Below are 114,309 nucleotides of genomic sequence, written 5' to 3' on the forward strand. Positions count from 1 at the left end.
TCAAGCAGGTCGAACTCGGAGGTCGGGTTTTCTTTCCCGCGCACCACAAGCACATCCTTGAAGCACTGGTGGTCGGCGCCGCGATAGAGCGTCTTGCCGTTGCCCATGCCGTCGAACTCGAAATCTTCGAGCGCTTCGGCCACGGCGCAGGGGTTGAACGATCCGGCACGCTGCACCGCATCCGCATAGAGCAGCGTCTGCACGTAGCAGGTATGTGCTGCCTGCGAGGGCGGGAAGCCGTATTTGGTGCCGAAGGACCGCACGAAGGCCTTGGAGCCTTCGTCCTGCAGCGACCAGTGCCAGTTGGTGGACCCGTGAATGCCTTTCACGTTGGCCCCGGCACCCTTCGCCATCAGGCGGGAGTAGAGCGGCACCACGATTTCGAAGTTCCTGCCGTTCACTTCCTTTTCGCGCAGACCGAACTGCACCGCGTTGGTCAGCGAGTTGACCATGTTGCCGCCATAGTGGTTCAGAACCAGCACGTCGGCACCGGAGTTCAGAACCGGTGCGATGTAGGAGGAGAAGTCGGTCGCCGCGAGCGGGGTTTTCACCGTGTTCACGGTTTCCCAACCCAGCGCCTCGGTGGCGGCCTTGATGGATTCCTCCTGGGTCCAGCCCCAGGTGTAGTCGGCGGTCAGGTGATAGGCCTTGCGGTCATCGCCATAGAGGTTCTTCAGCACCGGCGCCAGCGCCGCGCCGGACATGTAGGCGTTAAAGAAGTGACGGAAGCCATTGGCTTTCTTGTCTTTACCGGTGGTGTCGTTCGAGTGCGTCAGGCCCGCCATGAAGATGACGCCCGCCTCCTGGCAGAGGCCCTGCACCGCGATCGCCACGCCGGAGGACGACCCGCCGGTGATCATGATGGCGCCGTCTTTTTCGATCATCGACTTGGCAGAGGCGCGCGCCGCATCGGATTTGGTCTGGGTGTCGCCGGTGACATATTCGACCTTCTTGCCCAGGATGCCGCTGCCTTCGAGCGCCTTGGAGCTGAAGGTGTTCAGCATGCCGCCGTCGCCTTCGCCGTTCAGGTGCTCGACCGCCAGCTGGTAGGCGCGCAGCTCGTCGGCGCCCTCGTCCGCGTAGGGGCCGGTCTGCGGCACGTTGAAGCCGAGGGTGACGGTGCCGCCGGTCGGATCATTGGTAAAGGCCGAGGCGCTCTGCGCGGTGAAGATCGTCGGCAGCGCCAGCCCGGCGCTTGTCACGGCACCGGTTCTGAGCAGGCCACGACGGCTTAGGTCTGTCTTGGACATTTAGTTTCCTCCCTAGGATGAAAAAGGCGAGGCGCGACTCCTCACTTTCGCGCGTCCCCTTGCAGCATTGTGCAAAACGAGTATGGGCGTGCATTGTAAATCTGCGCAATAAAACCCTTGTTTTGCGTGGTTTTTCTGTAAAGAAATGTACAGTAAATCATGTGTTGCGGTAAATTTTCTTATTCTGCCGTGCAGAAAGCCCTTGAAAAGTCCCGCTTTTGCAAGAGGAGATCGACCGATGGTGGCAGACAGTATGACCGGGAGCCGTATCCGAGAGCGGCGGCTGATGCTGGGGATGCGCCAGGCGGATCTGGCGCGCGACGTGGGGATCTCGGCCTCCTACCTCAATCTGATCGAACACAACCGCCGCAGAATCGGCGGCAAGCTGCTTGTGGCGCTGGCGCAGGCGCTGGGGGTGGAGCCGTCGCTTCTGACCGAAGGGGTGGAGGCCGCGCTGGTCGCCGCGCTGCGCGAGGCGGCAGCGGATGCGCGCACTCCGGCGGTGGAACTGGACCGTGTCGACGAGTTCGCCGGCCGCTTTCCCGGCTGGGCGGAGGTGCTGACGGAGACCCATGGCCGGATCGGCGCTCTGGAGCGCACGGTGCGATCGCTGTCGGATCGGCTGACCCATGACCCGCATCTGGCGGCGTCGCTGCACGAGGTGCTCTCCACCGCGGCCGCGATCCGCTCGACGGCTGCGATCCTGGCGGAGCCGGGCGAGCTGGAGGCGGAATGGCGCGACCGGTTCCACAAGAACCTCGACGAGGACGCCCAGCGACTGGCGGACAGCAGCCGCGCGCTGGTGCGGTTCCTCGATGACAGCGATCAGGGCACCGAACGCCGCGGGATCCCGCAGGAGGAGGTCGAGGCTTTCTTTACCGCCCGCGGGTTCCACTTTCCCGAGTTGGAGGCGCGCACGGCGACGGCGGGCGAACTGGCCGACCGGGCAGCAGAGCTGGACAGTCGCGCGGCGCGGAAACTGGCGGCTGCGGCGCTGGCGGATTACGAGGCAGACGCGCGCGACATGCCGCTGGAGATTCTGCAAGAGGCGCTGGCGCGCTGCGGTCTGCTGCCCGGCGTGTTGGCGCGCGAATTTGGCGTCCCGGTGCATCGGGTCTTGCGTCGGCTGGCCGCCCTGCCGGAGGAGGTGCTGGGCCGGCCCACCGGGCTGGTGGTCTGCGATGCCTCCGGTTCGATCCTGTTCCGCAAACCGGTGCCGGGGTTCTCGCTGCCGCGTTTTGGGGCGTCCTGTCCGCTGTGGCCATTGTTCACGGCCCTGTCGCAACCGGGCGTGCCAATCCGGCGTCGCGTCCACCAGCAGGGCCGCGCCGCGCGGGACAGCGACTGTTTTGCGATTTCCTGGACGGCGCAGCCGGTGGCCTTTGACAGCGACCCGGTGTTGCGCGCCGTGATGTTGATCCTACCCTCGGTGGAGGCCCAGCCTTCCGATCCGGCAGCGGAGTCGCGCCCGGTGGGCGCCAGTTGCCGGATCTGCGTGCGCCGCAGCTGCGCGGCGCGGCGCGAACCCTCCATCCTGCGCCCGGCTCAGGGCGGCGAACAGGTGGTGCTGGACTAGCGGCAGCAGCGCACCCAGGGGCGGTCCTGTGTAACTGCCGGGTGACAGCGGCTTTGGTTTCATGCAAAGATCGCTCCGCACCCGGAGGAACCGGATACCGGCGTGGTGCATGGGGGAGGACAAGAGGGACCATGGCTGGACGAGTCGTTCTGATCGAAGACGAAGCCAATATTGCCGAGGCCATCCGCTTTCTGCTGTCGCGGGAAGGGTGGCAGGTGGACGTGCATGAGGATGGCAGCACCGCGCTGTCGGTGATCGAGGCCGCCGCGCCCGATCTGGTGATCCTCGACCTGATGCTGCCCGGCAAGAGCGGCATGGAAATCATTCGCGACATCAGGGAGATAGAGGCTCTGGCGCATCTGCCGGTGCTGATGCTCACGGCCCGCGGCCAGCTCAAGGATCGGGAAATGGCGGAGAAGGCCGGGGTGACCCGTTTCATGACCAAGCCGTTTTCCAATACCGAGGTTCTGGCCGCCGTGCGGGACCTGAATGCGCAGGCCCGGCAGGCCCGCGACCCGGAGGCCGGCTCCGCTCCGGTGACCTCCGTGCGCGACGTGGGCTGAGCGGATTGCGATGATCCGGTCCGACGGTGCTGGCAGCAAGGATGAGTTGCGCACGCCCTTTGTCGAGCGGCGCACCTACCGGCGACGTCGGCTGATGGATATCGCGCGGCTGGCCCCCCTGATCGGGGCGCTGCTGTTCCTGGTGCCGCTCCTGTGGCCACAGCAGGACCCCGGCGCGGGCCCGGAGGCACCGGCGGCCAGCAGCCTGTCGTCTGCGATGATCTACATCTTTGCCGTGTGGGGCGGGTTGATCCTGTTTTCGGTGGGGTTTTCGGTGGTGGTGCGCCTCTGGGCGGTCCACTGGACAGGCAGCGGCGGACCGGTGGACCCGCTCACTCCCGGCCCGGCGGGGTCTGACGTCCGGCCCGACGCCGCCACATCCGCGCCCGACACAGACCCGGAGACCGAGGCATGACCTCGCTCAACCTGCTGGCGATGGTCAGTATCGGCTATGTGTCGATCCTGTTTGCGGTGGCGTTCTGGGCGGATCGGCAGGCGTTGCGCGGACGTGGCGCGCGCTTCATGGGCTCGCCCCTGATCTACACGCTGTCGCTGTCGATCTATTGCACCGCCTGGACCTTTTACGGGGCCGTGGGCTATGCGGCGCGGTCGGGGATGGAATATGTCACCATCTACCTCGGTCCGACGCTGGTGATGATCGGCTGGTGGTGGGGCCTGCGCAAGCTGGTGCGGGTGGGGCGCAGCCAGCGCATCAGTTCGATCGCCGATCTGCTGTCGGCCCGCTATGGCAAATCCAATGTGCTGGCGATCGGGGTGACGGTGCTCGCGGTGATCGGGGTCACCCCCTATATCGCCCTGCAATTGCAGTCGATCACCCTGTCGGTGGCAATCTTTGCCGAAGCGGACCCGACCCGCAGCTACAACGAAAGCGGCATGGTGTTCTGGATCGCCACGGGGTTGGCCTGTTTTGCGATTCTGTTCGGTACCCGCAACCTCAACGCCAACGAACGCCACCACGGGGTGGTCATCGCGGTGGCGCTGGAGGCGGTGGTCAAGCTGATCGCGCTGGTCGCCGTCGGCATCTTTGTGGTCTGGGGGCTGGCAGGCGGCGTGGAGCAGGTGCTCGCCCGTGTCGACCGATCACCGATCGGGCAATGGCAGGTCGATGGGGGGCGCTGGACGGCGATCACCTTTCTGGCGGCGGCCGCCTTTGTCTGCCTGCCGCGCATGTTTCAGGTCATGGTGGTCGAGAACGAGGATGAGCGCCACCTGCGCATCGCCGCCTGGGCCTTTCCCACCTATCTGCTGCTGATCTCGATCTTTGTGGTGCCGATCGCGGCTGTGGGTCTCGAGCTGCTGCCGCAGGGCGCGAACCCGGATCTGTTTGTACTGACGCTGCCGCTGTCGCAGGGGCAGAACGGGCTGGCAATGCTGTCGTTCCTGGGCGGGTTTTCCTCGGCGACCTCGATGGTGATCGTGGCAGCGATGAGCCTGTCGACCATGGTGTCGAACCATATCGTGATGCCGATCTGGCTGCGCACCACCGATGCCTTTGGCGGCGCGTCGGTCTCGGGCGATGTGCGCTCTGTGGTGCTGTTTGCACGGCGCTTCTCGATCGCGGCGATCATGGGGCTGGGCTATGCCTACTACCAGATGTCCGGCGGCGGTGCGGCACTGGCGGCGATCGGATTGATTTCCTTTTCCGGGATCGCCCAGATCCTGCCGGCCCTGGTGGGTGGTCTGTTCTGGCGGGGTGCCACCCGCGCCGGCGCGCTGGCGGGGTTGTTCCTCGGCTTTACGGTCTGGGGCTATACCTTGCTGCTGCCCGAGGTCGCCGGGGGCGTGTTTTCCGCGGCCACCCTGAGCAACGGCCCCTTCGGCCTCGGTTGGCTGCGACCGCAGGCGTTGTTCGGGATCGAGGGGCTGGATCCGATCGTGCATTGTGTCCTCTGGTCGATGAGCCTCAATGTCGCGGCCTATGCCATTGTTTCCGTTCTGAGTTTCCCAAGCCCGATGGAGCGCTTGCAGGGCGCGCAATTCGTGCATGTCTTTGACCATTCCGCCGGGCCGGGCGGCTGGACCGGCTCCGTCGCGCAGAGCGAGGACCTGATGATCATGTCGCAGCGCATTCTCGGGCCGGATGAGGCGCAATCCTTCTTTCAGGCCGCGTTGAAACGTCAGGGTGGACCGGGCCCGCTGCCAGAACCCACACCGACCTTTCTGGAGCAGCTGGAACGCGAATTAAGCGCCTCGATCGGTGCGGCGGCGGCGCATGCGATGATCGGCCAGATCGTCAGCGGAGCCGCGGTGTCGGTCGAGGATCTGCTGGCGGTGGCCGACGAATCCGCGCAGTTGCTGGAGTATTCCAGCCGCCTGGAGGCCCAGTCGCAGGAATTGTCCCGCACCGCCCGCCAGCTGCGCGAGACCAACCAGAAACTGACGCAATTGTCCGAGCAGAAGGACGCCTTTCTGAGCCAGGTCAGCCACGAGCTGCGCACCCCGATGACCTCGGTGCGGGCGTTTTCGGAAATCCTGCGCGACGAGCCGGGACTCACGCCGCAAGAACAGCGCAAATATGCGTCCATCATCCATGACGAGGCCCTGCGGCTTACGCGATTGCTGAACGATCTTCTGGATCTCAGCGTGTTGGAGAGCGGCGCTGTCACGCTCAACCTGTCGCGCCGCAGCCTGTCGGACATCCTGGATCACGCGGTGGCCTCGGCACTGGCGGGCGCGGACGGTCCCCTGCGGGTCAACCGCGCGGGCGAGGCCGAGGCGGTTCTGGTGGAAACCGATGTGGACCGGCTGAGCCAGGTGTTCATCAACCTGATTGCAAATGCACAGAAATATTGCACCGCGGACAGCCCGACCCTGGAGATTGCCGTCACCGAGACGACCGATCAGGTGCATGTGGATCTGCGCGACAACGGCGCTGGCATCCCCGAAGATTTCCAGGCGATGATCTTTGAGAAATTCTCGAGAGTTACGCCGGAACGCGCCGGTGGCGCCGGGCTTGGTCTGGCGATCTGCAAGGAAATCATGCGACGCCTTGGCGGCGATGTCGCCTATCTTCCGGGCGACATGGGGGCCGCATTTCGCGTAACTTTGCCAAAACAAGCGAAAATAGAAGAAATCCGCTGAAATTTGTAAAGGTCTTGGTAACCAGCACTGGGCTAGAACCAGTGCCATAAGGGTGCGGAAGGCTCAGGTTCATTTTATGACTGACAAGGATCAAACGGAGGATGGCAAGCGCGCGGTCGGGGGACTGGCGCGCAAACTTGCTGCCTCGAAGGAAGGCACGGCGGGGACAGGAGGGTCCTTGACGCTGAAGGCGCTGCGCCGTTCGGTGGCCCGTGCGGCAGAAGACCTGTGCGAGTTGCCGATGGCGGTGATTGCGGCACGTCAAACCAACCGGACGCCGGATGACCTCGGCGGGTTGTTGTCAGACAGCCACCTGCTGGTCGTGCTGGATTGCCCGCAGGGGCGCATTGGGGCCGCGACGCTGGATGCGGCGGCGGTGACCGCCCTCATTCAACAACAGACCATGGGCACCGTCATGGGCATGTCCGGGACGGAGCGGCACTATACCCCCACCGACGCGGCGATGGTGGCGGAGTTTCTGGAAAAGCTGTTCGCCAAGGTCTCCTCGCTGCTGCACGATCAGACCGATCTGCGGATCTTCGAAGGCTATCGGTTTGGCGCCCAGGTCGAGGACGTGCGGACCCTGGTGCTCGGCATGGAGGCCGAGGATTATCGCGTCATCAACATGAACGTCGATCTCGCCACCGGCAAGATGCAGGGCGAAATCTGTCTGGTGCTGCCGGAACCCTCGGTGGAGCAGCTCGATGAGACGGATTCGGTGCGCGGACCGCGGCTTGGCTCCAGCGTTGGCTCGATGCGGGCGGAACTGACGGCGGTGCTGTGCAAGATGCGGGTGCCGCTGCGCCAGTTTGCAGCCCTGAAAAAAGGCGAGCTGCTGCCGCTGGATCAGGCTTATCTCTACGAGACCGACCTGCAGGCGATCAACGGCCAGCCCATCGCCAAGGGGCGTCTTGGGCAGATGAACGGATCGCGTGCAGTACGGTTGACGGAACAGCGCACCCGGCTCGTGTCCGGAGGCGAGGGCAGTTTTTCTGACGGCATTGCGCAGGGCGGCAACATGCAGGCGCTGGAGGACAACACGCTGGATCTCTCCATTGCGGCTCAGGGCCTGCAGGAACCCGGCGACAGCCTCGGAAGCGGGCTTGATGCAGGATTCGGTGGCGATCCCGCGGCCGACCTGGGGGCGCCAATGGGCGGCGACCTCGGTGCGGACCTTGGTGCGGATCTCGGCGGCGGCGGTCTGGGATCGGATATGGCCGGGGATCTGGGCGGCGGCCTGGAGGGCGGCGATCTTCCCATGGGTGATTTTGCCGGGATGGGAGAATTGCCTGATCTGCCGATGAATGATCTTGGCGATTTCAACGCCGATGACGCCGCGGCAGAAATCTCGGAACTGGCCGGATTGGGAGAAGATCTTCCGGAAACCGGGACCTAGGGGCAGGACCCATTAATTCTGCACCGCTGGTTTGACAGATTTTCTGCCTGACAAGGATCAGGGGCGCAGGAATAGTGGTTCTATTTCAATGCCCTGAGGCGACGGCAGGGTGAAAATCCGTCAAATCCAAAGGACGTCAACTCCGCTTCACCCCAGCGGCTTAGGCCGCATAAAAAGTGAACCACACTTCCCCGCGCGTCCTAAACCTCTGATATTTCGCGGAGTTGACGCCAGAGATGCAGAATTAATGGGTCCTGACCCTACGAGCGGGCACAGGTTCCCTCACAGATTCCCTCGGCCTTGTCGTCGGTCCATCCGCGATAGGGCAGGCTGGGCATCGGTGCGGGGCGGTGTTCACCGACCGCCCCCTGCCGCAAAATCCGAAACCCGCAGTGTGACGGGGGCGGCACCCGGCACAGGGGCCTCTGGTTTACGTCACAGAAGGGCGAAACGGGACGACGCGCCTAGGCTTTGTTTTGCGCCAGCGCATCGAGCGTCGGGCGTAGCCCGGACAGGTCGTAGCCGGCTTCCTGGGTCACATGCATGATGGTATCGACACTGAGATCGCCAGCCTGACCCAGAGACCAGACCACCGAACACCGCGTGCCGGAGGCGCAATAGGCCAGCACTGGTCCTGTCGCATTCTCATAGAGTTCGCGCTGGCGGGCGACATTCTCGGCAGTCATGGTCTGATGTGTCAGCGGCAGTTCTTGGAATGTGAGCCCAGCCGCCTCGACCGCTGCGCGCAGGGCCGCAGCCTGATGGCTGGGCGGCACTTCCGCGTCAGGGCGGTTGCAGATCACGGTGGTGAAACCGGCGGCTGCGATGGCGGGAACATCCTCCACGGAGATCTGCGGAGAAACCGAATAGCGGGGTGTAAGCGTGCGTGCGTCCATGCCACTCCTTTAAGCCTTTGCTCCGCTGCGGTCCAGAACCAAGCACTGCCTTGGCGCCATAAGCATAGGCCGGGGCATCGCAGCGCAAAAACGTGATGCCAGCCGCCGCAGTCCCGTGCGACGATGGCGGGGGGAGCTCTGATCTGTTGGTGTCCAGCCGATTTCGGACCAGGATGGGGTGGCTATCAATGCGCGTTCCAAGGCTGACCAAAGGCCCGGCCATAATGTCATCGTTGGTTATGATTCGCCTCGTGCCGAACAAACTGACCGCCCCGCGCTCCGAGGCTCGACACGCCGCAGGGGCGCTTGACCGTCAGCATGACATTCCAGATGTGGAATGTAAGCGTCGTCTGGGGTGTCAATCGATGCGCTAAAATGCAATCTCAGGTAGAGTTAACGTTATCAGATCCGGGTTTTGTGCTGCGCGTGCATTCTGCCCCCTCAAGACGTGCTGTGTTGCAGCATGCCTTTTTTTGAGGCGTATCAGCGGAGAATGCGTCAATTTGCGGTCTTGCAACATGCAGGCGTTGATGCAACCTGAGACTGTTGTAGACTAACCCAGTGTAGCGGGGCACAAAGATGACCTCGCTGCTGTGTAGGGGAGGAGAGTAACGAATGACCACGGAACAGTTGATCGAAAGAGCCTGCCTGCTGGAACAGAAGATCCGCGCCACACCGGAGCTCGGCCGGCTGGATCTGCAGCCCGAGTTTATCCGCGTGATGAACCGGCTCAAGGCGACTGGCGTGCAGGTTCCTGCCCATCTGAAACGCACCGAGCAGGTGCTGAACGATGAAATGATCGAAAGTCAGTTCGACAATATGCCGGTCTAGCGGCCCGTCGATCCAGCAGATCACAAGCGGCGCGGGTACCGGGACAACCGGTTTCAGGGGGCGTGCTGTGCGCGCCGGAGGGGGCGTGCTCGCTAATCGTCCCTGGTGTCGTCCCGAGTGTGGTGCATCTGTGTCGCTGCTCCGGCTGGCCCGGATCAGACATAAGGCGACATCTTGCGGCTGTGCCTGAGTGTCAGCTCAGGAACAGCCCAACCATCACCAGCATCAGACCCAGAACCGACAGCAGCAATGCGCCGAGGTTCTTGGGCAGGACGGATTGCAACACGGCGCGCAGTTCGTCATCGCTCAGCCCCTTGCGCTTGGCGCGCATGACGCTGACCACGCACCAGACCAGCCCGATCATACCGAGGATCGAGAGCGTGCCACCGGCCCAAACCAAATATTCCATCTGCCTGCTTTCCCTCTGTCAGGTCTCATGCCCGACACCGCCCCTGGCGCGTGTCACGCGGATGGTTCAGCGCCTACAAGAGTGATCCCGCCACTGCAAGCATGACCGTGGAACTCCAGCCTTGCGAGGCGCGTGACAGCGCTGTATCCCTCTGCCTCAACCGGTGCCAAACCGGAGCAGTTGAGGCAATTTGCACGAGGGCCATCCCATGGACATGACCGAAGACGAAAAGAGCGAAAACTACCGCGTCACCGCAGGCGAGCTGCGCCAGTTTGTGGAGCGGTTCGAGCGTCTGGACGAAGAGAAGAAGGCAATTGCCGAGCAGCAGAAAGAGGTCATGGCCGAAGCCAAAGGGCGCGGTTACGACGTCAAGGTTCTGCGCAAGATTATCGCCCTGCGCAAGCGCGATGAAAACGACATCGCCGAAGAAGAGGCCGTGTTGGAAATGTACAAAGAAGCGCTTGGAATGTCCTGAACCGGACCCATGCGCCGACGTTATCGAACGGGGATCTGAGGGGACTCAGGTCCCCGTTTTGCATTGAAAATGCGCTGTTCAGCTGTGTCTTTGTGCCTGCCAGAGATGTGCATCAGAATTAATCACGCATCATTTTTTCATTTAAATCATGTGATTGCGAGGCGCTTTTGCAGCGTCAAGCAGTGAGAAAACGCATTCTCTAAATTTTACCAGTTGATAAAAAATCCGCCTGTGGCACTCTGGTTTCAACAAGAAGACATCATTGACTGTCCAGTATCAGCAAGGAGACACCCAATGGCAGCAAGCCACCAGGTATCCGGAGTGCGATCGGAGCGGCTGAGCGCTCAGGAAATCGCAGAGAACTTCGCGGATCTTCACGCGCCCTTTGATGCGCATGAGGCCGCGGTTGCGGCGGATCGCTGTTATTTCTGTTTTGATGCGCCCTGTATGACGGCGTGTCCCACCAGCATCGACATCCCGCAATTTATCCGCGAGATCCAGGGCGCGCATGCGGAAAGTGCCGCCAAGACCATTCTGGAGCAGAACATCCTCGGCGGCATGTGCGCTCGGGTCTGCCCGACAGAGACGCTCTGCGAAGAGGTCTGCGTGCGGGAGGTGGCCGAGGGCAAGCCGGTCGAAATCGGTCGCTTGCAGCGCTACGCCACCGATATGCTGATGGAGCGGGACGTGCACCCCTTCACCCGCGCAGCGGCTACGGGCAAGCGGGTTGCGGTTGTCGGGGCAGGGCCTGCGGGTCTTGCGGCGGCGCACCGTCTGGCGATGCACGGTCACGAGGTCACGGTCTATGAGGCCAAGGCCAAGGCGGGCGGCCTCAATGAATTCGGGATCGCGGCCTATAAATCCACCAATGATTTTGCCGCGCGCGAGGTGGAGTGGTTGCTGCAAATCGGCGGCATCACCATCGAGTACGGGCGTGGGCTTGGCATTGGGCTGACGCTGGAGGGGCTTCAGTCTGACTTTGATGCGGTGTTTTTGTCGGTTGGGCTACAGGGCGTCAATGCGCTGCGTGCGGACGGCGAAGACAAGGACGGCGTGCGCGATGCGGTGGATTTCATCGCGGAGCTGCGTCAGGCCGAGGATCTGACCGCGCTGCCCGTGGGGCGCAATGTGGTGGTCATCGGCGGTGGTATGACCGCCGTGGATGCCGCCGTGCAGTCCAAGCTCTTGGGCGCTGAAAATGTCACCATCGCTTATCGCCGGGGGCGTGACGCCATGGGCGCAAGCCGGTTTGAACAGGATCTTGCGGCCTCCAAGGGCGTGAAGCTGATGTTCAACGTGATGCCAAAGGCAATCCACGGCAACGGCTCTGCGGTCGAGATCGAACTGGAATACACCGATGTTGTGGACGGGCGCGTCACTGGCACCGGAGAGACGGTGCGACTGGCCGCCGATCAGGTGATGAAGGCCATCGGTCAGACGCTTGAGGGCCAGCCGGAGACGCTGGAGCTGGAGGGGCGCAAGATCAAGGTCTCTGAAACCGGGCGCACCTCCGTGTCCGGGGTCTGGGCCGGGGGCGATTGTGCATCCGGTGGCGATGACCTCACCGTGACCGCCGTCGCCGAGGGCCGCGATGCGGCCGAAGATATCCACGCGAGCCTGATGGGCTGAAGCCGCTATGCGCCGCCTTGCAGTGTAGGGCAGGACAGGCCGCATAGTTAGCAAACAGGGAGAGATCAAATGGCTGATCTTACAACAGAATTCCTCGGTATCAAATCACCGAACCCGTTTTGGCTGGCCTCCGCGCCGCCAACCGACAAGGAATACAACGTCCGCCGCGCCTTTGAGGCTGGTTGGGGCGGTGTGGTCTGGAAGACGCTGGGTGCTGAAGGTCCGCCGGTGGTGAATGTGAATGGCCCGCGCTATGGCGCGATCTGGGGCGCGGACCGGCGGCTCTTGGGGCTCAACAACATCGAGCTGATCACCGACCGTCCGCTGGATGTAAACCTTGAGGAAATGACCCGCGTGAAGAAGGATTATCCGGATCGCGCGCTCATTGCCTCGATCATGGTGCCCTGTGAAGAAGCCGCGTGGAAAGCGATCCTGCCGCGTGTGGCAGAGACTGGCTGTGACGGGATCGAGCTGAACTTTGGCTGTCCGCACGGCATGGCCGAGCGCGGCATGGGCTCTGCGGTGGGGCAGGTGCCGGAATACATCCAGATGGTCACGGAGTGGTGCAAGCAATATTACGACAAGCCGGTGATCGTGAAGCTGACGCCCAATATCACCGACATTCGCCACCCGGCGCGCGCGGCCAAGGCTGGCAATGCGGATGCGGTGTCGCTGATCAACACGATCAATTCGATCACCTCGGTGAACCTTGATGCGATGTCGCCGGAGCCGATGATCGGCGGCAAGGGCACCCATGGCGGCTATTGCGGCCCGGCGGTGAAGCCGATCGCGATGAATATGGTCGCCGAGATCGCCCGCGATCCGCAGACCGCTGGCCTGCCGATTTCCGCTATTGGCGGCGTCACAACCTGGCGCGATGCGGCAGAGTTCATCGCGCTGGGGGCGGGCAATGTGCAGGTCTGCACGGCGGCCATGACCTATGGGTTCAAGGTTGTCGAGGAGATGATCTCGGGTCTGTCGGACTGGATGGATCAGAAGGGGTATTCCTCCATCGAGGACTTCCGCGGCATGGCGGTTCCCAATGTCACCGACTGGCAGTATCTGGATCTGAACTATGTGACCAAGGCGAAGATCTCTCAGGACGATTGCATCAAATGCGGGCGTTGCTTTGCGGCCTGCGAGGATACCTCGCATCAGGCGATCGCGATGTCGGCGGATCGGACCTTTACGGTGAAGGACGATGAATGCGTGGCTTGCAACCTCTGTGTCAATGTCTGCCCGGTCGAGGGCTGCATCACCATGGAAGAGGTTGCGGCCGGCGCGGTGGATGAGCGCACCGGCAAGGTGGTGAGTGGTGAATATGGCAATTGGACACAGCATCCGAACAATCCGGCCGCGACGGCGGCGGAATAAGCCAGGGCGGGGAGGCTCCCGCCCGTCGAGGATGCAGGTTTCCTGCATCCTCTCCCGTTGGGCCCGGCGCCGCGCTTCGCGCGGCGCTTTGGTGTAGAAACGAGGCCGGATCGCTATTGGGGAGAGATCGGAATTTTGCTGGGGAGGTCCATCAGGGGCACATGTGTCCTGATGGACCAGATCAAGTTTGAGGCGGGCGCTGGCGCCTCAAGGGTAAACGTCGCTTGCGCGCCGCCGCTTTGCAGCCCTTGACCCGCCATCCCCCTCGTGGGCTCCCAACTTGGGCGTTGGGTCCGGAGTGTCAGGTCGTGGGCGTGAGCATGCGGCGGTAGAGAGTGTCGAGAAACTCCGGCGCGGCGGCGAAGGGATCCTCGGGGGTCATCAGGGTCTGTACCTGAACTTCGAAATCCGCGTAATGCTGGGTGAGGGACCAGATCGAAAACAACAGATGCCTGGGATGAACGCTGGCGATCTTGCCTGCCGCCATCCAATCCTGAAAGATGACTTCTGTCGCATCCACCAATTCGCGCAGTTCCGTCGAGAGCGTGTCGATCATGCGCGGCGCGCCTTGCACGATCTCATTGGCGAACAGCCGGCTTTCGCGCGGCATGTCCTGACTCATCTGCAATTTGCGCTGAACGTAGGTGAGGATTTCCTCCATCGGGTCTCCGTCCGGGTCGATATCGCGCAGCGGGGCCAGCCAGGTTGCGAGAAGTTTCGACAGAAGCTCGGTAAAGATCGCTTCCTTGGACGGGTAATAATAGAGCAGATTGGGCTTTGACAGACCGGCCGCGCTGGCGATCTGATCGACCGTCGATCCGCGAAAACCGTTTTGGGAAAACACATCCAGAGCGGCCTCCAGGATATTGGCACGATTGCGTTTTTGGATCCTCGTCGGGCTGCGGTCTTTGGGCATGTCGTGCCGGTGCTTTCTGTTGGTGTCTGGTCCTGGCAGGCGTCGCATGATTTTTGCACAGATGCCCGGCAGCTGAAATCAATTCCGAACGGACAGGCGCGCAATTTCTTGACTGAGTCTCATCTGGTGATAGCGTGAGTTTGACCAGTTGGTCAAATGTCCGGCCTTGCCCGTCTTGGCGACCCGGCCAGAACCAACGGCACAGTGAGAGCCACTGACCCGGGCTGGACAAGCCACGCATGACCCCGTCCCGATGCATGAGGGCGAGGCAGACCACAGGGAAGGAAGCAAACAGAGATGACCGCGCTTGGACAAAATCTGAAAATCAACGGCGATCGGCTGTGGGACAGCCTGATGGAGATGGCCAAGATCGGCCCCGGCGTCGCGGGGGGCAACAACCGCCAGACGCTCACCGATGCGGATGCCGAGGGGCGGGCGCTGTTTCAGTCCTGGTGCGAGGCGGCAGGCATGACCATGGGCTGTGACACCATGGGCAATATGTTTGCGACCCGCCCCGGCGAAGACCCCGACGCGCTGCCGGTCTACATGGGCTCGCATCTGGACACCCAGCCCACGGGCGGCAAATACGATGGCGTTCTCGGCGTTCTTGGCGGGTTGGAAGCCGTGCGCACGATGAACGACCTCGGGATCAAGACCAAACACCCGATCGTGGTCACGAACTGGACCAACGAGGAAGGCACCCGGTTTGCGCCCGCGATGCTGGCCTCAGGCGTGTTTGCGGGCAAGCACACGCAGGACTGGGCCTATGGGCGCGAGGATGCCGAGGGCAAGACGTTCGGCGACGAGTTGAAGCGGATCGGCTGGGTCGGCTATGAGACGGTCGGCGCGCGCAAGATGCATGCGATGTTCGAACTGCACATCGAACAGGGCCCCATCCTGGAGGCCGAAGGCAAGGATATCGGCGTTGTGACCCATGGGCAGGGGCTGTGGTGGTTGCAATGCACGGTGAGCGGCAAGGACGCACATACTGGCTCCACGCCGATGAACATGCGGGTGAATGCCGGGCTTGGCATGGCGCGCATGACCGAAGTGGCGCATCAGATCGCCATGGCGCATCAGCCGCATGCCGTCGGCGCGGTGGGGCATTGCGACATTTTCCCGAACTCGCGCAATGTGATCCCCGGCAAGGTGGTGTTCACCGTCGATTTCCGCACGCCGGATCTGGAGAAACTCACGTCGATGCGGGCGCAGTTCGAGGCCAAGGCGAAGGAGATCGCCGAGGAGCTGGGGCTCGGGCTGGAGATCGAACCCGTCGGGCATTTTGACCCCGTGACCTTTGACGAGACCTGCGTCAGCGCGGTGCGCAATGCGGCGGAGCGTCTGGGCTACAGCCATCTCGATATCGTGTCCGGCGCGGGGCATGACGCCTGCTGGATCAACGATGTGGCCCCCACTGCGATGATCATGTGCCCCTGCGTTGATGGGCTGAGCCACAACGAAGCGGAAGAGATTTCCAAGGACTGGGCCGCAGCGGGCACCGATGTGATGCTGCATGCGGTGCTGGAGACGGCAGAGATCGTCGCCTGACATCACAATACCAAGGGGGCACTGCCCCCGTCGCGCCTGCGCGACCCCCGGGATATTCAGGGTCACAAGAAACTCACCCGGGATCTGAAGACAACGGCGCGCAAGGCGTCGGACCACAGGGAGTTTGATATGACCAAAGTCATCAAGAACGGCACCATCGTGACCGCGGATCTGACCTATAAGGCAGATGTGCTGGTGGAAAACGGGATTATCACCGAAATTGGCCCGGATCTGAAAGGCGATGAGGTGCTGGACGCCACCGGCTGCTACGTGATGCCGGGCGGGATCGACCCGCATACCCATCTGGAGATGCCCTTCATGGGCACCTATTCCACCGATGATTTCGAAAGCGGCACCCGCGCGGGACTGGCGGGCGGCACCACCATGGTGGTGGATTTTGCGTTGCCGCAGCCGGGCGAAAGCCTGCTGGATGCGCTGAAGCGCTGGGACAACAAATCCACCCGGGCGAACTGCGACTATTCTTTCCACATGGCGGTGACATGGTGGGGGGAGCAGGTCTTTGACGAGATGAAGACCGTGATCGAGACCCGCGGCATCAACACGTTCAAGCATTTCATGGCCTATAAGGGCGCCTTGATGGTGAACGACGATGAGCTCTATGCGTCCTTCCAGCGCCTGTCGGAGCTGGGCGGCATTGCCATGGTGCACGCCGAAAACGGCGATGTGGTGGCGGAGCTGAGCGCCAAGCTGCTCGCGCAGGGCAATACCGGCCCGGAGGCGCATGCCTATTCCCGGCCGCCGCAGGTCGAGGGCGAGGCCACCAACCGCGCCATCATGATCGCCGATATGGCGGGCGTGCCGCTCTATGTGGTGCATACCTCCTGCGAGGACAGCCACGAGGCGATTCGCCGTGCGCGCATGCAGGGCAAACGGGTCTGGGGCGAGCCGCTGATCCAGCATCTGACACTGGATGAGAGCGAGTATTTCAACGCCGATTGGGACCATGCCGCGCGCCGGGTGATGTCGCCGCCGTTCCGCAACAAGCAGCATCAGGACAGCCTCTGGGCGGGGCTTCAGTCTGGCTCCCTGTCGGTGGTGGCAACGGATCACTGCGCCTTCTCGACCGAGCAGAAACGCTATGGTGTGGGGGATTTCACCAAGATCCCCAATGGCACCGGCGGGCTTGAGGATCGGATGCCGATGCTCTGGACCCATGGGGTTGAGACCGGCCGTCTGACGCCCAATGAATTTGTCGCGGTCACCTCGACCAACATCGCCAAGATCCTGAACTGCTATCCGAAAAAAGGCGCGGTTCTGGTCGGGGCGGATGCGGATCTGGTGGTCTGGGACCCGGCGAAAACCAAAACGATCTCGGCGGCCTCGCAGCAATCCGCCATTGATTACAACGTGTTCGAGGGCAAAGAGGTCAAAGGCCTGCCGCGCTACACGCTGACCCGCGGTCAGGTGGCTGTGATGGACGGCGAAATCAAGACGCAGGAAGGCCACGGCAAGTTTGTGGAGCGCGCGCCCAACACCGTGGTCAACACGGCGCTCAGCACCTGGAAGGATCTGACCGCGCCGCGCCCGGTGGAGCGCAGCGGCATTCCCGCCACTGGCGTCTAACTGCATCAGGAACGGGGGCCGCGTGCCCCCGTTTGTTTGACCAAGGCTATGAAATGAATATGCAAATGACCTCACGGGTGGACAGCGCCATGGACCGAGCCCCGGATGCCGCAGTGATCGAAGCCCGGGATCTGAACCTTGTGTTCGGGACGGGCGAGACATCCGTTCACGCGCTCAAGGACATCAACCTGACGATCAACAAGGGAGATTTTGTCTCCTTCATTGGCCCTTCGGGCTGCGGCAAGACGACATTCCTGCGATGTGTGGCATCTCTGGAAACGCCGACGGGCGGCAGCTTGACCGTGAACGGGATGACCCCCGAAGACGCCCGCAAGCAGCGTGCCTATGGCTATGTGTTTCAGGCGGCGGGATTGTACCCGTGGCGCACCATCGCCAAGAACATCAAGCTTCCGCTTGAAATCATGGGATATTCCAAGGCCGAGCAGGACAAACGCGTGGCCGAGGTGCTGGAGCTGGTGGAGCTTTCTGGCTTTGGCGGTAAATTCCCGTGGCAGCTCTCTGGTGGCATGCAGCAGCGGGCCAGCATTGCCCGCGCGCTGGCCTTTGATGCGGATCTATTGTTGATGGACGAACCCTTTGGGGCGCTTGATGAAATCGTGCGCGATCACCTCAATGAGCAACTGCTGAAACTCTGGGCGCGGACGGATAAAACCATCGGCTTTGTGACCCACTCGATCCCCGAGGCGGTGTATCTGTCGACCAAGATCGTGGTGATGTCCCCTCGTCCGGGCCGCATCCACGAGGTGATCGACAGCACGCTGCCCAAAGAGCGCCCCCTCGATATTCGCGACTCGCCAGAGTTCATCGAAATCGCCCATCGCGTCCGTGAGGGTCTGCGCGCGGGGCATGCGCATGACTGAGGCTAGGAATTCGGAGGGCCGCGCATGAAGACGCTTTTGGCTGTCCTCACCGTCGTCGCGACGCTGATCGGGATCTGGTATCTTGCCTGTGTCCCGATGAACATCAAAGGCGTCTTGGATACGGCAGAACGGGCAGGGGAGCAGGTGACGCCTGCCACTGCCAGGGAGCGGCGCGATGCTTCGGCGCTTGGACTCGTGGCGCAGAACAGCTTTGCCATTCCGCGCGCGTGGTCGGTGGAGCGCCCACGTCTGCCCGCCCCGCATCAGGTCGTCGCGGAGCTGTGGGACACGACGGTGATGAAAAAGATCACCTCCAAGCGCAGCCTGATCTACCACGCGCAGGTGACGCTTTCGGCGACGCTTATGGGATTTGCCATCGGCACCGGGCTTGGCATCCTGCTTGCAGTGGGGATCGTGCATTCACGGGTGATGGATATGTCGGTGATGCCCTGGGCCATCGTCAGCCAGACCATCCCCATCATCGCGCTGGCGCCGATGATTATCGTGGTGCTCTATTCCATTGGCGTACAAGGGCTTTTGCCCAAGGCGATCATTGCCGCCTATCTCAGTTTCTTCCCTGTGGTCGTGGGCATGGTGAAAGGGCTGCGCAGCCCCGATCATATGCAGCTTGACCTGATGAAGACGTATTTTGCGTCTCAGGGGCAGGTGTTCTGGAAGCTGCGGTTGCCATCCTCGATGCCCTATCTCTTTGCCTCGCTGAAGATCGGGATTGCGGCCTCATTGGTCGGTGCCATCGTGGGTGAGCTGCCCACCGGTGCGGTGGCCGGGCTTGGCGCGCGGCTTCTGGCGGGCAGCTATTACGGACAAACGGTGCAAATCTGGTCGGCGCTCTTTGCGGCGGCAATCCTGGCGGCGGCTCTGGTTGCGCTGCTGGGGCTGCTGGAGCGGGTGCTGCTGGGGCGCATGGGGGTGAAGCCATGAGCGATATGCTGACATCGAACGCCCGATGCGGCCGGACCACAGGGGAGGTGTGCTGATGGCCTTGGTTCTTCTTGCACTGCTCGTGTGGATCGCTGGCTGGTGGATCAACGCGCGGCTGGCCAATGGACCAAAGGCCAATTCCCGTGCGGTGGGGCTCCTGGTGCCTGCGATCTTTGGCGTGACGATCCTCATCGTCTGGGAACTGCTGGTGCGTGGCCTTGAGGTGCCTCTGGTGATCCTGCCCGCGCCTTCGCTGATCGCAGAGCGGTTTGCCTCCAGCCTGCCGATCCTTTGGGCTGATTTCAGTCAGACCATTCTGAAGGGCGCGCTTGGCGGCTATGTCATTGGCTGCGGTGCGGCGTTCCTGACCGCCATCCTTGTGGATCGCAGCGATTTCCTGCGGCGGGGGCTGCTGCCGGTCGGGAACTTTGTCGCCGCACTGCCCATCGTTGGCACCGCGCCGATCCTCGTGATGTGGTTCGGTTTTGACTGGCAATCCAAGGCTGCAGTGGTCGTGGTGATGGTGTTCTTTCCGATGCTGGTGAACACGGTGGCGGGTTTGCGTGAAACCGATCAGATGCAGCGCGACCTGATGCGCACCTATGCGGCCTCCTATTGGCAGAGCCTGTTCAAGCTGCGCCTGCCAGCCGCGCTGCCTTTCGTGTTCAACGGGCTCAAGATCTCCACCACGCTTGCGCTGATCGGTGCGATCGTGGCCGAGTTCTTTGGCTCTCCGACCGTCGGGATGGGATTTCGCATCTCCACCTCGGTGGGGCAGTTGGCCCTCGATATGGTCTGGGCCGAAATTGTGGTCGCAGCACTTGCCGGATCGCTCTTTTACGGTCTGATGGCGCTTTTGGAGAAAACGCTGACCTTCTGGCACCCGTCACAACGGGGCTGACACAACCTGCGCCTCCGCATTTTGCGGGTGCGCTTCATCCTTTGGGTGCAACGCCTTGAACAGAGGGATAAATCCCCGCCTTGGCCTGTGCTCAATATATGCGCGAGGACGCCGTTTCGACCGTCAATAAGAAGCAAAACTTTTGCGTGTCGAGATGAGCCTGCGCATGATTTCATCATAATCAACAGGGAGTTCGAACTGATGAAAAACGTGCTAACAGCCGCCGCCATGGCACTGATGGCAACCTCCGCCGCACAGGCTGCGGATGAGGTCAAACTGCAATTGAAATGGGTCACACAGGCGCAGTTTGCGGGCTATTACGTGGCGCTCGACAAAGGGTTCTACGAGGAAGAAGACCTCGATGTGACCATCCTGCCCGGTGGCCCCGACATTGCGCCGACACAGGTGATTGCGGGCGGTGGCGCGGATGTCACCGTGGAGTGGATGCCCGCGGCCCTCGCGGCGCGCGAAAAGGGCCTGCCTCTGGTCAATATCGCGCAACCGTTCAAATCCTCGGGCATGATGCTGACCTGCTGGAAAGACACCGGAATTTCCGAGCCTGCGGATCTGGCGGATCGCACGCTGGGGGTTTGGTTCTTCGGCAATGAGTTCCCCTTCATGAGCTGGATGGGCAAGCTTGGGATTTCCACCGAAGGCAAAGGCCCCGAGGGGGTGGAGGTGCTGAAACAGGGGTTCAACGTCGATCCACTGTTGCAGCGGCAGGCCGATTGCATTTCCACCATGACCTACAATGAATATTGGCAGGTGATTGATGCGGGCGTGTCGGCGGATGAGCTGGTGACCTTCAAATACGAGGACCAAGGCGTCGCAACGCTTGAGGATGGGCTCTATGTGCTCGAAGAAAACCTGTCTGACGAGGCCTTTGTCGACAAGATGGAGCGTTTTGTGCGCGCCTCGATGAAGGGCTGGAAATACGCGGAATCCAACCCGGATGAGGCGGCGGAAATCGTGCTCGACAATGATGCCTCTGGTGCGCAGACCGAAACCCACCAGAAACGCATGATGGGCGAAATCGCCAAACTCACGGCGGGCAGCAATGGTGCGCTGGATGAAGCGGATTATCAGCGCACGGTTGAGACTTTGCTGTCGGGGGGATCCGATCCGGTCATCACCAAACAGCCGGAGGGCGCTTGGACCCATGCCATCACCGATGCGGCGCTGAAGTAATCGGGGCTTGCCCCCGCTTTCAGGCGTGGGGCAGTAAATCTACCAATAAGCCCATCCGCAACGCGGGTGGGCTTCGTCAATTTTAAGAAAAAGTAACCGACTGTTAAGGATGTAGGCGCTTTCGTTGAAGTGTTCGGGGGATCTGCTGCCCCTGGTGAACCGGGGGAATAGGATGTCCCATTTAACGAGTTGCCTGTATTATTGTGGAGCGGCTGACCCCGATGCGGGCCGCCGCTCCGCGCCTTTGGAACGCGCGTGTCTGGAGGCGCGATTGCGCCAGCAGATGGGGGACGGTCCCCAGGCGCTGGTGTTGTATTTTAACCTCCCGCTGACCGAACAGCCGCCATTGTACCGACGGGGCCGCTATACGGTCAGCCATCTGTCGACCTGCAATCGATGTTGCCTGAACACCGAAGACCTGCTTGGGATGCTGGCGCATGGGTTTCAGCGCGTGTTTGTCGAGCTGTCGCCCGACATCCGCGTGATCCATCACCAGATCCGCCTGGTGGAGGAGGTCGCGGCGTGTCCGGGGCTCAATGGCTCCGTGGTGCTGTTCCATTCGGACAGTGCGCTGCGGGTGCTGCTGGAGGAGGGCGACGCAAGGCCCTCGGAGCTTGGTGGCGGGGCGCTGCTGCAGCTGGGGCAGGCGTCACGGTGAAACCGGGGTGCGGCGCAGGGCTGCGTGACCATTTCGGACGGGTGCACGCTGTGCGGTCAATGCGCATGGGCCTGTCCAACCGGCGCCATCCATCTGGGCAGTGACGGGGCGTCGCTGGAAATTCGCGATTCTCAATGTTCGGGATGCGGTCTGTGCGCCTCTGCATGCCCGGAGCAGGTGCTGGCAATTCAGCCGCTGGCCCCGGTGCGGCGACGGGCCTGACCAACGCCAAGGAAAGCGAGGGGCGGGGCACCAGCGTGTGGCAGCGGGGCCTCTGTCGCGGCGGTGGGGTTGGCTAGCGCGAGAACCGGCCGTATTGCCCCTGATGGAAAACCAGACCGGCACCGAGGTCGCCTCGCTGCGTAACGCGCAGGACCTCACCGACCAAAATCGTGTGATCGCCGCCGGGATGCGCTGCATGGTGGCCGCAATCCAGCCGGACCAGTGCCTGTTCCAATGCGGGCGTGCCCTCGGCATTGGCGGACCAGGCATGGGTGTCAAACACCTCGCCATTGCGGGCAAAATGCAGCGCGGTTTCCATATCCTGTTCGGCCATGACGTGGATCGAGAAATGCGACGCCCCCACAAAGGGATCGTGCCGCTTGGACTGCACCGCGGGGCACCACAGCACCAGCGGCGGCTCCAGCGACACCGAGGTGAAGCTATTTGCCGTAATGGCAAGCGGACCGCGCGGGCTTTGGGTTGTGACCACGACGACGCCGGTGGCGAAACAGCCCAATGCGGCGCGCATCTCGGCTTGGGTTTCGGGGCCGGGAACAAAGCTCGTCTGGGTCATGCGTGGTGAAATCCGTCTGTGGTGGTTGAGGCCCTGCGGCCCCGACGTCGGCCACGCCCTTATTTCAACGACTGGCACAAGATGCAAAAGAAATCAAAACAGCCCCTGGCGCACCAGGGGCTGTTTCGGAGCATGGCCCGTGCCGGGATCAGCTGATCACCGATTGCACCACTTTGGACATATCATTGGCGACCTGTTCGATGGCCGCCATGGCATCCACCGAGGTCAGAACCCCGGCATCGGCGTAATAGGCGATCAGCGGCGCGGTTTGCGCGTGATAGGCCTCCAGCCGGCTGGCGACGGTTTCGGCGCGATCATCGGCGCGGCGGGTCAATTCGGTCCCGCCGCATTTGGCGCAGCTGCCGTCTGCCAGCGGTGGCTTGAAGGTGTCGTGATAGCCTTCGCCGCAGTTTGCACAGGTGGAGCGACCGGAAATCCGCTCGACCATGGCGCCGTCATCGACCTTCAGGCTGATCGCAGCGTTGATGCGCTGGCCGGTGGAGGCGAGCAGATCGTCAAGCGCCTTGGCCTGCACCGTGGTGCGCGGAAAACCGTCGAGGATCACGCCGTTCTGGCAATCTTCCTCTGCGAGACGGTCATTCAGGATCGCGATCACTATGTCGTCCGACACCAGGCCGCCTGCGTCCATCACGGCCTTGGCCTGTTTGCCGGCCGGGGTTCCCGCCGCAACCGCAGCGCGCAGCAGATCTCCGGTGGAGAGCTGCACAAGGCCGAACTTGTCCTGCAGCATCCGCGCCTGGGTGCCCTTGCCAGCGCCGGGCGGCCCCAGCAGGATCAATACGGCCGGGCGTGTCATCACATCTACACTCATGCTGGTCATCCCTTGCTGGCGCGGTTGGCAATCAGGTCATCGACCACGGAAGGATCGGCGAGCGTCGAGGTGTCGCCAAGGCTGCCGAAGTCGTTCTCGGCGATCTTGCGCAGAATGCGGCGCATGATCTTGCCGGAGCGGGTCTTGGGCAGGCCGGGCGCCCATTGGATGACATCCGGGCTGGCGATGGGGCCGATCTCGGTGCGCACCCACTGGCGCAGTTCCTTGACCAGTTCGTCTGAGGGCGTGCGGTCATTCATCAGGGTCACATAGCAATAGATGCCCTGGCCCTTGATTTCATGCGGGTAGCCGACCACCGCGGCCTCCGCCACGGCGGCATGGGCCACAAGCGCGCTTTCGACCTCGGCGGTGCCCATCCGGTGACCGGAGACATTGATGACATCGTCGACGCGACCGGTGATCCAGTAGTCCCCATCGGCATCACGGCGACAGCCATCGCCGGTGAAGTAATAGCCCTTGTAATCGGAGAAATAGGTTTTCTCGAAACGCTCGTGGTCGCCCCAGACCGTGCGCATCTGTCCCGGCCAGCTGTCCTTGATGCACAGCACGCCTTCGACGTCGTTGCCTTCGATCTCGGCGCCGGACTGCGGATCCAGAACCACCGGCTCGATGCCAAAGAAGGGCTTCATCGCCGCGCCGGGCTTGGTCGCATGGGCACCCGGCAGTGGGGTCATCAGGTGACCGCCGGTCTCGGTCTGCCACCAGGTGTCGACGATCGGACATTTGCCCTTGCCGACCACGTCATTGTACCAGTTCCAGGCTTCGGGGTTGATCGGTTCGCCCACGGTACCCAGCACCTTGAGATCCGAAAGGTCATATTTGTCAACAAACTCCGGCCCTTGCCCCATCAAGGCGCGAATGGCGGTGGGCGCGGTGTAGAACTGGTTGACCTTGTGCTTTTCGCAGACCGCCCAGAACCGGCCGGCGTCGGGATAGGTCGGCACCCCCTCGAACATCAGCGTGGTCGCCCCATTGGCCAGCGGACCATAGACGATGTAGCTGTGACCCGTGACCCAGCCCACATCGGCGGTGCACCAGTAGACGTCGCCGTCGTGATAGTCGAACGTCACCTCATGGGTCAGCGCCGCATAGGTCAGGTAGCCACCGGTGGTATGCACCACCCCCTTGGGCTGCCCGGTGGAGCCGGAGGTATAGAGGATGAACAGCGGATCCTCTGCGTCCATCACGGCGGGTTTGCAGTAGTCGTTCGCCTCCAGCGCCATTTCATTGTAGTCGTGGTCACGGCCCTCGACCCAGGTGGTCTGGCCCCCGGTGCGCTTCACCACCAGGCATTTCACGCTGTCCTTGCAGTGCAGCAGCGCCGCATCGGCATTGGATTTCAGCGGTGTCTTGCGACCGCCGCGCGGGGCCTCATCGGCGGTGATGACAACCTTGGCGTCGCAGCCGTTGACGCGCGCGGCCAGGGCGTCGGGGGAAAAGCCTGCAAACACGATCGAGTGGATCGCGCCAATCCGGGCACAGGCCAGCATCGCATAGGCGGCCTCCGGGATCATCGGCAGGTAGATCACCACCCGGTCGCCCTTTCTGACGCCCATGCTTTCCAGGATATTGGCCATGCGGCAGGTTTTCAGATGCAGCTCCTTGTAGGAGATATGCTTGGCATCTTCGGATGGATCGTCCGGTTCCCAGATGATCGCGGTCTGCTCTCCGCGGGTCGCCAGATGACGGTCAATACAATTGGCCGCCACATTCAACTGGCCGTCTTCAAACCAGTTGATGTCAACATTGCCAAAGTCATACGAGACGTTCTTGACCTTGGTGAAAGGCTTGATCCAGGTGATGCGTTCGGCTTGCTCCGCCCAGAATTTCTCTGGGTTCTGAATGGACTGCGCATAGAGCGCGTCATATTTCGCCGCATTCACATGGGCGTTTTCTACAATGTCCTCAGACGGCGGGTACACCGCGCTCTCGGGCGTGGTCATGGACTGTCCTCCCTCCAATAATCTCTTGCGCGTGATCTCCACATGGAAGCGCGCGCAGAGTCAAATGTTCTCCAACCTCAGCGGTGATAATAAGCAAAGTTGAAAAGATGTGAATAAACATCGGGAAAAGAACGGCTTGCTTGTAAATCAATTTCCGACATGAAGCGCGGTATTGTAAATTTATGGGTGAAATTGACGAATTTTACGCAAGAAGACAGCGGTTTTACTGTCAATTTCACATGCCGAGGCTTTGGACGCGTTGTTGGCGGCCGGCGGCGCCTGTGTCCGCCTCAGTCGGGTGCGACGATTCCGCGCGCGGGGGTCACAGACGGTTTACGGGCACTTTCAGCATCGGACGTCCGTCCTCATCGGTGGGGACCTCGCCTGCGCGCATGTTGACCTGAAGCGAGGGGAGGATCAGTTTGGGCATGGCCAGCTGCGCGTCGCGTTCGGTGCGAAAGCGGATGAACTCGGCGCGGGTTTTGCCGCCGCCCACATGGATATTATGCGCCTTTTCCTCTCCGACGGTTGTTTCCCACCGGATGTCGCGGCCGTTGGGGCCGTAGTCGTGGCACATGAACAGCCGCATGTCGTCGGGCAGGCTGAGGACCTTTTGGATCGAATCATAGAGCTGCCCCGCATTGCCGCCCGGGAAATCCGCGCGCGCAGACCCGCCGTCGGGCATGAACAGCGTGTCCCCGACAAAAGCCGCGTTGCCGATGACATGCACCATGCAGGCGGGCGTGTGGCCCGGCGTGGAGAGGGTAAAACAGCGAATGTCGCCCAGCATATAGCTGTCGCCATCTTCAAACAGCCGGTCAAACTGACTGCCGTCGCGCTGGAACCGCGTCCCCTCGTTGAAGATCTTGCCAAAGGTTTCCTGCACTTCCATGATCCGGGCGCCAATCCCGATCTTGCCGCCCAGTTGTTCCTGGATATAGGGCGCGGCGCTCAGGTGATCGGCATGCACATGTGTCTCGATGATCCATTCAAGGCGCAGATTGCGGTCCTTGATACGGGCAATGATCTCATCCGCGTGTCCGTGGGTGATCCGCCCGGCCGCATAATCGATGTCCATGACGCTGTCGATCACCGCCGCGATACCGGTGGCGGGATCACTGACAATATAGCTGATGGTATGTGTGGCCGGATCGAAGAAGCCTTCGACGTCGGGGTGCGTGTCCAGCGCGACGGAGGGGGTGGTCATGCTCTCTCTCCTTGTTGCAGGCATGAGTGCAGTCTATCCCATGTTGCAGACCTTCGGGCAACGCCGTGCGGCGTCGCAGGTCACGCTGTGCGCGGTCACGCGCATGCGCCGAGTTGCGAGCCGGACCGCAACAGCCGCCGCAGCTGTCCGGAGCGCAATTCGGGGCGGGCGAGGGGGCCATAGAGTGCGCGGCTGGCCTGTCGGGCGATGTCCGGATGCACCTGTGCCAGCGCCTGCAATTGCGGCATGACCCGCAGCAGATCCGATCTTGCCTGTGCGCACAGGCCCGGCAGCGACCAGGGGCCGGGATAAAAGCTCTCTGTCGCGATGCCGTCGGCAAAGATCACCTGATGGCGTGCCAGAAGAACGTGGACATAGGTGATGCCGCGGGGTGGGCAGTCGGCGAATGCCTGGTCGGGCGCATGGCGCAGCAGCTGATTGGCGCGCAGGAAGCAGGCCTCCGGCCCGCCGCCGAGCGGGACGCGCCCCGGGCCAGTTGACAACAGCAGCCGGTGCTGGCGCGACACAGTGATCGGAGCCGGCAACCCGAGGACACCGCCCGCCCGGAGGGTCACCGGCCACAGGCGCGGATCGTCGCGAAGCCGGGCCGGGGAGAGGACGGTCTGCCCCACCCACAGAACCGGTTGCGGCCCCGCATCCGCGGTGGGCAGCATGTCGCCCGGTTTCAGCGCCTCGACAGGACGTGGCCCCAGCGTGGTGTCGATCAATGTGCCGGCAGTGAAACAGGGGATGCCAGCGGCATAGAGATTGGCGTGCCCGGTCATCATTGCCGGTGTGATGCCGCCGCCGAGCACCAGTTCCTCTCCCCCCGGGAAGGTCAGCAGCGCATTGCCCGCGCCATCGTCGCTGACCACCACATCACGGGTTGTCACCGCACCACCGGGACCGCTGCCGCCGGTCAGATCCGATACGTCGATCTGATCGTTGAAGACCCCGTCGACATCATCGTCACTGGTGTCAAAGTCGCTGATGGTGTCGCGCCCGCCGCTGGTTGTCAGGACAAACAGATCGTCGCCGTCGTTGCCAGTCAGGCTATCGTCGCCCAACCCGCCAATCAGTGTGTCGTTGGTGGTGGAGCCCTGCAGCGTATCGTCGCCATCCCCTGCGGACAGGAGAACACTGCTGCCAGAGGCGCTTGCATCGACCGAGTCGGACTGGCTGGTCAGGGTCATCTCTTCGATGTTTTCAAAGGTCAGCGTGTCCTGCCCATCGCTCAGGCTGCCGGAGCCGCTGCCGCTGAACGTCGCGGTGATGCCGCTGGTCAGGCCTGATGCGTCAATCTGGTCGCCGCTGCCATCGCCACCATCGATACTGTCGCTGCCGAACTGATCCTCCAGCACAAAGGTGTCATCCCCGGCGCCGCCCAGGAGTGTGTCATCGTCGCTCTGGGTGGTGACCGGCGCTTCGGTGGTGAAAATCGCACTGGCCGAGATCGGCGGGCTGGAATCGTGGTAAATGCCGAAATGTTGTTGGTTCCCATTGGCATAGGTGATGGTAATGCTGGCATAGCCGTTGGAATCGCTGATCGATATCCCGGCGTAATCCTCTGGCAGAACGATCCTGTCGACGCCGACATCGAAGTCCCCGATCGTGAGCGTGCCGGTGTCATTGGTGGTCGCGACCACCACATAATCTGCCACGCCATCGCCCGCGTCCGCAACCGAGGGCGTATAGTTCATGCGGATGGTGGCGCTGCTGCCCGGCGCCGCGGTCCAGCGATAGAAATCCTGCCCGCTGGTGCCGTGTAGATCATCGCCGTTGTCGACATCTGTATAGACAGGTGCGCCGGCATTCCCGTGTGAGCCGCTCAGGATGATATCGTCGCCCGCGCCGCCGGCGATGGTGTCGTCGCCGGTGTCGCCATCGATCGTGTCGTCTCCGTCACCGCCGTCGATGTAGTCGTCGGTCGTGGTGATCTCCTGGCCTTCGGCATCGGTATAGCCCAGAGCCATGCTGTCCGCACCGGCTGTCCCGTCGACGACGATCGCATCGGGCAGACCGTTGACAACCGTCATCGAATAGGTGCCGTCGGGGTCGCCGCCGTCGAAATCGTTGGTTTCGTAGGTGGTGAGCACGGCCCCGTCGCCGGAGCCTTCCAGTTCGTAGACATGTCCATCACCGTCGGTCACCCCGGTGGTGGCATCGCCGACGTAGCCATCGCTGAACTGGATGTCTTCGTAGATGAAGTCGATGTCGAAGTTGCCACCTCCGGTATCGGTCAACACCAGCTGAAAGGAGTTGTTGCCGCTGCCGTTGTAGGGCGCAACATCGAGCCAGGTCACGGTGAACGTGCCGGCCGCAGGGTCGAGGTCCCAGTAGATATCCCCGCCGTTGCCGATATGGATGTCGGTCCAGAAGGGAACGATCGCCGGGGTGTCATATCCCGCCAACCCCTGGGGGTCATAGGCGATCTCTTCAGTTCCGAAGGTCAGCAGGCCGTTGCTGTTGATATAAAGCCCGGTGTAGTTGGTGCCGAAGAAATTTATTCCGCTGCCACCAAACACGGACGTCACGTCGACATAGACGCTGCCGTCGTCGAGGTCCCCGATGTCCGGGCCCGTGGTCTTGAAGCTGTTCTCGCCATAGCCTGAGCTGCCGCCCAAGCCGGAGTTCATCGTCGCCATAATCACATACCCACCCTGCAGAGTGCAGGGGTCCAACTCATCAACACGCCAGCAAGGAGTTGCCGACGGCTCAAGTCTAACATCATGATATTAACGCAGGTTTGAGATCCCTTCGCGTGTTGGACACATTGCTCGAGCCGTATCGCCCGGGAGGGGGCTCGCGATCATCTGGCGGGCGGAGCGTTCGGCTGTTTGCACGGCGACTGCGCCACCGGGGGGAAGCCGTCCAGCTCGTGGCATCCGTTCGACAGACCGTGCATCACCGTGTACGGCCACCGGTGACGGACCCGGCGCGTTAATGACGCCAGCGCTGGAGGCGTTGCTTCTGTACCAAAGGGGGGGCTGCGGGCTATTGGGTGGTCGCATCGTGCTGCGTCGCGGTGGCAGCCACCCAGCAATGGTTCGCGACCTCGGAGAGATGCGCAAGGCCCGGGCCGGGCGTCACTCCGTTCGTCGTGCGAGCAACGGTGACTGTGATCGCAAGGGGCGGCGCGCCAGCGGTCACGAAGGGCCATGCGCCTGGCGACAGGTGGTTTTGAAGTGCGGGACGAAGGCCGGTAAGTCGGGCCTCTCCGCAAAATATGTCCGCGAAGTCAGACCCGTAGAACCACCCGGGGGAAAGCGCGACAGGGAGGCTTCAGAGCCGCGCGGTCCCTGAACCCCATGCGCCCGCAGCGCGTCCGGGTTTGTTCACTCCAACGCGCGGTAGCGGTGCGCTGCCATACGCTGCGCTGCCGCCTTTCTGAGGGCGAGGGTGCCGTTCGTTCTGACCGGGTGTCGCCCTTTTTTGTCGCCGCTGTTTCATTTGATAGCCGCCTGGGCCTCAATCGGTGCCTGTGCGGGCCTGAGGTGCGGGTTCGGCGCGATCAGCGGTGCCGCCCGCGGATGCGTGCATATCCACCACCTGCGTCGCCCCGTTGCCGGTTTCAAAGCGTGCCATCTGGCGGGTCATTTCCTTGGCGTCATTGGCAAGAGTCTGGCTGGCGGCGGTGGTTTCTTCGACCATGGCCGCGTTGTGCTGGGTCACCTCGTCAAGCTGGCTGATGCCGGTGTTGATTTCCCCAAGCGTAACGGATTGTTCCTCTGTCCCGCGCGCAATCTCGGTCACATTCTCGGAGATTGAGTTGACGCTTGCGATGATATTCTCAAGCTCCGTACCGGTGCGCCCGACCAGAGATACGCCGTCGGCGACATGTTTGGTGCTCTGCTCGATCAGCCCCTTGATCTCACCGGCGGCATCGGCAGAGCGCAGCGCCAGTCCGCGCACCTCGGATGCGACCACCGCAAACCCGCGCCCGGCCTCGCCGGCCCGTGCGGCCTCGACCCCGGCATTGAGCGCCAGGAGGTTGGTCTGAAAGGCAATATCGTCGATGACAGAGATGATCTTGGCGATTTCCTCCGAGGAAGCTTCGATCTTGGACATGGCGTTGACGGCTTCTTCAACCACGTGACCGCTCTTCTTGGCGGTGTCGCGCGCAGTCTGAACGTTGCTCTCCACCTCCTTGGCGCCATCGGCAGCAGAGCGCACGGTTGCGGTCAGTTCCTCGATCGCGGCGGCGGTCTGTTCCAGCGTGGCGGCCTGGTTTTCCGTGCGATGCGACAGTTCGGCAGAGGATGTGTTCATCTCGTCCGCGGTTCTGTTGACCCCCTGAGCCACTTCGTTGACCGCGGAAATGGCGTCCTGCAACGCTTCGACCGCGCCGTTGTAGGAGCTGACCAAACGCTGAATATCCTCGCGGTCCGAGGGGGGCAGCCGATAGGTGAGATCGCCCTTGCGCAGTTCCTCCAGCGCGGTGCCGATCCCGAGCAGTTCCTGACGACGGCCGGTGACATCGGTGGCAATCTTCACCACCTGGATGACCTTGCCATCTGCATCCAGAATTGGCCCGTAGGTGGCCTGGATCCAGACCACATCACCGTTCTTGCGCAGGCGCGGAAACTGATCCGCATAGGCTTTGCCCGCGGCGAGGTCGGCCCACATCTGGGTGTAGCGTTCCGTCTTGGCGAAGGAGGGGTAGACAAACATGCTGTGATGCTTGCCCTGGATCTCTTCCAGCTCGTATCCCATCGTTGTGAGGAAATTCTCGTTGGCGCGGATGATCGTGCCATCTGGCTCGAATTCGATCAGCGCCTGGGTCCGGTCAATCATCTCGGACAACAGTCGGTTGCTATCCAAGGCGGAGACGGGCGTTTTCTTAGACTTTCCAAAAAGCATGACGGTTCTGACACTCGCTGAATTGGGAGGCGTCGCCTCGGAATTTTCGCACTCCTTGGTATGGAGAAGTTCCTAAACTTTCCTTGCTCCGAAGAAAAACCAGCATAAAATCGGCCGCTGCCCCGTTTGGAGGCGGCAAGCTTAATAGAGGTTATTGGATCAAGCTACTGTTAATAGAGAGAAGTTTCACAAATTCGCGCGCATCTTCTGACCAGTGAAATCTGCGCGAAACACCTCTCTTTGCGATGCGCACCTGCGAAACAGAAGAATGATCAGGCGTCACAACGCATCGCGAAGGGGGCGCACAGGTCCGGCTGCGGCGCCAGATGCGGCGCGGCTGAGAAAGAACATCAAAGGCGTTGCGCTGATGGCTTTAGGCAATGATCTGCCCGCTCGGAGGCCGCAGTCTTTTGGTTCGCCCTGTTCAAGTATGATGTGCGACCCAACGCGCCCTCGGCCGGTGTCTGAATTTCTGCGGTCCCATCAGGTCCGCCGAACCTTGTGCCCGATAGACCGTGCGGCAGGTGGGCGCTTGCAGTGGCGTGTCGCGGGGAGACTCGTTTGGAGGCCTCGGTGTCAGGCCCGATCCGGGGGCAGGCTCTTGCCCGGGGCGATCAGAGCATTGGGCGCGGGAAAGACCGCCTCGGCACTCAAGCGTGCCGCTTTCGGCATGGTGACCGGCAACAACACCAGGCCCGCCAGACAGGCGGCAGCGACAGCGACCAGGATCAGTAAGGTCATGTCGTTCAGCCCGGCGGTCCCGGTCTTTTTTGGGTCGGTGTGCAGACCACTATGGTGACGGTGTCGACGGATTCTTGTGTCTTGGGCCATGCCAAACGCCTTTCCTGTTTTGGAAGCAGCCGATGCTCAGCGCGAGCGGGGCGGCGTTTTCCATCGATCCTGGGAAAGATGTTAGGCGCCAGACCGCGTCAGGTATTGGCCGTTCCTGCCAAGGTCATGGCCGAACCTGCCACGGTCCTGCCATGGGCGGATCAGACGTTGGAGGCCTGCTGCTGCCTGAATTGTGCCGGAGCTTGTCCAACCCAGCGCTTGAACGCGCGGCTAAAGGTGCTTTGTTCGGAGAACCCCGTCAGAAAGGCAACTTCCGCGATGGAAACATCGCTTGTGCGCAGCATCTCCTGCGCCAGCGCCAACTGAGCCCGGCCGACAACATCGCGGAAGGTCAGCCCTTCCTCCGCGAGGCGACGATAGAGCGTGCGCTCACTCAGTCCCATGTCACGCGCGATGACGGCGGCCTGGGGGCGCCCGTTGCTCAGCGTCGGGGTGAGGTGGTGCATCAATGTCTCGACAAGCGACGCGCCGTCTTGCAAGGAGCCGAATTCTGCCTCGAGGTGTTCTGTCACAAAATCCGAGACAGCCGCATCACCAAGACGGTTCGGCAGATCTAGCATGGTCGCGTGCATCGTGATCGTGTCGCGGTCCGCCTCAAACCGGACCGGGCAGCCAAACAGCTCCGCGTAGCGTGCAGGATCGCTTCGGCAGGCATGACGGAACGACACAAACTCGAACGCAAGGTCGGATCCGACAAAGCGGCGCATATTTTGCGCGAACCCTGCAAGCGCGCCTTCGTTGCGAAACTCAAGCGTGGCGTTATGCGCGCTTTGTGGTTCGAATATCAAAGATGCCGAGACACCTGTCTCGCAGAGCCGGTAGACCGCCGTGTCCGTCACGAGACGATAGTACCGCTCCACACGCTGTAGTGACTCGCGCAGGTTCGGCGCTGTCTTGATTGCAAGCCCAAGGACGCCGAGATGATCGGTTTGAACCTGATCGGCATATGCGGTCAGAAGCGCGACATCGTCTCCCGCGAAGTCACGGGCAATATCAAGGATATCGAAGTAATCGACATCCTCAATCATGTCATTCTGAGCCGGACGAAAGCGCCGAACAACGCGTCCGTCAGCGAGCAGTTCCCCCTCGCTTGTCAGCGTCATTCCGGCCGATTGAGCCATCACACGCGCGAATGTAATTGTTACGCTTGGCATGGAACGGGACGATACAGCAACAGCCTGCGCGGAACCAGTCATCGTGAATGTTGAATGTGTCAGGCGGCTATTCTGGGTGAGTATGTGAGGCCGCGCAACACCGCTGCCTGAAGGAACGCGCGCTTCCTTAGCCAAACATCTGCTTTGTGGGGCGAACGATCACCTGTTGCAGAACCTCATCCGCAGCATGCGCGCCTGTGTGGTGGGCGGTCATATTTGCTGACGAAAAAAAGGGCTGGCGACACCCGTCGCCAGCCCGCCAATGCCCGTTTGGTGGCATCCAAGAGGCTGACGGTGGGGTCAGCTTGCGAAACGGGTCTCGGTGCCGGGTCTGTCGTTCGATGCGGACGCGGTGCTCACCTTGCCAACTCGAAAACTCGAGATGCTGCTGGCCAGTTTGTCCGCATCGCTTGCAAGTGTTTGCCCTGCTGCGGTTGTCTCTTCCACCATCGCTGCGTTGTGCTGGGTCACACTGTCCATCTGGGCAACACCTGTGTTGATCTCGCCCAGTGTGATCGATTGTTCGGATGCGCCGCGCGCAATGTCAGCGATGTTGTCCGCGATGGTCGCAACCACGTTGATGATCTTTTCCAGCTCCTCGCCGGCATTGCCGACCAGCTCCACACCAGCTTTGACGTGGGAAGAGCTTTCGGTGATCAGCGCCTTGATCTCACCGGCTGCCTCTGAAGACCGCTGTGCTAGGCCGCGTACTTCCGACGCCACGACAGCAAAGCCGCGGCCAGCCTCGCCGGCGCGGGCGGCTTCGACACCTGCGTTGAGCGCCAGAAGGTTGGTCTGAAAGGCAATATCGTCGATGACGGAAATGATGTTGGTGATCTGTTGAGAGGAACTCTCGATCCGCGCCATCGCCTCGACCCCTTTGGCGACCACGGCGCCGCCATTCTCGGCGGTCTTCTTCGCCTCTACCGTGGAGGCCTCGACTTCAGATGCACCTTCCGCGGACTGGCGCACCGTCGCAGTCAGTTCTTCCATTGCAGCCGCTGTTTGCTCCAGAGTCGCCGCCTGGGTTTCGGTGCGTTTGGACAGATCGGAGGACGCCTCGCAAATTTCACGTGACGTACGCTCGATCGCGCTGGAGATCTCTTGAACCATCGAAATCGACGCGCAGAGCCTTTGCGACGCTTTCTCCAGATTGTCACCAATCAACCGCAGGTCAGGAAGATTTGATTTTTGAAAGGTGAGTTCGAGGTTGCCGTTGCTGAGGTCTTCGAGCGCTTTGGCGATTTCTGCGACGCCGGTCTGGCGCTCGGTGATGTCGCTTGCGATTTTCATGACGCCAATGACGTTGCCCTCGTGGTCGTGCAATGGCGCATAGGTGGCTTGGATCCACACTATGTCGCCGTGTTTGGTTACGCGCGGAAACTGGTCAGTGAAACTCTCTCCGGCGGCAAGCTGCGTCCAGAAATTCGAATACTCTTCAGATTTTGCGTATTCTTCATCAACAAACATGGAATGATGCCGGCCCACAATTTCGTCCAGCGAATATCCGACGGTCGACAGGAAGTTCTCGTTTGCCTCTATGATGGTGCCATCACTTTGAAAACGAATGGTCGCCTGTGTCTTGTCGATCATGTTCAGCACAAACTCCTGAGCGTTGAGATTCGCATCAGGTTTGGACTTGGAGCGTAAACGAGTGAACATCCTAGCAGCACCTTCTTTGGTGTGAATCGTTACATTGCGGATCTTCTATATTTGGTATGTTGAAAATCAGTAAATTATCGTGAGAGAAATCTTACGCGCGTGAAAGACCTGTCACCTGTCCCGTGAACCAGCACGTGATCACTATTTTTGCCAACGCGGATGCGGTAGCCGCCGGCCTATCATCCAGGGTGACTGGCCGTTGCCTTGGGCGATCAACTCGCGGATCTCCTGTGACTTGTTGGAGATCCATGCCCCAATGAGCCGCTTCTTGTCGAATGGCCGGTTCTCGCGATACCGCTTACCCTTCCGTATAATGTCGATCTGTGCCAAGTAGGCCATCGATCCATCAGCGCGTTTTGTTCCATGACTGGCATGCCCCAACATCTCCCGAAATATCCCCAACAGTTGTGGGGGGAAGGTGTCAGAACGTGCAAAAATACGCAGCAGACAGCCGGTTTTCGAGCCAGGGAAACGAGACGATGACGAGTGAAAATACCTTGAAAACAGATCTTTGGCGCGCTGCTCGCTTTTCGGTTGCTCCGATGATGGATTGGACGACGCGCGAGTGCAGATATCTCCACCGGCTGCTGTCAAAAGGAACGCTGCTTTATACCGAGATGGTCACGGCGCCGGCTCTGGTGCGGGGGCGGGCGATGCACTTGCTGGACCATGATGACAGCGAACATCCGGTGGCGCTGCAATTGGGGGGCTCCGACCCGCAGGAGCTGGCCGAGGCCGCGCGGCTTGGCGCCGATGCCGGCTATGATGAGATCAATCTCAACTGCGGCTGCCCAAGTGACCGCGTGCAATCGGGGGCCTTTGGCGCGATCCTGATGCAAAGCCCTGAACTGGTTGCGGAGTGCATGGCCGCGATGGCCGAGGCCGTGGATGTCGAGGTGACGGTGAAGTGCCGCATCGGTGTCGATGACCAGACCCCCGAGGAGATCCTTCCGACGTTTTTGGAGAAGATCCGCGCTGCCGGGGTGTCCCGTGTCACCATCCACGCGCGCAAGGCTTGGTTGCAGGGATTGTCGCCCAAGGAAAACCGCGATGTGCCGCCGCTTGACTACGATCTGGTGCACCGGATGAAGGCCGCCTTTCCTGATATGCACATATCCATCAACGGCGGTATCGCCTCGCTCGAGGAGGCGGAGGCGCATTTGGCGCGCGGTCTGGACGGGGTGATGGTGGGGCGTGCCGCCTATCATCAACCGGCGGATCTGCTGTGCGCGGCGGATCCCAGGATCTATGGCTGCGGATCGGCCAGCGATCCTGTCGACGTGGTGCGGCAGATGCTGCCCTATATCGAGCGCGAGATGCAGAAAGGGGCCCGGTTGCACCAGGTTACCCGCCATATGCTGGGCCTGTTTGCCGGACGTCCCGGCGCGCGGCAATGGCGGCGTCACCTGTCTGAGGGCAGCAGCCGCAAGGGCGCCGGGCCGCAGCTGGTCGAGGAGGCGCTGGACCTCGTGCTGGCGCGGGCGGCTTGATGCAGGGCGCGCGCGTTCATTTCTTCGAAAAGGGCTGGGTTCGGTTTCCGGCGAACGGCGAGACCCTGGCCTGGGCCGAGCATGCGCGCGGGCAGGGCATAAAGGCCGTTGCGGACCCCGCGCATGCGCCCTGGATCGATTGCGAGGGCACCTGGTTCATCGGCGTGGATGCCTTGCCCAATGATCCGCAGGGACGGTTGCGGGGCGGGCCCGAACTCGCAGGGCCGGCGCTTCAGTTCATTGCCACCCACCTCGGCGGCATCGGGACGCTGCACCCGGCGCAGCTTTCGGTGATCTACCCGGGCTACCCGCGGCCGCGGCGGGGCGAAAGCGCGGCCGCGTTTGGCTATCGCCGCAATCGCGACGCGGCCCATGTGGACGGGGTAAAGATGTTTGGCGATGCCCGCCGCCGCCGGGTGGAGGAGCCGCACGCCTGGGTGCTTGGAGTGCCGCTCAACCGTGCCAGTGCAGATGCCGCGCCGCTGGTGGTCTGGGAAGGCAGTCACGAAATCATGCGCGCGGCCTTCTCTGCCGCCTTTGATGGCGTCGATCCGGCGCAATGGCATGAGGTTGATGTGACCGAGGCCTATGGCGCGGCCCGGCGCGCGGTGTTCGAGACCTGCCCGCGGATCACGGTTCACGCGCAACCGGGCGAGGCCTATCTCATGCATCGGCTCTGCCTGCATGGGGTCGCTCCCTGGGCCGAGGGGGCCTCCGCGCCGGAGGGGGAGGGGCGGATGATCGCTTACTTCCGTCCCGAGATGCAGGATTGGCAGGCCCATTGGCTCGCCGATCCCTGAGGCCGTCGGCAGCAGTGCAGCGCCTTTCCTATCGGGTGCCACCCACCTGCGGCCTGCCGGCGGGGCGATGATTCAAATGCCGATCCCCGGGCGGAATGCGTCCTGACCCTAGCGGCGCCCGCTGCGTGCGGCGCGCCCGCCCCGTCGCCCTTTGGGCGCGGCAGAGCGGGAGGGCAGCTCTGCCATTACCTCGGCGCGTTCCGGGGCGCTCATCTTGGACCAGCGGGTGATTTCGTCAATGGAACGGGCGCAGCCGGTGCAGAGCCGTGTCTCCGGGTGGATGACACAGAGCTTGATGCACGGGCTCTCGATTTCCTGCCGTTTCCAGACGTCATCAGACATGCTTCAACCGCTCCTCATGTGGCGCAACCGGTCCAGCGCCCCTTGCAGGATATACGAAGCAGCAACATGGTCGATCACCTCGGAGCGACGTTTTCGGGACGTATCGGCCTCCAGAAGCGCGCGTTCGGCCGCGACGGTGGACAGGCGCTCGTCCCAGAAACCGATAGGCACATCGGTCACACGCGACAGGTTGCGGGCAAAGGCGCGGGTGGATTGGCAGCGCGGCCCTTCGGAGCCATCCATATTGCGCGGCAACCCCAGGACAATGCCGCCGATCTCGCGCCCGGCGATGATCTCAAGCAGGCGATTGCTGTCGAGGGTGAACTTCTTGCGTCGGATCGTTTCCAGCGGGGTGGCCACGGCGCCGATCCGGTCGGAGACGGCAACGCCGATGGTCTTTTCGCCAAAATCGAGCCCGACCAGTGCGGTCATCGGGGGCAGGGCGTCGGCGAACTCATCAAACAGATCGTGGATCATTGGCTCGCCTCCATGCGGTCGCGTGCTGCGGCCAGCATCTCCAGCGCCGCGTCATTGCCGGCAAATTGGGTTTGCGCCTCGGCATAGATCTCGCGGGCCTGCTCGATGCGGCCCAAAACGCCAAGCGCGGTGATCAGCCGGGCCCATTCCGCCGGGCTGCCGCCTTCTTCGGCAAGGCGTGTTGCGAGGCCGGAGACCATGCCCTCAATCATCTGCTGGCGATCCTCCGCGGACAGGTCCTGCATCGCCGCCATCTGTTCGGCGCTGGGGCCGGGCAGGGCGGGGGCGCCGTCGGCTGTGCCGCCGGGGGTAATCGGGCGATAATCGACACCGGCCAGTGTCGCCATTTCGGGGATCTGGGCCTGGATCGCGCGGATCCACGGTGCGCCGGGCGGGCCTTGGCGCAGGGTCTCGGCCCAGATCTGGAACCCGCGATCCGGTCGCCCGACCTGTCCCATCAGGAGCCCCATATAATACCGTGCGCGGCCATCCTCCGGCTGCTGCGACAGCGCGCGCAACAGTAGCGCTTCCGCCTCGGGAGAGACATAACCGCCGGCCGCCATGACGTGTAGTTCGGCCTGGTCGATCAGCAACTGCGGATCAACATCACCCTCTTGCAGGGCAATATAGCGGGCGTTGGCCTCATACGCGGCCTTGAAATTGCCCAGTCGCGCCTCGTGCCGGGCCAGAAGCTGCTGGCCGCGTGCATCGTCGGGGCGATCCGCGGTGGCTGTGCGAAGTTCCTCGACCAGGCGCTGATAGTTCGGATCGATCTCCGGTGTCGGCGATGTGGGCAGGCGGGCCTCTGCCTCCTGCTGACCGGGGCGCGTGCGGGCGCGCTCTTCGGCCAGGGCGATACGATGATCGAGCCCGAAATCGCCATAGCCCGGTGCCCCGATCTGCCAGTAGAGCGCAGCGGTGCCGCCCACAACCACAAGCGCCATCACCGCCGCAGTGACACGGCTGGGGCCATTGGGTTGCGGCGCGCCGGTTTCCGCCGCCTGAACCTGTGCATCCGCGGCCAGAATGCGGCGCGAGATCTCGGTGCGCAGCCGTTCCGCATCGGCGGCGGTGACGATGCCACGGGCGACATCCCGGTCCAGATCCTTCAATTGCTGGCGATAGACCCGCAGGTCATAGGCCGCCGCCGGTTCGCCTGATCCGTTTTTGTTGCGCAGCAACACCAGCGCCAGAAACCCCGCCATCACAAGGGTCAACGCACCGGTCAAAATCCAAAAAGCCATGGTCTCTCCGCCGTTTGTTCCCATGTATAGATGCGGGCGCGCAGAAAAAAGCCCTATTGCTGCGACCCGCTGTCCCGTCTGCGGCGCGGGTGCGGGTGCGTCAGATCCGAGGGGCGCGGCCAATTCCCGGGCTGCGGCAGAGGCGATGTCGCAAACCTGACGAAACGCGACGATTAACGGCGCGGGGCGGGGCGCAAACGCAGGCATACCTATGTGCAGACACGAAGCATTGGATTCGCTCATGAAACGCTATTCAGCCTTTGCAGTGGCGCGGGAAGGTCTGCGCTACCACAGCGGGTGGGAACGCGCCTGGCGCTCACCCGAACCCAAACGCCACTACGATGTGATCATCGTGGGGGCCGGTGGCCATGGGCTTGCCACCGCCTACTACCTGGGTAAGAACTTCGGTATCACCAATGTTGCGGTGATCGAAAAGGGCTGGCTCGGCGGCGGCAACACCGGCCGGAACACCACCATTATCCGGTCGAACTATCTGCAGGACCCCTCTGCCGCGATCTATGAAAAAGCGCGCAGCCTCTATGAGGACCTGTCTCAGGACTTCAACTACAACATCATGTTCAGCCCCCGTGGCGTGATCATGCTGGCCCAGACCGAGCATGAGGTGCGCGGCTACAAGCGCACCGCCCATGCCAATGCCCTGCAGGGCGTCTCCACCGAGTGGATCGAACCCGCACGTGTCAAGGAACTGGTGCCGATCATCAACCTCGAAGGTCCGCGCTATCCGGTGCTGGGCGGCCTCTGGCAGGAACGCGGCGGCACCGCCCGTCACGATGCGGTGGCCTGGGGCTATGCGCGGGCGTGCTCCGACATGGGCATGGACATCATCCAGAAATGCGAAGTCACCAATGTGCGCACCGAAAACGGGCGTGTTGTCGGCGTCGACACCACCAAGGGTGCGATCGATTGCGACAAGCTCGGCATGGTGGTTGCGGGCAATTGTTCTGTGCTGTCTGAGATGGCGGGCTTCCGTCTTCCGGTGGAATCCGTGGCCCTGCAGGCGCTGGTCTCCGAGCCGATCAAACCCTGCATGGATGTGGTCGTCATGGCCAACACGGTGCACGGCTACATGTCGCAATCCGACAAGGGCGAGATGGTCATTGGCGGCGGCACCGACGGCTACAACAACTACACCCAACGCGGCTCCTTCCATCATATCGAGGAAACCGTACGCGCGCTGGTCGAGACCTTCCCGATGGTCAGCCGCCTGAAGATGCTGCGCCAATGGGGCGGTATCGTGGATGTGACCGGCGACCGCTCGCCGCTGATTTCCAAGACCCCGGTGCAGAACTGCTTTGTCAACGCAGGCTGGGGCACGGGCGGCTTCAAGGCGATCCCGGGCTCCGGCTGGGCGATGGCGGAACTGATGGCGTCCGGGCATTCGAGCCTGGCCGAGGAGTTCTCCATGATGCGCTTCAAGGAAGGAAAATTCATCGACGAGAGCGTCGCAGCCGGGGTGGCCCACTGATGCGCGCCGCTCGCCCCTGGTCTCCCATGGGTCCGTCTGCCGCGCCTGCGGTGGGGAACTTCTGCGCGCGTTCGGGCGTTCTAGCCCGGAACGCACTGAAACGCAGGAGGCAACCATGTCTGATCAAACGCAACACTCGTCCGGTTCCGGCAACGGGGCGCTCGCCTTCATTCTCGGCGGTGTCGTTGTCGCGCTTGCCGTCCTTGGCTGGTTCGTTCTTGGCGGTGAAAACCCCGTTGACGAACCCGATGTCAGCATCGAACTGCCCGGTGGCGGCGCCATCGAAGGTGACATCGAAGGCAACTGACCATCAGGGGCACGCTGCCTCTGCTGGTGGCGTGTCCCGCACCCGCGACACGCGTTTGCCCCGACGTGTGACCTTCGCGGCAGCAACCGGCGTGACCGCTGCTGCCTCCGGGGCCGCTCCCCGAACATTCTATCCCGCGACACTGCCTGCCATCTGGGCTGCGCAGGGCGCTGCTGTAACTCTTTCGACGGAGCACGCAAAATGCTGATCCTTGAATGTCCCTATTGCGGTGTCAAAGCCGAAGAAACCGAACTGCATGGCGGTGGCGAAGCGCATCTGAAACGCTTTGGTCCCGGCTCCTCGGACGATGAATTCCATGACTACCTGTTCATGAAGGAAAACCCGCGCGGGGTGCACCTGGAACGGTGGCGTCACGTCAACGGCTGCGGCAAGTGGTTCCACGCCGCCCGCTGCACCCAGACGCTCGAGGTCTTCGCCACCTACAGCGCCCAGACCACCGAGCCGCCGCAGGAGGTCAAGGACAAGATCTCCGCCAAACGTCCGGGCTGGACCTGGCGCGAATTCGAAGGTTGATCGCCATGTTTCATCTTTTCCCAAATACCTCCGCCGGAGGCTCCCAGACCTCCTGCCGCGAAAGGGTCGCATCATGAGCACGCGTCTCGCCAAACAGGGTCGTCTCATCGACCGCTCCAAACAGATCGAGTTTTCCTTTAACGGCAAAAAGCTCAAGGGCTATGCCGGGGACACGCTTGCCTCTGCGCTTCTCGCCAATGACCAGATGCTGGTCGGGCGCTCGTTCAAATATCACCGCCCGCGCGGCCTCGTCGCCTCTGGCTCCGAAGAGCCGAACGCGCTGGTGGGCCTCGGGTCCAGCGACCGCTTTGAGCCGAACCAGCGCGCCACCACCACCGAGCTGTTCTCGGGCCTGTCCGCCCAGTCGCAGAACCACTGGCCGAGCCTCGAATATGACGTGGGCGAGCTTAACTCGAAGTTCTTCTCCCGCTTCCTGACCGCCGGCTTCTACTACAAGATGTTCATCCACCCGCGTCCCTTCTGGAAGCATGTGTATGAGCCCTTCATTCGCCAGTCCGCAGGTCTGGGCAAAGCGCCCGACAAGGAACTGAAGGACGCCGACACCTACGAGCACTTCTACTATTTCTGCGATGTGCTGGTGATCGGGGGCGGTGTGGCCGGTTTGCAGGCAGCGAAATCTGCCGCAGCAACGGGCGCCAAGGTGCTGGTTCTGGAAGAAAAATCCTATTGGGGTGGTCGCACGCCTGTGGATGGCGGCACCATCGAGGGGTTGGACGCCGAGGCCTGGATCGCCAAAACCGTTGCCGAGCTTGAGGCGATGGACAATGTCACCCTGCGCACGCGCACCATGGGCGCGGGCGTCTATGACCACGGCTATATCCTCGGTTACGAGCGCCTGACCGACCACGCGCCGGGTCAGGGTGGTCCGCGTCACCGCCTGTGGCGCATCCGCGCGACGCAAACCGTGACCGCAACCGGTGCCATCGAACGCCCGCTGTCCTTTGCGGGCAACGACGTGCCGGGCGTGATGCTGGCGGCCTCGATGCGCGACTACGTGGTGAACTGGGGTGTGACCCCGGGCCAGAAGGTCGTCGTCGCCACCAACAACGACGATGCCTACCGCACCGCCATCTCCCTGCATGAAGCAGGCGTCGAGGTGGTCCGCGTGCTGGACACCCGTGAAAGCGGCGGCGGCGATCTGGCCGACAAGGTCCGCGCGCTTGGCATCCGTGTCGAATGTGGCAGGGCGATCGCCAAGGTCAAGGACGGCAAACGCGTCACCAAGGTCGCCATCTGCGCCCAGAACGGCGAGGGCGGTGCCCGCGAGGAAATCGAGGCCGATGCGGTGGCGATGTCCGGCGGCTGGTCGCCGGTGGTGCACCTGTGGTCTCACTGCGGTGGCAAGCTGACCTGGGATGACGCCCAGGCGCATTTCCGCCCCGATCCGGAGCGCGCGCCCACCGGTCATGACGGCAAACCCTTTGTGGTGACCGCAGGCTGTGCTTCCGGTCCGCTCACGCTCTCTGCCGTGATGGCGGATGCGGCAGCAGCCGGAGCCAAGGCGGCAGAGGCGGCTGGACGTCCGGCTCAATCGGTGGTTGAGGTTGCGACCTCTGATCTCACCGAGGCGCCGATGGAAGCGGTGTGGATGATGCCCGCCAAGGCCGACATCAAACTGCGCATGAAGACCTGGCTCGACTATCAGAACGACGTCAAGGTCTCCGACGTGCAGCTGGCTGCGCGCGAGGGCTATGAAAGCGTCGAGCACACCAAGCGCTACACCACGCTGGGCATGGCGACCGATCAGGGGAAACTCTCCAACATCAACGGTTTGGCAATCCTTGCGGATAGCCTGGGCGCAGAGATCCCGCAGGTTGGCACCACCACCTTCCGCCCACCGTACCACCCGATCTCGATGGCTTCGATCGCCGGCGAGGCGCGGGGTGAGATCTTCCAGCCGCTGCGCAAGACGCCGATGTACGACTGGCACGACAGCAACGGCGCCCATTGGGAGCCGGTCGGCCACTGGCGCCGCCCCTATGCCTATGTGCGCGCGGGCGAAAGCGTTCATGATGCGGTCAATCGCGAGGTCAAGAACACCCGCGAGAACCTTGGCCTGCTGGATGCGTCCACCCTCGGCAAGCTGATCGTCAAAGGGCCGGATGCGGGCAAGTTCCTCGACATGCTCTACACCAACATGATGAGCACGCTGAAGATCGGCAAATGCCGCTATGGTCTGATGTGTTCCGAGAACGGCTTCCTCGATGACGACGGCGTGGTTGCGCGCATCGATGAGGACACCTGGCTCTGCCACACCACCACCGGCGGTGCGGATCGCATCCACGCCCATATGGAGGAATGGCTGCAAACAGAATGGTGGGACTGGAAAGTCTATGTCACCAATGCCACCGAACAGCTGGCCCAGGTTGCCGTGGTCGGCCCCAACGCCCGCAAGGTGCTGGAAAAGCTGAACGCAAACGCGGGCGGCGGCATGGACCTCTCGAAAGAGGCGCTGGCCTTCATGGAGTGGAAGGATGGCGAGATCGGCGGCTTCAAGGCGCGCGCCTACCGCATCTCCTTCTCGGGCGAGCTGTCCTACGAGATCGCGGTTGCGGCCTCCGAGGGGCAGGCGTTCTGGAACGCGCTGGTCGAGGCGGGCAAGGAATTTGGCGTCATGCCCTATGGCACCGAATGCCTGCACATCCTGCGCGCCGAGAAGGGCTTCATCATGATCGGCGACGAGACCGATGGCACCGTGATCCCGCAGGATCTCGGCCTGCATTGGGCACTGTCGAAGAAGAAAGAGGACTACCTCGGCAAACGCGCACAGCAGCGCAGCCACATGGCTGATCCCGACCGCTGGCAACTGGTGGGTCTGGAAACCGTCGACGGTTCGGTGCTGCCGGATGGCGCTTATGCGGTGGGCAATGGCACCAACGCCAATGGTCAGAAGAACACCATCGGCCGGGTGACCTCCACCTACTACTCCGCCACGGTTGGTCGCGGTATCGCGATGGGTCTGGTGAAACACGGTCCCAAGCGCATGGGCGAGGTCCTCGACTTCCCCGGCACCGACGGGAAAATCTACAAAGCCAAGATCGTGGAGCCGATCTTTTACGACAAGGACGGGGAAAAGCAGAATGTCTAACGCTGTAAGCGCCCTGGGCGGCGCAAGCTTCGCCGGTCTGGCCAAGGTCACCGACACTGGTCTTGGCGGCATGATCACCCTGCGCGGCGATTTCGCCTCGGCCAAATTCCAGGCGGCGGTCAAGGCCGCCACCGGAACCGAGGTGCCGGCAACGCGCAAGATCGTCTTTGGCGACACGGGCGCGGCGGCCTGGATGTCGCCGGACGAACTGTTGTTGCTGGTGGATTACGACGGCGTTGATGCCGTCGTCGCCAAGCTGGGCGAGGATCTGGCGGGCGAGCACCATATGGCGGTCAACGTGTCCGATGCGCGGGCCTGTTTCTCGGTCAGCGGTGACGCCGCCTGCGAGGTGATCGCCAAGGTGGCACCGGTGGATCTGGACGACGGCCAGTTCCTGGCGGGTGACTTCCGCCGCACCCGCTTTGCCCAGGTGGCAGGCGCGTTCTGGCTGGATGAGGCGGGCGTGTTCCATATCGTCTGCTTCCGCTCGGTTGGCGAATACATGTTCAACCTCCTGAAGGCGGCGGCGCATCCGCAGTCCAAGGTTGGTGTCTACGCCTGACTTGACGCCAATTGGCAACAGATTTGGAAACCACGATGCGGCCCCCTTGCGGGGCCGTATTTCGTTTGCATATTCATGCCACGCTGAAGGATTTAAGGAACTGTTTTTATGTCTTTTTTCAACAACCGGCTTTGGTCCGGCGTGATCGCCCTGTGTCTGTCCGCAACGGCCTCCGCCGCAGAGGTCTGGATCTGTGATTTCAAGGATGGCACCCGCCGCAATACCATCCCGCCAAAGGTGCTCGTGGATCTGAGACCGGACGGCAGCGCCTTGGTCATGGACCCGTTCCTGGTTCATTTCGAGCAGGCGCCCAAACAGGCCAAATTCGTCAAGAACACCCAGACCAAGCTGCGTGTGCGGTGGCGCGTGGACGACGTGGAGTTCCAGGGCGGTCTGGCCACGGATATGGATTTCTCGCTCGTGCACGACAAACGCAAGAGCAAGGCCTTCATCACCGTGAGCATGCCCAGCTTTGACAATCGCGACAGCGGCACCGGGGCCTGCGCCCTGAGAAAGTGACCTGTTCAAACTCGGGTGTGGACGCGTGCGCCGGGGTCATGCAACGGTGTGAAATCGTCGCTTGATCGGCCGACATATGCGAGACCAGCCCGGGTTTCGATCCGGGTTGAATATATTTAAATTAGACAATTATTAAGCAGTATTTGTATCAAATGAAGGATTTATGGTGGGTATTTGTAAACCTTTCTCGACGTGGATAATGTTGATTTGTGTCACCTGCGGCGCAAGCGTTGTGCAAGCGGCGACGTACACTTGCACCTTCGACAAGGTTTTGGTCCAACATCCCTATCTCCCGGAAAAGCTCGTCTTTCGCGCGGATCGGATGTTGCATGCGGTGACGCTGAAGCAGGTTGATGTTGCGAATGTGAAGACATCCGGCGGCCCGGGGGTGGTCGAGCACCGAACCCCAAAACGGGTCCGTGTCAGCTGGTCCTCGTCCGATTATGTGCCGATCGGGCCGCTCCCAGGGCAACCCGGCAGCTACGGGCGTCTGAGGCCGGAGGACTATCGCTACACCTTCTCCCTGAGCCGCAGCGACAACCGGATCACAGCGCGGATCGTGGATCAGCGCTTCGGGGCCAGCCGAGGAAGTGCCGAAGGACGCTGCCAACTGCGCAAATGAATGGCGATTTACCGCACAAGCACTTGACCAATCCGAGGCAGAACCGCATGTATCCGTCAGGAACGCAACATTAAATGACAGGGGGCCAAAATGGCTTTTGAACTTCCCGACCTTCCCTATGCACATGATGCGCTGGCGTCCAAAGGCATGTCTGCCGAAACGCTGGAATACCACCACGACCTGCACCACAAGGCCTATGTCGACAACGGCAACAAGCTGATCGCGGGCACCGAGTGGGAAGGCAAGTCGCTCGAAGACATCATCACCGGCACCTACAACAAGGACGCCGTGGCGCAGAACGGGATCTTCAACAACATCTCGCAGCTGTGGAACCACAACCAGTTCTGGGAAATGATGGGCCCGGGCGACAGCGCCATGCCCTCCGAGCTGGAGAAGGCTCTGGTCGAGTCCTTCGGCTCTGTCGACAAGTTCAAGGAAGAGTTCTCCGCCGCAGGCGCCGGTCAGTTCGGCTCCGGCTGGGCGTGGCTGGTCAAGGACACCGATGGTGGCCTCAAGGTGACCAAGACCGAAAACGGCGTGAACCCGCTGTGCTTTGGTCAGACCGCGCTGCTGGGCTGTGACGTGTGGGAGCACTCCTACTACATCGATTTCCGCAACAAGCGCCCGGCCTATCTGTCGAACTTCCTCGACAACCTGGTGAACTGGGAAAACGTCGCCTCCCGCATGTAAGTGCGGCCAAGGTGTGAAATTCAAAGGCTCTGCCCGGTCCGGGTGGAGCCTTTTTTGTTGCCGATGTTCAGGTTCCTCGACCATTGCGGGCACTGTGGAACATCGGCGGTCTCCGGGCGTTGTTCCTGTGAACGGCAATGAAATGGAGGCTCAACATGGCAGAGCGTATGCGATCCAAGGACGGCCATCAGGAAACCCGGGATGTTCTGGGGGCTGAGGGTGCGATCTCTCACGGTGGGCGCAACGGCGGCCGGCTGGCCCGCGAAATCGCCAGCGCGGATGAGGAAAAGCGCGCTGTGGAGCGGCCAGCAGGAGCGACCCGTGTCACCAAGGCCAACGAACAGGAGGATCCGTCATGAGCAAGCTTGAACAAGGCACCTACATTCTGGTTACGGACAGCGAAAAGGCGCTCCTGCTTGAGAATATCACCGACGGGCAAAACCCGCATTTCGAGGTGAGAAAGAAAGAGGAGCAGGACAACCCGTCCGACCTTGAACAATCTGCCAACCGCCCGGGCCGCAAAGCGGACACCGGCGTCGGGCAGCGGTCGGCACTGGATGACACCGACTGGCACGAGCTGGCAAAGGAACGCTTCGCCGATGATATTGCCGACCTGCTCTATGCCCGGGCCCATCGCGGCAAGCTGGGTCCGCTGGTGCTGGTGGCGTCACCGCAGGTGCTGGGGGGCTTGCGCGGCAAGCTGCACAAGGAGGTGCAGGCGCTGATCCAGGACGAGATCCCCAAGACGCTGACCAACCATCCGCTTGATGAGATCGAGAAGATCGTGATGGATGAGCTCGCGGCCTGATCGCACCGTCTCAAACCGATTTTCGAAACAGCAGATAATCCCCGCCTTCGGGCGGGGTTTGTCATGTCGGAAGGCTTGCGATGCGTTCAGGTGGTGTGCTGGGGTCAGGTTGCCGTTGTGAGTGCCGTCAGCGCGTCCGGCACTGTCTGCGCCCAGACCAGCGTGTCCAGAACCGCCGCATCGGCAAAGCCTTCGGCAATCACGTGATTGGCCAGTGAGCGCAAGGGCTCCCAATAGCCGGCGGTGTTGAGGACCACGATGGGCTTGGAATGCAGCCCAAGCTGGCGCCAGGTGATGGCCTCGAACAGCTCGTCGAGCGACCCCATGCCGCCGGGCAGCAGGATCACCGCGTCTGCATTATAAAGCATCACCTTCTTGCGTTCATGCATGGTTTCGGTGACCACATAGGTGGTCAGGTCGCGCTTGCCGACTTCGCGCCTGACCAGATGTTCGGGGATGACGCCAAAGGTCTCGCCGCCGGCAGCTTGCGCTGCGCGGGCGACCGTGCCCATCAGACCCACATCCCCGGCGCCGTAGACCAGTCGCAGACCTGCCGCTGCCAACCCCGCGCCGAGGTCGCGGGCCGCATCCTCATAGGCCGGGTTCGTCCCCATGCGCGAGCCGCAATAGACACAGACAGATGTGACAGTCATGGCGCACCTTTCTCATTTTTAACGGGATTTCTCATCACGCCCGGAAAACATCGTGCTTTGACCCCTCATAGCGGTATTGCTAGGTTTGCTCAACCGAGCGGGCGGAAACAGTCAGCCGGTGCAAAGGGACACAGAGGAACCAGTCGCAAGATGACAAAAACAAGCGGGATAGGCCTGGGGACCGGGCTGGCCATCGGTACGGTTGCGGCGGTGGTCATCGTGGGCGGCGGGATCTTCCTCGCCCAGAGCGGCAGGCTCGGCGAGGCGGCGCAAACCGGGGTTCAGCGGCAGCTGGCCGCATTGGGGCTGGCGCAGCCCGCTGACCAGGCGCAGCCCCCCGCAGCCAAGCCCGAACCGGAGCCGGAGCCGGAGCCGGAGCCAACAGAGGCTGCGCCCGCAGAGGCGACCGCACCAGAGGATGTTCCAGACGTCGCCGCGGCGCCGGAACCGGCGTTTGAGCTGCGCGCGCCGGTGCTGGAGGTGGCCCGGTTCGAAACCGATGGCTCCGGGATCGTTGCGGGCTCGGCTCAGGTCGGGGTCGAGGTTCAGGTGCTTCTAGATGGCGCGGTTCTGGACACGCAGACCGTCCCGGAGGCGGGGGAGTTTGTCTCCTTTGTGTCCATCGAGGTCAGCGACCAGCCGCGTATCCTGACTCTGCTGTCCCGGTTCGACGGGCAGCAGCGCATGTCAGAGGACCGTTTCATCCTGGCCCCGATCCAGCCGCAGATTGCCGCAACCGATGAGACCCCGGAGGCGGACCCGGCACCGGGCGCAACGGCGGCGACGGAGGGCGACAGCGATGCGACTGATCTCGTGGTGGCCGACACATCCGAGGCTGTAGCGCCGCAGCCAGAGGACGAACCCGCGTCCACGTCATCGACCGCGACGACAACAGAGCCGGCGCAAGAATCCGCAACCGACGAAGATACGTCAGCGGCAGCTCGCGTCACAGAGGTGACACCACCCGCCACCGGAGGTGAGGATCGCCAGAGCGTTGCGGAGGCTGTTCCCACATCCCCGGCTGAAGAGACGCTTACCCCGGATGTGGCCGTGGCTGCTCCGGTCCCGGCGCAGCGGGAGACCACCGTGGTCGCAACAGACACCGTGTCCGCGCCACAAGCGCCGGACGACGATGCGGTGGCACAACAGGACGCTCTGACCACAGCGGAGGCCCCCTCCGTGCAGAGCGCGCCGGTGGCCGCTGAAACGCCGCCCGCCGCAACTGCGGTTACGGTGGCGGATGCCGACGCCGGAGTGCAGGACACGCAAACAGCGCCGCCGGTTGCCGCGGAGTCCACCCTGGTTGAGCCCGACACACCGCAGACGTCCACCGGCACGGCAACACCGAACATTGCCGCAGATGGCAATGCGACACCGCCGGAACCACAGACCACCGTCGCCGAGGCGCCCGCCACCGCGACCGAGGACCCGGTGGAGACGGATCCGGAGCCAGCGCCGCAGCCCGACGTCTCTGTCGCCGTGTTGCGCGCGGGCAGGGATGGGGTCACGCTGGTGCGACCCGCCAGCCCGGTTGCGCCGGCGCTGTTGGACAAGGTTGCACTGGACACCATCGGATATACCGATGCCGGCGAGGTGCAGCTTGCCGGACGTGCCAGGCCGGATGCGCTGGTGCGGGTCTATCTGGACAACAGTCCGGTGGCGGATATTCCCACGCGTGCCGACGGCCGCTGGTCGGGCAGTCTGACAGCCATCGCGCCGGGGATCTACACGCTGCGCCTCGATGAGATCGACCCGGTGGAGGGCAACGTGCTGAGCCGGCTGGAAACCCCCTTCAAACGCGAAGCGCCCGAGGTGTTGCAACCGGCGCTCGCGGCGCAGAGCGAGGCCGGCGGACCGGCACCGGCGATTGCGGCGGTTACCGTGCAGAAGGGCGATACCCTCTGGGCCATCTCGCAAGAGCGCTACGGCAGCGGGTTCCTCTACGTGCGCGTGTTCGAAGCCAACAAGGACGATATTCGCGACCCCGACCTGATCTACCCCGGACAGATCTTCACACTGCCGCAGTGAGGGCGTAGACAATAGCCACTGCTTTGCGCGCTCCTGTCGCCGGGGGCGCGTTTTCGCGTCGGCGGCCCGGCAGTATGACGCCAGCCCCTGAACCGGCGCAGATACGGCCGCACAGACTGAGACAAGGACCCCAGATGAGCCAAAGTGAGACGCCCACCGCCGCGCAGGAACGCCGTTCCGGGCTGCGCACGCTGCGCAAGGTCTGGCCCTACATCTGGCCGCAGGAGGCGCCGTCGGTGCGGGTCCGGGTGGTCCTGGCGATTGCGGTCCTGGTGGCCGCCAAGGGGATCGCGGTGGCGACTCCGATGCTCTATAAGGGCGCGGTGGATGCGCTTGCCGGCGAGGGCGTTCCGGTGCTGGCGCTTGGCGCGATCGGCCTGACCATCGCCTATGGTATGGCGCGGGTGATGAACACCGGGTTTCAGCAATTGCGTGATGCGGTGTTTGCCCCGGTGACGCAACGGGCGCTGCGGCGTCTGGCGCTCTCCACCTTCCGCCACATCCATGCGATGTCGATGCGCTATCACATGACCCGTAAGACCGGCGGCCTGAGCCGGATCATCGAGCGTGGCGTCAAGGGCGTGGAGTTCCTCCTGCGGTTCCTGGTGCTGTCGATCGGGCCGCTAATCCTGGAGCTGTCTCTGGTTGCGGTGGTGCTCGCCTGGATGTTCGACTTCTGGTATCTGGTGGCCGTTGCGGTCACCGTTGGTCTCTATGCCTGGTTCTCCTTTGCGGTGACGGAATGGCGGGTGCGCTTGCGGCGGGACATGAACACCCAGGACACCGATGCCAATCAGAAGGCGATCGACAGCCTGCTGAACTACGAGACGGTCAAATACTTCGGTGCCGAGGATCGCGAGGCCGAACGCTACGACGGGGCGATGAAGAACTACGCGGCCGCGGCGCTGAAAACGGCCTATTCGCTGGCGGCGTTGAACTTCGGTCAGGCGGTCATCATCACCACCGGGCTGGTCACGGTCATGGTGATGGCGGCTGCGGGGGTGGAGCGCGGCGATCTGACGGTGGGCGATTTTGTTATGGTCAACGCCTACATGATCCAGATCACCGGCCCGCTGGGGTTTCTGGGCACGGTCTATCGCGAGATCCGTCAAAGCCTGGTGGACATGGGCGAGATGTTCGACCTCCTGGAGCAGGCGCCGGACGTCGAAGACCGGCCTGATGCGCGGGAGCTGCGCGTGGACAAGGGCGAAATCCGATTGCAGCAGGTCGAATTCGGCTACGAGCCGGAGCGCCAGATCCTGAAAGGCGTCTCCCTGACGGTGCAGGGCGGACAAACGGTGGCGATCGTCGGATCGACCGGATCGGGGAAATCGACCATCGGGCGGCTGCTGTTCCGATTCTACGATGTCACCGGCGGTCAGCTGATGATCGACGGGCAGGATGTGCGCGACGTGACCCAGAAGAGCCTGCATGCCGCCATCGGCGTGGTGCCGCAGGACACGGTGCTGTTCAACGATACCATTCGCTACAACATCGCCTACGGGCGGTATGGCGCCAGCGAGGCCGAGATCATACAGGCCGCGCGCGATGCCCAGATCCATGATTTCATCGAAAGCCTGCCCGCAGGCTACGACACGCAGGTGGGCGAACGGGGGCTGAAGCTTTCGGGCGGTGAAAAACAGCGCGTCGGCATTGCCCGCACCTTGCTGAAGGACCCTCCGATCCTGCTGCTGGATGAGGCCACCTCGGCGCTTGATACCGACACCGAACAGGAGATCAAGACGGCGCTGGCCCGCGCCGGACAGGGGCGCACGGTGATCACCATTGCCCACCGGCTGTCAACCATCGCCGAAGCGGATCGCATCGTGGTGCTGGAGCAGGGCGAGATCGCCGAGACCGGAACCCATGACGCGCTGATCGGGCAGGGTGGGCGCTATGCGCAACTCTGGCACCGCCAACAGTCGGATCTGGACCGCGACTGAGGTTTCGGCGTCTCCCTGACCCCATGCGCGCGCTTTAGCGCTTTGGATTGTCATCTCTCTGTCATATTCTGGAACGGGTCGCTCCGCTTGGGGAGACGGTGCGGCGCGGATGGCGGTCTCTCCAGGGAGAACAGATGACCCAACGACTGAAACAGGCCCTGATGGCCCTTGTCCTGAGCGCTGCGGCCACCGTGTCGCACGCGGAGGATCTCGATTTTCTGCTGAGCAACGAAAGCAGCGCCGATCTGGTTGAATTCAACGTGTCCGTCGCGGAATCCGCGTCCTGGGAAGAGAACCTGCTGGCCGGCGGCTATCTGCAACCGGGATATGAGATCGACGTCGTGATTGCGGATGGCCAGTCCACCTGTGTTTACGACATTCGCGGTATCTTCTCCGATGGCGCGGTGCTGGAGGACTTCGGCCTCGATCTCTGTGCGTTGGGGGGCTACACCTTTTACGACTGACACTGCCGTTGCCAGATCAGCTGGCGTGGCAGATCGTGATGAAGATTGAAATTCGACGGCGGCACCTTGGGTGTCGCCTCTTTTTTTGCTTTGCCCCGGGTTTGATTTTGTTCCCGGCTGGGGGGGCTTTTCTTCTTTTGGGCGAATTTGCGCGGCGCGCCGCCCGTTTCGGCCCCGGGGGTCGGCGGCGATATGTGCAGTGCGGGTGCCTATGCGTTAAGTCGCCGATGTAAAACGAAAAATCAGGCCGAACACCGCCCGAAAACGGGGGCGGGCCGGATCGCTCTGGCAGCGGTGGAGGGGGCTCTCTACCTTCCATCATGTCACGAGGCGCTGAACTGCCGGTGACCGAAACAAACCAAAGAGTGGAGTATAACGATGAAGACTTTTGCCCTGACCGCCGCCGTTGCCGCAATCGCCGCAGCCCCCGTTCTGGCCAGCAACTTCGCGCCCGAAGTGGATGCGGATGGCAATGGCACCCTGTCGCTGGAAGAGCTTCAGATCGCCTATCCGGCGCTCACCGAAGAGACCTTTGCTCAGATCGACGTGAACGCCGATGGCGAGGCGGACATGGAAGAGGTCGCAGCCGCGCAGGAAGCAGGCATCCTCGTCACCAACGGCTAACCCGAATGGCTGTCGCCCAGGGTTGCCCGGATGGGCCCCTGGGCGCGCCTCCCTGCGGCAGTCCCCGTGCGCGTCTGTTATGCGCCTGTTCCGGGTTCGGGATCCTGCCACGGGCTTGTGCTGTTCTTCCTGGCGTGCGCCACGGCTCCGCGTCCCCGCCGGACCGTCTGGCCCTCTCTTCCCCCAAGAGACTGCGCCTGTGTTCCAGGTTGCAGCACATGAAAGGCCCCGCCCATCGGCGGGGTCTTTTTACTTGTTCCGCAGGGGTATAGGCGGGGGTTTCTCACATTTTCTTCACGGAAACGAGACTGGCAGGAACATCTTTGGCTGTGGCGTGTTGGTCGGATGTCACGGAGGCACAAGACCTCCAAAATACACTGCGATCCTGAAAAGGAGGACAACATTATGAAACGCTTTGCGCTGACCACCGCCGCCCTTTCCGCCCTGATTGCCGCCCCGGCCATGGCTGATGTATCCGGCGCCGGTTCGCAAACCTTCGACGAGCTGAAGGACGTCTATCCCACGCTCGACCGTAAGGTGTTTGAGCAGGTCGACGTGAACAAGGACGGTGTGGCCGACATGGCAGAGATCGATGAGGCCGAGCAGTCCGGTGTGCTTGACGAGGAGATGGCAGTCACGCACTCCTCCTCCGACGGCAACTATGATCCGACGCCGAAGGGTGTGGACGAAGCCGGCTCGCTGACCTTCTCCGAGCTGAAAGAGGACTATCCGTCCCTGACCAAGAAGGTTTTTGAGGAAGTGGACGTGAACAAGGACGGCGTTGCGGACATGGAAGAAATCGACCAGGCCGAGCTGTCCGACGTTCTGGAACCGGGTATCGGCAATACCGCCGAAGGCCAGTCCTACAACAACGGGTAACATCGTTTGCGCCAGCAGTCCCTCGACAGAGGTGTAGCTGCGGCCAAATGAAGAGGGCCTCTCCCATCGCGGGAGAGGCCCTTCTTTTTGTTTCTGTGCTGACGCGCCGCTATTCGGCAGCCTTCAAGGAGGCTGACCCCGCCGCCGCGGACGGCTCATCCGTTGCGTCCTGCGGTTCATCGTCAGTCCAGTGCACCTCCGTCATTGGCAGGTGGCGTGCCTTGCGGCTCAGCACCGTATCCCGGGCCACGCGGCTGCCCTGTCCGCCCGTCAGGCGGGCGACCAGACGGCCGAGGGCGGCCATATAGGTGCTGAACCAGATCCGCATCGCCAGCAGGGAGGGGGTCACGACCAGTGTCAGAACCGTCGCCACACCCAGACCAAACACCACGGCAGTGGCCAGCTGTTTCCACCACAGGGCGGTGGGGCTGTCGATCGAGTAGCCGCCGCCAAAGAAGTCCAGGCTGACCCCGAACATCATCGGTGCAAGACCGGCCATGGTGGTGATCGTGGTCAGAAGCACCGGCCGGATGCGGGCCTCCGCGGTGCGGATGATGGCCTCGATTCGGGGCATGTGCTGACTGAATTCCTGATAGGTATCAATCAGGACGATATTGTTGTTCACCACAATCCCCGCCAGCGCCACGATACCGGTGCCGGTCATGATGATGGAGAACGGCTGCTGCATCACCATCATCCCGATCAGCACCCCGGTGGTGGACAGCACCACCGCCAGCAGCACCAGAACCGAGTTGTAGAAACTGTTGAACTGCGCCAGCAGGATCACGAACATCAGCCCGAGCGCCCCGGCAAAGGCCCGCATCAGGAAGGCACCGGATTCCTCCTGTTCCTCCTGATCGCCGGTCCACTCCCAGTCGATGGAGGCGTCAAAGGGTTCGGTTTCCAGCCATTTGGTCAGCTCCGCAATCCGTTCGTTGGAGTTGATCGGAACGATGCTGGTCTCGCCGTCAGCAATCGCTTCGCGCAGCGTGTCAGCGGATGCAGCGCCGGTCAGGGACTGGATCTCCGCCTTGGCACCGCTTGGCAGGGTGATGGCCTGGTCAGAGGCGGTTTGCCCCTCTGTCACCTGTTTGACCACCGCCAGCGAGATGGCCTCTCCATCGGCATCCGTGCCCATGATCCGGTTCAGGCCCGGTTCCACATCCGCCTTCACATCGAAATACCGTTGCTGTTCAACGCGCGAGATCTCCGCCAGTTTCGGAACCGGTTTTCGGGTCACGAAGTTGGACAGCGGCACCAGCCCTTCCTCGGTGCGCAGCTTCAGCGTGTCGAGGGTCGACAGCACCCGCTGCTGCTCCGGCAGGCGCAGGCGGATTTCGATTTCCTCGTCGGAGCTGTCGACGCGCATGGTGTCTAGCAGGATGCCGCGGGTGACCAGCTGCACCATCGCGCCAACGGTTGCCACATCAGCGCCGTAGCGGCCGGCCTTGGCCACATCCACGTCGATTTCCCAGTCGATCCCGGGCAGGGGCAGGCTGTCTTCGATGAGGGTCAGGCCCGGCGTGTCCTCGAACTTGGTGCGGGCGGCATCGGTGGCTGCGCGCAGCGGTTCCCAATCGTCACCCTTGATGCGCAGGTGAACCGGTTTGCCGGAGGCCGGCCCGCCCTCGAGCGCCTTGATCTCCACCTCAAAGCCCGGCAGCGTGTCGGTCAGACCGGTCAGCTCTTCGAGCACCGTGTCGCCATCGAATTCATCCGCGGTGACTTCCCGCTCGAACAAGCCCCCAAAGACCGGCTCGGTTTTTGTCGGGCGATCCTCCCAGGGGATGATCTCGAACTGGACCTGGCCGATGGTGTCGGGCGGCGTGCTCGCGCCGGAGGCATCGGTGTTCAGACCGCCCTCACCGGCAAAGGAGAACACATTGATGACCGCCGGATGGCGCATGATCATGTCTTCGGTGGCGCGGACCATTTCGTCCTTTTCATGCAGCGACAGGTTACCGCGCGCCCGGACATAGGCGGTGGCCTGCTCCGGTTCGCTTTCGACAAAGAACTCGACGCCGTGGTTGTTGGTCTGGAACAGGCCAAACACCGTCATGATGCCAAAACCCACGACCACAAGCGTCACCACCGGCATCACCGGGTTGCCGACGATCAGCTTGATGAACCAACCAAAACCGCCAAGGCGATGGCCGGCCTCGACCCGGCGCTCGCGATGCTGCAACTCCGCTGCCCCGAGGGTGACAGAGGCGGCGACGGCGGACAGCAAAAAGATCGCGACCCCCACAAGCGTGGCAAACAGGCCCGCGCCATTTGCAAACAGATAGGCCGGGTTCAGAAGCTGCATCGCCCCCACGAACATGCCCCAGATCGCCAGCGGCACCAATGCGGCCCGGACCACCCATGGCAGGTGGTGGCGCAGCGCGTCAGAGGCGTTGCCAAAGGCGCGGCTCATGCGGCCCGTCACACCGCCCATCACCGGCAGGTAGATCAGCGCAACCACAAGCGATGCGGACAAGACGAAGATCAGCGTCACCGGCAGCATGCCCATGAACTCGCCCGGCACCCCGGGCCAGAACAGCATCGGCAAGAAGGCACAAAGCGTCGTCGCGGTGGAAGAAACCACCGGCCAGAACATGCGCTGCGCCGCCTCCACATAGGCGTGCATCGGGCCGGTGCCTTCGGAAATGCGCTTGTCGGCATATTCCACCACCACGATGGCGCCGTCGACCAGCATCCCCACCGCGAGGATCAGGCCGAACATGACGATGTTGGAAATCGAAATGCCCATCAGCGCCAGGAAGGCAAAGCACAGCAGGAACGAGGTCGGAATGGCAAAGCCCACCAGCAGCGCAGCCCGGCTGCCAAGCGCCGCAAGCACGACGATCATCACCAGCGCCACCGCGGTCAGCACCGACCCTTCAAGCTGGCTCACCATGGAGCCGACAACCCGGCTCTGGTCGTTGGAGGTGCCGATCTCGATCGCCGCCTGCAACTCCGGCGGCCATTTGGCCTGCGCTTCGGCCAGGGTTTCCTTTACCAGATCGACGGTATCGATCAGGTTGAAGCCCTTGCGCTTGACGATCTGGAGGGCGACGGTCTCATTGCCGTTGAACCGCGCGGTGCCCTGGCGATCCTCGAAGGTGAAGTTGATCTGCGCCAGTTCCCCAAGGGTCACCACCCGGTCGCCGTTGGTCTTGACCGGCAGGCCGTAGATGTCCTCGACGCTGTCAAAGGAAGACGGGATCTTCACCGAAAAGGTGCCCTGATCGCTCTCCACTTCGCCGGCGGCGATCAGCTGGTTGTTGTTCTGCACCACCGAGATCAGCTCGACCGCGGTGACATTGTAGGATTCAAGCTTGAGCGGGTCGATCAGCACCTCGACCATTTCGTCGCGATTGCCCGCGATACCAGCCTCGAGCACCGCATCCAGCGCTTCGATGTCGTCCTGCAAATCCTTGGCCAGCCGGGCCATGGTGCGTTCGGGCACCGGACCCGACATGTTCACGATGACGATCGGGAATTCGGAGAAGTTGATCTCGTGGATGGCGTATTTCTCGGCGCCCTCGGGAAACTCCGCCTCGGCGGCATCCATCGCGTCGCGGACGTCGGCCATGACAGCGGTCTTGTCCCAGCCGAATTCAAACTCCAGCGCGACGCCGGCATAGCCTTCGGCCGCAGTGGCCGACATCTTGTCCAGGCCGTCCAGATCCGCCAGTTCGGTTTCCATTACCTTGACCAGCAGCGTTTCCGAATCCTCGGCGGAAATGCCGGGGAAGGGCACCGAAATGAACAGGGCGGGGATTTCAATGTCAGGCTCGCCTTCCTTGGGCAGGCTGACATAGGCAAAGCCCCCGACCAGCAGGGAAATCGCGATAAAGGCCAGGACCATCCTGGCACGATCTGCAGCCCAGTTGACGACGCCGATCATTCACTTGCCTCCCGGTACGTTGGGTTCAGGGCCACCCCTTCGGTGACAAAATCCTGTCCAACAACAATCACATCCGCCTGTTCCGGCAGACCGTCGAGCCAGACGCCAGCGGCCTCATCCCGCAACAGCGTCACCGGAACAAAACCGGCGGTGCGATCTGCACGGACCACGCGCACGCCCAGTTGCCCCTCGTTGTTCAGTGTCAGCGCCGATTGCGGCAATTGATGGGCCTTGGCGCCTTCGGCGGCGATGGCGATTTCTGCGGTCTGGCCATCGCGAATGCTCAGGTCAGGGTTGGGCACGGTGACCTCCACCTCGAATGTACGGGTGGTTTCATCCGCTGAGCGGCTGATGAAGGACACCTCGCCGGTGACCTGCTGGCCGGTTGCCAGTCGCGCACCGGCCCGCGCCCCCAGCGAGACCCGGTTGATCGCGGTTTCCGGCACATATCCCACCAGTTTGATGGTATCGAGCTGGATCACGGTGGCGCAGAGGGTGCCCGGCTGCAGCAGGCTGCCGACCTCGGCGGTATCGGATTCGAGTATACCATTGAACGGCGCGTGCAGCACCAGGCGATCCATCTCCTTTTCCGCGGCGGCCACGGCGGCCACGGCGGATTCGATCCCGGCGCGGGTGGATTCGAGCCCGCCTTCGGCTGAGGCGATCGCCGCCTGTGCGGTGCGCTCGGCCGCCTTGGCAGAGGCCAGGCGGGTTTCAGAGGCATAGCCCCCTTCCGAAAGCTTCTGTGCCGCGGTGAGGTTGATGCGCGCCTCTTCCAGCACCGCATGGGCTTCTTCCAGGCGGGCTTCGGCTTCTGGCATTTTGGCGCGGGCTTCGGCGAGGCGCGCGCGCGCCTCCTGCAACGAGGCCGGGCGGGTGCCGGGGTCCAGTTCACACAGCACATCGCCGCGGTCCACCGTCGCTCCCTTGCGCAGCGGATCGGAGATCACTGTCGAGGTGGTTTCAGCCATGACGTTGACCTCGCGCAGGGCACGGGTCTGGCCACGCAGCACCACCGCGTTGTCGATGGCGCGGGCCGTGCTGTGCACGGCAACCACCGCCACTTGCGGCGGGCCGTCTGCCGTAGCATCGGGCCCTGCATCCGCGAGCGCGGTCTGCGCCGCCTCGGCAGCGGAGTCGGCCGCTTCCATGTCCGTCGTGTCCTCGCCGCGGGCGAAGGCCAACAGGCTGTCGCGCTCCATGACCACGGCATAAAGGCTTGCGGTCACGACCAGGGCGGTCAGAGGGGGAATAATGCGCATGTTAAACGTCGTCTCCAGATTGAACACGTTTTTGTGAGTATAACCCCGTTTCGCCACGTCACACTGTGAAGCAGGTCACAGTGTAATGGTTTTCCGAAACACGTGCGCCGGGGCCCTTGATCCGGGCTCAGGTCTAAGCGGTCCCGGCGGCAAACAAAATGGTTCAGATTGCTCTTGTCACGCAAAATGACGCGAATGAGTGAAAATTCTCCCTGATCGAGCCGTTTCGCACCGGCAAATGGCAGGTTTTGTGCTCTTGTGCACAGGACTTGGCTTGTCTGAGTGCACAGGCTATGACACATCGTCAGGAAGAAATTTCGCCCCTTGGGGGCATCAGGGACAGAGGCCGTTTCATGAGCGATACCGACAGTTTCATCGATGAGGTGACGGAAGAGGTCCGCCGCGACCGTTTGTTCCTGCTGTTCAAGCGCTACGGCTGGATCGGCGCGGTTGTGGTGATCCTGATCGTGGGCGGCGCCGCTTGGCGCGAATACAGCCAGGCGCAGGCGCGCAGCCAGGCGCAGGACGTAGGGGACGCGATGACGGCGGCCCTCTCGGCGGATGCGGCAGCGGCCCGGGCCGATGGTCTGGCGCAGATCGAGGCGGGCAGCGCGGGCGCGCAGGCCGTAGTCGATATGGCCGAAGCAGCCGCACGCGTCGACGCCGGAAGCCCGCAAGAGGCGGTCGTGCTGCTGGACGGGATCGCGACCAATGGGGATCTGCCCCAGGTCTATCGCGATATTGCGGCCTTCAAATCGGTTCTGCTGCAGGCGGATACCATGTCGGCACAGGATCGCCGCCTGCGCCTGGAGGCACTCGCTGCCCCGGGTGGTACCTTGCAGTATCTGGCAGCCGAACAGCTGGCCTTGCTGGACATCGAGGCCGGTGACACCACGGCAGCGCTTGCCCGTCTGCAGGAGATCTCTGCTTCGGTCGGCGTGTCCCGGGACTTGCAAGAGCGGGTGTCTCAAGTGATTGTGGCTCTCGGCGGATCGCCCGAGGCGGATGCGCAGGACGGGGACGGGTAAGCGCCGCTCTGGTTCGAGTGGTGACGAGATCCGGAAGAAATGACCCAGGAATGATGACAGGGGCAGGGTGATGACGGCAACTCCAGGTGGCTTTGGCCTCCGTGCAAGTGTAATGGCAACGGCGATTGCGGCGCTCCTGTTGGGATGCGCCGAACCGGAGGAAATCCTGCGCGGCCCGCGCGAAGATATCCGCGGCGGACAGAGCGGCGAGGTTGAAAACCAGGCGCGGGCGATTTCCCTGCCGCGTGCGGTCAATAATTCCTCCTGGACCCAGAGCCCGGGGCAGGCGGCAACCCGGACCACCCATGCGGCGCTGTCTGCGGCGCCCGCCCTGGTCTGGAGCACCAACATCGGCAGCGGCGACAGCCGCAAGCAGCGCATCACCGCAGCGCCGGTCGTTGGCGGTGGTCGCATCTACACGCTGGATGCCTCCTCTCAGGTGTCCGCAGTATCGCCTGCGGGTGCGGTTCTGTGGCAACGCGCGATCCTGCCGTCCAGCGATGGCGAGGGCGACGCCACCGGGGGCGGCATCGCCTATGCGGGCGGTGTTGTCTATGTGTCCTCCGGGTTTGGCATTCTGACCGCGCTGGATGCGGAGACCGGCCAGCAGATCTGGCGTCAGGAGTTGGGCGCCACCGGATCCGGCAACCCGACGATTCGCGATGGGCTGCTGTATCTTGTGGCGGGTGATGACACCGCCTGGGTCATTGATACCAAGGATGGCCGCATTGCCTGGCAGTTGGAAGCCAGCCCCAGTGCGTCGAACATCCTCGGCGCTCCGGCGCCCGTGGTCGGGCCGGAGATTTCGGTCTTTGCCTTCGGCTCCGGCGATCTGATCGGGACCTTCCGGCGCGGCGGGTTCCGCCGCTGGATCGCATCGGTTTCCGGCGCGCGCACCGGCAGCGCGATTTCGCAGATCAGCGATGTCACCGGCGCGCCCTTCCTGGATGGCAATCGTGTCTATGTGGGCAACCATTCGGGACGTACAGCGGCCTTTGACGTGAACTCCGGCGAACGGCTCTGGACAGCGTTTGAGGGCACCTTCGGCCCCCTCTGGGTGGCCGGCGGCAGCGTGTTCTTTGTGAGTGACCGCAACAGGTTGATGCGTCTTGGAGCCAATGATGGCACAGCCATCTGGTCGGTGGACCTGCCGGGTTACGTCAAGGACAAGCCGCGCAAGCGTGCCGAAATCGTGGCGCATCATGGTCCGATCTTAGCGGGCGGGCAATTGGTGGTAGCCTCCAATGACGGCCGCCTGCGGTTCTTTGATCCGGTGGACGGCAGCCTCAACCGCAGTATCGAGGTCAAAGGGGGCGCTTCGACAGAGCCGGTCGTCGCCAACGGCACGCTCTACGTGGTGACGTCGGACGGTGAACTTGCGGCGTTTCGCTAACCTGTTGACGCTGCAACAGTGAGGTGTTGCGCTGCGCTTTGCGCATCGCGAGGGGGCGGGAGCGCTCCGCTCTGACTGGCAGACCTGACGACATCCGGGAGGCAGAGCTCCGGAGACCGCGAATTTATTTACTGGCGTGCGGGCCAAAGATAGGGTATCCGCGCGGTTCACCAATCACGGAAAGTCCGGAGCCATGTCCTTTACGCTCGCCATTGTGGGGCGCCCGAATGTGGGCAAGTCCACCTTGTTCAACCGTCTTGTCGGCAAGAAACTGGCGCTGGTCGACGACCAGCCCGGTGTCACGCGCGACCTGCGCGAGGGCGAGGCGCGGCTGGGCGACCTGCGGTTCACGGTGATCGACAGCGCCGGTCTGGAGGACGCCACCGACAACAGTCTCGAGGGCCGCATGCGGCGCTTGACCGAACGGGCGGTGGAAATGGCGGATGTCTGCCTGTTCATGATCGATGCGCGCGTCGGCGTGACCCCGACGGATGAGATCTTTGCCGAGATCCTGCGCAAGAAATCGGCGCATGTGATCCTGGCCGCCAACAAATCCGAGGGCTCCGCCGCCGATGCAGGCGTGCTGGAGGCCTATGGGCTGGGGCTTGGCGAGCCGATCCGCATGTCCGGTGAACATGGCGAAGGCATGAACGACCTTTATTCGGAACTCCTCCCGGTGTCGGAGAAGTTTGAGAAACTGGCCGAAGAGACCGCTCCCCTCACGGATGTCCTGTTGGACGAAGATGCGGACGCGGACTTCAACGCGGGTGAAGAGATCGCCGCAACACCTGTTCCGACAATGGAAAAACCGCTTCAGGTGGCGGTCGTGGGGCGGCCCAATGCGGGCAAGTCGACCCTCATCAACAAGATCCTCGGCGAAGACCGTCTGCTGACCGGACCGGAGGCAGGGATCACCCGTGACGCCATCAGTCTCAAGATCGACTGGTCCGGAACACCCATGCGGATCTTTGACACCGCCGGCATGCGCAAGAAGGCCAAGGTCCAGGAAAAGATCGAGAAGCTCTCGGTCTCGGACGGTCTGCGGGCGGTGAAATTTGCCGAGGTCGTGGTGGTGCTGCTGGATGCTGCGATCCCGTTTGAACAGCAGGATCTGCGCATTGCCGACCTAGCCGCGCGCGAGGGGCGTGCGGTGGTGATCGCGGTCAACAAATGGGACATCGAGGACGAGAAGCAGGACAAGCTCAAGGCGCTCAAGGAAGCCTTCGAGCGGCTGTTGCCGCAATTGCGCGGCGCGCCGCTGATCACGGTGTCGGCCAAGACCGGGCGGGGGCTGGAGCGCCTGCATGACGCAATCATGCGCGCCCATGATGTCTGGAACCGCCGGGTGCCGACAGCGGCCCTGAACCGCTGGCTTGCGGGCATGCTGGAACAGCACCCGCCGCCCGCCCCCCAAGGCAAGCGGATCAAGCTGCGCTACATGACGCAGGCCAAGACCCGGCCGCCCGGATTCGTGGTGATGTGTTCGCACCCGGACAAGATGCCCGAGAGCTACAATCGGTATCTGATCAACGGGTTGCGCGATGATTTTGACATGCCGGGCACGCCGATCCGCTTGACCCTGCGGGGGCAGGGCGACAAGAATCCCTACAAGGGCAAGAAGAAAGCGACCCCGTCGCGCCTGCGTAAACATCTCGACGGTCGCAAGAGCTGATCCCGGCTGGCGCGGCACCACTAACAGGAGACCGCGCCACATGACCTGGCCCTTTGGCATTCAGGACCTGATCCGGGAATTCATCACGCTTTTTGTGGTGATCGACCCGGTTGGCAGCATTCCCGTCTTTCTGTTTGCCACTGCCGCGGTGCCGCAGCGGCTGCACCGGTCCTTTGCGCTGCGGGCGGTCTTGGTGTCCGCGCTGGTGCTCGGGTTGTTTCTGGTGCTGGGGCAGATCATCCTCGAGGGCATCGGGCTGCGTCTCGGCGCGTTTCAGATTGCCGGCGGCATTGTGCTGTTCCTCTTTGCGCTCAGCATGATCTTTGGCGAGACCAAGGCCGCCAGCGAAATCAAGGAAGCCGAGAGCGAAGACCTGTCGGGGGCGGTGTTCCCGCTGGCGATCCCGTCGATCGCCTCTCCCGGGGCGATCCTCGCGGTGGTGATCCTGACCGACAACCATTCGACAGGTATCGTGGAACAGGCCATGACCGCCGGTGTTCTGGCGCTGGTCCTGGTCGTCACCTTCGTGCTGCTTCTGCTGGCCAGCAAGATCCAGCGCTGGATCGGTCAGACCGGGGTGAGCGTCATCAGCCGGGTCATGGGGCTGATCCTGGCGACGGTCGCGGTGGATGCGGTGTTGCAGGGGCTCGAACAGATGGGCGTTCTGGCATTGTCCGCTGCACCCGTCTGACCACAGGCTGTGCAACTTTGGCGTGTACCTGTGTGGCAAACACCTGCGCGGCGGGCATTTTTCCGCTGCGGCCTCTTGTCTTAGAGCGTATACATATTAACTGAGCAGGGTGCATTTTCACCACCAGCCTGCCGTCACGCAGGCGTCACAGAGCGTATTTATGGGGTCAGACATGGATCTGAGAGCCTACACACGCCAGTACACGCAAAAAGACAACCGGCTTGCCGCGTTGAGCTATTTTGGCACATTTGCGGTCTATTTCACGACGCTGTATCTGGCGATTTCCTATTCCCACCTGTGGTTTGTCATGTGGCCCGCGGGCATCGTTTTTGCCTTTTGCGCGGTGCGGCTGTACGTGCTGCAACATGACACCGGCCACCATTCGCTGTTCGAGACCCGTTCCCAGAACGAATGGGCCGGGCATGGGCTCTCGCCCTTCACCTTTGCCCCGTTTGAGGTGATGAAGCAGAACCACAACCTGCACCATGCCAATGTCGGCAATCTGGAGCACCGCGAAACCGGTGAAATTCACACCATGACGGTGGCGGAATGGGCACGGGCGGGGTTCTGGGAGCGGCTGCAATATCGGCTCTATCGCAATCCTTTTGTGCTGGTGCCGCTGGGGGCGGCCTTCACCTATTTCATCCGCTATCGCTGGCCGAAGAATACGCTCGAATTCGGGGTGATGCCGGTGCTGTTGCACAATCTGGCCATCGTGGCGTGGCTCTATCTGCTGTATCTGGTGGCGGGCAGCGAGGGGTTGCTGATCTGGCTTGGGTTTTCTTTCCTGGGCGGCATGATCGGGGTGTTTCTGGTCTATCTGCAGCATAATTTCGAGGACACCTATTGGGATCGCCGACCGGAGCTTGATCCCCGCGTGGCCGCCTTGCAGGGGTCGTCCTGTCTGGATTTTGGCTGGTTCTTCGATTTTGCCGTGGCCAATATCACCCTGCATGACATCCACCATTTCAACGCTCGCATCCCCAGTTATCGGCTACGTCAGTGCCACTACAACCTGCCCGAGGACATGGCGCCGCGTCGGATCAAGTTTGTCGAGGCCCTGCGGGCGCTGGGGTTGAAGCTGTGGGACGAGGATCAAAAACGTCTCGTGCCGTTTCCCAGCTGACCTGTCGCCGTTCTCCACACGGGGGCAAACGATGGGTTGGACATGATGGGAAGACGCCGCTAACCTCTTGATCCGAAGGAAACGTTTTTTCTTGGAGGCCGAACCCACCTATGACCCCGATATTGAAACTCCCCGGTGTGGGGCCCGCGCTGGCAAAGCTGCTCCAGGATCATGGCATCAAATCTGTCGAGGATCTGTCGCGCCGTTCGGATGCGGAACTCAGCAAGATACCCGGGCTCGGCTCCAGTCGGATTGCCAAGATGAAGGCCGCATCGGCGGAACTCCTCGGGGCGGCGGCGCCAACCGCTGACACACAGGCAGCGCCAGCGGCAAAATCCGGTACCGCCGCCTCGCGCGGTGCGGCCAAACCCGCCAGCCCGCGCAAACCACGGACCGTCCGGACACCTGCGGTGAAACCGGAAACCGTGGCGGCTGCTAAAACCGCCGCAACCGAGGCCGCCGAGACGGTGAAGTCCGGGGTTGATACCGCTGCCGAGCAGGGGCGCGAGGGGGTCGACAGTGCCGTCGCCGCTGCCGAGGCCGCACGCCTTGCCGCGGAGGCCAAGGCGGCAAAGGCCGAAGCCAAGGCCGCAAAAGCCGCCAAGAAGGCAAAGGCCCTGATGGCCGAATTCGCCGCCGCCAAGGCCAAGGCGAAATCAAAGGCCAAAAAGGAAAAGAACAAGGCCAAGAAGGAGATCGCCAAGGAAAAGGTCAAGGCGAAGAAAATCCTCTCCGACAAGGCCGATCCGAAGAAAAAGAAGAAAGACAAGAAGAGCAAGAAAGACAAGTAACGTCAGGGCCTGGCGTCGTTTTCTTTTTGCATCTCGTAAAAAACCGGCACCTTCGGGCGCCGGTTTTTCTGTATGGTTTGCGTGGGTGCCGGGCCTCTGGCCCTTAGGCCAGTGTACCCTCTGCCGTCAGGGTCGACTTGCCGCCAAGATAGGGCGCCAGCGCCGCGGGCAGTTTGACCGAGCCATCGGCCTGCTGGCCGTTTTCCAGCACCGCAATGAGGCAACGCCCGACCGCAAGGCCAGAGCCATTCAGCGTGTGCAAAAACTCAGGCTTGCCGCCATCGGCGGGCTTGAAGCGCGCGTTCATGCGGCGGGCCTGGAAGTCACCGGTGGTCGAGACCGAAGAAATCTCGCGATAGGTGTTCTGGCCGGGCACCCAGGCTTCGATGTCGAAAGTGCGGCGCGCGCCAAAGCCCATATCGCCGGTACAGAGCACCACGGTGCGATAGGGGATGCCGAGTTTCTCGAGGATGCCTTCGGCACAGCCCAACATGCGCTTTTGCTCATCGTCAGAGGTGTCCGGATGCACGATCGACACCATCTCGACCTTTTCGAACTGGTGCTGACGCAGCATGCCGGAGGTGTCCTTGCCGGCCGATCCGGCTTCCGACCGGAAACACAGCGTATGCGCGGTATAGCGGATCGGCAGCGCGCTTTCGTCGATGACGTCACCGGCAGCCGAGTAGGTCAGCGGCACCTCGGAGGTGGGCACCAGCCACCAGCCGTTGGTGGTCTGATAGCTGTCGTCACCGAATTTCGGCAGTTTATCTGTGCCATACATCGCCTCGTCCCGCACCAATACGGGCGAGTTCACCTCGGTGAGGCCGTTTTCGTCCACATGGGTGTCGACCATGAATTGCGCCAATGCGCGGTGGATGCGGGCCACGGCACCTTTGAGCACCACAAAACGCGCGCCGGAGATCTTGGCGGCGGTCTCGAAATCCATCGCCTTGGCGACGCCTGCGATCTCGAAATGCTCCTTGGGTTCAAAATCGAACGCAGGCACATCGCCCCAGCGCTTCACCTCGACATTGTCGTCCTCGTCTGCGCCTTCGGGCACGTCCTCGGCCGGGCTGTTGGGGATGCGCGCCAGCATATCGGTGAGCTTGGCGTCCAGCTCCTTGGCCTCGGCCTGCATGGTGGCGACTTCGGCCTTTTTGTCGGCCACCTCGGCCCGCAGGCGTTCAAACTCCGCTTCATCGCCTTTGGCCTTTGCGGCGCCGATCGCTTTGGCGGCTTTGTTCTGATCGGCCTGCGCGGTTTCCGCCGCGAGGATCTTGGCGCGACGGGCCTCGTCCAGCTCCAGCACCTGAGAGGACAGGGCAGACTCTCCACGACGGGCCAGGGCGGCGTCAAATGCGGCCGGGTTCTCGCGGATTGCACGGATGTCATGCATGGGTCTGCTCCTATGATGCAGTTTGAATCAGTGCCGTTAGCTATGCCCGAGCAGGGGGAGAAGGGGAAGGGGGCAGCGCCCGGCAAGGGGGTCTTGTAGCCGCAGCTGTGGCATTGAGGCGCGAAAAGCGTGCTTTGCGTGATGAAAGCCCGCCGGATCGCGTCCTCCGCGCCTTGCAATGCCCCAATGCACCGCATAGGTTCCACGCAAAATCCGGGCGCTGACGCGACCCCCAAAGACAGAAGGAAATACCCCATGGAAGGTGGCGCAATCGCCCAGTTTATCCCGCTGATCCTGATCTTTGCGATCATGTACTTCCTGCTCATCCGTCCGCAGCAGAAGAAGATGAAGCAGCATCAGAATATGGTCGAGGCCCTGCGCCGTGGCGATCAGGTCGTCACCCAGGGCGGCGTGATCGGCAAGGTGGCCAAGGTCAAGGAAGATGGCGAAATCGAGGTCGAGATCGCCGAGGGTGTCAAGGTTCGCGTGGTCAAATCCACCATCGCGCAGGTGCTGAACAAGACCGAGCCCGCATCCTGAGCCTCGCCTCGCACGCTACTGAAAAGGCAGGGTAATGCTGCAAATCGATACCTGGAAGAGGGTGCTCATCTGGCTGGTCTGCGTGGCCGGCCTTTTGGCTGCCCTGCCCAATGCGTTCTACACCCGTGTGGAACAATCCAATGACGCCTGGGCCGCGATAGAGGTCGAGGGCGAAACGCCTGAACGTCTGGCCGTGGCCGGGCAATGGCCCGAGTGGATGCCCTCGGGGCTTGTGAACCTCGGTCTCGACCTGCGCGGCGGCGCACATCTGCTGGCCGAAGTACAGGTCAGCGATGTCTATGCCGCACGGATGGATGCGCTCTGGCCCGAGGTCCGCAACACCCTGCGCGATGAACGGGGCACCATTGGCACCTTCCGCCGCATCCCCGAGGCGCCAGCGGATCAGATTCGCCTCCGCCTGTCGGATGCAGCGGGCATGAACCGGGCGCTGGAACTGGTGCGCGGTCTGGCCAATCCGGTGACCTCGCTCACCGGGGCGGGGGCCACCGACATCACCGTCAGCGGGCAGGGGGATGTGATCACCATCGCGCTCTCGGATGAGGAAAAACTCGCCTCCGATGATCGTACCGTGCGCCAGTCGCTTGAAATCATCCGCCGCCGGATTGACGAGGTCGGCACCCGTGAGCCGACCATTCAGCGTCAGGGCAGCGACCGGATCCTCATCCAGGTGCCGGGCATCGGGTCCGCGGCCGAGCTGAAAGAGATCATCGGCACCACTGCGCAGTTGACCTTCAATCCGGTGGTCAGCCGTGGCTCTGACCCCGACGAGGCGGCCGGTATTGGCAACAAGGTGATTCCGTCGATCGACGAGCCGGGCACCTACTACACGGTGGAATCCGCGCCTGTGGTCACCGGCGAGGAACTGGTCGACGCACAGCCCGCCTTTGACCAGAACGGCCAGCCTGCGGTCAATTTCCGCTTCAACACCGCCGGTGCGCGTAAATTCGGCGACTATACCGCCCAGAACATCGGCGCGCCCTTTGCCATTGTCCTCGATGACGAGGTGATCTCCGCCCCGGTGATCCGCTCTCACATCCCCGGTGGCTCCGGCATCATCACCGGCAACTTCACCGTGGAGGACAGCACCCAGCTGGCGGTCCTGCTGCGCGCCGGTGCGCTGCCGGCGGAGTTGCAGTTCCTCGAAGAGCGCACCATCGGCCCGGAGCTTGGCCAGGACAGCATTGATGCCGGCAAGGTGGCCACGGTTGTCGCCTTTGCGGGCGTGCTGGTGTTCATGGTGCTGAGCTATGGGATGTTTGGTGTCTTTGCCAATGTGGCGCTGATCCTGAACATCGCCCTGATCTTTGGCGCGCTGAGCCTGATCGGCGGCACGCTGACCCTGCCGGGGATTGCCGGTATCGTTCTGACGGTGGGTATGGCGGTGGATGCCAACGTGCTGATCTTCGAGCGGATCCGCGAAGAGCTGAAGGCAGGGCGGGGACCCGCCAAGGCCATCGACGAGGGCTATTCCAAGGCGCTCTCGGCGATCGTGGATGCCAATATCACCACCTTCATCACCGCCGTGATCCTCTTTGCCATGGGCTCCGGCCCGGTGCGTGGCTTTGCCATTACCCTTGGCCTCGGCATTCTGACCTCGGTATTCACCGCGATTTTCGTCACCCGGCTGATCATCGTGATGTGGTTCGAACGTCGCCGTCCCAAAACCATCGAGGTGTAACCGATGCGCTTGAAACTGGTACCCGAAGGGACCTCCTTTGATTTCTTCAGGCTGTGGAAAGTCTGGCTCGGCATCTCTGCATTGATGGTGGTGATCGGCTTTGCCTCCTTTGCACTGCAGGGGCTGAACTTCGGCATCGACTTCCGGGGCGGCACCACGATCCGCACCGAGGCGACGCAGGATCTCGATATCGGGGTCTACCGCGATGCCATTGCCCCGCTGGAGCTGGGCGACATCAGCATCACCGAGGTGTTCGACCCGACCTTTGACGAAGACCAGCACGTGGCGATGATCCGTATCGAGGCGCAGGAGGATGGCGAAGCCCTGTCCAGCGCCGTGATTGCGGATGTGCAGGCGGCGCTCGATGCGGTTGCGCCCGGGATCAAGTTCATCTCGGTTGAAAGCGTCGGCCCCAAGGTCTCGGGAGAGCTGGTGCAGACCGCGGTCATTGCGGTGGCGCTGGCGATCGGCGCGGTGCTGATCTACATCTGGCTGCGGTTCGAATGGCAGTTCGCCCTTGGTGCTGTGGCCGCACTGGTACACGACGTGATCCTGACCATCGGTGTCTTCTCCGAATTGCAGATCAAGTTCGACCTCGCGATCATCGCGGCCCTTCTGACCATCGTCGGCTATTCGCTGAACGATACCGTGGTGGTGTTTGACCGGGTGCGGGAGAACCTGCGCCGCTACAAGCAAAAGCCACTGGCCGAGGTCCTGAACATCTCGATCAACGAGACCCTGAGCCGGACCATGATGACCTCTGTGACAACGCTGCTGGCGCTGATCTCGCTCTATGTTCTGGGCGGCGACGTGATCCGCGGGTTTGTCTTTGCGATGATCTGGGGCGTTGTGGTCGGGACCTATTCGTCGATCTTCGTGGCCTCCACCATCCTGTTGTGGCTTGGGGTGAAGCGCGACTGGACCAAGAACAACGACACCACCGGCAATCAATTCGCCAATATCGACGCCTGATTGGGCCTCATGCGACAGAGACAGCCGCGGCCTGGTGCTGCGGCTGTTTGCGTTCTGGGGTATGAGAGGGTTTCATCTTTTCCCAAAAAACTTGGAGCGCGAGGCAGAGCCTCGCATCCGCACTTGCCGGTTTCAGCGCCGTGGCCGGCGTGGTATTCACCTCGGTAAACCTCAGCAAGGAGTCTCCCATGCGCCTCAATGAAGTGGTCTATTCCGACGCCGTTCCGATCGACGGGTATGGTCCCGGCTTCTTTCGTGTCGGTGGTGAGGTCAGGGACGGCGCCATCCTGACCGGGGCCAAGGGCACCTCCAGCTGGGGCGGGTTCACGGATCAAGCGCCCTTGCTGGCGTTGGTTGGCGAGGTGGATGTGCTGTTCATCGGCACCGGCGCGGAAATTGCGCATATTCCCGGCGATCTGCGTCAGGTGCTGGAAGAGGCGGGATTGGGCGTCGAGGTGATGAACTCCCCCGCTGCCTGCCGTACCTATAATGTGCTGTTGTCCGAAGGCCGCCGCATTGCGCTGGCAGCGCTGCCGGTTTGATCTGGCGCAAGGCGGTACGGGTCGATCACTGCTTTTGCTGAGCCGTGATAAGGCGTTGGGCCAGAAGAACAATACATCGGAACAAACATGATTGAGGTCAGGGATCTGGGCGTAAGCCGGGGCGGGATGCCGGTGCTATCTGGGGTGCAATTCACGCTTTCGCCGGGCGAGGCGCTGGTGTTGCGCGGTCCCAACGGGATTGGCAAGACCACGCTGTTGCGCACGCTCGCGCGCCTGCAACCCCCCTTGGCGGGTGAGATCCTTGGAGACAGCGAGGACATCGCCTATGCGGCCCATGCGGACGGGTTGAAGTTGACGCTGACGGTGGATGAAAACCTCGCCTTCTGGGCGCGGGTGTTTGGGGGCGGCGACCCTGACGCTGCGATCGCGGCTTTTGATCTGGCCACGCTGCGGGACCGTCCGGCCGGGGGGCTGTCGGCGGGGCAAAAGCGCCGCCTGTCTCTGGCGCGGCTGATGGTCACGGGGCGGCGGCTGTGGATTTTGGATGAACCCACCGTCAGTTTGGATGCAGCCTCCGTTCAGCTGTTTGCCGCGACCATTCGCACCCATCTGGCGGCGGGCGGAGCGGCGATCATGGCGACCCATATCGACCTCGGGATCGAGGGGCGTGTTCTGGACCTTGCCCCGTTCAAGGCAAAGCTTCCGGCCTTTGATGCAGATGACGCGGGGGGCTTCTTGTGATCGCGCTGCTGGTTCGGGATTTGCGGCTGGCCTTTCGCGCCGGGGGCGGCTTTGGCTTGGGTCTTGCGTTCTTTTTGATCGTGACGGTGATGGTGCCGTTCTCGGTCGGGCCGAACTCTGACACGCTGTCGCTGATTGCGCCGGGGATTCTGTGGCTTGGAGCCTTGTTGGCGTGCCTGTTGTCGCTGGATCGCCTCCTGGCGCTGGATTGGGAGGATGGCTCGCTCGATTTGCTGGCCACTGCACCCCTGCCGCTCGAAGGCGTGTTGAGCGTCAAGGCGCTGGCGCATTGGCTGACCACCGGGCTGCCGTTGGTTCTGGCCGCGCCTGTGCTGGGCGTGCTGTTGAACCTGCCTGCTGGCGGCTACCTCTGGATCACGCTGTCGCTTTTGATTGGCACCCCGGCCCTGTCGGTGGTTGGCACCTTTGGCGCGGCGCTGACCGTGGGGCTGAAACGTGGCGGATTGCTGTTGTCGCTATTGGTGATGCCGCTTTATGTGCCGACCTTGATTTTTGGCGCCGAAGTCGCCCGCCGGGGGGCCACAGGTATGAGCGTGGAAACGCCCCTGTTGATGTTGGCCGGGATTACCCTTGGCACCATCGCCCTTTTGCCCTTTGCCTCCGCTGCTGTGCTGCGCGTCAATTTGCGCTGATGGCGGTGATTGTGATGACCGCAAACAAGAGCTAGATAGCCACCATGTCGATCTGGGAATATGCCAATCCGAAGAAGTTCCTGCGCACCAGCGCGCGCGTGTTGCCAGCCCTCTGGGTGGCAGCGGGCGCCTGTATTGTGGGCGGGTTGATCTGGGGTTTTTTCTTCACGCCGGATGACTACCGGCAGGGCTCTACCGTCAAGATCATCTACCTGCATGTGCCCGCCGCGCTGATGGCGATCAATGCATGGTTCATGATGCTGGTGGCCTCGCTGATCTGGGTGATCCGCCGTCATCATGTGAGCGCGCTGGCCGCCAAGGCCGCTGCGCCCGTGGGCGTGGTGATGACGCTGATTGCGCTGATCACCGGCGCGATCTGGGGCCAGCCGATGTGGGGCACCTGGTGGGCGTGGGATCCGCGGCTTACCTCGTTCCTCGTGCTGTTCCTGTTCTACCTTGGCTATATCGCGCTGTGGGAGGCGATTGATAATCCCGATACCGCCGCGGATCTGACCTCGATCCTCTGCCTGGTGGGGTCGGTCTTTGCTGTCCTGTCGCGTTATGCGGTCAATTTCTGGAACCAGGGCCTGCATCAGGGGGCATCGCTGTCGCTTGATAAGGAAGAGAACGTCGCGGACGTTTTTGCCTTTCCGCTTTATGCCTGCATGGCCGGGTTTGGCTTGTTGTTTATAGCGCTGGTGCTCTATCGCACCGGCACCGAGATTCGTGCGCGCCGGATGTCTGCACTGATCGCGCGGGAAAGGATGATGGATGCCTGATCTGGGGAAATATGCCGACACCGTGCTGTCCGCGTATGGGGTATCGCTGCTGCTGTTGCTGGCGCTCTTGGTGATGACCTTGATGCGCGGCGCAAAGGTGCGGGCAGACCTGAAACAGGTTGAGGAAAGGATGCGCCAGAATGGCTAAAATCTCGCCGATGATGGCTATTCCTGTCGTGGTGTTTGCAGCCTTTGTGGGCCTCGCCCTCGTGGGGATGGGACGTGAAGATCCCGAAAGCCTGCCCTCGGCGCGCGAAGGCAAAACCGCCCCGCCGGTGGCGCTGAGCGTGTTCCCTGGCAAAGAGAGTTTCGACGACGCCACACTGCGCGATGGTGAGGTCAAGCTGGTGAACTATTGGGCCAGCTGGTGTGGCCCGTGCCGCGCCGAACACCCCAGCCTCACGGCGCTCTCGGAAGAGGGCGTGCCGATTTACGGGGTGAACTACAAGGATCAGCTGGGCAACGCGCAGAGCTTCCTTGAGGAACTTGGCGACCCTTACGCCGCAGTCGGCCGGGACGAGCAGGGCCGTATGGCGCTGGACTGGGGGCTGTACGGTGTGCCGGAAACCTATGTGATTGACGGCGAGGGCACCATCGTAATGCGCTTTGCCGGGCCGATCACCAGCCGGGTGCTGGAAGAGACCATTCGCCCGGCGATGGAAAAGGCGGCGCAATAGGCGCGGCCCTTCCATCATGGCTGCAAATCAAGAGGTCACGGCCTCTCGCGCGTCATAAGAGGCGCGGGAAGCGCGGATGCCCGGCTGATTGTGTTCGGCCCATTGCGCCAACTGGCCAATCGCAGCGTGCAGGGAGTGGCCGCGCGCGGTCAGGCTGTATTCCACCTGCGGCGGGGACAGGTCCAGAACCTGACGCGCGACCAGCCCGTCGCGTTCCAGATTGCGCAGCGTCACCGACAGCATGCGTTGCGAGATCGCATCAATAACCCTGCGCAAGGCATTGAAACGACACGGGCCTTTGGACAGTTCAAGGATGACCAGAACGGACCATGCATCTCCGATGCGGTCCAGCACATCCCGGACGGCGCAATCGTAGTCCACAGCGCGACGACGTCCCATGGCGGTTCCTTTCAGGTAACTATGTGCCCAAAACATGCGTATTCCGGGCGCGGTTCTCTGCACTTAGGTAGTTCTTATCAGTAACTATCAATTTGGAGAGACCAGATGAAGCTCTTTGTTCTAGGCGGCACCGGCATGATCGGCAGCCGGATCGTAACCGAAGCCCTGTCGCGCGGTCACGATGTCACCATCGGCAGCCGCAGCCCCGAGACCTCAGCCCTCCGGGACGGTGTCACCGCCGTGCAGGTGGCGCTGGAGGATACCGCGGCGCTTGCGGCGCAGGCGGAGGCTGCGGATGTGACCATTACCGCCGTCAGCCCGCGCAGCACCGGCGATGCGATCGCGGAATCCAACGCCTATGCGGATGCTCTGATTGCGGCGCTGGGGCAGAACCGTGTCGTGGTCGTGGGCGGAGCCGGATCGCTCAACCTGCCCGACGGAAGCCCGGTGGCGGATGTGGTGCCAGAGGCCTACCGCAGCGAAGCGCAGGGCATGCGCCAGGCCTATGAAAAGATCGCTGCCAGCGATCTGAACTACACGGTGATGGCACCGGCCGGGCTGATCGAACCCGGTGAACGCACCGGCACATTCCGCCTTGGTGGCCGGCAGTTCATGACGGACGAAGAGGGCAACAGCCGTATTTCGGCAGAGGATTTTGCCGTGGCCCTGCTGGATGAGGTCGAAACCCCGCAGCACAGCCGCCAGATCTTTCACGCGGCGTACTGACGATGCTCAGAGCCGGTAGCCGCCCGCGACGGTCAGGATCTCACCGGTGATGAAGCTGGCCTCGTCCGAGGCCAGAAAACGCACCGCCTTTGCGATGTCTTCCGGCGTGCCGGGGCGTCCAAGGGCGGTGTCCTTGACAAACAGTTGCGTCAACTCGTCGGACCGGGGCGCTTCGGGAACGTTGATCGCCCCCGGCGCCACCGCATTGACGCGGATGCCCTGCGGGCCGAGTTCTTTTGCCATCGCTTTGGTCCAGAGATTGAGCGCGGCCTTGCTGGCGCCATAGCTGGCCGCGCCCTGCGGCGGCAGCACCGCATTCACCGAGGAAATACTGACGATCGCGGCACCTGCGCGCAGATGTGGCAGCGCTGCCGTCAGCAGGGCCTGCGGCGCGATCGCATTCAGCGCGAACGCGTTTTGGTGCGCATCGGCATCAAAGCTTTCTTTCGGGGTGCTCTGAACCAGCCCCGCATTGTTCACGATGACATCGATGCGGCCGAATTGATCCAGGGCGCGTGCCACCAGATCCTCGGCACTGCCGTCTTGCAAAAGGTCGCAGGGGCAGGAGACAACATTGTCCTGGGCCTCCAGATCATCACCCGGCGCGGTCTTGCGATAGGACCGCAGGATATTGTGATCGCGGGCAAGTTCGGCGGAAATGGCCCGGCCGAGACCATAGGTGCCGCCGGTGACGAGGACGGTGCGTCGCATGAAACCTCCGGAACTGGATGCGGTCAGACAACGCCACGCGCCCGGCTTGTGCAAGACCCCGATCCGGGACCCGGCGCAGAAGCGCTGATCAGGTGCCGGTCCGACACTCAGGCGCCATGTCGGAGGCCAGAGACGCGGAGAGTTCGGTGTCGACCGTTTCATAGACTTGCGTGTCGATTTCGCGGCGCAGGTAGGTGGACTGGAACTCCATCAGGTCATCGCCGGACACCACAGCATCAAGATAGTCCTCAAACACCTGCTGGCTGTGCCAGAGGCTGATCGACTTGATTTCGCCGCTTTCGCGCGCTGCAAAGAGCCGCGTTTCATAGCAGCCAACGCGCCGCCCGGACTCGTCACGGGCGAGAGCCGCGGCACAGTCGAGCACCTCGTCGAACTTGTCCCGGAGCGGGTAGTATTTCGTTATGACTGCGATCATTGTGACGCCTCGCGTTCGCCTCGCTATTTATAGGGAGAGCATAGGTGGCTTTTGGTTATCTGAGTATTACCAATTGCAACAAAGCGAAAAAGGGCGGCCAACTGTGCCGCCCTTTCCACAATGTTAAAAGATGGTGCGATCAGCTTTTTGCAAGTCTGCGCAGCACGTAATGCAGCACGCCACCGTTTTCGATGTATTCGATTTCCGGCGCGGTATCGATGCGGCACTTGAGGGTGATGGTGGTCTTGGTGCCATCGCCATAAGTGATATCGCAGTCGACCTCTTGCAGCGGTTTGACCGTTTCCAGCCCGCGAATGTCGACCGTTTCATCGCCGGTGAGCTTGAGCGATTTGCGTGTGTCACCGCCGGTGAACTCAAACGGAATGACGCCCATCCCGACGAGGTTGGACCGGTGGATGCGCTCAAAGCTCTCAGCAATCACCGCCTTCACGCCCAGGAGCGCGGTGCCCTTGGCCGCCCAGTCACGCGAGGAACCCGCACCGTATTGCTCGCCACCAAACACCACCAGCGGGGTGCCCGCCTCCTGATGCGCCATCGACGCCTCATAGACCGAGGTCTGCTGGCCATCGGGGCCTTTGGTATAGCCGCCTTCGACACCGTCGAGCATCTCGTTTTTGATGCGGATATTGGCGAAGGTGCCGCGCATCATGATCTCGTGGTTGCCGCGACGCGAGCCATAGGAGTTGAACTCGCGCGGCTGCACCTGACGGTCCAGCAGATATTTGCCCGCCGGCGTCGTGGTCGCAAAAGAGCCCGCCGGAGAGATGTGGTCGGTGGTGACCATATCGCCAAGGATCAACAAAGGCTTGGCACCGACGACGTCCTGAATGGTGCCCGGCTCCGCGCCCATGCCCTGGAAATAGGGCGGGTTCTGGATATAGGTCGAGGCGGCGGGCCAGTCGTAGGTTTCGGCCTCGGTGGTCTCCACGCCCTGCCATTTCTCGTCGCCCTTGAAGACGTCGGCGTATTTGGACTGGAACGCCTCGCGGGTCACGGTGGCCTCGACCAGATCGGCGATCTCCTTCTGGGTGGGCCAGATGTCCTTCAGGTAGACGTCATTGCCGTCCTTGTCCTGTCCCAGCGGATCGTTGGCGAGATCGACATTCATGTCGCCCGCCAGCGCGTAGGCCACCACCAGCGGCGGCGAGGCGAGGTAGTTGGCCCGCACATCCGGGCTGATGCGGCCCTCAAAGTTACGGTTACCGGACAACACCGAGGTGGCGACCAGATCGCCCTCGGCAATCGCCTCGGAGAACTCTTTCTGGATCGGGCCGGAGTTGCCGATACAGGTGGTGCAGCCATAGCCCACGAGGTTGAACCCGATCGCATCCAGATGCTCTTGCAGCCCTGCGGCCTCCAGATAGTGAGAGACGACCTGCGAGCCGGGTGCGAGCGAGGTTTTGACCCAGGGCTTGCGGTTCAGGCCCAGCTCATGCGCCTTTTTCGCCACCAGACCGGCCCCGATCATCACATAGGGGTTCGAGGTGTTGGTGCAGGAGGTGATCGAGGCGATCACGACCGAGCCGTCACGCAGTTCGAACTCCTCGCCCTCGACGGGGTGCGATTTGCAGGGATCTGCGGGCGCGGTCGGGGCAGGGCCTTCGGACGCCATGTCGGTGGCGTCGGCAGAGGCATCGACGCCGCGATAGTCCGACACCACTTTCTTGAACGCAGGCGCGGCGGCGTCCAGCGCCACATAATCCTGCGGCCGTTTCGGGCCGGAGATCGCAGGCACGATGGTGCCCATGTCGAGGCTCAGCGTGTCGGTGTAGATCGGCGCGTAGTTCTCATCGCGCCAGAACCCGTTTTCCTTGGCATAGGCCTCGACCAGCGCGATGCGGTCCTCGTCGCGGCCGGTGTTGCGCAGGTAGCGAATGGTCTCATTGTCGATCGGGAAGAAGCCGCAGGTGGCGCCGTATTCGGGTGCCATATTGGCAATGGTCGCGCGATCCGCCAGCGGCAGATTGTCCAGACCCGAGCCGTAGAATTCGACGAATTTACCCACCACGCCCAGCTCGCGCAGCATCTCCACCACCTTCAGCACAAGGTCGGTGCCGGTTGTGCCTTCGACCATCTCGCCGGTCAGCTCAAAGCCCACAACCTCTGGGATCAGCATGGAGATCGGCTGACCCAGCATCGCGGCCTCGGCCTCGATCCCGCCGACGCCCCAGCCCAGAACGGCAGCACCATTGACCATGGTGGTGTGGCTGTCGGTGCCCACAAGCGTGTCGGGATAGGCGACGTCCTCGCCGTTCTGATCCTTGTCCGACCAGACGGTCTGGGCCAGGTATTCCAGGTTCACCTGGTGACAGATGCCGGTGCCCGGGGGCACCACGCGGAAGTTCTCAAACGCGGTCTGACCCCATTTCAGGAACTGGTAGCGCTCCATGTTGCGCTCGTATTCGCGGTCCACGTTCATCTGGAAGGCGCGCGGGTTGCCGAATTCGTCAATCATCACCGAGTGGTCGATGACCAGATCGACGGGCACCAGCGGGTTGATCTTGTTGGCGTCACCGCCGAGGTTCTTGATCCCGTCGCGCATCGCGGCGAGATCGACCACCGCGGGCACGCCGGTGAAATCCTGCATCAGCACGCGGGCCGGGCGATAGGCGATCTCGCGCGGGTTCTTGCCGCCATTCTTGGCCCAGTCGCCAAAGGCCTTGATGTCATCCGTGGAGACGGAAAACCCGCCATCCTCGAACCGCAGCAGGTTTTCCAGCACGACCTTGAGCGCGGCAGGCAGTTTGGTGAAATCACCAAGCCCCGCTTCGGTGGCTGCCGGGATGGAATAATAGGAGATAGACGCGCCGTTGACGCTGAGCGTCCTACGGGTCTTGGCTGTGTCCTGTCCGACGGTGATGGGCATATTGGCCTCCCTCAAAAATGACAAATAGGGACTTCGCTGCGATGTATCTGCATCATGCAGGTGCTTCATTCAATAGGATATAGGCTGCATGGCGAAAAATTGTATACCATAGTACACTGTTTTGGTGTGTTTTGGCGCCGGCTCTCAAGAATGATTGATTGGCCATTGATGAGCGGGGCGCTTACACCCTTAATCCTAACAATCTTACGGGCGACTCATGCGGCTTATTTCGCTTTCCTCTCTGATTTTTGCGGCAGTTTGCGCTGTCACGCCACCGGTTGCGGCAGATCCATCGCCTGTTGTTGTGGAACTCTATACCTCGCAGGGTTGTTCCTCCTGTCCGCCGGCGGATGAGCTGTTGCAGCGTCTGGCGCAGCGCGAGGACGTGCTGGCATTGGCCTATCACGTTGATTACTGGGACTATATCGGTTGGCGCGATATTTTTGCAGATCCCGCTCATACGGACCGGCAGCGCGGCTATGCGCATGTGGGCGAGAGGAACATGATCTACACGCCGCAGATGATCATCATGGGGCGCGAGGATGTGGTTGGCGCCGATGCCATGCAATTGGCGGAGGCCATGGAGAACTACCTCGGCCACAAGCCACGCGCAAAGCTGTCGGTCGCGCTGGACGGGCGGACGCTGACGGTGTCGCTGCCGCAACTGCCGGACGGGGTTGCCGAGGATCTGCGGGTGCAGCTGGTGCAATATATGCCGATGCGCCGGGTGGACATCAAACGGGGCGAGCTTGCCGGTCACAGCATTGATTACGCCAATGTGGTGGAACGCCACCAGGTGCTGGCGGATTGGGATGGCGCGGCGCCGCTGGAACTCTCGGTAACGCTTGCGGAGGATCTGCCGGCGGCGGTGTTGGTGCAGGAATGGCCCTATGGCCCGATCCTGGCGGCGGCGCGGGTCGAGTGACCTAGCCCTCGCCCTGTTGGGGTGACGCGTAATCCGGGTGCGGCGTGTCGTAAATCGGCTTCCAACGCCGGTGCAGCCAGAACCATTGCCCCATATGCGCGCGCACCATGCGCTCCAGATCGTCACAGACCGCCTGGGACATGGTGAGCGGGTCGGAGTGCGGGATTTCCGCGGCGACATGCACCTCGAAATCCAGACCGTTGGCTTGCCGCACGCCATAGATCGGCAAGAAGACCGCGTTGTATTTGAGCGCCAGTTCCGCCGGAACCGTCGAGGTCAGCGCCGGGCGCCCAAAGAACGGCAGATACTGACCGCCCATGGCGTGCATGTCCGCGACGATGGCAATATTGCCGCCCGCCTTCAGGTGGCGCACCATCTCGACCATGCCGCGCTTGCCCTGTTCGAACATCGGCTTGCCGGTGGCGGAGATCGCCTTGACATAATGGTCGTTGAAATAGGGGTTGGCCATGCGCCGGTAGAGCGAGCCCATGTTGAACCCCATCTGCACCAGCTTCGAGCGCGCCGCATCGTAATTTCCAAAATGCCCGGTGACCAGGACGACCGGGCGGCCGGCTGCACGGGCGGCCTCCAGCGTGGCGACACCTGGTCCGGTCAGCGGGGCGGATTTGGCGCGGACCCAGAAAGGCGCGCCGGCATAGAGTTCGGCGAGGGTGCGGCCCACATTGTCTGCAACCTGATGACACAGGCTCTCCACCTCGGAGGCAGGCAGATCCGGGCGGGTATAGGCGAGGTTGCGCCGCACGCGCTTGTGAAACCCGATCAGCGGCGCCAGTTTGCGCAGCACCCAGCCCATGGCCGGGACGCGCCTGCGATAGGGGATCAGCTTTAGTCCGCCAATCAGCCCGCGCAGGACCAGATTGATCGCAAAGTACTTGGCGCGTTGGGAAAATGTCAGCTCCGACGAGTCAACGGGCATGCGGTGTCTGGCTCCTGGTCGCTGTCACGCAACGCAGGATCATAGAGCCGGTTGCGGCCATATACAAGAAACCCCTGACAACAAACGCGCGTCCCCCTGCGGGCGGGGGGACAGGCGCGCAGTCCGGGGCGCAGGTGGCCCCGGGTTATGATTCTTCCTCGTCCGATTTCAGCTCGATGTCGCCATTGACGACCATCTCGCGCAGCATGTTGACGATCAGGCCAAATGCGGCCTCGCCCTCGGTCCGTTTGACGCGACCCAGCTGGTTGGCCTCTTCGCGCAGGTTGTTGGCCATCCGTGTGGACATGTTTTCCAGCAGGAAGGTGACAGAGGCCACATCGTCCTCTTCGGTGGCAAAGGCGATCGCGGTGGTCAGTTCCTGCGGACCCAGAGCACGCACCAGTTTGGGCACATCCATCGGTTCCACCTTCTGGGCAATCAGCGCGAAGGTGAAGATCGACTTGCGCACGTCGGTGGCAAACTCCTGATCTTCCTCGTCGAGCGCGGTCAGCACCTCCTCGCGCTTGGCAGCGGCGGATTGGGTGAGGATCGCACCGACGCGCTGGCCCGGGGTCTGTTCAAAGGCGACCTGCGGACGGGCCTCGATCTGCGACGCCAGCGACAGGCCAATGCGGTCGACGGTGTCCGGCGTCACGTTGCTGGTCTGGCTGACCGCATAGGTGATGCGCCGTGCCAGGGGGCCCGGCAGATGCTGCAACATCTCCGCCGCCTTGGCGGTGTCGATCTTCGACAGCAGCACCGCCGCGACCTCGGTGCTTTCCGCCTTGGCCAGATCCGCCAGGTCCTCTGGCGGCAGGTTGCGCAGGCGCTCCCAAGGGTCGCCGAACTGACGCACGCCGGCTTCTTTGCGCAGTCGACTGTGGGTGTGGCGGCTGATCTTGCCTTCCATCGCGGTCAGCGCACCGGCCAGACCGTTGGGAAAGGACAACCCGATGTTTTCGAGTTGCTCTGCAAATTCGGCTGCCACCGCATGCAACGTCTGGCGATCCACCAGGCGCATTTTGCCCATCTGCTGCGTGAGTTCCAGCTGGAGATCGTCCGGCAACTCTTCCAGGGGCACATCTGCCCCCTCGTTGAGGAGAAGTCGCACGACGATTGCCGCTTTTGCTTTGCCACTCAGTTGGGGCGCGCCCCCCGAGAGGGCTGGAGCCGGTGCGGCTGGCGCGAAATCGCCAAGCCCCATATCCGGTGATGCCATGGGGAGCGCTAAGGCTGATGATTGTTCCATTCTTGAACCTTGACCCGAAAAGATTCTCTTTCTGTCAGATCACAAGATAGGCCGTCAGCAGTAAAGAAAGCCTGAAGCTTAGTAGTTAACGGTCACACCCGTCTGAATTGCACGGCGCAGCGAGGATTCGGCCCAGGTGCCTTCGCCGCCACGGGCCTTGATTTCCTTCCACTGCGACAGCGCCTGCGCATATTCGCCATTGGCGACAAAGCCTTGCGCCATGTAGCTGCGGGCCAGGATGTTATCGGGGTTCTGCGCGATGGCTTGGGTGTAATATGCGTTTGCGGCCTCGGCCTGACCCAACTTGCGGTTGGTGAACCCCCAATAGGTCAGGACTCGGCTATCCGTCTGATCCGGATGCGCCGCCAGCACCGCCTGTGCGTCCTCGTAACGCTCCAGATACGCCAGCTCGCGCGCGGTCTCCAGCAGTTGCTGGCCGTTCATGGATGATTCTTCCGGTTTGACGCATTTCTGGGCGTCCTCGTCCCAAACCCGTTTGCCCCAGCATTTCTTGGTGGTGTCAGAGGGCGTGGGCGGTGTTGTTGAATCGCTCCCGGCTGCAAAAGCCGACAAGGGCAGGGCCAGGGCGAGGGTGAGAGCTGTGAAACGCATGAATACCTCCTGTGCGTCTGTCTAATGGGGTTACGCTGAAAACACGCCTGCTGCGCAAAACATTCGTTCACGAAACCGTGAGTGGCAAAATACAGTGCCGGGCCCGCAGACGTACCCCGGATGCAGGTCGGTGACACCGCCGGGGCATAGAGGCGCTCAGGAATGTGCAGGATTGTACCGTGCAAAAGCTGTCATTGTGGCCCCACAGATCCGCCCCTATAGAGGCGAGATGGAGTTTATGGCGATTTCTGGCAGTGCGCGCCGCGCGTCGACCAATACCGCTCTGCTGCGAGCGGTGTCCGGGATCGTATCTCCCACTCACACCGTGAGTGTGTTTGCGGGGCTGGCCCGGCTGCCGGTGTTCTCGCCAGATCTGGAGCAACACGCCCTGCCGCCGGCGGTCGAGGATTTCGCGGCCCGGGTCGGGCGCAGCGATGGTCTGATCATTTCAAGCCCGGAATATGTCCGGGCGCTCCCGGGCGGGCTCAAGAACGCCATCGACTGGCTGGTCTCGCGCGAGGAGATCATCGCAAAGCCCATTGCCCTGATGCATGCGTCGCATCGCGGCGACGACATGCTGGCGCAGTTGCGGACCGTGCTCTCTACGGTCAGTTCGCGCTTTTTCGACGACGTGTTCCTGCGGTTCGAGCTGATGCAGACCTCCCCGGCCGAAATCGACACTCTGTTGCAGGCGCCGCAGAACCGCCGCGCCGTGATCGATTTTGTCGATCAATTTGCCGCGCGATGTGAGGGGCACGGGGCAGGACCTTCAGAACCCACATAAAAAACCCCGCCGGTGAGGGCGGGGCTTGATCGGTGCGCGTGAGGGTGGGCTTACTCGCCAAACACCCGTTTGAAGATCGTGTCGACGTGCTTGGTGTGATAACCCATGTCGAATTTCTCGTTGACGCCATCCTCGCCGAGGGCGGCAACCACCTCGGGATCGGCCAGCAGCAATTCGCGGAAATCGACGCGCTCTTCCCAGACCTTGAGCGCATTGCGCTGGACCATGGAATAGGCATCCTCGCGGCTGACACCGGCCTGCGTCAGGGCCAGCAGCACCCGCTGCGACATCACCAGACCCGGGAATTTGTTCATGTTCTCCAGCATGTTCTCCGGGAACACCAGCATCTTGTCGATGACGCCGGCCAGACGGTGCAGCGCAAAATCGAGCGTCACGGTGGCGTCGGGGCCGATGCCGCGCTCCACCGAGGAATGCGAGATGTCACGCTCGTGCCAGAGCGCCACGTTTTCCATCGCAGGGATCACCGACATGCGCACCAGACGCGCAAGACCGGTGAGGTTTTCTGTGAGAACCGGGTTCTTCTTGTGCGGCATCGCCGAGGAGCCTTTCTGGCCCATGGAGAAGAACTCGGCCCCTTCGAGCACCTCAGTCCGCTGCATGTGGCGGATCTCGATCGCGATGTTCTCGATCGAGGAGGCAATCACACCGAGAGTGGCAAAGAACATGGCGTGACGGTCGCGCGGGATCACCTGAGTGGAGATCGGCTCCGGGTTCAGGCCCAGTTGCTCGCAGACGTGTTCTTCGACGCGCGGATCGATATTCGCAAAGGTGCCCACGGCGCCAGAGATCGCACCGGTGGCGATTTCCTCGCGCGCGGCGATCAGGCGTTTCTTGTTGCGGTCCATCTCCGCATAGAAACGCGCAAAGGTCAGACCCATGGTGGTGGGTTCCGCATGGATGCCGTGGCTGCGGCCCACGCGCACGGTGTCCTTGTGTTCAAGCGCGCGTTTCTTGAGTGCGTCCAGGAGCTTGTCCATGCCGACCATCAGAAGGTCGGCAGCGCGGGTCAGCTGCACGTTGAAACAGGTATCAAGCACATCCGAGGAGGTCATGCCCTGATGCACAAAGCGGGCTTCTTCCGATCCGACATGCTCGGCCAGATGGGTCAGAAAGGCGATGACGTCATGTTTGGTGACGGCTTCGATCTCGTCGATGCGGGCAACGTCGAACTCGACGTCCTTGGCTTTCCAGACCGCCTCCGCGTTTTCGCGCGGGATCACACCGAGGTTCGCCATGGCGTCGCAGGCGTGCGCCTCAATCTCGTACCAGATGCGGAACTTGGTCTCGGGAGACCAGACGGCAACCATATCGGGGCGGGCGTAGCGGGGGATCATAGGCAGCAGCACCTTTCAAAGACGGTGGAAGAGATGGCGCTCTCATAGACGAGCCATGCCCCGGCGGCAAGCGCCGCGCCGCAGCAGTGCCGTGCCGCTGTCCAAAATCCCGTCAGAGGCGTGGTGTGAGGTCCTCAAAGCAGGCTTTGTTCTCGCAATAGGCCGGGCAGGTCGCCAGTTGGTCATGGCGGGCCTGAAGATCACCGCAGGCCCCCTGTGCGAGACACCCTGCGCAGCGCGACACCATCTGCATCAGGCGGCGCGCCTCGCCTTCGGGGTCACGCGCCAGACGCGCGGCCTGATCTATGCCGAGCCGCTGGCTCATTCCATTGACGAGATCGGCGCTGTCACTCAGCTTGCGCATCAGTCCCATGGTGGGCGTCCTCCTGTTGCTGGCTGTGGCAACCCTAATGAGGAACGCGCGTCGCACCTTGATGTCGATCAAATGGCTGCGGCGTCGATGTCCTGACCTTCCTGAGACATGTCGGGAAGCTTTGGCGCATCTTCCAGCCGTGTCTCGACCCGAGAGCTTTGTTCAAGGGTGCGATGCACCGGGCATTTGTCGGCAATCTCCAACAGTTTGGCGCGTTGCTCCTGATCCAGATCGCCCTGCAAATGGATCACCCGCATGAACCGGTCGATCTTGGCGGGGCCAGACGGGATGGCATCCTGCGCGTGGACTTTGTCGTGACAGACTTCAACGCTGATCCCGTCCAGCGGCCAGCCCTTGCGCCGTGCATACATCCGCAACGTCATCGACGTACAGGCCCCAAGCCCCGCCGCCACAAACCCATAAGGTGACAGTCCGCGATTGGTGCCGCCATAGGCTTCGGGCTCATCTGCCAACACATGATGGTAGGGGCCGTTTTGCACATCCTGCAAGAACCCCTCCGGGTCGGCCTCGGTGACGCGGATGACGCCTTCGGGTGCTCCGGGCGGGGGGGCTGGGGGCTTCATATCCACGTAGCGTGTGGCCCATGTGGCGATCATGTCTGCGGCATATTCCGCATCGCAAGGATCGGTGATCAGATGGTCGGCGTCATCCAGGGTGACAAAGCTCTTGGGGTGGCGCGCGGCCTGAAAAATCTCGGCGGCATTGTCGATGCCAACCGTCGTATCGCGCGGCGCATGCATTACCAGCAATGCGGCCTTCAGGTCTGCCACCGCTTCGCCAAGCTCGGTCTGGCGGATGTCATCGACAAATTCCTTGCCGATCACAAAAGGACGCCCGCCGAGGCTCACCTCTGCCTGCCCGTCGCGATTGATCGCCTCAAGTGCGTCTTCGAAGTGGTGCGCCACATGACCCGGATCAAAGGGTGCGCCCAGCGTCACCACGCTCTTGACCGAAGGAATGCCTGCGCGTGCCCGCAAGACGGCTGCCCCTCCCAACGAGTGACCGATCAGCATGTCGGGCGCCATGTTGCGGCTGGCCAGATAGCGTGCCGCCGCGATCAGATCCGCCACATTGGAGGTAAAGCTGGTATTGGCAAACTCGCCCCCGGAATGACCAAGGCCCGTGAAATCGAACCGCAACACTGCGATCCCCATGGCCGCCAGTCGCGCGGCAATCCGCCGGGCGGCGGGGATGTCCTTGGAACAGGTGAAACAATGGGCAAAAAGGGCGGTGGCCAGCACCGGCCCCTCGGGCAGGTCGAGGCGCGCGGCAAGGTCATGTCCGGCGTGGCCGGTGAAACTGATGCGTTCGGTGGGCATGGGCGAGGCTTTCGGGGCTTGGCTTTTGTGGGTCGGCTTCCCTAAGGTGCGCCGACGTCAGGGTCACGGCAAGGCGGCTGTCACAACCGTCACGGGAAGGTGAAGGAGCGTCACATGGGCGTGCATAAAAACACGGAGCAGATGATCGCGGGGATCGGACGTTTCACGCCCCTGGACGCGCGCGATCGGGACATGTGGGCGCGCCTGGTGAGGTTCTGCGCCAATGAACCCCGCGCGTTTGAGCGCGATCCACTGACAAGCCATGTCACGGCATCTGCCTTCGTGCTGTCTCCGGACCTCACGTCGGTATTGTTGACCCATCACGCAAAACTCGACCGCTGGCTGCAATTGGGTGGGCATTGCGATGGTATTCAGGACGCCTGTTTCAACGCCACCAAAGAGGCCTATGAGGAAAGCGGGCTGTCCCGTATCCGGCTGCTGACGCCCGAGGTCTTTGACGTCGATGTGCACGAGATCCCGGCCTCGGCCAGGGAACCGGCACATCTGCATTACGATGTGCGCTATCTTTTTGTGGCGGAGGCAGGGGAGCCTTTGGTGAGCGAGGAGTCCCATGCGCTGGCCTGGGTGCCGCTGGATCAGCTGGCCGAGGAGGCCGAAAGCGTTGCGGTTGTGGCGCGCAAATGGCCGCTCTGGCGGGAGCGACTGGACCTGTGAACGGCATGTTGAAACTGTGCCGCGTCGGGATTTGGGCGCTGTTGATCCTTGCGATCCTGTCTTTGGCGGGCGGTTTCATGGTCGCGCTGCATCCGCTTGGCGATAGCCTTGCGGTGTTTCGCGTACCCTTTGCCGGGCTTGCGATGATCTGTGCCTTCATCCTGCGCCACGATGCGCGCGCGGCCATGCTCGGCGCGGTGGCGTCCGGTGTGATGCTGGTCAGTTGGCTGGGCCATTCACCCACGGAGACAGAGGTGCGCACACCACAGATCACGCTCTATCAGAAAAACATGCTGTGGCGGAACAACGGCAACGAGACCCTGATAGAGGCCATTCGCATCTCAGGCGCGGATGTCGTCACGCTGGAGGAAATCTCTCGCGAAAACATGCCGATCCTCGGTGATTTGCGGGCCGATTATCCGGTACAGCAGTTCTGCCCGTTTCGCCGGGTCGGAGGTGTCGCGGTGTTGGCGCGCGGCGTCACGGCGACCAACAGGCTCGCCTGTGCAGAAGACCTCGGGCTGGCCGCGATGGAGGTCGAGGGGCCAACGGGGCGGTTCTGGGTGGCGGCGCTGCATTTGCCGTGGCCCTGGCCGCATGAACAGGCAGAGCATGTGGACAGGGTGGTAAAGCGGCTGGAGACCCTCGACGGGCCGGTGATCCTCGCCGGGGATTTCAACGCCGTGGGCTGGTCCCATGCGGTGGCGCAGATCGGTGAGGCAGGCGGCATGGCGCGGGTCGGCCCCTATGCGGCGACGTTTGATCTGCCGCCGCTGGGTTATCCCATCGGCATTGACCATGTGCTGGCTCCGGGCGGCGAAGGCGAGATCGAGATACAGCCGAAACTCGCCTCTGACCATCACGGGGTTCTGGCCCATCTGCCCTGGCCAGACGCGCCGCAGTGAGGCGCAGACATTATATCTGCCCCATGAGCGCGGGATCAAAGGGGTAGGTGGTCAGGTTCTCATATCCATCCTCGGTGATCAGAACCTGATCTTCGAGCTTGATAGAGAAATCGCCGCCAACCTCGCCCACCAAGGCCTCCACACAGAGCACCATCCCCGGCTCCAGCGGATAGTCAAACGCACCTGCCACCGCCTGATCCGGATAGGCCACCAAGGGCCATTCATCACACAGCCCCACACCATGCATCAGGCAGCCGTATTTCTGCGCCTGATATTTTGCATCCAGAACATGGGTGCCCGCGGTCAGCTCCGGGATCATCACGCCCGGTTTCAGCATTTCCATATTGGTCATGATGTGTTCATGCGCATGCTGCATCGCATAGATCATGTCCGGGCGTGGCTTCTGATCGCCGATCCACCAACTGCGGGAAATATCGACGCAAATCCCGTAGCTGCCCACCAGATCGGTATCAAAGGAGATGATCTCGTTGCGCTGGGTGATGCGGGGGCCGCATTCCTGAAACCACGGGTTGGAGCGCGGACCGGAGGCCAGCAGCCGTGTCTCGATCCATTCACCCCCCCGGCGGATGTTTTCCGCATGCAGAACCGCCCAGATGTCGTCTTCCGAGGTCTTGCCATCGCCGACATTGGCGCGGGCAAAATCCTCCATCGCCTTCACGGCGGTCTCGCAGGCATGGGACGCACAGCGCATGGCAAGGATCTCGTCCTTGCCCTTGATTGCGCGGGCCTTTTCGGTGACTTCCTCGCCTTCCATGACCTCGAAGCCTTGCGCCTCAAGTGCGCGCAGCCCGTGCAGCATTACCTTGTCCACCGCGAGGCGCATGTTGCCTCCGCCATGCTCGCCAATCAGCACGCGGATCTCATTCGAGAGCGCATCGGCGGCCACATCGACCTTGTCGCCCCGATCAAAGTAGAACAGATCCGCGCCGGAGCGCTGTTCGCGCACCAAAGGGTTGAACGTCGAAAGAAACGGCGAGTTCTTGTAGTCCCAAAGCACCATGTAGCCATCTGCGCACAGGAGCAGCGCGCGAAACGGGTTATGGGTGTTCCACAGCTGCATATTGGTGCTGTCGGTGGCGTAGCGGATGTTGAGCGGATCAAACATCAGCAGACCGCCATAGCCGCGCTCCACGATCGCCTGCGTCAGCCGCTGCCAGCGGTAGTGGCGCATCGCCTCCAGATTGGGCAGCTCCAGCCCTGCCGCGGCCCATTCCGAAAACGCCAACTGTGTGGGGCCGATCTCGATCCGGTCGTTGTCATTGGGGCTGCCGTCGCCCAAAACGGACCCGCGGCTGGGGTCGATCTTTCGACGATCCCGAAAGTGTTCGTTCATCTTCGCCTCCCTGGCTCTTTGGCCTCAGCCTGCCGGGGCTTGCGCGGCGTGGCGTTCCCAAATGCGACCCGGAGCATGTCCGTTTTGGCCGAATTGGCGGGACTGGCGTGTTTGATACAGTGGCTGCGCGCAAAAAACTGTACAGTCGTGCACAGTTTTGACAGCGGTGCTATGCCTGGCACATGACAGAGATTCTCCAGACCTCCATTCCCTATAATCCGCTTGCCCCGCGCCCATTGCCCGGCATTCAGCCGCTCAAGCCGGAGGATTGGCTGCGCTTTGACGCCGGGTTTGCCGCGCAAGTGGCAGAGCGGGAGCGGCTGTTGCGCGATCATCCCGATGCGGTAATTGCGATGGATGCGGGGGCCGCGCCAGCCGCGCAAGAGTTGCTCGATCAGGTGCTGGCGGTGCGCTATGGCGCCGGCGCTGATGCGAACCACGTTATCCGGCCAGATGGCGCCAAAGTCGCGATCAATCGCGCCCAGCCGATGGAGACCCTTGGCCGGATTGCGCAGCAGGATTTCTGTATCCTGGAGAGGCCCGAAGACGGCGATGAACATGTGCTGACGGCGGCTGTATTGTGTTTCCCCGCCAGTTGGACGCTTGCGAAAAAGTTCATGAAACCGCTGCTGGCGATCCATGAGCCGGTCAAAGACTACGATGCGGGGATCGCACGCCGCGTGCAGCGGTTGTTTGACGGGGTGCAGGTGGGGCGGCCGCTCTGGCGTTTCAACGCGCTGTGGTATGCGGACCCAAGCCTGCATCAACCCAGGCTGGAGCGCGATCCACGCGCCACCTCGACGCCGGAGACCGAGCACTACATGCGCAGCGAGTTGCAGTCGATCTACCGCCTGCCGCAGAGCCGTGCAGTGGTGTTTTCGATCCACACCACCGTGATGCGTCGCGCCGATGTGCTGCGCCAGTGGCAGGCGGTGGCAGGGACCACATAATACAAAACCCCGCAACACGAATGTGTTACGGGGCGTAGTTCAGGTGTCTGCAATCGGTCAGTGAAGCGCGGCGTGCACCAGGCCGGAGGATTGCAGGAACATCAGCAGGGCCATGACCGCCAGCATCTGCACGCTGAAGCGCATGTCGCCGCCGCGCACCAGATTGACCGCAGCCGCAGTGATGCCAAGCGGCAGGGCGAGCAGGGTCATCACCAGCGTCAGCACCCAGGCCGACGTGGTATTGGCGGTCCATCCGCGCTTTGACAGCGAGGTGCCCAGCTTGCGACAGGCGTTGCCCAGATCCCGGGCCGGGCGGGGACCATCGCGGCGCTCGATGATCCGGTCGCAGGCTTCGGTCAGGCTGCCAAAGGTTTCCTCCACCGGGGCGAACCGCTTCGGGCTTCCGGCCTGCGCGGTCGTGTCGGGCGCGGCTGGTGCTGCGGCGCGCTCCGGCGTGCCCTGGCGCGCGGCGTAGGTGTCATAGGCGCGGATCGGCTGTGCCAGATCGGTCTCCGCGGGCGTTGGCTGGGGCACGGCTGTGGCGTTTGGATCGGTGATCGGCAGCTGAATGTCCCGCACAGACACATCCTCCGCGGGCTCAGCGGTCTCGGCGGCAAAGGCCGAGAGAAACGCGTCGCGGTCCAGAATGACCGCCGTATCCAGCCATTCGACAGAGCTAGCGTCCAGCTGCGACAACAGCGCTTGCAGGCTGCGGGCCAGCAGCATTTCGATCAGTTCGGCATCGGTGCGCTCCGGGAACCGGGGCGTGAAGGTCACATCAAGCTGGCAGCGACAGGCCACGCCATCGGTCTGACGCATGGGCGCAGGGCTGCGGCGGTGTCGCAGGTCGACGATATAGTGATCGCATTCCAGCGTGACACGATGGGCGCGTTTGGCGTGGAACTGATCGACCTCGTGACCAAATTCCTCAAGCGTTTGCACGACCAGAGTGCAGGCGGTGGACAGGGCCGTCTCATCCCGTTCGGAAAAGCCCAGCTTGCCGCGAAAGGCCGTGGCGGACACATTCTGTGTAATCTGATCCAGCACCGTGAAATCCTCCATCGGTTGTGTTCCCAACCAATGTAGAGGCCGATCACGCAGAAAATTGGGCGTATCCGCCGGTTTTTGAATATTTCCCGGGGCTTCGGTCGCGATATTTCGTCAACCAAAAAGTTTTAATAAAAACAGATGGATATGGATTTCGCGGTGCGATGCGAGATGAAAATGCGTCGAAATACTGGCGGCGCATGGCCATATTGATGCCGCAGCTTTTACAATCCCGCGACCGGCGCGTTGATTGTTTTTAACCCTTTTGCGGAGACTCGATCAGCCGTCGATCTGCCGCCCCATGATCGCCAGGGATTGCTGATAGACCGTGGCGGCGTTCCATTGTTTCAGGACTTTGTAGTTCGGCTCGCCCGGCTGATAGCCGCGGCCCGGACGCCAGCCTTTCTTGCGCAGGAAATAGGCGGTGGAGGCCAGAGCGTCCCCCATGTCATAGAAATCCACCCGCCCGTCGCGGTTCCAGTCCTGACCGTAGTTGAGCGCGTTGCCGGGCAGGAACTGCGTATGCCCCAGTTCGCCGTGTTTGGCGCCCTTGGTCGCCATGGTGATCGCACCCTGATCCACCAGCTTTAGCGCGCCAATGGCGTGGGGCTCAAAGAACTCCGAACGGCGGCAATCATAGGTCAGGGTGACGATTGACGAGACCACCTGACTGTCGCCCATATAATTGCCAAAGGCGGTTTCCATGCCGTGAATGGCAATGAGCAATCCGGCAGGCACGCCATATTTGCGCTCCAGAGATGCAAAAAACGCGGCATTGCGAGCCTTGTGCTTGCGCCCCTGTGCGACGATGGTCGTGGCCCCGCGCACCTGCATGAATTTTTCCAGACTGTATTTAAAGCTCTTCTGGTTGCGATCCGCTGCGATGGTGCCGGTGGCATAGCGCGTCTGCGCCAGCGCATTGAGCCCGGCCTGACGGACGCCCGCGCGTTTGGCGGTGCGGGCAAACTCCGCTTTCCACGCTTCGAACCCCGCAGAGGTATTACCGCAACTGGCCGCAAGACCGGTGATCGGGGTTGCGATGGCAAGGCTGGCGGCAAGGCCCAGGGCCGCAAAACGGGAAAACAGCATGAAAGAACCCTCTGAAACTGGCGGATGTCCAAGGGGAACTTACGCGGCAGAGGCCGGGCTTTCACCCCCTTTTTTACGGGGAGCTTTGCTCAGAAGGCGGCATCCTGCGCAGCCAGCGCCAACCCGTCGGCCACAGCCGTCATTGCGCGCTCTGTCTCGATCTCTGCGGTGGGACAGAGATCCTGAAGGGCTGAGCGCACCGCCATCAGCAACGCAGACCCGCCCACCATGACGCAGCGGTTGACGTCGCCGGGGGATACGCCGGCCAGGCGCAGGGTCTCGGCGGCCTCATCCTGAATGGCCTGCACCATCTGCGCCAGCGACTGTTCGAGTGCGGCGCGGGGCAGGGCGGCGGAAAGCCCTGGCTCGACAATGCGAAGATCAATCTGCGCGGTCTCCTCGGTGGCGCTGTTGGCGCGGATCTTCCCGGCCTCAGTCGCAAAGGCCAGATCATGGCCCAGCTCATCCTCCAGTACGCGCAGCAGCCGGTTCAGCCCGCTGGGATCTTCGGCGTTCTGCGCCAGATCGCGTGCCGCGCGGCGGGTGTCGGGCCCATAGAGGAATGGGATCATCTGCCATGTGGCAAGATCATTGAAGATCCGGTTGGGCGCCGGCAAGCTGCCCCCGCCAAAACTGTTGCGGATCATCGCACCACGGCCCAGATGCGGCATCACATGGTCAATGCTGATCTGGCGGTCAAAATCGGTGCCGCCCAGACGCAGGCCGTGACTGGCCAGAATACGCGTGCCGCCGTTGTCGTCCTGCTCAAAACAGGTGAAATCCGACGTCCCGCCACCGATGTCCACCACAAGACCGATGCCCGGATGCGGACGGGCGGCACGCAGGGCGGCTTCGGGTTCATACATGAACTGCACGTCCTGAAACCCGGCCTTTTGATAACAATGGCGCAGGTCGTCTTCGGCGCGGACGTTGCGGGCCTCGTCCCTGGAGTGGAACTTCACCGGCCGTCCCGAAAGCGCATGGGTGAACTCCAGTCGTGTAGCGGTTTCGGCGCGGGTTTTCACCTCGCGCAGGAAATGCGCGATGACATCGGAGAAATCCATCATCTCACCGCCCAGGCGGCGCTTTTCATAAAGGAGCGGCGTGCCCAGCAGGCTCTTGAGCGCGCGCATGAAACGCCCCTCGTCGCCGGCGATCAACGCCCGGGTGGCGCTGCGCCCGATGCGGCGCGCCCTGGTGTCGCTGTCAAAGAACACAGCCGTCGGCAGCGTGGTCTCTCCCGGCTCCAGCTCCACCAGCCAGGGGCGGCCCGCCACCGTCACCCCGGCGGCGGAATTCGAGGTGCCAAAGTCGATGCCAAGCGTGGTCGGGGCGGCGGAGATCTGTGTCATGGGTCGGCTCTCATGCGGCTCAAGGCGGGCAGACCTACAGGACCGGGAGCGGGGGCTCAACAGGAAATACCGTCGGCCCAACAGGAAGACATGTGCGGAAAAGAAAGGGCGCCCCCTGGGAGGGTAAGGCGCCCCTGCCACAACAACTGGCCCATATGCGGGACACATCCGTGACGTATGAGTCGTCGAGCCACCCCCAACAGGTGCGGCCCGCACTCAGACTGGCGTATATTAACTGACCAGTCAATAAACATACCTGCGACACAGCGACAGATACGGCGCTCAGTGGTCGCATCAACAAAAAAGGCGCCCCCGAAGGGACGCCCTGATAACACTCTGCTTCGATCCGCAGATCAGCAGCTGTAGTACAGCTGGTATTCCACCGGGTGCGGGGTGTGCTCGTAGGCTTCGACTTCTTCCATCTTGAGGTCGATGTAGCCTTCGATCTGGTCCTTGGTGAACACGTCGCCCTGCAGCAGGAAGTCGTGATCGGAGGCCAGTGCTTCCAGCGCTTCGCGCAGGGAGCCGCAAACGGTCGGGATGTCGGCCAGTTCCTCTGCGGGCAGATCGTAGAGGTTCTTGTCCATGGCTTCGCCCGGATCGATCTTGTTCTTGATGCCGTCCAGACCGGCCATCAGCAGGGCTGCAAACGCCAGGTAGGGGTTTGCGGCCGGATCGGGGAAGCGGGCCTCGACGCGCTTTGCCTTCGGGGATTCGGTCCACGGGATACGCACGCAGCCGGAGCGGTTACGGGCGGAATAGGCGCGCAGAACCGGGGCTTCGAAGCCGGGGATCAGGCGCTTGTAGGAGTTGGTGGCCGGGTTGGTGAAGGCATTCAGCGTTTTGGCATGCTTCAGGATGCCGCCGATGAAGTACAGCGCCTCGTCGGAGAGATCCGCGTATTTGTCACCTGCAAAGAGCGGCTTGCCGTCTTTCCAGATCGACATGTTGACGTGCATGCCGGTGCCGTTGTCGCCGGCGATCGGCTTGGGCATGAAGGTGGCGGATTTGCCGTAGGCGTGGGCCACATTGTGGATCACGTATTTGTACTTTTGCAGCTCGTCGGCCTGTTTGGTCAGGCTGTCGAAGATCAGGCCCAGCTCGTGCTGGCAGGACGCCACCTCGTGGTGGTGCTTGTCGACCTTCATGCCCAGACGCTTCATGGTGGAGAGCATCTCGGAGCGCAGGTCTTGTGCTTCGTCGATCGGGTTCACCGGGAAGTAGCCGCCCTTGACGCCAGGACGGTGGCCCATGTTGCCGGTCTCGAATTCCGCATCGGAGTTCCAGGAGGCGTCGGTTGCGTCGACCTCATAGGACACTTTGTTGATGGTGTTGGAGAACCGCACATCATCAAAGAGGAAGAATTCAGCTTCCGGGCCCATGTAGGCCACATCACCGATGCCGGAGGCCTTCAGATAGGCTTCGGCTTTCTCGGCGGTGCCACGCGGGTCGCGCTCATAGGCTTCGCCGGTGTCGGGCTCGACCACGGAGCAGTGAATGCAGATGGTCTTTTCCGCATAGAAGGGATCCACATAGGCGGAGTTGGTGTCCGGGATCAGCTTCATGTCGGAGGCTTCGATGGATTTCCAGCCTGCGATCGAGGAACCGTCGAACATGAAGCCTTCTTCGAGGAAGTCTTCGTCGACCTGATCCGACATCAGGGTCACGTGCTGAAGCTTGCCACGCGGGTCGGTGAAGCGGATGTCGACATAGTCTGCCTCTTCATCCTTGATCAGCTTGAGAACTGCGTCCTTGCTCATTTGAAGTTCTTCCTCCGTCAGAAAACTTGGGTATTTCGGGTGTTGGGTGATCTGCGGTGCGGGAAACTGCGCCGCATTGGTGTTCGGTTAGAGGGCGTCGGAGCCGGATTCGCCGGTCCGGATGCGGACCGCCTGCTCGATCGGGCTGACAAAGATCTTGCCGTCGCCGATCTTGTCGGTCTTGGCCGCGGCGACGATGGCCTCGATGGCGGCGTCGACCTGATCGTCGTCCAGCACCACTTCGATCTTCACCTTGGGCAGAAAGTCGACCACATATTCCGCACCGCGATAGAGTTCCGTATGACCTTTCTGGCGGCCAAAACCCTTGACCTCGATGACAGAGAGACCCTGAACGCCAACGTCCTGTAGCGCTTCCTTCACCTCGTCCAGCTTGAACGGCTTGATGATGGCTTCGATCTTTTTCATGTCCGGGCTCCTCGCAACCTTGTCGACTGTGGTCAGATCATTTTCAACTGATCGCCACAATGTGTAAGCTGAAGCGCCTGCTGCCGAAATGTGCAGTTTTCCGATGGTGTGATGAAAATTTGGGCCATGCGATTAATTATTGGGCATTCGTGAATCGAAGGGGTGCGGAATGACCGAATTGCTGACCGCAGCGCAGATGCGTGAGATCGAAAAAAGCGCCATCGACAGCGGCGCGGTGACCGGGCTGGCGCTGATGGAGCGCGCCGGTGCGGGCGTGGTGGAGGCGATTTTCGAGACCTGGCCGGAGCTGGGCGATGAGGTTGCGCCGGATGGGGGCGCTGCCCCCCGGCCTGCGGCCGTCCCCCGAGATATTTCGGAAAAGCTGAAGCGGGCTGTGGTGCTCTGTGGTCCGGGCAACAATGGTGGCGATGGGTTTGTGGTGGCGCGGCTGCTGAAGGCACGCGGTTGGGACGTCTCGGTGTTTCTCTATGGCGATGCCGCGGTGCTGCCACCGGATGCACAGGCGAATTATGCGCGCTGGCTGGAGATGGGGGAGGTCCAGGCGTTATCCGCGGAAACGTTTGAGGGGGATCAGATCTGGCCCTCGACAGATCTGGTGGTGGATGCGCTCTTTGGCACCGGGTTGACGCGTGCTGTGGATCTGCCGCTGGTCGCGTTGGACGCAGCGCCTGCGGTGGGACAGGCGCCTCAGGTGGTGGCAGTCGATCTGCCCTCGGGGCTTTGCGGTGACAGCGGGCGCGTGATCGGAGAGGCTGCGGTGCCGGCCGGTCTCACGGTTGCATTTCATTCACGGAAGCTGGGACATGTGTTGGCGGAGGGGCCGCAGCACTGTGGGAGCGTGGTGGTCAAGGACATCGGGCTTGCGCCCGTTTCGGAGGTCGGCGGCCAATCGCGTCAGGCCCTGGTCGCGTTGCACGGGGACAAGCGGATTGGCCGATATCTGTGTCGCGCGGCAGAGGCTTCTTCACCCGACCTGCACAAACAGGCCGATGAGCATAAATATGACCATGGTCACGCGTTGATCCTGTCCGGTGGCGCGGGACAAACTGGCGCGGCGCGGTTGGCGGCGCGGGGCGCGCTGCGGATCGGCGCGGGGCTGGTCACGCTGGGTGTTCCGCCTGCGGCACAGATGGAGGTCGCGTGTCAGATCATATCCCTGATGCTCACCCGGGTTGACGGGGCAGGGGCGCTGACGGCGGTTCTGGAAGACAGCCGCATCTCCGCGCTGTGCCTGGGGCCGGGGCTTGGGCTGGACCGGGCGCGTCGCCTTGTGCCGGCGGCACTTGCGGCAGGCCGCGCGATGGTACTGGATGCCGATGCGCTAACGGCCTTTTCCGACGCACCTGATGCGCTGTTCGAGGCACTTCATCCGGCCTGCGTTCTGAGCCCGCACGGGGGAGAGTTTTCGAGGCTCTTTCCCGATATCGCCGAAAAGCTTGCCCAGCCCGCCACAGTCGGTCCGGCCTATTCAAAGGTGGACGCCACCCGCGAGGCCGCCCGTCGCGCCGGCTGCACGGTTCTGTTCAAAGGCGCCGACACCGTGATTTGCGCTGAAACTGGCATGTGTTCTGTCAATGTCGCCAGTGGTGATCGCGCAGCACCCTGGCTTGCGACGGCCGGTGCGGGGGATGTGCTGGCGGGGTTCATCGCGGGGCTCTTGGCGCGCAGCTTCGACCCGCATGATGCAGCCGCGACAGCCGCGCGGCTGCATGTGGACTGCGCGCGCAGCTTTGGCCCCGGGCTCATCGCCGAGGATCTGCCGGACCAATTGCCCCAGGTGCTGCGGGGCCTTCAGGCCCAGCCGGGGTGACGCCTGTGTCTCTCCCCGGTGCGCGCGGGGCTGCAATGGTGAGGCTCGCTCCCTGACGGCCCAGGTCCCGATGCCAGCCCGCAGAAGGACACAACGCGCGGTCTGATTATGCGGAGTATGAATGGGGGAATGGTGCGGGTGAAGGGACTTGAACCCCCACGCCTTGCGGCGCCAGAACCTAAATCTGGTGCGTCTACCAATTCCGCCACACCCGCACAGCGACAGGAACACCCGTCGCGGAGCTGGTGATTATCAGAGCTTCTTTGCGGATGCGAGAGGAATTCTCGCCTCGCAAGACAGAAAATGGCGGATTTCGCATGGGGGCTCTTTGGGTGAAGGCCAGGCGCGCGGAGAAATTTCGTATCAGAGCAGACGTGGCAGGTGTAAGCGCCGCGGGGGCTGACCTCGTAGAGATCTTAAGCAATGCGCGCGTTTCTCCGGAGGCGGAACTGGCTAGGTCGTACAAGAGCACAGAGGGGCACGAATGGAGGTTTTTATTCGGGGCGGGCAAAAAACTTACGAGATGCTGCGTTTTGGCCTTGCACCTCGACGCGGTGGCCAATAAACCCCGCCCTCAGTGGACCGATAGCTCAGCTGGATAGAGTACTTGACTACGAATCAAGGGGTCGGGGGTTCGAATCCTCCTCGGTCCGCCACTTCCAAAATGTTGAACGTCAGACGAAATTGACCTAGGCGTCATAAACTGACCCAATCCACTGTTTTTGCCGTGTGGCTTGTTGCGTTGATCTGACCTTCCTTTTGGAAAATCAGGGCTGATTTGCAGGAACAGACTTTGATGTCGCCTGTTCCTGCTGATCTGCCCCAAGTTTCAAAAGGCGGGCGAACGCGGGAGGGGGCGAGGCAATGCTATTCGACCGGGTTGGTGCGGCCCGCAGGCGCAGCCGAGGACACGGCCCGGTCTAATAGAATTGCCCGAGGGGGAGGGCAGCACCCTCTTCTTGACGGCCAGGGGCGTTTGGCTCGTCCAAATCCCACTGGCCCACAACACAGAAGCGCCGGGGCCATCAGCCCCGGCTCAGTGATGCGGTCATACAATATTGAAAACTCAGTTCACAGGATACGGGACTGAACCTCTAGAGCTGATACCTGCATCGATGGCCGTAGCCAGCCCAATCACGACATTCATGCAGGGTGCGGCTATGTCTCTGCTGCAAGCGTGAAAGACTTTCCGGGAGCGGACATTCAACTCGGCCCCAGCGACGTCGAACAATCACTCCAGTGTGGTTGCACCGTCGTGATTTTCCCCACAGGTAGAGATTTTCCACCCTTGAACCCTGAGGCGAGACAAGTATTCTCCCGTGCAACTTAAAGGGTATTGCTTTATGAATGTATTTACTCAGGATGCCCGACTTGGACGTCTGACAACTGTGCTGGGATCCGACGCGCTTGTGCTTTTGCGGATGGACGGCACGGAGGAACTCTCAGGGGATTTCGAGTGGCGGGTTGAAGCGCTTTCAACCCAGAACACACTCGACCTCAGCGCTCTTCTTGGAACTCATGCCACCATTGAAATCAATCACGCTCAGCGTGCGCGCGCCTTTGACGGGATCGTCTGCGAAGCCGAGCAACGCGGTGCCTTCGAGAATGGGTTTCGCTATGATCTAACCTTGCGCCCCTGGCTGCATGTGGCAGGCCTGCGGCGCAATATGCGGATCTTCCATAACAAAACCGTCATCGAGATCGTGCAAGATGTGCTTAGCTCTTACGCAGCATTGGGCAACCCCCATCTTGAGCTGCGGGTGATGGATGACTACCCGGTGCTGGAATACACCGTTCAATATGGCGAGTCGGATGCGGATTTCATCCGCCGCCAGCTGGAGCGCTTTGGCATCACGTGGTCGTGGCGACATGAGCCAGGATCACACACGCTCTTGCTCACCGATGCGGCGATCAGCCTGCCCGAGGTTCCGGGATCATCGCGCCCGTATTTTGGGGTCACCGGGTACCACCGGCACGAGGAAGAGCATTTCCGCCATTGGTCAGCGACCGAGCGGATCACCACCGGCGCAGTGCGGCTGACGGAGTATAACTTCAAGATACCCACATCGGCGCAGGAAGTGGACCAGCTCTCTGATGCGTCTCATCCAAGCGGCGATATCGAAAGTTATGACTGGCCCGGCGATTACCTCAACCAAGGCGAAGGCCGAGGTGTGGTGTCGCGCCGTCTTGAAGCGGAGCGCGGTCAGGCCCCGCGCCACCGGGCTGAGGGCGATGTGGTCTCCCTCGGCGCGGGCTGGCGCGTCACACTGGCCGGGGATGACGTTCCCAAAGCGAGGGGGCGCACATTCGTTTGCCTCAAGGCCACCCATCGGTTCCGGGCGCAGGCCTATGGGTCTGGGAGTACGGGAGCAGATGACGCGCCCTACGACGGGGCCTATGTGCTGATCCCTGATGATGCGCCGTTTCGACCCGAACGCCGAACGGTCGGGCCACGTGTGCAGGGACCGGAAACCGCAGTTGTGGTTGGCGAAGGCGAGATCGATTGCGACGAACACGGCCGCATCTTGTGCCGCTTCCACTGGGATCTGGAAGCGGCGCATACCATGCGGGTGCGCGTAAGCCAGAACTGGGCCGGGCAGGGCTGGGGCGGCATGGTGATCCCGCGCATCGGCATGGAGGTCATCGTCGAACACCTGCGCGGCGATCCTGACAAGCCCATCGTCACCGGCTGTGTCTACAACGGCAAAAACAAACCGCCATATGAGCTACCGAAGCATAAGACACGCTCGACTTTCAAGACGGATACGCACAAGGGGCGTGGGTTTAATGAACTCCGGTTTGAGGATGAAAAGGGGCGAGAAGAGATATTCCTTCATGCCGAGAAGGATCGAAACGAGAAGGTAAAGAACGATCACTCTGAGCGTATAGATAATAATTGGGTGCAGAGCATAGGCCACAACAAAGCTATCGAAGTGACGAACAATCATGATGAAATTATCGGTGGAAACTATATATTATTTATTGGCCCTTCAAATATAGGAGCATTGGTTGGCAGTGCAGTAAACAAACTCAAGGAAGGATTGGGTGAATTTTCTAGAAAGATCGGCCTGCCAATCGTTTCGGAGTTTGGAAGAGGCCATATGATTGTTGGCGTAGAAAAGAGTAAGATGGAGGCAGTCGGCGCGACAAGTAACGAAGTTATTGGGCTGTCGAAAAGTATTTCAGTTGGCAGGGATTTTCAGATAACTACAGGGAAGTCTACATCCATCCATTCTGGTGAAATTTTGTCGATAGATAGTGGCGACAGAGCTGAACTAGGTGGGTCGGAGAAAGTGGAGATTCGATCAGGGATGTCCCGGATAGTCTTGGAAAAGGATGGCACGGTTGGCATCTACGGGCGCGTTGTAAATATTGGCGGAACTGAAAATATTAACATAAACGGAAATAGTCAAGTGGAGGTCAGCGGCGGCAACCAAGTGACGGTAAAATCTAAGAGAGTGGATATTAATTAAAATGGCAAAGGGTATAACATATAACGGCGAGATATCCGAAGTTGGCCAAGGTGTGCACCCTCAGGATGTTGTGGAAATTGTTTGCACTGATCCAAATTTCTTGGAAAAAGCCACGGAGAAAAAGCCGAATTTTGTTATCAGGTTAATATCCGGAGCATATAGCCATCCGCGTGATTGGTGGTGTGCGATATTTTATTGTTGCATGCAGATCGGACTGTTTGGACCTGAAGCAAAGGCCATGTCCGACCCTTGGAAGCGTGATTTAAATACAATTCTAAAGTTTGCAAAGGAAAACCCTGTTCTGGCTGTGCGGTTATTATCTGTTCACCTCAAGCACCAAATGCAAACGCCTGAGTTTTACGGAAGAATTGGAGGTGGTTTTTTCACAAACTATGCCTCCACTGGGGGGCGCTTTGGAAACAAGGTACTAGGGCGTAAAGGAAAAATGTTAAGGACAACGGTTAATTTCAAGTTGGCAAACTCCGGCGCGGCGGTTTTGTCTGTCAAGTATGGTGGGCGTGATATTGTATCGGTCTTTGACGCGATGCTTACCGGAAATTATACCCCTAGCATCTCAGGGGAAATGTACAAGGAGATGTTCCGAGCTGCCATTGAAAGAAATGAGCCAGTTGGGTCAGAAGAAGCTGACGCTTTGGTTGAGATAGTCGATGGCGTATTGCATTGTATCAATAATCCGGAAGAATATCTGCCAAGCTCGTCAAATAAACCAGACGATAGCTCTCCGCACGTTCCGGTTGGCAGGGTCTCATCCATGCGACCTGATGGTGTTCGCGGGACGATACCCGCTGGATATGAGACTAACGCTCTGGATGTTATCGGGGATCAAAGTGCTAGGTTGGGAGAACCATGAGATCCGTAATTTACTTCATCCTGGGCCTTCTGAATGAGTTTGTCGGTTACTTCATCATATTGGGATCTCTGGTGTGGCTACTCCTGTTGTATAGTGATCTGAGGTGGCTCTTCGCATTCCCAATTGTCGGTGGAGCGTGGTGGGCATGGTACAAGGCTTGGGGGCGGGTCGAAGAAAAATTAGATGACAATGAAGAGCCAAGGGAATAATCAGAATGGATATTCTTGGAAGATAGAGAGATGATGGATTTGAATCAATTTCAGGGCAGTTCAGTTCTTGGCGGGGGCATGACACTTCCTTACCTGTGGTGTTCATTGCACTTATCCCACACAACAGTAAAGGCGCTGATGAATCACCCTAATGGGGGGGTCGAGATATCACGAATTCAAGAAAACGATGAGTACCTACTGAAACACCTGCAATCTATAGAAGGTGATACTTGGAGGACTTTTTGCACGGCTGCTGGCATGACCGCCTACGGTGCCGTTGCTCTCTCTTGGTGTAAAGATGCAGTCCTCACTCAGGTTTGGGAAGGTTGGAAGACCTCTGGTTTTCCGCTTAAACCACTGCCTGAGTTTGAGCGCCCTGCGAGGCTCCTCAATTCTGCGCTGTTGCCTAGAACAAATAAACTTTCAGAAATCGTTTCTGCGGCAAACAACTCTTCATTGGCGATTTGTGCGATTATCTCTGCGCTCAAAGAGCCTCTCTTTTTTGATCTGCCGAGAGACATGTTGGTTTCAGCCCCTCCTCAAGTCGCTGCTTTCTTGAAGTCACGAATGCTGCAGACGCCAAATCGCGCTATTGAAGATCCTGCGCTCACTGCTTGTTGGACGAACACAGTACGGAGCACTGAATTCGATGTATGGGAGGCGGCGTGATACCAGCAGCAGGACGGTTGGGTGATACCGGCTCTGAACACGATGGGTTCCCGCAAACACCAGCCATAGAAGGCAGCGATAACGTCGGCATAAGCGGTAAACCTGCGCTGCGAGAGGGAGATGCCTTTGCGTCGCACTCTAAGCCGAAGCACCCTCCGCATGGGCGGGCGCTGGCGGTAGGATCTGGCGGCGTGTTTATCAACGGAAAGCCCGCTGGCCGTGTCGGCGATGCTATCGATTGCTGCGGAGCTGTCGAAAGCGGCTCTGCCGATGTGTCTATTGGAGGGTGATCATGCGACGAGACTATTTCCACCGGATCACTTGAACACTGATCCCCCCTTTGCGGCTGCGGCACGGTTCCGGCCCAGCCAAAGCGGTAATTGGTATGTGTGCGGTGAATTGGCGCGTTGTCCCGCGACCTGTGAGTTCGATGATAGTAGGCGGCTGCACCTGCGGCCAAGGTCAGCTCTTCCTAGTGCGCCTGCGGCATGGATCGCCCACCATGCCTCTAAATCCCACTACTTTGCAAAGGGTGCTTTCTGCGCTTTCCTGTCATTCGACCAGGAAGCAGCATTTGGTACAGTGGGACTCTGCATCCCCGTCTTTTCGATCCGCATGAATGGCAGCTGTCGTATTGAGTCAGGAATGCTTGACGTTTGGGTCAGAATTGCATGAGGCGGCCGTTCCGTTCCCTTGGGTTTTGGCCGTGGATTGGGTCAAAGGTGTTCGACGTTCCACACAAATTGTTGAAAGCCAGACGAAATTGACCACCTAGGCGTCATAAACTGACCCAATCCACATGATGTGATTGCAGCGGTCGCTCTCCGGAGGCGAACGAGGTCCGGTGTGTCGACCTCATGGAAAATTGCCGTGAGGAGAACGACCTATGAAACATTATGCCGGTTTGGGCGTGTCGCTGAACGAGATTTCGATCTGCGTCGTGGATGAGGATGGCAGGACGGTCGCGCGGGGAACATGCCCTGCTGACCCTGAAGGCGTTGCGGGCTGTTTTCGCAACCGCGATCTCAAGCCCCGCCGGATCGTGCACCAGAGCGGGATGCTATGGATCTGGCTGCAACGCGGGATGGCCCGGCTGGGATTGCCCGCAACCTGCATTGATGCCCGCAAGGCGCACAAGAGCCTCTCGGCGCGGCCGAACAAGTCAGACGCCGCCGATGCTGAGGGGCTGGCGTAGCTCGCGCGAACCGGTTGGTTCACTGCGGTGCACATCCGAAGCGAAGAGGAGTATCAGCTGCGCAATCTGGTTGGAGCCAGCGAGCGTTTGATCCGCCTGCGCAAAGATCTTGAAGGTCACATCAGGGGCGTGCTGAAGACCTTCGGCATCCGCATGACGGGCATTCGCCAGGGACAGCAAAGGCAAGCGTTCCGGGACCAGCTGGCCGCGGCCGGCGAGACCGATCCGGTTCTCCGAGTTATTGCGGATGGCTTCATCGCCGCCCATACCACGTTGTGCCAGGCGGTGGAGGATCTCGACAAAGCGGTGAGGAGAAAAGCCAAATCCCATCCTGTGGCACGTCGTCTGATGTCGATCCCAGGGGGCGGGCCGGTTAACGCGCTCAGCTTCATCGCGCTGGTCGATGATCCGGGCCGGTTCAACCGGGCCTCCGACGTCGGTGCGTTTCTCGGGCTCACGCCGAAGCGGCATCAATCCGGCGAGGTGGATTGGACAGGGCGCGTGTCGAAATGCGGTGACGGCGCTATGCGCGGCTCGCTGTTTGAGGCGGCATCTTGCCTGATCCGCCAGGTCAAACGGTTCTCGCCACTCAAGAGCTGGGCCGTGCGACTGGCCGGACGGCGCGGGTTCCGCAAGGCGGCGGTCTCGACCGCCCGCAAGCTCGCCGTTCTGATGCTGACGCTTTGGAAAAACGAAACCGAGTATCTATCGACGAAGGAGGCCACCACCTGATCTGAGTTGCCGACCCCGCGGCGGGGAGCGAAGTCCCAACGGGACGGAGGTAGATCGATCTCGTAAAAACGGTTGGGATGCAGGCTCACCTGCTCACCCTGCAATCCACATTGGAGACGATCCACCACCGAACACCATCGTGAGGCGCGTGAGCCGCTACCTCGAAGAGAACCATGACTCCGGACGGACAGATCGCTCGCCGTTTGACAATGTCGCAATCAGAGAGTTGTTTTTGCCGTGTGGCTTGTTGCGTTGGTCTGACCTTCCATTCGGAAAATCAGGGCTGATTTGCAGGTTCAGACTTTGATTTCGCCTGTTCCTGCTGATCTGCCCCAGGTTTCAAAAGGCGGGCGAACGCGGGAGGGGGCGAGGCCATGCTATTCGACTGGGTTGGCGCAGCCGGGGACGGCCCGGTCTAATAGAATTGCCCGAGGGGGAGGGTAGCACCCTCTCCCTGACGGCCAGGGGCGTTTGGCTCGTCCAAATCCCACTGGCCCAAAAACAGAAGCAGCGGGGTCATCAGCTCCGCCTCCGTGTTGCGGTCATTCAATTTTGAAAACTGAGTTCACAGGTTGCAGAACCTTCCTGCCGTTGACTGCGACATCCTGACTATCTTCTTTCCTGCCCAACTCGGGAATAACTCGGGGTCGCCGAACGTTTCGGCTACAACGCGGGTCTGCGGCTGACCTAACATCGGAAGCACGACCGTTTTACCAAAATAGAAATTCTCATCAATCAAGCGAATGCCTAGCAGTATGCTGAAGAAGTCGGTTCTCGACGCAGCTTTGGGAACATGACTCTCCCTCTGCACGACTGTGGCGGGGGGGGGGTGATGCGCGGGACGAAGCGAGCGGGTCGTTATTCAGCTATGCCGATCTTGAAGAGCGCATCCCTGCACGGCACCCGTTGCGAAAGATCAGGCAGGTGGTCAACGACGCGCTGGCCAGTCTGGATGCCGATTTCGAGGCGGGCTACACTGATTTCGGTCGCCCCTCGATCCCGCCGGAACGGCTGATCCGGGCCAGCCTGATTCAAATCCTGTTCTCAATTCGCTCCGAGTGGCCGTTGATGGAACAGATGCAGTATAATCTGCTGGTCCGCTGGTTCGTGGGCCTCGGGATCGACGATCCGGTATGAGGGCCGACGGCGGTCACCAAGAACCGCCACCGGCTGCTGACAGCCGATATATCGCGCAATGTGATGGCGGCCATTCTGGCGCATCGAGAGGTCGCGCCACTCCTGTCGGACGACCACTTCTCGGTCGATGGCACGCTCGTAAAGGCTTGGGCGTCGATAAAGAGTTTCGAGCCAAAGTCGGCGGGCACGCCGCCCGGCGATGATAGGCCGGATGACCCGCCCGCTACATCCATTGGCCCTGCCGCACACCCCGCCCAGACCGAACCCGAAACCGCTCCAATGCCTCGCTACAGCCGCCGTACCCGAAATCCCGAGATCAACTCCAAGGGCGAGAAGCGTTCGAATGCGACCCATGCTTCGGCCACCGACCCGGACGCACGGCTCTATAAGAAATCCCCTGGCACAGGTGCGGTTACGCTTTATCCTGACGCTCGCAGCCGGAAATCTCGCCCGGCTGCCCCGGTTGCTGGCGGATGGAGGCTCGAGGGGGGAACCAGGCCTGCTTCCAGCCACCCAATCCGGAAGACCGATGAGAGAACTCATTCCACCACGGAGAACAGCTGCCTCTGGCCTGACTAATTCAGCGAACTGTTAAAGACTTGCCGCACTTCTAACGCCCTGCGCGGCCATTCGTTCCTTCGCAAGTCCCGCAGCGCGGCTCAGATCGGCGGCCAGTTCGGCGCGCATCTCCTCGCCACGCGATCGTGCGCGCAGGATCGCTGCGGGATGCCAAGTGATGAGGACGTCACCGCCTCGGATCGCCGGTTCCAGCGTGCCACGACGCGATGTCAGCGCCGCGCGACGCCCGGTCAGCGCAAATGCGGCGCTCGCGCCGAGAGCGACGGTAAGCCGGGGCCGGATCAGCCGTCGTTCCTGGTCCAGCCACCAGCGGCAATGGTCTATCTCGCCGCGCGTCGGGCTTTGGTGCAGCCGTTGCTTGCCACGCTGCCTAAACTTAAAATGTTTCACGGCGTTGGTCAGATAAGAGGGCGGGCATCCCGCCTCTGCCATCGCGGCGTGCAACAGCTGGCCAGCCGGGCCGACAAAAGGCCGGGCTTGCTGGTCCTCGTGATCGCCGGGTGCTTCGCCGACGATCATAAGGGGCGCGTCGGCGGGCCCTTCACCCCAGACCATCCGTCGCGGAGCGCAAAGGTCACAGCGCGAACAAGTCTCCGCCGCCGCACGCGCCTGATCGAGCGTGGCAGGCATTGCTGCGATCCGCGCCGCGCGTTTCGGCGGCTCTGTTGGCAGCGCGTCCCGCATCCGCTGCACGCGCGCTTCAGCGTCTTGCAGCATGGCCGGGATTGCGCGGGTCTCGGGGAGGTTCTTCCAGTACTTTACCGGCATTTCGGATTTCATCGCCCCGACCTTCACCCGCGCCGGGTTGAATATATGGGTGAAATAGGTGGTCCAAAGCGCTTCTGATGCGTCCTCCGGCAGGTCCGGGCGCGGCCCCGGCAGATCAAAATCAAGCTGGCCGTCCGAAAACCGCGCGGTACCGAACGGCGTCGCAATCAGCCAGTCCATATCGGCGAAGCGGCGCGCGAAGAAAGGAGTAGCGGCCTCCACAATGCGGTGGTCCGGCTCGAACCACGCGGCAAAGCGGCGGCGCGCGCCGTCCGTGGGCAATTCGCGAAACCGGACGAAGGCGTGCATCTTGTGAATGTCGCGTCCCACGGGTTTTGCCAGCCGGTCAAGACGACGGGTCAGAGGGTCGGCGGGGTTTCCAAGTGCGCGCCGGTCAAGTTGATGCCGCCAAAGCGCCTGATACAGCAGGGCGGGTGCCTCGGGGTCGGTATGGCAGATGACGCTGCCTGACAGCTGAACAAAGCTCTTGGGCACACGCAGATCGCGCGGGCCGTCCGCAGCGGGAATAGGGTCGCCGCCAAAGAGCGTGCCGCCCTGCCAGTCAACCTCCTCCGGCGCAATCCCGTGGCTGGCGAGACGCCGCGCGGCCTCACGCCACGCCTTTGCGCGCCCCAGAACGGGCAGATCGACCTGGATCATGCGAACAGGCTGAGTTGCTCGGGCGGTGGCGCATAGCGTGCGCGCAGTCCGGCGCTGTCGGTCAAAGCGCCGGGCGACCAGTCGGGCAGCGTGATGAACGGCTCGGCCTGTTTCACCCGCGCGCCGATGCGGATCAGATCCGCGTAGCGCAGCGGCCCGGAACGCCGCGCGGCAAGGATGCGTTGCACGGTGCGTGTCCCAAACCCCGGAACGCGCAGCAACAATTCGCGCGGCGCGCGGGCCACATCCACGGGAAACTGTGCGCGATGCGCCAGCGCCCAGGCGAGCTTTGGGTCGATCTCCAGATCCAGATTACCGCCCTTGGTAGAGGATGTGATCTCCGCCGCATCAAATCCGTAAAATCGCATCAGCCAATCGGCCTGATAGAGCCGGTGTTCCCGGATCAATGGCGGCCGGATCAGCGGCAGCATTGCAGAGCTGTCGGGGATCGGAGAAAAGGCAGAATAATAGACCCGCTTCAACTTGTAGCCCTGATAAAGCCGTGTGGACGTGCCCAGAATATCGCGGTCCGACGTGCCATCGGCCCCGACGATCATCTGGGTCGACTGCCCGGCGGGGGCAAAGCGCGCCGGGCGCTTGCCGCGATGGCTGGCCACTTTGCTGGCCGCGCGTGTTTCACGCACGTGGCTCATGGCGGCGCGGATGCCTTTGGGCTGTTTCTGTGGCGCAAGCCTGGCGACGCTGTCGTCTTTGGGAAGTTCCACGTTGATCGACAGGCGATCGGCATAGCGTCCGGCCTCGGTGATCAACTCGGGCGACGCCTCGGGTATCGTCTTGAGGTGGATGTAGCCCTTAAAGCCATGCGCCTTGCGCAGCACTCGCGCGATGCGGACCATATCCGCCATTGTGTCGTCCGGGCTGCGAATGATGCCCGACGACAGAAACAGCCCCTCGATGTAATTGCGCCGATAAAATTCCAACGTCAGCGTCACGACCTCTTCGGGGGTGAAACGCGCCCGTTCCACCCTGCTCGAGACGCGGTTGACGCAATAAACGCAGTCGTAGATGCAGAAATTGGTCATCAGGATCTTCAGCAGGCTGATGCAGCGCCCATCGGGCGTGTAGGCGTGGCAGATCCCGCTGCCCCCGGCACTGCCGACCCCGCCGGCGCGGGAATCCCGCCGCGTGGTCCCGGAACTCGCGCAGGAGGCATCGTATTTGGCAGCATCCGACAGGATTGCGAGCTTATCTTGGAGTGTGCGCTTCATGAGAACATATGTAGAACGCAAGTGCGCGCCGTGCAAGGTTTGTAGCTGCCAGCTGAGCAGATCGGTGTTGTTTGAGCCTGTGATCGACACCTGCACTGGCTCTTCAGGATCGTCCTCGGCGTTGAGGTCGTCGTCGATCTTTGACCAGCCCTCTCTGGGCGCTGGTCCGCATCAGGCTCGGTTTGCCGTGCTTTGATGTTCTGTGGCTGCTTATCTTGAGCCGTGGAGGTTCAAACCCCGTCTGAGCCACCGAAAGATTGTCTGGCCCATTCCGCCGTCACATCGCCAAAACAGTCGAGGAGCGAATCCGTTGCCCACCTCTGACCTTCGGTCGTACGGCCGAGCACGCAGAGCCCGGCCGTCATCGGTTTCAACCCGCAGTCGACCGTTAGGTGTCCCGCGCGGATCAGGCCGCTCACCAGGGGATCGGTGAGAGCGTCGGGCGAGGGGCCGGGAAGAACGCAATCGATCATCGCATCGGCAAGGATCTTGTCATCCAGCCGCCACCCACCACGCTCCAGTAAGATCGCCGGGTCCGCTGCTACGGTCAGGCGGACCAGGCCCGTGTTGATCAGGGCCCGAAGCAGGCGGGCGCTGCGCACGGGCGGGCCGTAGGAATAGCGCTTGAGCCCGTTTTCAAAAGCGACCAGCGCGGAGCGGGTCTCGCAACTGCCGCCGCACGCCGCGAACGGACCCCGCACATCCTGTTGCAGTTTTCGCCAAATCTGCCCGACCGCATAACCGACTGAGGGCGCGCGCTGTCCGTCCGCCATCGCAAGCCCGTTGTCGAGCGCAGACACCGGGTCATCGCCTTCTTGCGTACCGGGCGCGTCGCGCTCCGCGGCGAGCCAGGGCTCGGGGTCTGTGCTGGTGATGCGCGCGACGATCGGCGCCATGGCGTCGGTCAGGCACCGGACCGCGGCGTCCGGCGAAAGCGTCAGTGCCCGCGTCACCGCGCTGATCACCGCGCGTCGCTCGGTTGGGAGCGGATCAAAGAGGGCGTCGATATCGGCATTGGCCGGCTTCGGCATCGGTGGCTTCCCGTCAAGCGAGAACGGCACGATCAGATCCGGTTCCCGCCCCGACGCGCGATAGCTGTCGCCATCCATCCTGCCGCCTTGACCAAGCGTGAGCAGGGCGATCACATCCAGCGCCGAGAGTGCAAGCCCACGCAGCGCCGCGACCCGCCCACGCCAATCCACGGAGCGGATCGCCGTTGTCGGGTAGGCGTCGATAAAGGTCAGCTTTTGCGCTGCGGCATGTGCGCTCCAGCGGGCGGCCTGCGCATCTTGCGTCACCGGGGGCTGGCCTTGAGTCAGAAGAAGGTTGTCAAACGGCCCCCGGCCATCGACGATCCAGCCGCGATCATAATGCGCCGACACGGCGGTGGCGGGGACATGTTCGACGTGGGGTTGCAGTCTCTGCCAGCGCTCTGTCAGGTAGCGGCCTACTTCAGCCCTCGGCGGGTAGGCCTCGGGCGCGCCTCCCAGCCAGTCGGCAAAGCGCGGCGCACCAAGATCAAGCTCGCGAACCGGCAGGTTCAACAGGCACTCGGGCGCTTCGTCCGGACGAAAGTTTGGTCCGACGCCGGGGTAGGGGCCTGGTTCAAAGATGCAGATGTGCAGGTCAGGAGCAACCGCCAGCGCCGCCTCGGCGGCGGCCAGCCCTCTGGGGCCGAACCCGATGATTGCTAGCTTTTTCACTGACACGAGAGGCGGCGTAGCTTAGCCGCAGTGGAAAGTAAAGCACGCGGCGCGCTGGACTTGCCTCGAAAAATCGACGGGGTGGGCAGAGCGTAGGTTTTGAGCCGGTGTAGGCCCGCCATGGTGGTGGCGGGCCGTTGCCAATCGGTGACAGGCTCAGGTCGGGACGATGATCCCGGGCAGGTCGTTGACCAGCATGGTGTCGGACGGCTGGAAATGGATCACGGACCGGATCGACTTTCCTGCGTGCAACAGGTCAAAGGCCGTGTTGATCTGGTCGTGCGTCATGTTGTGGGTGATGTAGGGATCGACGTCAAAGTCCCCCCGCAGCCATTCATCCACCATGCCCGGCAGCTGGCTGCGCCCCAGCACGCCGCCAAAGGCCGATCCGCGCCAGACCCGTCCGGTCACCAGTTGGAAGGGGCGCGTGGCGATCTCTTCACCGGCACCCGCAACACCGATGACCGTGCATTCGCCCCAGCCCTTGTGGCAGCACTCCAGGGCCGCGCGCATGACATTGACGTTGCCGATGCACTCGAAGGAGTAGTCGACGCCGCCGCCCGTTATCTCGACGATCACGTCCTGAATGGGCTGGGTGAAATCCGCCGGGTTTATGCAGTCATGCGCACCGAGGCTGCGGGCCAGCTCGAACTTGTTCGGGTTTGTGTCGATGCCGATGATGCAAGAGGCACCTTGCATTTTAGCGCCCTGGATGACGGCCATCCCGACCGCCCCGAGACCAAAGACCGCAACCGTTGCCCCGGCTTCGACCTTGGCCGTGTTGCGCACCGCGCCCATGCCGGTGGGAATGGCGCAGCCCATAACGGAGGCTTTGGCCAGCGGGGCTTCCTTTGAGATCCTGGCCACCGCGATTTCCGGCAGGACCGTGTATTCGCTGAAGGTGGATGTGCCCATGTAGTGATGGATCATCTTGCCCTTGTAGCTAAACCGCGAGGTGCCGTCGGGCATCACGCCCTGGCCTTGGGTCTTGCGGATGGTCTGGCAAAGGTTGGTCTTACCCGACTTGATATAGGGGCAGTTCGGATCCTCGGGCGTATAGAGCGGGATGACATGGTCGCCGGGCTTGAGCGAGGTCACGCCCTTGCCCAGTTCCTCGACGATGCCGACGGCCTCATGGCCCAGAACGGCCGGGAACAGGCCTTCGGGATCCGCGCCGGAGAGGGTGAACATATCGGTATGGCACAGGCTGGTTGTGACGATGCGGATAAGGACCTCGCCCTCCTTTGGCCCCTCGAGATCGATCTCTTCGATTTCAAGCGGACGGTTGGGTTCCCAGGCGATGGCGGCACGGGTTTTCATGGCATTTCCCTCTGTTGTGGAGTGGTTGCCTGATGTTACATTATCACATTGTGAGGGCGAGGCGTTCGACCCCTCGGATCTGGCCAATCAACGGGCCGTATCGGCCACAACAGGGATCAGACATGTCTGCAAATCAGCACCTTGCCCCGAGGATGGACCAGCGGCGGCACGTCGCCTTGGTGATTTATCCGGGCTTCAAGACATTGGAGGCGACGGGGCCGCTCAGTGTTCTGGGCTATGCCACGCGGCATCTGGCCGAGGCGGGGCATGCCGGGGGCTATGACGTCACCATCGCAGCGCCCGAAGTGGGTCACATCCCCTCGGATACGGCAATGTCGCTGGAGGCAACGGTCGCCCTGAAGGAGCTCGGCGCGCCGGAAACGGTCCTGATCGCCGGCGCCGCCCGGATCGAGGAGGTGCTCTCTGGACAACACGCGCTGGTGGACTGGTGTCGCGAGAACGGACCGCGGGTTCGGCGCTGCGCCGCGCTTTGTACCGGGTCGTTCTTTCTGGCGGAGGCTGGTCTGCTGGAAGGGCAGCGCGCGGCGACACATTGGAATTACGCCGAACGGCTGCGCCAGCGCTATCCGGAGATTGATGTGGATGCCGATGCGATCTTTGTGCAGGCGGGCCGTTTCTGGACCTCTGCGGGGGTCACGGCGGCGATCGACCTGACGCTGGCCTTTGTCGAACAGGATTACGGTCGTGACGTAGCGCTCGGGGTGGCGCGCGACATGGTGATGTACCTCAAGCGCCCCGGTGGGCAATCACAATTCAGCACCTTGCTGACGGGGCAGAT

Annotated in this window: 102 protein-coding genes, 2 tRNA genes and 2 pseudogenes (2 of these 106 cut by a window edge); 65 read left to right on the forward strand and 41 right to left on the reverse strand. The window is 62.1% G+C overall.

Annotated elements, in window-relative coordinates; genetic code table 11:
* Positions 1-1,250 carry the 5' portion of a substrate-binding protein gene (locus MHM97_RS03355; RefSeq protein ID WP_239319463.1) on the reverse strand. Its footprint begins 97 nt before the window's first position, so 1,250 of the gene's 1,347 nt are visible here — the first part of the coding sequence; it begins with the start codon at positions 1,248-1,250; its stop codon lies beyond the left edge, outside the window.
* A gap of 238 nt (positions 1,251-1,488) precedes the next feature.
* Between MHM97_RS03355 and MHM97_RS03360 the strand changes: the two genes are divergently transcribed.
* The 5 genes from MHM97_RS03360 (at position 1,489) to MHM97_RS03380 (ending at position 7,887) form a co-directional block, all read left to right on the forward strand.
* Entirely contained in the window at positions 1,489-2,826 is a 1,338-nt protein-coding gene (locus MHM97_RS03360) for a helix-turn-helix domain-containing protein (RefSeq protein ID WP_239319466.1), read from the forward strand.
* A gap of 131 nt (positions 2,827-2,957) precedes the next feature.
* Positions 2,958-3,389 (forward strand): response regulator transcription factor, encoded by a 432-nt coding sequence (locus MHM97_RS03365; RefSeq protein WP_239319468.1) that lies wholly within the window; start codon positions 2,958-2,960, stop codon positions 3,387-3,389.
* Positions 3,390-3,399: 10 nt separating this feature from the next.
* Positions 3,400-3,804, forward strand: coding sequence for a hypothetical protein (locus MHM97_RS03370; RefSeq protein WP_239319470.1), 405 nt, complete (start codon positions 3,400-3,402; stop codon positions 3,802-3,804).
* Positions 3,801-6,491, forward strand: coding sequence for an ATP-binding protein (locus MHM97_RS03375; protein ID WP_239319472.1), 2,691 nt, complete (start codon positions 3,801-3,803; stop codon positions 6,489-6,491). The genes MHM97_RS03370 and MHM97_RS03375 overlap by 4 nt, the downstream gene beginning before the upstream one ends.
* Positions 6,492-6,567: 76 nt before the next feature.
* The gene (locus MHM97_RS03380) at positions 6,568-7,887 is read left to right on the forward strand and encodes a FliM/FliN family flagellar motor switch protein (RefSeq protein WP_239319473.1); all 1,320 of its coding nucleotides are present in this window, start codon (positions 6,568-6,570) and stop codon (positions 7,885-7,887) included.
* Positions 7,888-8,351: 464 nt separating this feature from the next.
* On the opposite strand, the gene MHM97_RS03385 is transcribed toward MHM97_RS03380, so the two are convergent.
* Complete coding sequence (locus tag MHM97_RS03385; RefSeq protein WP_239319474.1) at positions 8,352-8,783, reverse strand: TIGR01244 family sulfur transferase; 432 nt, start codon at positions 8,781-8,783, stop codon at positions 8,352-8,354.
* Between the two features lie 615 nt (positions 8,784-9,398).
* Between MHM97_RS03385 and MHM97_RS03390 the strand changes: the two genes are divergently transcribed.
* Entirely contained in the window at positions 9,399-9,614 is a 216-nt protein-coding gene (locus tag MHM97_RS03390) for a hypothetical protein (RefSeq protein ID WP_239319479.1), read from the forward strand.
* 193 nt (positions 9,615-9,807) lie between these two features.
* On the opposite strand, the gene MHM97_RS03395 is transcribed toward MHM97_RS03390, so the two are convergent.
* Positions 9,808-10,023, reverse strand: a complete 216-nt coding sequence (locus tag MHM97_RS03395; RefSeq protein WP_239319481.1) for a hypothetical protein — start codon at positions 10,021-10,023, stop codon at positions 9,808-9,810.
* Between the two features lie 208 nt (positions 10,024-10,231).
* On the opposite strand from MHM97_RS03395, the gene MHM97_RS03400 reads away from it, so the two are divergent.
* The 3 genes from MHM97_RS03400 to preA all read left to right on the forward strand — a co-directional run bounded on the left by MHM97_RS03400 (position 10,232) and on the right by preA (position 13,501).
* Positions 10,232-10,498, forward strand: a complete 267-nt coding sequence (locus MHM97_RS03400; RefSeq protein WP_005609905.1) for a DUF2312 domain-containing protein — start codon at positions 10,232-10,234, stop codon at positions 10,496-10,498.
* Positions 10,499-10,792: 294 nt separating this feature from the next.
* On the forward strand, positions 10,793-12,127 hold the full coding sequence (locus MHM97_RS03405; protein ID WP_239319482.1) for an NAD(P)-dependent oxidoreductase: 1,335 nt from the start codon (positions 10,793-10,795) through the stop codon (positions 12,125-12,127).
* A gap of 69 nt (positions 12,128-12,196) precedes the next feature.
* Positions 12,197-13,501: an NAD-dependent dihydropyrimidine dehydrogenase subunit PreA gene (gene preA / locus MHM97_RS03410; RefSeq protein WP_239319483.1), complete on the forward strand. Its 1,305-nt coding sequence runs from the start codon at positions 12,197-12,199 to the stop codon at positions 13,499-13,501.
* A gap of 301 nt (positions 13,502-13,802) precedes the next feature.
* Here the strand turns inward: preA and MHM97_RS03415 are convergent, their stop codons facing one another.
* Positions 13,803-14,417: a TetR family transcriptional regulator C-terminal domain-containing protein gene (locus MHM97_RS03415; RefSeq protein WP_239319484.1), complete on the reverse strand. Its 615-nt coding sequence runs from the start codon at positions 14,415-14,417 to the stop codon at positions 13,803-13,805.
* A 297-nt stretch (positions 14,418-14,714) separates the two neighbouring features.
* On the opposite strand from MHM97_RS03415, the gene MHM97_RS03420 reads away from it, so the two are divergent.
* From MHM97_RS03420 to MHM97_RS03455, 8 genes are all read left to right on the forward strand, one after another.
* A complete protein-coding gene (locus MHM97_RS03420; protein ID WP_239319485.1) occupies positions 14,715-15,965 on the forward strand; it encodes a Zn-dependent hydrolase in 1,251 nt (416 codons plus the stop codon).
* Between the two features lie 129 nt (positions 15,966-16,094).
* On the forward strand, positions 16,095-17,549 hold the full coding sequence (gene hydA / locus MHM97_RS03425; RefSeq protein ID WP_239319486.1) for a dihydropyrimidinase: 1,455 nt from the start codon (positions 16,095-16,097) through the stop codon (positions 17,547-17,549).
* 53 nt (positions 17,550-17,602) lie between these two features.
* Positions 17,603-18,430 (forward strand): ABC transporter ATP-binding protein, encoded by an 828-nt coding sequence (locus MHM97_RS03430; RefSeq protein WP_126136863.1) that lies wholly within the window; start codon positions 17,603-17,605, stop codon positions 18,428-18,430.
* A 24-nt stretch (positions 18,431-18,454) separates the two neighbouring features.
* A complete protein-coding gene (locus MHM97_RS03435; RefSeq protein WP_239319487.1) occupies positions 18,455-19,372 on the forward strand; it encodes an ABC transporter permease in 918 nt (305 codons plus the stop codon).
* Positions 19,373-19,427: 55 nt separating this feature from the next.
* Positions 19,428-20,273: an ABC transporter permease gene (locus MHM97_RS03440; protein ID WP_239319488.1), complete on the forward strand. Its 846-nt coding sequence runs from the start codon at positions 19,428-19,430 to the stop codon at positions 20,271-20,273.
* A 201-nt stretch (positions 20,274-20,474) separates the two neighbouring features.
* Positions 20,475-21,461: an ABC transporter substrate-binding protein gene (locus tag MHM97_RS03445; protein ID WP_239319489.1), complete on the forward strand. Its 987-nt coding sequence runs from the start codon at positions 20,475-20,477 to the stop codon at positions 21,459-21,461.
* A gap of 271 nt (positions 21,462-21,732) precedes the next feature.
* On the forward strand, positions 21,733-22,119 hold the full coding sequence (locus tag MHM97_RS03450) for a hypothetical protein (protein WP_239319492.1): 387 nt from the start codon (positions 21,733-21,735) through the stop codon (positions 22,117-22,119).
* 24 nt (positions 22,120-22,143) lie between these two features.
* Entirely contained in the window at positions 22,144-22,341 is a 198-nt protein-coding gene (locus MHM97_RS03455; protein WP_239319497.1) for a 4Fe-4S binding protein, read from the forward strand.
* A gap of 73 nt (positions 22,342-22,414) precedes the next feature.
* On the opposite strand, the gene MHM97_RS03460 is transcribed toward MHM97_RS03455, so the two are convergent.
* From MHM97_RS03460 to MHM97_RS03510, 9 genes are all read right to left on the reverse strand, one after another.
* Positions 22,415-22,915, reverse strand: a complete 501-nt coding sequence (locus MHM97_RS03460) for a flavin reductase family protein (RefSeq protein ID WP_239319499.1) — start codon at positions 22,913-22,915, stop codon at positions 22,415-22,417.
* 148 nt (positions 22,916-23,063) lie between these two features.
* Positions 23,064-23,747 (reverse strand): adenylate kinase, encoded by a 684-nt coding sequence (locus MHM97_RS03465; protein ID WP_239319501.1) that lies wholly within the window; start codon positions 23,745-23,747, stop codon positions 23,064-23,066.
* A gap of 5 nt (positions 23,748-23,752) precedes the next feature.
* Complete coding sequence (acs, locus tag MHM97_RS03470) at positions 23,753-25,711, reverse strand: acetate--CoA ligase (RefSeq protein ID WP_239319503.1); 1,959 nt, start codon at positions 25,709-25,711, stop codon at positions 23,753-23,755.
* Between the two features lie 322 nt (positions 25,712-26,033).
* Entirely contained in the window at positions 26,034-26,918 is an 885-nt protein-coding gene (locus MHM97_RS03475) for an MBL fold metallo-hydrolase (RefSeq protein ID WP_239319505.1), read from the reverse strand.
* Positions 26,919-27,013: 95 nt separating this feature from the next.
* The gene (locus tag MHM97_RS22825) at positions 27,014-29,563 is read right to left on the reverse strand and encodes a Hint domain-containing protein (protein WP_305037467.1); all 2,550 of its coding nucleotides are present in this window, start codon (positions 29,561-29,563) and stop codon (positions 27,014-27,016) included.
* Between the two features lie 823 nt (positions 29,564-30,386).
* Positions 30,387-31,778, reverse strand: a complete 1,392-nt coding sequence (locus MHM97_RS03495; RefSeq protein WP_255729087.1) for a methyl-accepting chemotaxis protein — start codon at positions 31,776-31,778, stop codon at positions 30,387-30,389.
* 576 nt (positions 31,779-32,354) lie between these two features.
* Entirely contained in the window at positions 32,355-32,519 is a 165-nt protein-coding gene (locus tag MHM97_RS03500; protein ID WP_239319507.1) for a hypothetical protein, read from the reverse strand.
* A gap of 251 nt (positions 32,520-32,770) precedes the next feature.
* Positions 32,771-33,826, reverse strand: coding sequence for an AraC family transcriptional regulator (locus MHM97_RS03505; RefSeq protein WP_239319508.1), 1,056 nt, complete (start codon positions 33,824-33,826; stop codon positions 32,771-32,773).
* Positions 33,827-34,084: 258 nt separating this feature from the next.
* Positions 34,085-35,446: a methyl-accepting chemotaxis protein gene (locus MHM97_RS03510; protein ID WP_239319509.1), complete on the reverse strand. Its 1,362-nt coding sequence runs from the start codon at positions 35,444-35,446 to the stop codon at positions 34,085-34,087.
* Positions 35,447-35,925: 479 nt separating this feature from the next.
* Here MHM97_RS03510 and dusA point away from each other — a divergent pair, with 479 nt between their 5' ends.
* Both dusA and MHM97_RS03520 read left to right on the forward strand, forming a co-directional pair.
* Entirely contained in the window at positions 35,926-36,936 is a 1,011-nt protein-coding gene (gene dusA, locus MHM97_RS03515; RefSeq protein ID WP_239319510.1) for a tRNA dihydrouridine(20/20a) synthase DusA, read from the forward strand.
* A complete protein-coding gene (locus tag MHM97_RS03520) occupies positions 36,936-37,736 on the forward strand; it encodes a hypothetical protein (protein WP_239319511.1) in 801 nt (266 codons plus the stop codon). Before dusA ends, MHM97_RS03520 begins: the two co-directional genes overlap by 1 nt.
* Positions 37,737-37,844: 108 nt before the next feature.
* Here MHM97_RS03520 and MHM97_RS03525 read toward each other — a convergent pair whose 3' ends face one another.
* From MHM97_RS03525 to ccmI, 3 genes are read right to left on the reverse strand one after another with little or no spacing between them, the layout of a single operon-like run.
* Positions 37,845-38,078 (reverse strand): DUF1289 domain-containing protein, encoded by a 234-nt coding sequence (locus MHM97_RS03525; RefSeq protein WP_239319512.1) that lies wholly within the window; start codon positions 38,076-38,078, stop codon positions 37,845-37,847.
* Positions 38,079-38,081: 3 nt separating this feature from the next.
* On the reverse strand, positions 38,082-38,555 hold the full coding sequence (ruvX, locus tag MHM97_RS03530; RefSeq protein ID WP_239319513.1) for a Holliday junction resolvase RuvX: 474 nt from the start codon (positions 38,553-38,555) through the stop codon (positions 38,082-38,084).
* Entirely contained in the window at positions 38,552-39,799 is a 1,248-nt protein-coding gene (ccmI, locus tag MHM97_RS03535; RefSeq protein ID WP_239319515.1) for a c-type cytochrome biogenesis protein CcmI, read from the reverse strand. Before ccmI ends, ruvX begins: the two co-directional genes overlap by 4 nt.
* A gap of 241 nt (positions 39,800-40,040) precedes the next feature.
* On the opposite strand from ccmI, the gene MHM97_RS03540 reads away from it, so the two are divergent.
* The 10 genes from MHM97_RS03540 to MHM97_RS03585 all read left to right on the forward strand — a co-directional run bounded on the left by MHM97_RS03540 (position 40,041) and on the right by MHM97_RS03585 (position 48,436).
* Positions 40,041-41,285, forward strand: a complete 1,245-nt coding sequence (locus MHM97_RS03540; protein ID WP_239319516.1) for a sarcosine oxidase subunit beta family protein — start codon at positions 40,041-40,043, stop codon at positions 41,283-41,285.
* A gap of 115 nt (positions 41,286-41,400) precedes the next feature.
* On the forward strand, positions 41,401-41,592 hold the full coding sequence (locus MHM97_RS03545; protein WP_239319517.1) for a hypothetical protein: 192 nt from the start codon (positions 41,401-41,403) through the stop codon (positions 41,590-41,592).
* Positions 41,593-41,793: 201 nt separating this feature from the next.
* The gene (locus MHM97_RS03550) at positions 41,794-42,126 is read left to right on the forward strand and encodes a sarcosine oxidase subunit delta (RefSeq protein ID WP_106165300.1); all 333 of its coding nucleotides are present in this window, start codon (positions 41,794-41,796) and stop codon (positions 42,124-42,126) included.
* Between the two features lie 73 nt (positions 42,127-42,199).
* Complete coding sequence (locus MHM97_RS03555) at positions 42,200-45,235, forward strand: sarcosine oxidase subunit alpha family protein (RefSeq protein WP_239319524.1); 3,036 nt, start codon at positions 42,200-42,202, stop codon at positions 45,233-45,235.
* Entirely contained in the window at positions 45,228-45,797 is a 570-nt protein-coding gene (locus tag MHM97_RS03560; protein WP_239319527.1) for a sarcosine oxidase subunit gamma, read from the forward strand. The genes MHM97_RS03555 and MHM97_RS03560 overlap by 8 nt, the downstream gene beginning before the upstream one ends.
* 108 nt (positions 45,798-45,905) lie before the next feature.
* Positions 45,906-46,316, forward strand: a complete 411-nt coding sequence (locus MHM97_RS03565; RefSeq protein WP_239319530.1) for a hypothetical protein — start codon at positions 45,906-45,908, stop codon at positions 46,314-46,316.
* A gap of 163 nt (positions 46,317-46,479) precedes the next feature.
* Positions 46,480-46,938 (forward strand): hypothetical protein, encoded by a 459-nt coding sequence (locus MHM97_RS03570; RefSeq protein WP_239319533.1) that lies wholly within the window; start codon positions 46,480-46,482, stop codon positions 46,936-46,938.
* 90 nt (positions 46,939-47,028) lie between these two features.
* Positions 47,029-47,628 (forward strand): superoxide dismutase, encoded by a 600-nt coding sequence (locus MHM97_RS03575; protein ID WP_239319536.1) that lies wholly within the window; start codon positions 47,029-47,031, stop codon positions 47,626-47,628.
* Positions 47,629-47,783: 155 nt separating this feature from the next.
* The gene (locus MHM97_RS03580) at positions 47,784-47,987 is read left to right on the forward strand and encodes a hypothetical protein (protein WP_239319539.1); all 204 of its coding nucleotides are present in this window, start codon (positions 47,784-47,786) and stop codon (positions 47,985-47,987) included.
* Positions 47,984-48,436: a host attachment family protein gene (locus tag MHM97_RS03585; protein WP_239319542.1), complete on the forward strand. Its 453-nt coding sequence runs from the start codon at positions 47,984-47,986 to the stop codon at positions 48,434-48,436. The genes MHM97_RS03580 and MHM97_RS03585 overlap by 4 nt, the downstream gene beginning before the upstream one ends.
* A 104-nt stretch (positions 48,437-48,540) precedes the next feature.
* On the opposite strand, the gene MHM97_RS03590 is transcribed toward MHM97_RS03585, so the two are convergent.
* Positions 48,541-49,089: a TIGR00730 family Rossman fold protein gene (locus MHM97_RS03590; protein WP_239319545.1), complete on the reverse strand. Its 549-nt coding sequence runs from the start codon at positions 49,087-49,089 to the stop codon at positions 48,541-48,543.
* Between the two features lie 150 nt (positions 49,090-49,239).
* Here MHM97_RS03590 and MHM97_RS03595 point away from each other — a divergent pair, with 150 nt between their 5' ends.
* From MHM97_RS03595 to MHM97_RS03615, 5 genes are all read left to right on the forward strand, one after another.
* A complete protein-coding gene (locus MHM97_RS03595) occupies positions 49,240-51,117 on the forward strand; it encodes a LysM peptidoglycan-binding domain-containing protein (RefSeq protein ID WP_239319556.1) in 1,878 nt (625 codons plus the stop codon).
* A 134-nt stretch (positions 51,118-51,251) separates the two neighbouring features.
* On the forward strand, positions 51,252-53,060 hold the full coding sequence (locus tag MHM97_RS03600) for an ABCB family ABC transporter ATP-binding protein/permease (RefSeq protein ID WP_239319557.1): 1,809 nt from the start codon (positions 51,252-51,254) through the stop codon (positions 53,058-53,060).
* Positions 53,061-53,194: 134 nt separating this feature from the next.
* Positions 53,195-53,524, forward strand: a complete 330-nt coding sequence (locus MHM97_RS03605; RefSeq protein WP_239319558.1) for a hypothetical protein — start codon at positions 53,195-53,197, stop codon at positions 53,522-53,524.
* Between the two features lie 378 nt (positions 53,525-53,902).
* Complete coding sequence (locus MHM97_RS03610) at positions 53,903-54,148, forward strand: EF-hand domain-containing protein (RefSeq protein WP_239319561.1); 246 nt, start codon at positions 53,903-53,905, stop codon at positions 54,146-54,148.
* A 405-nt stretch (positions 54,149-54,553) separates the two neighbouring features.
* Positions 54,554-55,027: a hypothetical protein gene (locus MHM97_RS03615; protein ID WP_239319563.1), complete on the forward strand. Its 474-nt coding sequence runs from the start codon at positions 54,554-54,556 to the stop codon at positions 55,025-55,027.
* Between the two features lie 109 nt (positions 55,028-55,136).
* Here MHM97_RS03615 and MHM97_RS03620 read toward each other — a convergent pair whose 3' ends face one another.
* Both MHM97_RS03620 and MHM97_RS03625 read right to left on the reverse strand, forming a co-directional pair.
* Positions 55,137-58,919, reverse strand: coding sequence for an efflux RND transporter permease subunit (locus tag MHM97_RS03620; protein WP_239319565.1), 3,783 nt, complete (start codon positions 58,917-58,919; stop codon positions 55,137-55,139).
* Complete coding sequence (locus MHM97_RS03625) at positions 58,916-60,181, reverse strand: efflux RND transporter periplasmic adaptor subunit (protein WP_239319567.1); 1,266 nt, start codon at positions 60,179-60,181, stop codon at positions 58,916-58,918. The genes MHM97_RS03620 and MHM97_RS03625 overlap by 4 nt, the downstream gene beginning before the upstream one ends.
* A 353-nt stretch (positions 60,182-60,534) precedes the next feature.
* Here MHM97_RS03625 and MHM97_RS03630 point away from each other — a divergent pair, with 353 nt between their 5' ends.
* From MHM97_RS03630 to MHM97_RS03655, 6 genes are all read left to right on the forward strand, one after another.
* Positions 60,535-61,209, forward strand: coding sequence for a hypothetical protein (locus tag MHM97_RS03630; RefSeq protein WP_239319570.1), 675 nt, complete (start codon positions 60,535-60,537; stop codon positions 61,207-61,209).
* 70 nt (positions 61,210-61,279) lie between these two features.
* Positions 61,280-62,602, forward strand: a complete 1,323-nt coding sequence (locus tag MHM97_RS03635; RefSeq protein ID WP_239319571.1) for a PQQ-like beta-propeller repeat protein — start codon at positions 61,280-61,282, stop codon at positions 62,600-62,602.
* A 193-nt stretch (positions 62,603-62,795) separates the two neighbouring features.
* On the forward strand, positions 62,796-64,274 hold the full coding sequence (gene der / locus MHM97_RS03640; RefSeq protein WP_239319573.1) for a ribosome biogenesis GTPase Der: 1,479 nt from the start codon (positions 62,796-62,798) through the stop codon (positions 64,272-64,274).
* Between the two features lie 40 nt (positions 64,275-64,314).
* A complete protein-coding gene (locus MHM97_RS03645; RefSeq protein ID WP_239319575.1) occupies positions 64,315-64,965 on the forward strand; it encodes a MarC family protein in 651 nt (216 codons plus the stop codon).
* A 172-nt stretch (positions 64,966-65,137) separates the two neighbouring features.
* Positions 65,138-66,091, forward strand: coding sequence for a fatty acid desaturase (locus MHM97_RS03650; protein ID WP_239319583.1), 954 nt, complete (start codon positions 65,138-65,140; stop codon positions 66,089-66,091).
* 110 nt (positions 66,092-66,201) lie between these two features.
* Complete coding sequence (locus MHM97_RS03655) at positions 66,202-66,882, forward strand: helix-hairpin-helix domain-containing protein (RefSeq protein WP_239319584.1); 681 nt, start codon at positions 66,202-66,204, stop codon at positions 66,880-66,882.
* Positions 66,883-66,985: 103 nt separating this feature from the next.
* On the opposite strand, the gene serS is transcribed toward MHM97_RS03655, so the two are convergent.
* Positions 66,986-68,278 (reverse strand): serine--tRNA ligase, encoded by a 1,293-nt coding sequence (gene serS, locus MHM97_RS03660; RefSeq protein WP_239319586.1) that lies wholly within the window; start codon positions 68,276-68,278, stop codon positions 66,986-66,988.
* Positions 68,279-68,533: 255 nt separating this feature from the next.
* On the opposite strand from serS, the gene yajC reads away from it, so the two are divergent.
* The 9 genes from yajC (at position 68,534) to MHM97_RS03705 (ending at position 74,842) form a co-directional block, all read left to right on the forward strand.
* Positions 68,534-68,818 (forward strand): preprotein translocase subunit YajC, encoded by a 285-nt coding sequence (yajC, locus tag MHM97_RS03665; RefSeq protein WP_239319588.1) that lies wholly within the window; start codon positions 68,534-68,536, stop codon positions 68,816-68,818.
* Between the two features lie 34 nt (positions 68,819-68,852).
* On the forward strand, positions 68,853-70,517 hold the full coding sequence (gene secD, locus MHM97_RS03670; RefSeq protein WP_239319590.1) for a protein translocase subunit SecD: 1,665 nt from the start codon (positions 68,853-68,855) through the stop codon (positions 70,515-70,517).
* Between the two features lie 3 nt (positions 70,518-70,520).
* Entirely contained in the window at positions 70,521-71,489 is a 969-nt protein-coding gene (secF, locus tag MHM97_RS03675) for a protein translocase subunit SecF (protein WP_239319592.1), read from the forward strand.
* Between the two features lie 188 nt (positions 71,490-71,677).
* Entirely contained in the window at positions 71,678-72,031 is a 354-nt protein-coding gene (locus MHM97_RS03680; RefSeq protein ID WP_239319594.1) for an Mth938-like domain-containing protein, read from the forward strand.
* A gap of 87 nt (positions 72,032-72,118) precedes the next feature.
* Positions 72,119-72,733, forward strand: coding sequence for a heme ABC exporter ATP-binding protein CcmA (gene ccmA / locus MHM97_RS03685; RefSeq protein ID WP_239319596.1), 615 nt, complete (start codon positions 72,119-72,121; stop codon positions 72,731-72,733).
* On the forward strand, positions 72,730-73,386 hold the full coding sequence (ccmB, locus tag MHM97_RS03690; RefSeq protein ID WP_239319598.1) for a heme exporter protein CcmB: 657 nt from the start codon (positions 72,730-72,732) through the stop codon (positions 73,384-73,386). Before ccmA ends, ccmB begins: the two co-directional genes overlap by 4 nt.
* Positions 73,387-73,430: 44 nt before the next feature.
* Positions 73,431-74,165 carry a heme ABC transporter permease gene (locus tag MHM97_RS03695; RefSeq protein ID WP_239319600.1) on the forward strand — a complete coding sequence of 245 codons (735 nt, stop codon included), beginning with the start codon at positions 73,431-73,433 and terminating at the stop codon, positions 74,163-74,165.
* Positions 74,158-74,313, forward strand: coding sequence for a heme exporter protein CcmD (gene ccmD / locus MHM97_RS03700; RefSeq protein WP_239319601.1), 156 nt, complete (start codon positions 74,158-74,160; stop codon positions 74,311-74,313). Before MHM97_RS03695 ends, ccmD begins: the two co-directional genes overlap by 8 nt.
* On the forward strand, positions 74,306-74,842 hold the full coding sequence (locus tag MHM97_RS03705; RefSeq protein ID WP_239319602.1) for a DsbE family thiol:disulfide interchange protein: 537 nt from the start codon (positions 74,306-74,308) through the stop codon (positions 74,840-74,842). Before ccmD ends, MHM97_RS03705 begins: the two co-directional genes overlap by 8 nt.
* A 27-nt stretch (positions 74,843-74,869) precedes the next feature.
* Here the strand turns inward: MHM97_RS03705 and MHM97_RS03710 are convergent, their stop codons facing one another.
* The gene (locus MHM97_RS03710; protein ID WP_239319603.1) at positions 74,870-75,241 is read right to left on the reverse strand and encodes a winged helix-turn-helix transcriptional regulator; all 372 of its coding nucleotides are present in this window, start codon (positions 75,239-75,241) and stop codon (positions 74,870-74,872) included.
* Between the two features lie 105 nt (positions 75,242-75,346).
* On the opposite strand from MHM97_RS03710, the gene MHM97_RS03715 reads away from it, so the two are divergent.
* Positions 75,347-75,967: an NAD(P)-dependent oxidoreductase gene (locus tag MHM97_RS03715; protein ID WP_239319604.1), complete on the forward strand. Its 621-nt coding sequence runs from the start codon at positions 75,347-75,349 to the stop codon at positions 75,965-75,967.
* A 6-nt stretch (positions 75,968-75,973) separates the two neighbouring features.
* Here MHM97_RS03715 and MHM97_RS03720 read toward each other — a convergent pair whose 3' ends face one another.
* The 3 genes from MHM97_RS03720 to acnA form a co-directional block, all read right to left on the reverse strand.
* Entirely contained in the window at positions 75,974-76,678 is a 705-nt protein-coding gene (locus tag MHM97_RS03720) for an SDR family NAD(P)-dependent oxidoreductase (RefSeq protein ID WP_239319605.1), read from the reverse strand.
* 88 nt (positions 76,679-76,766) lie between these two features.
* Positions 76,767-77,114 (reverse strand): antibiotic biosynthesis monooxygenase, encoded by a 348-nt coding sequence (locus tag MHM97_RS03725; RefSeq protein ID WP_239319607.1) that lies wholly within the window; start codon positions 77,112-77,114, stop codon positions 76,767-76,769.
* Between the two features lie 139 nt (positions 77,115-77,253).
* Complete coding sequence (acnA, locus tag MHM97_RS03730; protein ID WP_239319608.1) at positions 77,254-80,001, reverse strand: aconitate hydratase AcnA; 2,748 nt, start codon at positions 79,999-80,001, stop codon at positions 77,254-77,256.
* Positions 80,002-80,218: 217 nt separating this feature from the next.
* Here acnA and MHM97_RS03735 point away from each other — a divergent pair, with 217 nt between their 5' ends.
* Entirely contained in the window at positions 80,219-80,926 is a 708-nt protein-coding gene (locus tag MHM97_RS03735) for a DUF1223 domain-containing protein (protein ID WP_239319609.1), read from the forward strand.
* Between the two features lies 1 nt (position 80,927).
* Here the strand turns inward: MHM97_RS03735 and MHM97_RS03740 are convergent, their stop codons facing one another.
* The 3 genes from MHM97_RS03740 to MHM97_RS03750 all read right to left on the reverse strand — a co-directional run bounded on the left by MHM97_RS03740 (position 80,928) and on the right by MHM97_RS03750 (position 83,724).
* On the reverse strand, positions 80,928-81,863 hold the full coding sequence (locus tag MHM97_RS03740; RefSeq protein ID WP_239319610.1) for a lysophospholipid acyltransferase family protein: 936 nt from the start codon (positions 81,861-81,863) through the stop codon (positions 80,928-80,930).
* Positions 81,864-82,008: 145 nt separating this feature from the next.
* A complete protein-coding gene (locus tag MHM97_RS03745; RefSeq protein WP_239319611.1) occupies positions 82,009-83,112 on the reverse strand; it encodes a flagellar motor switch protein FliG in 1,104 nt (367 codons plus the stop codon).
* Between the two features lie 78 nt (positions 83,113-83,190).
* The gene (locus tag MHM97_RS03750; protein WP_239319614.1) at positions 83,191-83,724 is read right to left on the reverse strand and encodes a tetratricopeptide repeat protein; all 534 of its coding nucleotides are present in this window, start codon (positions 83,722-83,724) and stop codon (positions 83,191-83,193) included.
* Positions 83,725-83,896: 172 nt separating this feature from the next.
* Between MHM97_RS03750 and MHM97_RS03755 the strand changes: the two genes are divergently transcribed.
* On the forward strand, positions 83,897-84,508 hold the full coding sequence (locus MHM97_RS03755; RefSeq protein ID WP_239319617.1) for an NADPH-dependent FMN reductase: 612 nt from the start codon (positions 83,897-83,899) through the stop codon (positions 84,506-84,508).
* Between the two features lie 50 nt (positions 84,509-84,558).
* Here MHM97_RS03755 and purB read toward each other — a convergent pair whose 3' ends face one another.
* The 3 genes from purB to MHM97_RS03770 all read right to left on the reverse strand — a co-directional run bounded on the left by purB (position 84,559) and on the right by MHM97_RS03770 (position 87,576).
* The gene (gene purB, locus MHM97_RS03760) at positions 84,559-85,863 is read right to left on the reverse strand and encodes an adenylosuccinate lyase (protein ID WP_239319620.1); all 1,305 of its coding nucleotides are present in this window, start codon (positions 85,861-85,863) and stop codon (positions 84,559-84,561) included.
* Between the two features lie 112 nt (positions 85,864-85,975).
* The gene (locus tag MHM97_RS03765) at positions 85,976-86,236 is read right to left on the reverse strand and encodes a DUF6455 family protein (RefSeq protein ID WP_239319622.1); all 261 of its coding nucleotides are present in this window, start codon (positions 86,234-86,236) and stop codon (positions 85,976-85,978) included.
* A 68-nt stretch (positions 86,237-86,304) separates the two neighbouring features.
* Positions 86,305-87,576: a bifunctional alpha/beta hydrolase/OsmC family protein gene (locus tag MHM97_RS03770; RefSeq protein ID WP_239319624.1), complete on the reverse strand. Its 1,272-nt coding sequence runs from the start codon at positions 87,574-87,576 to the stop codon at positions 86,305-86,307.
* 114 nt (positions 87,577-87,690) lie between these two features.
* On the opposite strand from MHM97_RS03770, the gene MHM97_RS03775 reads away from it, so the two are divergent.
* On the forward strand, positions 87,691-88,251 hold the full coding sequence (locus MHM97_RS03775; RefSeq protein ID WP_239319627.1) for an NUDIX hydrolase: 561 nt from the start codon (positions 87,691-87,693) through the stop codon (positions 88,249-88,251).
* A gap of 5 nt (positions 88,252-88,256) precedes the next feature.
* On the forward strand, positions 88,257-89,156 hold the full coding sequence (locus tag MHM97_RS03780) for an endonuclease/exonuclease/phosphatase family protein (protein WP_239319629.1): 900 nt from the start codon (positions 88,257-88,259) through the stop codon (positions 89,154-89,156).
* A 10-nt stretch (positions 89,157-89,166) separates the two neighbouring features.
* Here MHM97_RS03780 and dddP read toward each other — a convergent pair whose 3' ends face one another.
* Entirely contained in the window at positions 89,167-90,510 is a 1,344-nt protein-coding gene (dddP, locus tag MHM97_RS03785; RefSeq protein ID WP_239319630.1) for a dimethylsulfonioproprionate lyase DddP, read from the reverse strand.
* 182 nt (positions 90,511-90,692) lie between these two features.
* On the opposite strand from dddP, the gene MHM97_RS03790 reads away from it, so the two are divergent.
* Positions 90,693-91,460 (forward strand): heme-dependent oxidative N-demethylase family protein, encoded by a 768-nt coding sequence (locus MHM97_RS03790; RefSeq protein WP_239319631.1) that lies wholly within the window; start codon positions 90,693-90,695, stop codon positions 91,458-91,460.
* A 57-nt stretch (positions 91,461-91,517) separates the two neighbouring features.
* On the opposite strand, the gene MHM97_RS03795 is transcribed toward MHM97_RS03790, so the two are convergent.
* The 5 genes from MHM97_RS03795 to MHM97_RS03815 form a co-directional block, all read right to left on the reverse strand.
* Positions 91,518-92,522 (reverse strand): hypothetical protein, encoded by a 1,005-nt coding sequence (locus tag MHM97_RS03795; RefSeq protein WP_239319632.1) that lies wholly within the window; start codon positions 92,520-92,522, stop codon positions 91,518-91,520.
* Between the two features lie 264 nt (positions 92,523-92,786).
* Positions 92,787-93,596, reverse strand: a complete 810-nt coding sequence (locus MHM97_RS03800; RefSeq protein WP_239319633.1) for a lytic murein transglycosylase — start codon at positions 93,594-93,596, stop codon at positions 92,787-92,789.
* Between the two features lie 89 nt (positions 93,597-93,685).
* On the reverse strand, positions 93,686-94,948 hold the full coding sequence (locus MHM97_RS03805) for an Hsp70 family protein (protein ID WP_239319634.1): 1,263 nt from the start codon (positions 94,946-94,948) through the stop codon (positions 93,686-93,688).
* Positions 94,949-95,301: 353 nt separating this feature from the next.
* Complete coding sequence (gene glnA / locus MHM97_RS03810) at positions 95,302-96,708, reverse strand: type I glutamate--ammonia ligase (protein ID WP_239319635.1); 1,407 nt, start codon at positions 96,706-96,708, stop codon at positions 95,302-95,304.
* Between the two features lie 87 nt (positions 96,709-96,795).
* Entirely contained in the window at positions 96,796-97,134 is a 339-nt protein-coding gene (locus MHM97_RS03815; RefSeq protein WP_239319636.1) for a P-II family nitrogen regulator, read from the reverse strand.
* Positions 97,135-97,303: 169 nt separating this feature from the next.
* Between MHM97_RS03815 and MHM97_RS03820 the strand changes: the two genes are divergently transcribed.
* Positions 97,304-98,965, forward strand: a complete 1,662-nt coding sequence (locus MHM97_RS03820) for an NAD(P)H-hydrate dehydratase (protein ID WP_239319637.1) — start codon at positions 97,304-97,306, stop codon at positions 98,963-98,965.
* Positions 98,966-99,095: 130 nt separating this feature from the next.
* On the opposite strand, the gene MHM97_RS03825 is transcribed toward MHM97_RS03820, so the two are convergent.
* Positions 99,096-99,180: transfer RNA gene (locus tag MHM97_RS03825), tRNA-Leu, on the reverse strand.
* A gap of 364 nt (positions 99,181-99,544) precedes the next feature.
* Here MHM97_RS03825 and MHM97_RS03830 point away from each other — a divergent pair.
* The 8 genes and pseudogenes from MHM97_RS03830 to MHM97_RS03865 form a co-directional block, all read left to right on the forward strand.
* Positions 99,545-99,621: transfer RNA gene (locus MHM97_RS03830), tRNA-Arg, on the forward strand.
* Positions 99,622-100,308: 687 nt separating this feature from the next.
* Entirely contained in the window at positions 100,309-102,438 is a 2,130-nt protein-coding gene (locus MHM97_RS03835) for a type VI secretion system Vgr family protein (RefSeq protein WP_239319639.1), read from the forward strand.
* Position 102,439: 1 nt separating this feature from the next.
* Complete coding sequence (locus tag MHM97_RS03840; protein WP_239319641.1) at positions 102,440-103,309, forward strand: hypothetical protein; 870 nt, start codon at positions 102,440-102,442, stop codon at positions 103,307-103,309.
* Positions 103,310-103,548: 239 nt separating this feature from the next.
* Positions 103,549-104,187, forward strand: coding sequence for a hypothetical protein (locus MHM97_RS03845; protein ID WP_239319643.1), 639 nt, complete (start codon positions 103,549-103,551; stop codon positions 104,185-104,187).
* A complete protein-coding gene (locus tag MHM97_RS22975; protein ID WP_239319646.1) occupies positions 104,172-104,477 on the forward strand; it encodes a PAAR domain-containing protein in 306 nt (101 codons plus the stop codon). The genes MHM97_RS03845 and MHM97_RS22975 overlap by 16 nt, the downstream gene beginning before the upstream one ends.
* Before the next feature lie 596 nt (positions 104,478-105,073).
* Positions 105,074-105,382: a hypothetical protein gene (locus MHM97_RS03855; protein WP_239319649.1), complete on the forward strand. Its 309-nt coding sequence runs from the start codon at positions 105,074-105,076 to the stop codon at positions 105,380-105,382.
* A 12-nt stretch (positions 105,383-105,394) separates the two neighbouring features.
* Positions 105,395-106,114: pseudogene (locus tag MHM97_RS03860) on the forward strand (IS110 family transposase); the annotation flags it as partial.
* A gap of 813 nt (positions 106,115-106,927) precedes the next feature.
* Positions 106,928-107,674, forward strand: a pseudogene (locus MHM97_RS03865) (transposase); the annotation flags it as partial.
* Positions 107,675-107,842: 168 nt separating this feature from the next.
* Here MHM97_RS03865 and MHM97_RS03870 read toward each other — a convergent pair.
* The 4 genes from MHM97_RS03870 to MHM97_RS03885 all read right to left on the reverse strand — a co-directional run bounded on the left by MHM97_RS03870 (position 107,843) and on the right by MHM97_RS03885 (position 113,510).
* On the reverse strand, positions 107,843-109,258 hold the full coding sequence (locus tag MHM97_RS03870; protein WP_239319655.1) for a UdgX family uracil-DNA binding protein: 1,416 nt from the start codon (positions 109,256-109,258) through the stop codon (positions 107,843-107,845).
* Complete coding sequence (locus MHM97_RS03875; RefSeq protein WP_239319657.1) at positions 109,255-110,487, reverse strand: putative DNA modification/repair radical SAM protein; 1,233 nt, start codon at positions 110,485-110,487, stop codon at positions 109,255-109,257. Before MHM97_RS03875 ends, MHM97_RS03870 begins: the two co-directional genes overlap by 4 nt.
* Before the next feature lie 230 nt (positions 110,488-110,717).
* Positions 110,718-112,196, reverse strand: coding sequence for an FAD/NAD(P)-binding protein (locus tag MHM97_RS03880; RefSeq protein WP_239319664.1), 1,479 nt, complete (start codon positions 112,194-112,196; stop codon positions 110,718-110,720).
* Between the two features lie 150 nt (positions 112,197-112,346).
* The gene (locus MHM97_RS03885; RefSeq protein ID WP_239319667.1) at positions 112,347-113,510 is read right to left on the reverse strand and encodes an S-(hydroxymethyl)glutathione dehydrogenase/class III alcohol dehydrogenase; all 1,164 of its coding nucleotides are present in this window, start codon (positions 113,508-113,510) and stop codon (positions 112,347-112,349) included.
* A gap of 122 nt (positions 113,511-113,632) precedes the next feature.
* Between MHM97_RS03885 and MHM97_RS03890 the strand changes: the two genes are divergently transcribed.
* Positions 113,633-114,309, forward strand: the 5' portion of a protein-coding gene (locus tag MHM97_RS03890; protein WP_239319669.1) for a GlxA family transcriptional regulator. Its footprint extends 346 nt past the window's final position; the window shows 677 of its 1,023 coding nt (coding positions 1-677); the start codon lies at positions 113,633-113,635; its stop codon lies beyond the right edge, outside the window.

Source organism: Epibacterium sp. Ofav1-8 (assembly GCF_022348185.1).
Lineage (GTDB): Bacteria > Pseudomonadota > Alphaproteobacteria > Rhodobacterales > Rhodobacteraceae > Epibacterium.

Bases quoted from the DNA above. Each gene is read 5' to 3' on its own strand.
- MHM97_RS03550 (WP_106165300.1), top strand. From the start codon at position 41,794: ATGCTGATCCTTGAATGTCCCTATTGCGGTGTCAAAGCCGAAGAAACC.
- MHM97_RS03525 (WP_239319512.1), bottom strand. From the start codon at position 38,078: ATGTCTGATGACGTCTGGAAACGGCAGGAAATCGAGAGCCCGTGCATC.
- hydA (WP_239319486.1), top strand. From the start codon at position 16,095: ATGACCAAAGTCATCAAGAACGGCACCATCGTGACCGCGGATCTGACC.
- dusA (WP_239319510.1), top strand. From the start codon at position 35,926: ATGACGAGTGAAAATACCTTGAAAACAGATCTTTGGCGCGCTGCTCGC.
- MHM97_RS03875 (WP_239319657.1), bottom strand. From the start codon at position 110,487: ATGAAGCGCACACTCCAAGATAAGCTCGCAATCCTGTCGGATGCTGCC.
- MHM97_RS03835 (WP_239319639.1), top strand. From the start codon at position 100,309: ATGAATGTATTTACTCAGGATGCCCGACTTGGACGTCTGACAACTGTG.
- secF (WP_239319592.1), top strand. From the start codon at position 70,521: ATGCGCTTGAAACTGGTACCCGAAGGGACCTCCTTTGATTTCTTCAGG.
- acnA (WP_239319608.1), bottom strand. From the start codon at position 80,001: ATGCCCATCACCGTCGGACAGGACACAGCCAAGACCCGTAGGACGCTC.
- MHM97_RS03370 (WP_239319470.1), top strand. From the start codon at position 3,400: ATGATCCGGTCCGACGGTGCTGGCAGCAAGGATGAGTTGCGCACGCCC.
- MHM97_RS03680 (WP_239319594.1), top strand. From the start codon at position 71,678: ATGCGCCTCAATGAAGTGGTCTATTCCGACGCCGTTCCGATCGACGGG.
- MHM97_RS03580 (WP_239319539.1), top strand. From the start codon at position 47,784: ATGGCAGAGCGTATGCGATCCAAGGACGGCCATCAGGAAACCCGGGAT.
- preA (WP_239319483.1), top strand. From the start codon at position 12,197: ATGGCTGATCTTACAACAGAATTCCTCGGTATCAAATCACCGAACCCG.
- MHM97_RS03745 (WP_239319611.1), bottom strand. From the start codon at position 83,112: ATGGAACAATCATCAGCCTTAGCGCTCCCCATGGCATCACCGGATATG.
- MHM97_RS03615 (WP_239319563.1), top strand. From the start codon at position 54,554: ATGAAACGCTTTGCGCTGACCACCGCCGCCCTTTCCGCCCTGATTGCC.
- purB (WP_239319620.1), bottom strand. From the start codon at position 85,863: ATGATCCCCCGCTACGCCCGCCCCGATATGGTTGCCGTCTGGTCTCCC.
- MHM97_RS03630 (WP_239319570.1), top strand. From the start codon at position 60,535: ATGAGCGATACCGACAGTTTCATCGATGAGGTGACGGAAGAGGTCCGC.
- MHM97_RS03465 (WP_239319501.1), bottom strand. From the start codon at position 23,747: ATGAGTGTAGATGTGATGACACGCCCGGCCGTATTGATCCTGCTGGGG.
- MHM97_RS03840 (WP_239319641.1), top strand. From the start codon at position 102,440: ATGGCAAAGGGTATAACATATAACGGCGAGATATCCGAAGTTGGCCAA.
- MHM97_RS03365 (WP_239319468.1), top strand. From the start codon at position 2,958: ATGGCTGGACGAGTCGTTCTGATCGAAGACGAAGCCAATATTGCCGAG.
- MHM97_RS03695 (WP_239319600.1), top strand. From the start codon at position 73,431: ATGTCGATCTGGGAATATGCCAATCCGAAGAAGTTCCTGCGCACCAGC.
- MHM97_RS03815 (WP_239319636.1), bottom strand. From the start codon at position 97,134: ATGAAAAAGATCGAAGCCATCATCAAGCCGTTCAAGCTGGACGAGGTG.
- serS (WP_239319586.1), bottom strand. From the start codon at position 68,278: ATGCATGACATCCGTGCAATCCGCGAGAACCCGGCCGCATTTGACGCC.
- ccmD (WP_239319601.1), top strand. From the start codon at position 74,158: ATGCCTGATCTGGGGAAATATGCCGACACCGTGCTGTCCGCGTATGGG.
- MHM97_RS03715 (WP_239319604.1), top strand. From the start codon at position 75,347: ATGAAGCTCTTTGTTCTAGGCGGCACCGGCATGATCGGCAGCCGGATC.
- MHM97_RS03420 (WP_239319485.1), top strand. From the start codon at position 14,715: ATGACCGCGCTTGGACAAAATCTGAAAATCAACGGCGATCGGCTGTGG.
- MHM97_RS03605 (WP_239319558.1), top strand. From the start codon at position 53,195: ATGACCCAACGACTGAAACAGGCCCTGATGGCCCTTGTCCTGAGCGCT.
- MHM97_RS03855 (WP_239319649.1), top strand. From the start codon at position 105,074: ATGAAACATTATGCCGGTTTGGGCGTGTCGCTGAACGAGATTTCGATC.
- MHM97_RS03475 (WP_239319505.1), bottom strand. From the start codon at position 26,918: ATGACCACCCCCTCCGTCGCGCTGGACACGCACCCCGACGTCGAAGGC.
- MHM97_RS03790 (WP_239319631.1), top strand. From the start codon at position 90,693: ATGACAGAGATTCTCCAGACCTCCATTCCCTATAATCCGCTTGCCCCG.
- MHM97_RS03570 (WP_239319533.1), top strand. From the start codon at position 46,480: ATGGTGGGTATTTGTAAACCTTTCTCGACGTGGATAATGTTGATTTGT.
- MHM97_RS03590 (WP_239319545.1), bottom strand. From the start codon at position 49,089: ATGACTGTCACATCTGTCTGTGTCTATTGCGGCTCGCGCATGGGGACG.
- MHM97_RS03460 (WP_239319499.1), bottom strand. From the start codon at position 22,915: ATGACCCAGACGAGCTTTGTTCCCGGCCCCGAAACCCAAGCCGAGATG.
- ccmI (WP_239319515.1), bottom strand. From the start codon at position 39,799: ATGGCTTTTTGGATTTTGACCGGTGCGTTGACCCTTGTGATGGCGGGG.
- ruvX (WP_239319513.1), bottom strand. From the start codon at position 38,555: ATGATCCACGATCTGTTTGATGAGTTCGCCGACGCCCTGCCCCCGATG.
- MHM97_RS03735 (WP_239319609.1), top strand. From the start codon at position 80,219: ATGCGGCTTATTTCGCTTTCCTCTCTGATTTTTGCGGCAGTTTGCGCT.
- MHM97_RS03600 (WP_239319557.1), top strand. From the start codon at position 51,252: ATGAGCCAAAGTGAGACGCCCACCGCCGCGCAGGAACGCCGTTCCGGG.
- MHM97_RS03375 (WP_239319472.1), top strand. From the start codon at position 3,801: ATGACCTCGCTCAACCTGCTGGCGATGGTCAGTATCGGCTATGTGTCG.
- MHM97_RS03705 (WP_239319602.1), top strand. From the start codon at position 74,306: ATGGCTAAAATCTCGCCGATGATGGCTATTCCTGTCGTGGTGTTTGCA.
- MHM97_RS03495 (WP_255729087.1), bottom strand. From the start codon at position 31,778: ATGCTTTTTGGAAAGTCTAAGAAAACGCCCGTCTCCGCCTTGGATAGC.
- MHM97_RS03725 (WP_239319607.1), bottom strand. From the start codon at position 77,114: ATGATCGCAGTCATAACGAAATACTACCCGCTCCGGGACAAGTTCGAC.
- MHM97_RS03750 (WP_239319614.1), bottom strand. From the start codon at position 83,724: ATGCGTTTCACAGCTCTCACCCTCGCCCTGGCCCTGCCCTTGTCGGCT.
- MHM97_RS03560 (WP_239319527.1), top strand. From the start codon at position 45,228: ATGTCTAACGCTGTAAGCGCCCTGGGCGGCGCAAGCTTCGCCGGTCTG.
- MHM97_RS03405 (WP_239319482.1), top strand. From the start codon at position 10,793: ATGGCAGCAAGCCACCAGGTATCCGGAGTGCGATCGGAGCGGCTGAGC.
- MHM97_RS03555 (WP_239319524.1), top strand. From the start codon at position 42,200: ATGAGCACGCGTCTCGCCAAACAGGGTCGTCTCATCGACCGCTCCAAA.
- MHM97_RS03585 (WP_239319542.1), top strand. From the start codon at position 47,984: ATGAGCAAGCTTGAACAAGGCACCTACATTCTGGTTACGGACAGCGAA.
- acs (WP_239319503.1), bottom strand. From the start codon at position 25,711: ATGACCACGCCCGAGAGCGCGGTGTACCCGCCGTCTGAGGACATTGTA.
- MHM97_RS03360 (WP_239319466.1), top strand. From the start codon at position 1,489: ATGGTGGCAGACAGTATGACCGGGAGCCGTATCCGAGAGCGGCGGCTG.
- MHM97_RS03620 (WP_239319565.1), bottom strand. From the start codon at position 58,919: ATGATCGGCGTCGTCAACTGGGCTGCAGATCGTGCCAGGATGGTCCTG.
- MHM97_RS03540 (WP_239319516.1), top strand. From the start codon at position 40,041: ATGAAACGCTATTCAGCCTTTGCAGTGGCGCGGGAAGGTCTGCGCTAC.
- MHM97_RS03415 (WP_239319484.1), bottom strand. From the start codon at position 14,417: ATGCCCAAAGACCGCAGCCCGACGAGGATCCAAAAACGCAATCGTGCC.
- MHM97_RS03800 (WP_239319633.1), bottom strand. From the start codon at position 93,596: ATGCTGTTTTCCCGTTTTGCGGCCCTGGGCCTTGCCGCCAGCCTTGCC.
- der (WP_239319573.1), top strand. From the start codon at position 62,796: ATGTCCTTTACGCTCGCCATTGTGGGGCGCCCGAATGTGGGCAAGTCC.
- MHM97_RS03445 (WP_239319489.1), top strand. From the start codon at position 20,475: ATGAAAAACGTGCTAACAGCCGCCGCCATGGCACTGATGGCAACCTCC.
- MHM97_RS03400 (WP_005609905.1), top strand. From the start codon at position 10,232: ATGGACATGACCGAAGACGAAAAGAGCGAAAACTACCGCGTCACCGCA.
- MHM97_RS03545 (WP_239319517.1), top strand. From the start codon at position 41,401: ATGTCTGATCAAACGCAACACTCGTCCGGTTCCGGCAACGGGGCGCTC.
- ccmA (WP_239319596.1), top strand. From the start codon at position 72,119: ATGATTGAGGTCAGGGATCTGGGCGTAAGCCGGGGCGGGATGCCGGTG.
- MHM97_RS03430 (WP_126136863.1), top strand. From the start codon at position 17,603: ATGAATATGCAAATGACCTCACGGGTGGACAGCGCCATGGACCGAGCC.
- MHM97_RS03775 (WP_239319627.1), top strand. From the start codon at position 87,691: ATGGGCGTGCATAAAAACACGGAGCAGATGATCGCGGGGATCGGACGT.
- MHM97_RS03625 (WP_239319567.1), bottom strand. From the start codon at position 60,181: ATGCGCATTATTCCCCCTCTGACCGCCCTGGTCGTGACCGCAAGCCTT.
- MHM97_RS03380 (WP_239319473.1), top strand. From the start codon at position 6,568: ATGACTGACAAGGATCAAACGGAGGATGGCAAGCGCGCGGTCGGGGGA.
- MHM97_RS03510 (WP_239319509.1), bottom strand. From the start codon at position 35,446: ATGTTCACTCGTTTACGCTCCAAGTCCAAACCTGATGCGAATCTCAAC.
- MHM97_RS03635 (WP_239319571.1), top strand. From the start codon at position 61,280: ATGACGGCAACTCCAGGTGGCTTTGGCCTCCGTGCAAGTGTAATGGCA.
- MHM97_RS03710 (WP_239319603.1), bottom strand. From the start codon at position 75,241: ATGGGACGTCGTCGCGCTGTGGACTACGATTGCGCCGTCCGGGATGTG.
- MHM97_RS03780 (WP_239319629.1), top strand. From the start codon at position 88,257: ATGTTGAAACTGTGCCGCGTCGGGATTTGGGCGCTGTTGATCCTTGCG.
- MHM97_RS03575 (WP_239319536.1), top strand. From the start codon at position 47,029: ATGGCTTTTGAACTTCCCGACCTTCCCTATGCACATGATGCGCTGGCG.
- dddP (WP_239319630.1), bottom strand. From the start codon at position 90,510: ATGAACGAACACTTTCGGGATCGTCGAAAGATCGACCCCAGCCGCGGG.
- MHM97_RS03565 (WP_239319530.1), top strand. From the start codon at position 45,906: ATGTCTTTTTTCAACAACCGGCTTTGGTCCGGCGTGATCGCCCTGTGT.
- MHM97_RS03845 (WP_239319643.1), top strand. From the start codon at position 103,549: ATGATGGATTTGAATCAATTTCAGGGCAGTTCAGTTCTTGGCGGGGGC.
- MHM97_RS03820 (WP_239319637.1), top strand. From the start codon at position 97,304: ATGACCGAATTGCTGACCGCAGCGCAGATGCGTGAGATCGAAAAAAGC.
- MHM97_RS03520 (WP_239319511.1), top strand. From the start codon at position 36,936: ATGCAGGGCGCGCGCGTTCATTTCTTCGAAAAGGGCTGGGTTCGGTTT.
- MHM97_RS03440 (WP_239319488.1), top strand. From the start codon at position 19,428: ATGGCCTTGGTTCTTCTTGCACTGCTCGTGTGGATCGCTGGCTGGTGG.
- MHM97_RS03795 (WP_239319632.1), bottom strand. From the start codon at position 92,522: ATGGAGGATTTCACGGTGCTGGATCAGATTACACAGAATGTGTCCGCC.
- MHM97_RS03645 (WP_239319575.1), top strand. From the start codon at position 64,315: ATGACCTGGCCCTTTGGCATTCAGGACCTGATCCGGGAATTCATCACG.
- MHM97_RS03595 (WP_239319556.1), top strand. From the start codon at position 49,240: ATGACAAAAACAAGCGGGATAGGCCTGGGGACCGGGCTGGCCATCGGT.
- MHM97_RS03770 (WP_239319624.1), bottom strand. From the start codon at position 87,576: ATGCCCACCGAACGCATCAGTTTCACCGGCCACGCCGGACATGACCTT.
- MHM97_RS22975 (WP_239319646.1), top strand. From the start codon at position 104,172: ATGGGAGGCGGCGTGATACCAGCAGCAGGACGGTTGGGTGATACCGGC.
- MHM97_RS03885 (WP_239319667.1), bottom strand. From the start codon at position 113,510: ATGAAAACCCGTGCCGCCATCGCCTGGGAACCCAACCGTCCGCTTGAA.
- MHM97_RS03435 (WP_239319487.1), top strand. From the start codon at position 18,455: ATGAAGACGCTTTTGGCTGTCCTCACCGTCGTCGCGACGCTGATCGGG.
- MHM97_RS03655 (WP_239319584.1), top strand. From the start codon at position 66,202: ATGACCCCGATATTGAAACTCCCCGGTGTGGGGCCCGCGCTGGCAAAG.
- MHM97_RS03765 (WP_239319622.1), bottom strand. From the start codon at position 86,236: ATGGGACTGATGCGCAAGCTGAGTGACAGCGCCGATCTCGTCAATGGA.
- MHM97_RS03720 (WP_239319605.1), bottom strand. From the start codon at position 76,678: ATGCGACGCACCGTCCTCGTCACCGGCGGCACCTATGGTCTCGGCCGG.
- secD (WP_239319590.1), top strand. From the start codon at position 68,853: ATGCTGCAAATCGATACCTGGAAGAGGGTGCTCATCTGGCTGGTCTGC.
- MHM97_RS03740 (WP_239319610.1), bottom strand. From the start codon at position 81,863: ATGCCCGTTGACTCGTCGGAGCTGACATTTTCCCAACGCGCCAAGTAC.
- MHM97_RS03650 (WP_239319583.1), top strand. From the start codon at position 65,138: ATGGATCTGAGAGCCTACACACGCCAGTACACGCAAAAAGACAACCGG.
- MHM97_RS03500 (WP_239319507.1), bottom strand. From the start codon at position 32,519: ATGACCTTACTGATCCTGGTCGCTGTCGCTGCCGCCTGTCTGGCGGGC.
- glnA (WP_239319635.1), bottom strand. From the start codon at position 96,708: ATGAGCAAGGACGCAGTTCTCAAGCTGATCAAGGATGAAGAGGCAGAC.
- MHM97_RS22825 (WP_305037467.1), bottom strand. From the start codon at position 29,563: ATGGCGACGATGAACTCCGGCTTGGGCGGCAGCTCAGGCTATGGCGAG.
- MHM97_RS03390 (WP_239319479.1), top strand. From the start codon at position 9,399: ATGACCACGGAACAGTTGATCGAAAGAGCCTGCCTGCTGGAACAGAAG.
- MHM97_RS03395 (WP_239319481.1), bottom strand. From the start codon at position 10,023: ATGGAATATTTGGTTTGGGCCGGTGGCACGCTCTCGATCCTCGGTATG.
- MHM97_RS03610 (WP_239319561.1), top strand. From the start codon at position 53,903: ATGAAGACTTTTGCCCTGACCGCCGCCGTTGCCGCAATCGCCGCAGCC.
- yajC (WP_239319588.1), top strand. From the start codon at position 68,534: ATGGAAGGTGGCGCAATCGCCCAGTTTATCCCGCTGATCCTGATCTTT.
- MHM97_RS03385 (WP_239319474.1), bottom strand. From the start codon at position 8,783: ATGGACGCACGCACGCTTACACCCCGCTATTCGGTTTCTCCGCAGATC.
- MHM97_RS03505 (WP_239319508.1), bottom strand. From the start codon at position 33,826: ATGACTGGTTCCGCGCAGGCTGTTGCTGTATCGTCCCGTTCCATGCCA.
- MHM97_RS03870 (WP_239319655.1), bottom strand. From the start codon at position 109,258: ATGATCCAGGTCGATCTGCCCGTTCTGGGGCGCGCAAAGGCGTGGCGT.
- MHM97_RS03805 (WP_239319634.1), bottom strand. From the start codon at position 94,948: ATGACACAGATCTCCGCCGCCCCGACCACGCTTGGCATCGACTTTGGC.